The following is a 112785-nucleotide window of genomic DNA, read 5'->3' on the forward strand; positions in this document are numbered from 1 at the left end:
TACGTCGAGGCCGACGGAGTGCTGCTCATAGGCCGCATCGCGATCGCACCCGATGTGCAGGGGGAAGGCATCGGCCGGGCGTTGTTGGACGGCGCGGAGACATCGTCGTCCGCGCAGGTCGCCGAGCTCTTCACCGGCAGCCTCAGCGAGGCGAACATCCGCCTGTACGAGGCGTGCGGATATCGGGAGGCCGAGCGAGTGCCGCAGGGCGACGGCACAGATCAGGTGTTCCTGAGAAAACCTCTGCATCAGGTGGGAGACCCCTCAGAGTCGGGCGCGTCGGGTTGAAACACGTCGACGGGTGCGGAATCGTGGCCCGGACACGCCGCACCCGCGTCGTGACCGCAACCGGAAGGAGAGTCTCGTGCTCACCCTCACCGATAACGCCACCGCAATCGTGAACACCCTCGTCAGCCGTCAGACCGATGCCACCGACGCAGGGCTCCGCATTCACTCCACGCCCGCACCGGGGCCGGACGGAGGCGCTCGCCTCGCCGTCCTCGTGACTCCCGACCCTGAGCCCGCCGACCAGGTGGTCGAAGTCTCCGGCACCCGTCTCTTCCTCGACGAGACCGCTGCGGCGGCTCTCGACGACAAAGTGCTCGATGCCGGCGTGGACGACGAAGGCTCCGTGTCCTTCGCTGTTCTCCCCAAGGTCGCCTGAAGAAGACTCCCCGGATGCCGCGGCTCGTCGAGCCGCGGCATCCGTGCGTCCGGAGCATCTGTGCGTCCGGCTCGCGTAGGTTAGAAGCAGAACCGCGATCGTCGTGGTTCGAGAAGGACCGTACACGCGCATGAAGTTGGCACTGCTCCGTCGCTACGTCGTCCTCGCCGAGACGCTGCACTTCCCCCGCGCCGCGAGAGAGCTGGGGATTCCTCTCGCCTCGCTCTACACCTCGCTGGACAAGCTCGAGGCAGAGGTCGGGCATACGCTGATCAATCGTGAAGGGACGCCGCGTCTGACGAACGTCGGCGAACTCTTCCTCGTCGAGGCCCAGGCGACGGTCGCGGCGGCTCCCCCACCGGCGCCGAAGACGGTGGCACCTGCGGGAGGCAAGGCCAAGGCGTCCAAAGGCAAGGGCCGCGCACCCATCGTGAAAGGCCAGCCGAAGCCGTACAAGAAGCGCCAGGGACGCTGAGCCTCAGCGCTCGGTGACCTGGCCGTTCTCGACGCTCCACCGACGATTCGTGTGCACTGCCTCGAGCATCCGACGGTCATGTGTCACGAGCAGAAGTGTGCCGTCGTAAGACTCGAGCGCCTGCTCCAGCTGCTCGATGGCGGGCAGATCGAGGTGGTTGGTCGGCTCATCGAGCACGAGCAGGTTGACCCCGCGAGCCTGCAGCAGTGCGAGGGCGGCCCGTGTGCGCTCACCGGGCGAGAGCCCCTCGACCGGCCGTGTGACATGGTCTGCCTTGAGCCCGAACTTCGCGAGCAGGGTTCGCACCTCGGCTGAAGCCAGCTCCGGCACCAGCGCCTCGAACACCTCGGCAAGAGGCGCGTCCCCGACGAGGACCGAACGGGCCTGATCGATCTCGCCGATCTGCACGCTGGTGCCGAGACTCGCCGTGCCCTCGACCGGCGTCTGCCGCCCGAGAAGAGCTCGGAGGAGAGTAGATTTGCCCGCACCGTTCGGGCCGGTGATCCCGATGCGGTCACCGGCGTCGACCTGCAGCGAAAGCGGCCCCATGACGAATGCGCCCTGCCGCAACACCGCACTACTGAGCGTCGAGACCACACTGCTCGATCGAGGCGCCGAACCGATGGTGAACTCCAGCTGCCATTCCTTGCGCGGCTCTTCCACCTCGTCGAGTCGGGCGATCCGGCTCTCCATCTGACGCACCTTCTGCGCTTGCTTCTCACTCGACTCTGCCGAGGCCTTGCGCTTGATCTTGTCGTTGTCGGGCGACTTCTTCATGGCGTTGCGCACACCCTGGCTCGACCATTCACGTTGGGTTCGCGCCCGCGCGACGAGGTCCGCCTTCTTGTCGGCGAACTCGTCATACTTCTCGCGAAGGTGCCGTCGCACGACGGCACGCTCTTCGATGAAGGCGTCGTACCCGCCGCCGTAGAGCCGATTCGATCCCTGCGCGAGGTCGAGTTCGAGCACGCGAGTCACGCTGCGGGCCAGGAACTCACGGTCATGACTCACGAGAACGACGCCGCCACGGAGTCCACGGACGAACGACTCGAGCCGGTCGAGGCCGTCGAGGTCGAGGTCGTTGGTCGGTTCGTCGAGAAAGACGATGTCAAAACGTGAGAGCAGCAGGGCAGCGAGGCCGACGCGAGCAGCCTGACCGCCCGAGAGGCCTGTCATGAGCGCGTCCTCGGCGACGCCGCTCTCGCTCGGGAGTCCGAGATCGGCGAGCACCGCGGGGATACGCTCCTCGAGATCGGCAGCTCCACTGGCGAGCCAGCGATCGAGCGCCTGAGAGTAGGTGTCGGCCGGGTCGGTGCCGGCCGGTGCGAGGGTCGGGTCGCCGAGCGCCGCTGCCGCCGCATCCATCTCCTGCGTCGCCGTCGCACAGCCGGTGCGACGTGCGATGTAGCCCGCGACGGTTTCGCCGACCACCCGCTCGTGCTCCTGCGGCAGCCACCCGACGAACGCGTCGGCCGGGGCGAGGGAGATCGAACCCGCCATCGGAGCATCCACGCCCGCCAGAAGCCGGAGCAGAGTCGACTTTCCTGCGCCGTTGGCCCCGACCACCCCGACCACGTCGCCGGGCGCGACCGTCAGATCGAGTCCCTCGAAGAGGATGCGGTGGCCGTAGCCGCCTGCCAGATTCTGGGCGACGAGGGTGGCGGTCATCAGACCAGTCTGTCAGGCCTGCAGCTCGTCAGAGAGCGACGTGTTCGTGCGTGGCGATCGCGAACTCCTGCCCCGGATACCGGAGACCCGAGAAGTACATGTTGGTGTGAGCGACGATCTGTTCGCCCGAGATCGGCACGCCATCCCACTCGGCATCGACCGTGGTGTGCGCGTCGCTCACCAGTGTGACGTCGTATCCCTCGGCCGCCGCACGCTGCATCGTGGTGCGCACACAGAAGTCGGACTGCGCGCCGGTGATCACCAGGTGCGTCGCGCCCAGCTCGTCGAGCGTCTCTCGCAGGGCCGTGTCGGCGAAGGAGTCGCGGTAGTTCTTACGCACCAGCGGCTCTCCCTCCGCGCGGCGCAGTGGCGCGGCGAGCTCCCACTCGGGCGTGCCCACTCCCACGGGATCGTGATGCACCCAGACCACCGGAACGCCACCCGCGCGAGCGCGCTCGACGAGAGCGGCAGCACGCGAGAGCACACCCTCTTCGTCGAAGCATCCGGGTGTCACCCCGGCCTGCAGATCGATCGCGAGGACGACGGTGCGGCGGGGTGCAGCCATCGGGGTCAGTCCCAGTCCAGGTATTCCTCGATGATCACGCCGGTCTCGATCGGGTGATGCATCGGGAACAGGTGATCGCCGGCGATCGTCTTGATGCTCGAGCGGTCGGGCATCGTCGCCTGCAGCGCCTCGGCGGCGGCCGCCGGGGTGACGGTGTCTTCGGTTCCCTGAACGATCAGCACGGGGATCGCCGGCGCGACCGCGATGTCGACGTCCTCGACCCCGAGCAGCAGCAGCCCGTTGGCCCGGTCCGCATGTGCTGCGACCACGGCCCGCGCGATCGTTCCGCCGAACCCGTGACCACCGATCCAGGTGTCTTCGATGCCGACATGATCGATCACGGCGATGACGTCGTCGACGCGCTCGTCCAGTGTCGCCTCAGCGCCCGCCCGATGTCCGATCCGCAGCACGTGGAACCCGGCTTCCTCGGCGAGGTAGTGCGCGGCGACGCCCAGAACGTCTGCCGCGAGCCCCTTCTCCTGGATCAGGACCAGCTTGACCGGGCCGTCTCCCTCATCCACGAAGGGGATGGCGCGGCCCTCTGGCTCGAAGATCTGGGTGTCGGTCATGGGCGCGCGGCTCCTCGTTCGGCTGTCAGGGATCGACCTCAAGCGTAGTCGAGCACCTTCGGGCAGATCCGCCAGCGCGTCGTCTCCCGCTCGCGGGGCGTAGAGTCAGGTCAGGAGCTGACCTTGGTTCCCCGAAGTTGGGAACCCGTTGTCAGACACGACACGCTCGTCCACCGTACGCACCTCACCCTCCACCCCGGAGCTGCTGACCCTCGGCGTGCTGGCCGATTCGTCGATGGAGAATGAGCGGCGCCTGCCCATACATCCCCGGCACCTCGACCGCATCGATGCCGACCTGCGTGCCCGCATGATCGTCGAGCACGGCTACGGCACTGACTTCCAGCTCGAGCCCGGGTACATCGAAGCCCGGGTGGGACGCGTCACCGATCGCGCAGAGGTACTCGCCTCCGCCGACGTCCTGCTGCTGCCCAAACCGCAGCTCGCAGACGTCGCCGAGATCGCCGAAGGGCGGATTCTCTGGGGTTGGCCGCACTGCGTGCAGGACGTGACACTCACGCAGACGGCGATCGACAGCCGCCTCACGCTGATCGCGTTCGAGGCGATGAATCATTGGACGCCGCAGGGCGACATGAGCCTGCACGTCTTCCACAAGAACAACGAACTGGCCGGCTACTGCTCGGTCATCCACGCGATGAGCCTCGTCGGTTCGACCGGGGACTACGGCCCGCGACTCCGTGCGGTCGTCATCGGCTTCGGTGCGACGGCGCGAGGCGCGGTGACCGCACTGAACGCTCACGGGGTGCACGACATCGAGGTGCTGACGCAGCGCGGAGCGGCGGCGGTGGGCTCCCCCATCCACAATTCGCATCTCACCCAGCTCAACACCGACGACGGGCCCACACACCTCAGCACAGTCGACACGCAGGGCGGCCCCGTGCTCCTCCCCGACTTCCTCGCGACGTACGACATCGTCGTCAACTGCACCCTGCAGGACGTCGCAGCTCCGTTGACGTATCTGCGCACCGAGGACCTCGAGCGGTTCACATCGGGCAGCCTGATCATCGACGTCTCCTGCGACGAGGGCATGGGCTTCGAATGGGCGACTCCGACGACGTTCGACGAGCCGATGTTCACAGTGGGCCTGGGCGTGAACTACTACGCCGTCGACCACAGCCCGTCGTACCTGTGGAACTCCGCCACGTGGGACATCAGCGAGGCTCTGCTGCCCTTCCTCCGCACCGTGCTCGAAGGCCCTGAGGCATGGGCCGAGAACTCGACGCTCACACGCGCGATCGAGATCCGGGAGGGAGTGATCCAGAACCCGAGCATCCTGAGCTTCCAGGGCCGAGGCGCCACCTACCCGCACCCACTCGTGGCGTAGCGCGATCCGAGGCCTGCTTCACTCGGAATGCTCGCTGCGGTCTTCGAGGTCGGGTTTCGTCCGCAGGACATCGGCGATCTCCTCCTCCGGCCGCGGCGCGACGGTCTCGTCGAGTTCGAGTTCCGGGACTGACGGCTCGTCCGGGGCGGGTATGTGGTCGGTGTGGTCAGACACGGCGAAGTCCTTCGGTCGGCGACACGTCCCAGCGTACGCCGCTAGATGTGCCGCTTCAGCCCGACGTGGGCGGTCTGATATCCGAGACGGGTATAGAAGGCGCGAGTCCGATCCCGTGCTTCGTCGGTGGTGATCTGTGACAGTCGCGCCCCACGCGCACGCCCGAACTCGTGTGCCCACTCGAGCATCGCCGCACCCAGGCCCTGCGATCGCTCCCCCGGTGCCACTCGCAGCCCCTCGATCTGCAGGCGGGTCGAACCACCGCGGGACAGACCCGGGATGACGGTCAGTTGCATGGTGGCGACGACGCGGTCGGCGCTGTCGCGGACGACCCCCAGATAGTTGGAGGTGTCGCGAGCGACCGCGCTGAACCCCGCCTCATATCGGTCGAGCTCGGCACCCTCACGGTCCGAGCTGAACTCATCGCCCGACAACAGCTCCGCAATCGCCTCGATGTCATCACGGTTCGCACGCTCGAGCCGAAACGTTCGGCCTGCCACCGACAGCCGTCCACGCACCGAGGACCGCGCGTCCGCCTGCAGTCTGGCGACGAGCAGGTCGAGCCACCCGCCGACGTTGGCGCGAGCCTCAGCGGTGTCGGGATAACGGCATCGCAGGTGCAGACCGGACTCATCCAGAATGAACCACAGCATGACGCCGTCGGTGTCGGTCGCCGCGCTGACGTATTGGGCGTCGAGCCCGACGGAGTCGATCCGCACGGGAAGCCTGCGCAGGTCCAGCCACGAGATCGCGAACATTCCGGGAGCCACGGGCATGCCGCCCCACGGCGCGAGTACGTCTGCGAGCGGCCACGCACCGAGTTGCACCGCCTCTTTCACCGCGGCCGCCGCCGCGTGCGGTTCGGCGACGTCCGACTCGAGGACGGAGTTGGTGATGAACCAGCCGACCGAGTCATGCCACTTCTCCTCGAAGCGACTGTGCACGGGGAACACGGCCCGGAGCGGGGTACCTGCCAGCTCACGGGTCACCGCGGTCATCGCGACGACTGCGCGTGCGAGGGTCGAGACGCCGTCGTCACGGGCCTGCGCAGCGAACGCCGCGGCGTCGTCGACATCGAACACGTCGCGCACTTCCACGCGCTCACGATGCGGCTCGGGCGCACCCAGCGACAGCGGAAACTGCGGCATCACGCCACCGCTTTCCGCGATGATGGATTCCCATCGCTGACGCACGTGGTCCGGCGCGGGATCCCGGTCCAGCAGGGCCTGCGTGTGTTCGACGAATGCCGGCACCGGCCGCGGCATCGGCTTCGCGCTGGCTCTCCCCGCGTCGAGCGCGGACAACAGGTCTCGCGCGATCACCAGCATCGACCACATGTCGACGTGCGCGTGGTCCGCTGCGATCACGACCGTGAGCCCGGCAGCAGTCTCCAACACGCACAACCGGTGTGAAGGACGCTGGTACGGCGAACATGCTTCATCGAGGATGTCTCGCAGCGCGTCATTGACCGCCTGGCCAGGGCCCACCTGATGCTCGACCCAGCTACCGGAGCCGATCTCGATCTCGTGGAGCACGGGATCACCATCAGCTCCAGGTGCGAATGCCGTTCTCAGCGTGCCATGGCGCGCGACGACAGCCGACCAGGCATCCGCGATCGCCTCACGCCGAGTCGGTGCGGGCAGCCGGAAGGACAGTGCCATCCAGGAGCCTGGTCGATCGCCCGCCCCGACATGCAGTCGCTGATCGAACGACACGGGGAGGCGCCGACCGAGCGTGGAGGCGCTCACGTCGTACCCCCAGAGCCGTCCGAACGGGAGGCGGAGGTGCGTGACGTTGGTCAGTCGCATGGGCGGTACCTTATCGCCCCCAGATAACCTGAGAATTACACGGCTGCGCGACCCGACACGGTCAGTCGCCGATCGAGGAGCCCGATGCCGACTTTCGAGGTACCCGGAGCCGAGCTGGCCGTCGCGCTGAGCGACGAAGGCGGACACCCGGTCGTCCAGCTGCACGGCCTCACATCGAGCCGGGCGCGCGATCGGGTGCTCAATCTCGACCTCGGTCGAGGGCTCAGCGGAACTCGACTGCTGCGTTACGACGCACGGGGCCATGGCAGGTCGACCGGGCGGAAGGTCCCCGATGACTATCGCTGGCAGAACCTCGCTGAAGACCTTCTGCGAGTGCTCGACCACTGGTTCCCGGGCGAACGCGTGCACGGAGTGGGGCCCTCCATGGGCGCCGCGACCCTCTTGCACGCCGCGACGCTCGAGCCCGACCGCTTCTCCGGCCTCACGCTCATGGTGCCGCCCACCGCGTGGGAGACCAGACCCGATCAAGCCGGGATCTACCGCACGGCGGCAGCGCTCATCGAATCCGACGGTGTGGAAGCGTTCCTCGCCGGCACGCGCGGATCAGTTCCACCTCCGGCGACCGTCGCCGCGCCGGAGACATGGCCCGAGGTCGCCGATGCTCTCCTGCCGTCATTGCTTCGCGGTGCCGGGCTCAGCGACCTGCCCGCCCCTGAAGACGTCGCGCGAATCGATGTGCCGACGGCGATCCTGGCGTGGGTGGACGATCCGGGCCACCCACTGTCGACGGCGGAACACCTCGCCGTGCTGATACCGCACGCGACCCTGACGGTCGCCCGCACGCCGGGAGATGTCGAAGCCTGGCCCGAGGTCTTGCGACAGGACGTCGAGCGTCACGGCTAGATCGGCTGTTCACGCCGAGTTCGCTCGCGACTCGATCTCATCGCGATTGTCGCCCGCTGATGTCACGATCTCCGTGATGGGTGGGGTCCGCCGGTATCGCCGTCTCGTGTTCGCGCTGTCGACGCAGTGATATCTTCATGCCGTGAGGCCAGAGTTCGGGGATGCCGCAGACGCGACTTTCGTCGTGACCATCGTCGTGGACATGCCGATCACCAAGCTCCATGCGCTGGACGTCATAGCCTTCGCGGCGGACAGTGCCATCCGAGACGCACGCACCTCGTCACGACGCGTGCCGCTTTCGCCCGTCGCCTGGGCAGAGGTGCAGATACCACGCTTTGCCGATCCGCCCCCGATCGCCATCGACGTCTGCTCTGACGAAAGCGTCGACGTCGCTCGCGCTGCCGCCGAGCGCCTTGAGGAGGCATTGGTGCAGGTCGGCTGGACCATGCGTGCTCGACGTGGCGACGAGATCTGATACTCGACCTGCGGCTTCGTACGAGCCGCCGCCGATCTCCTCAGCACTCCGGGAGGGCCCCGCTCAGTTGTTGAAGCGGAACTCCACGACGTCGCCGTCCTGCATGACGTAGTCCTTGCCCTCGAGGCGCGCCTTGCCCTTCGAGCGGGCTTCGACGACGGAGCCGGTCTCGACGAGGTCGTCGAACGACACGATCTCGGCCTTGATGAAGCCCTTCTCGAAGTCGGTGTGGATGACTCCGGCGGCCTGCGGCGCCTTCGACCCCTTGGGAATCGTCCAGGCGCGAGCTTCCTTGGGTCCTGCCGTGAGGTACGTCTGCAGACCGAGGGTGTCGAAACCGATGCGGGCGAGCTGGTCGAGGCCCGATTCGTCCTGACCGGTCGACGCGAGAAGCTCTGCGGCGTCCTCGGGGTCGAGGTCGATCAGTTCGGACTCGATCTTCGCGTCGAGGAAGATCGCCTTGGCCGGCGCGACGAGAGCCGCGAGCTCGGCCTTGCGGGCGTCATCCGTGAGCACCGCTTCGTCGACGTTGAAGACGAAGATGACGGGCTTGGACGTCAGCAGTCCCAGTTCGCGGATCGGCGTCAGGTCGATGCCGGCGACCGACAGCAGCACACCGCGCTCGAGAGCATCCTTCGCGGCGTTCGCGGTCTCGAGCACGACCGGCTCGATCTTCTTGCCGCGGACTTCCTTCTCGTACCGCGTGATCGCCTTGTCGACGGTCTCGAGGTCGGCGAGCATGAGCTCGGCGTTGATCGTCTCCATGTCGGACGCCGGGTTGACGGCACCGTCGACGTGCACCACGTCGTCGTCGGCGAAGCCACGGACGACCTGAGCGATGGCATCCGCCTCGCGGATGTTCGCGAGGAACTTGTTGCCGAGACCCTCGCCCTCACTCGCGCCGCGCACGATGCCGGCGATGTCGACGAACGACACGGCCGCGGGCAGGATGCGCTCGCTGCCGAAGATCTCGGCGAGTTTGTCGAGACGAGGATCGGGCAGGTTCACCACCCCGACGTTCGGCTCGATCGTCGCGAACGGATAGTTCGCCGCGAGCACGTCGTTCTTGGTCAGAGCGTTGAAGAGGGTGGACTTGCCGACATTGGGCAGGCCGACGATTCCGATAGTGAGAGCCACGGGGGTCGAGTCTACCGGGCGCGGCTGTCGCTCTCCTGCGTGACCAGCGCGAGGACGCCACGCAGCGAGCTGCTCTCGTCGTGGGGCACGTCGTCCCGAGGCGCGATGCTCGCATCACGATTGATCCAGACCGCGCGCATTCCGACGCCCACCGCGCCGACGACGTCGGCGTCGAAGCTGTCCCCCACGTGCACGGCCTGCGCAGGGCGGATGCCGAGCGCCGCGAGCGCATGGCGGAAGATCTCAGCCTCCGGCTTGACCACACCGAGATCACCGGACGCGATCACCGTGTCGAATCGGTCTTCGATCCCCGATGACACGAGCTTCGCGCGCTGCGATTCGGCCGGGCCGTTCGTGATGAGCCCGAGAGGAATTCGATGCGCTCGCAGGACATCGAGAACCTCGATCGACTCGTCGTAGAGCGTGAAAGTGCTTCTCTCCTCGTGCAGGTGCGTCTCCACGGCTTCGTCCACGAGCGCGGGATCCCCCTGTCCGAAGCGCTCCAGGGTCCGCTGCCAGATGTCCCGCGGCAGCGCATCCCCCGACAGCCCTCCACGCATCCACCGATCTCCGTGGTCCGACCAGCAGTCCCGCCAGGCCGAGGTGTTCGCGGCGAGGATGCCACTGGCCGACAGCCCGTGTCGCCGGGCGAGCGCGAGAGCGGTGCGGCGCACTGCCTCCCCCGCTCCGTCGCGCACGAGGGTGCCGTCGAGATCGAAGAAGACGGCTGCCGCGGGCTCACTCATCTCGCACCGCACGGAACGCGTGGGTGACGTACGGCAGGTCGATCGTCCCCTCGGCGAGGCCGAGTTCGTCGAAGAGTGCGTCCATCCCGCGGACGATCTCCGCCCTCTCCTCCGATGAGGCGGTGATGAGGTAGCTGCGCGAGAGAGCCATCTGATGCAGCTGGGTGCGCGTCATCGGCCGTGTCCACTCCCAGCGCTGCGTCTCGATACGACCGAACGGCTTCTCGATGCGAGGACCGTCGACACCCGAGCCGTTCACCATGTTCTCTGCGGGGCTGCTGTGCATGATGTCGGTCAGCCGCCGCACCCAGTCCACGCGCTCGTCGCGGATGTTCCAGATCAGACCGAGCACACCGCCCGGACGGATGACCCGGCCCAGTTCCGTCGACGCGGCGATCGGCTCGACCCAATGCCACGCCTGACCGAAGACAGCGGCGTCGACGCTCGCATCGGGCAGCGGCATGCGCTCGGCCGATCCTTCGAAGGTCGGGACTCCGGGGACGCTCCGACGCAGGGCCTCGAGCATCGCGGCATCGGGATCGACGGCGACGACCTCGGCACCCGGCGCGTGGGCGAGGACGCGTGTGAGCTTGCCGGTGCCCGCGCCGACGTCGACGATCCGGCGCGATCCGGCAGACATGGGCTCGAGCATCCATGCCACTGCGTCGAAGGGGTACTCCGGCCGCCCTGCCTCGTAGTTCGCGGCCTCTGCGCCGAAGGATGTCGCCCGGTCCACACTCATGTCGCCAGCCTACGGCGCGTCATCCGCCCGTGCTCCGAGCGTCGGGAGAGAGTGGAAAGGTGCCATTGGATTTCACCGCGATCGACTTCGAGACGGCGAACTCCAGTCCCGCCTCGGCCTGCTCCGTCGGACTGGTCAGAGTGCGCGACGGTCAGGTCGTCGCCAGCGCAGGATGGCTGATCCAGCCGCCCGAGGGTCACGACGAGTTCCAGGAGTGGAACGTCCGCATCCACGGCATCCGCGCCCAGGACGTTCTCACGGCCGCCACCTGGTCAGACCAGTTCGATCGCCTGTGTGCCTTCGCCGGGGCGGACGTTCTGGTGGCGCACAACGCCGGATTCGATCTCAACGTGCTGCGCCGCGCTTCCGAGGCCACGGGCGGCGATTGCCCACCGTACCGCTCGCTGTGCAGCCTGCAGGTGGCCCGCAAGACCTACGACCTCGATTCCTACCGCCTTCCCAAGGCAGCCGAGGCAGCCGGTTTCACCGGATTCTCGCACCACGATGCGCTCGCGGATGCGCTCGCCTGCGCACACATCGTCATCGACGCCGCGCGTCGGATCGGCGCCACGGACGTGTTCGAGCTGGCCGGCGCATTGAGCATTCGAGTGACCGAGCCGGTCCCGGCCACACCGGAGCGCGCGGTCGCCTGATCCCCGCGTCCCCGGGATGTCCGTGGCCCCGGGCATCATGGACCCCATGGATGCTCTGACGATCGCTCTCCTGCTGGCGGCACTGCTGATCGGTGCCTGCGCGGGGTGGTTCCTCCGCGCGGGGCGCGGCGGCGCCGATCTCGCTCGCGCTCAGGCTGAGCTCGCGGCCGCACGCGACGATCGAGACCGGCAGTACGACCTGTATCGCGACGCCGTGGAGCACGCGCGACACGAGCAGCGCGCCGAGGCGCAGCGCGTGCAGCAGCAGAACGCAGTGCTCACAGCCCTCGCGCCGGTGCGCGAGAGCCTGCAGCTCATGCAGCAGAAGGTCGCTGCGATCGAGCAGGAGCGGCACTCCCAGTTCGGCTCGCTCGCCGAGCAGCTGCGTCGAGCACAGGAGTCGGACGAGGCGCTCCGGGCGACCACCGAGTCCCTGGCCGGCGCGCTACGCTCCACCGCGACCCGCGGTGTGTGGGGCGAGACCCAGCTGCGCCGCGTCGTCGAGGCCGCGGGCCTGACCCGGCACGTCGACTTCGATCTGCAGTCGACCATCTCGTCGGATCGCGGCCAGGGCCGCCCCGACATGGTCGTGCGACTCGCGGGCGGAGCCTCGATCGCCGTCGACGCGAAAGTGCCGCTCGACGCGTACCTCGAGGCATCCGCGCTGCCGATCGGCGACGCGCACGAGGCCCAGCGACGGGTGCACATGCAGAAGCACGTGAAGGCCGTGAGGGCACACGTCGATGCACTCGCCAAGAAGGCGTACTGGACGGGACTCGACGCGAGCCCCGAGTTCGTGATCTGCTTCCTGCCGAGCGAGTCGTTGCTCGCCGCCGCGATCGACGAAGACCCCACGCTGCTGGACTACGCCTTCGGCAAGCGCGTCGCCCTCGCATCGCCGGTCAATCTCTGGGCCGTCCTGAAGACCGTCGCGTACACCTGGACACAGCAGGAGGTCTCGACCGAGGCGAGAGCGCTGTTGAACCTCGGCACCCAGCTGTACGACCGCCTCGGCGTTCTCGCGGGGCACGCCGACGATCTCCGCCGCGCGCTGGAGCGCACCGTCGACAGCTACAACCGGTTCGCCGGCTCACTCGAAAGCCGCGTTCTCGTGACCGCGCGCCAGTTTCCGGGGATCGATCCTTCCGCCCTCGAGACGGCTCCCCCCGCGATCACGGCGCAACCCCGACGCTTCACGGCCGCAGAACTCATCGACAGCGGAGTCGAGTCAGGCGACACGAGCGAATCAGTATCGCCACTCCACGCTGACGTCGGCGAGGTGAGATCCCGACTGCAGGGAGGCGAGTGATCAGGCGATACCGGGGACGCCGCTGAGCAGCAGGATCACCAGACCGCTCGTCACGACGAACGCCCCGATCATCCACCACGCGCTGAGCTCATGGCCCTCATCACGACGAACGCGGAACAGAACGTCCGCTCGCCGCGCCGGGTCCGTCACCGCAGCGGTCTTGGCCACGGGCGACACCGGAGTGCCGGTCGCGAGGGGCACTCCTGCCTCGTCCACGTTGACCCGCAGGATGCGGCCGGTGGCCGTCGTCACGATCTTGGTCGGGGCGGCTTTGGAGCCACTCGTGTGCTGCGTTGTCATCGGTCTGCCCTCCTGTGCCTGCGGTGCCTGTCGGCTCCGTCGACGGCGACAAATCCAGTGACAATTGTGACACGTGTGGTCGAGAAAGCTCGGCTCAGCACCCCGAGAGGCGGTACCGGGTCGGTAACGATGCCCGTCCCGGCATCACACGGAGAGAGTCAGAGCCACTTGGAGACGAGGTGCTCGGAGGCGATCCTGCGCAGTGTCCCCGACGCTCCGCGCAGCACGACGCTCTCCGTGTAGATGTATCCGTTCTCACGGCGCACGCCGTCGACGAGCTGCCCGTCTGTGACACCCGTCGCGACGAAGATCGTGTTGTCTCCGCGCACCAGGTCATTCGCTTCGTACACCCTGTCCATGTCGAGTCCGGCGTCGATGCCGCGCTGGCGCTCGTCATCGTCGCGGGGCCACAAGCGTCCCTGGATGTGGCCGCCGAGCGCCTTGATGGCACACGCGGTCACGATTCCCTCCGGGCTGCCGCCCACCCCGACGCACATGTCTGTGCGAGCAGCGTGACGCGCCGCGTTGATGCCGCCGGCGACGTCGCCGTCGCTCATGAGACGCGTGCCGGCGCCGGCCTCCCTGATCTCCTGGATCAGCTTCTCGTGACGCGGACGGTTGAGCACCGAGACCACGATCTCGTCGACGGGCTTGCCGAGCGCGCCGGCGAGCTTGCGAATGTTCTCGCCGATGGGCAGACGGATGTCGACGACACCGACGCCCGCCGGGCCCGTCACGAGCTTGTCCATGTAGAAGACGCTGGAGGCATCGAGCATCGACCCGCGATCGGAGACCGCGATCACCGAGAGCGCATTCTGGCGCCCCGCGGCAGTCAGCGACGTGCCGTCGATCGGGTCGACCGCGATGTCGCACTGCGGCCCGGTGCCGGTACCGACGACCTCGCCGTTGAAGAGCATCGGCGCGTTGTCCTTCTCGCCCTCGCCGATCACCACGCGCCCCTGGAATGCGACGGTGCCGAGAAAAGCCCGCATGGCATCGACGGCAGCACCGTCGGCCGCCTCTTTGGCTCCCCGCCCGATGAAGGGCACGGCGCGGATCGCAGCCGCCTCGGTCGCACGCACCAGCTCCATTGCGAGATTTCGGTCGGGACGCAGGGGGCTCAGATCGGCCGTCAGACTCACCATGCGGTCAGCCTAGCCACGAACCGTCGTCGATTCCCCGGTTTTCGCGCTTCCGTGCACGAAGGAATCGCGTTTCTTAACGCGAGCGTATCTGGGGCACGCCCGTCGGGAGGCCGCGACCAGCATCCGCCCACGCTCCCCGATAGAGTGACAGCTGTCCCGGCTTCACCTATCGCAGGAGTTCTCATGCCCGTCGCCACCCCGGATCAGTACGCCGAAATGCTCGACCGCGCGAAGGCCGGCGGCTTCGCGTACCCCGCATTCAACGTCTCGAGCTCGCAGACGATCAACTCCGTCCTGCAGGGCCTCACCGAGGCCGGCTCCGACGGCATCATCCAGGTCACCACCGGTGGCGCCGACTACTTCGCGGGCCACACGGTCAAGGCACGCGCGACGGGTGCCCTCGCATTCGCGCGTTACGCCACCGAGGTCGCCAAGAACTACCCCGTCACTGTCGCGCTGCACACCGACCACTGCCCGAAGGATGCCCTCGCCGGCTTCGTCGAGCCGCTGATCTCGGCATCCGAAGAAGAGGTGAAGGCCGGCCGCAACCCGATCTTCCAGTCGCACATGTGGGACGGCTCTGCCGTGCCGCTCGCCGAGAACATCGAGATCGCCAAGGATCTCCTCCCCCGCATGAAGAACATCAACGCCATCCTCGAGGTCGAGATCGGCGTCGTCGGCGGCGAGGAGGACGGAGTCGCTCACGAAGGATCGAACGACGCGCTCTACACGACCTTCGCCGACGTGGACCAGGCAGTGCAGGCACTCGGCCTCGGCGAGCAGGGTCGCTACATCGCGGCTCTCACGTTCGGCAACGTCCACGGCGTCTACAAGCCCGGCGGCGTCAAGCTGCGCCCCGAGCTCCTCGGCGAGATCCAGCAGCAGGTCGCCGCGAAGTACAACACGGGCGCGAAGCCGCTCGACCTCGTCTTCCACGGCGGATCCGGCTCGACCGACGAGGAGATCGCCCTCGCGGTCGCCAACGGTGTCATCAAGATGAACATCGACACCGACACCCAGTACGCGTACACCCGCGCGATCGCCGACTACATGTTCAAGAACTACGACGGCGTGCTGAAGGTCGACGGCGAGGTCGGCAACAAGAAGCAGTACGACCCCCGCGCCTGGGGCAAGGTCGCCGAGACCGCGATGGCCGCACGCGTGGCCGAGTCGACCCGCCAGCTCGGCTCGTACGGTCAGTCGAAGAGCTGACAGACGCCTGAATGCGATGGAGCCCCTGGCCGGTAGGTCAGGGGCTCCATCGCATTCAGTGTGTCACTGGAGTGCTGACGAGCTCAGGAAGCTGACGAACGCCGGGTCTCCCATCATCGGGATCGCGACGCAGATCGATGCCAGGACAGTGGTGACCGCTGCACCGGCGATGGGAAGCCACCAGGTGGTCTTTCCGCCGCGCAGTCGACGGACCGAGAGATAGGCCGTCGCCGACCAGCCCACCGCCAGCACGATCGCGGCGACCGTGCCCCAGAGTCGACCCTGCGCATAGTTCGTGAATTCACCGTCGATACCGAGGATGCTCATGACCTCGTTCATCGCGGTGGAGAAGTCGAGATATGACAGCCCAGTCATGACGACGTTCACCAGGCCGTATGCCAGGAGGGCGATCGTGATGAACCGATCGACCGGCCGGCTCTGTCGCGGCGGCTCCGCAGCAGCGGTGACGGGGCGCAGCGACGACGGGTCGACACGCTCGGGCGTCTCCTCCACGATGGGCGGCAGGCCCGCCGCCCTGCGCTGCTCTTCGAGTGTCGCGATCTCGCCGTACTGCGGCCGTTGGTCCGTCATTCCAGCATGCTAGTCCGACCGGCAGTGGAACCCTCTCAGAGAGGCCTCCGAAAATGATGGCGGCCCCGGAGAAGTGGGGACCTCTCGGGGCCGCGGACGACAGTGCTGGGGACACTCGCCATCCAAGCTGGCGAGAAACGCTGGGGACGTCCTCTCGCCGGTAGCGCCGTTTGCACAGACGACTACCCTTCAAAGATAGGAAGCTGCGCGCCCGCCCGCCAGACCGATTCTTCAGATAGTGAACCGAGGTCAGATATCGACGTGGGTGCCGGGGACGGTCGCGCGGACACCGCCCAGAGCATCCGCGCCCAGCTGAAGCGACAGCCGACGGGCGGTCCGCTGAAGCGTCACGATGAGCGAGTCATCGACGACCGCTCGATCGGTGGGGAGCGAGATCGCCAGCGAGGCGGCGACGCCCGGCGCGATCACGGGCACGGCGACGCAGGAGTTGCCGATCGAGTACTCCTCCCGATCCACGGCGAATCCCTTCGAGTGCTCGAGTTGGGTCAGGAGCGTGCGCCGGTCGCTGATCGTGCGCGGTGTGAGCTCCTCCAGTCGATGGCGGGAGAGGTAGTCGAGACGCTCATCGCAGGTCAGGTCCGTGAGGATCTGCTTGCCGAGGGCGGTCGCGTGGGCACTGGAATCCATGCCCACCCACAACTCGATCCGAGGGCTGCGCACCGCGTCGACGATGTCGACGAGGTGCATCTCACCGTCGCTGTAGCGCGAGAGGTACGCGGTCGCACCCACCTCGTCCGTGACCTGCCGCAGAGCCGCGCGCACCCTGGCGAGGAACACGCCCCGCGCGTCGATCTGGGTACTGAAGCCCGGAAACCGCTCGCCGAGCACCAGCCCATCGGGCTCGCTGGCCAGGTAGCCCTCGTGGATCAGCGTGCGGCTGAGGTTGTACGTGGTGCCCGGTGTCAGACCGGTGATGGCGGCCAGAGCCTTGACCGGCAGCGGACGAGCCGAGTTCGCGACGATGTCGACGAGTCGCAGTGCTCGCTGCACAGACCCGATCAGGGTGGGTTCCGCCTCGGAGGCGGTCACCGTCAGGCGCTTCCGCCGGAAGCGCGTCCTCCCAGAGCGCGGGCGTCCCGCTGGCCCGACGAGTCCTGACGGAGTTCCTTCGGCAGCGAGAACATCAGGTCCTCTTCCGCGGTCTTGACCTCTTCGACGTCCTGGTATCCGGCACCGGCGAGCGCGTCGAGCACCTCACGGACCAGCACTTCGGGAACGGATGCACCGCTGGTGACACCGACCGTCGCGACACCGTCGAGCCACTCCTGCTTGACCTCTTCGGCATAGTCCACGCGATACGCGGCCTTCGCACCGTACTCGAGTGCGACCTCGACCAGGCGCACGCTGTTGGAGGAGTTCGACGATCCGACGACGATCACCAGCTCGGCGTTCGCCGCGATCTTCTTGATCGCGACCTGGCGGTTCTGCGTCGCGTAGCAGATGTCATCCGACGGCGGGTTCTGCAGATCGGGGAAGCGCGTGCGCAGGCGATTGACCGTCTCCATCGTCTCGTCGACCGACAGGGTCGTCTGCGACAGCCACACGACCTTCGACGGATCCTTCACCTGCACCGTGTCGGCCTCAGCCGGGGAGTTCACGACGGTGACATGCTCAGGGGCCTCACCGGCCGTTCCCTCGACCTCCTCGTGGCCGTCGTGGCCGATGAGCAGGATCTCGAAGTCATCTCGCGCGAAGCGCACGGCCTCGCGGTGCACCTTGGTGACGAGAGGGCAGGTCGCGTCGATCGCGTGCAGACCGCGTTCCGAGGCGGCATCGACCACGGCGGGTGAGACTCCGTGTGCGCTGAAGACGACGTGTGCTCCCTCGGGGACCTCGTCGACCTCCTCGACGAAGATCGCGCCCTTGTCTTCGAGCTCGGTCACGACGTGGATGTTGTGCACGATCTGCTTGCGCACGTACACCGGAGCACCGTACCGCTCGAGCGCCTTCTCGACGGCGACGACAGCGCGATCCACACCGGCGCAGTACCCGCGCGGAGCGGCGAGGAGAACACGCTTGTTCCCGACGACCGGGTTATCCTGAAGCCGCCCGGCAGCCGCGCGGACTCGAGGGATACGCGGCACGGGGAGATGAACGGCAGTCGAAGTCACTCCTCGATTCTACTGCCGACAACCTGAGCAGGAGCGGAAGGTGCACTGAACGGATGACGGTCTTCGAAGCGTCGACCAAGGCGGGCGAGACCCCACCGGCCGATGCCGTCGCCCCGCGCGACTCCTCCGCCGATGCACCGACGTCGGTCGCGCGACTGAACGGGACGATCCGCGACTTCGTCGCCCGCTGGAACACCGTGTGGGTCGAGGGCGAGATCACATCGTGGAACGTCCGCGGCGGGAACATCTTCGCCCGTCTCAAGGACACCCGGTCCGATGCGCAGATATCGATCAGGATCTGGTCGAGCGTTCGCCCGCGGATACCCGACGATCTGGCCGTCGGAGACCATGTGGTGGCAGCGGTCAAGGCCGACTACTTCGTCAAGGCAGGCGACTTCAGCTTCACCGTCTCCGCGATGAAGCACGTCGGGCTCGGCGATCAGCTCGAACGCCTCGAGAAGCTCCGCCTCCGACTTCGCCAGGAAGGCCTGTTCGATTCCGCACGCAAGAAGCGGCTCCCGTTCCTGCCCCACGTGATCGGACTGATCACGGGCGAGCGCTCGGATGCCGAGAAAGACGTGCACCGCAACGCGGAGCTGCGCTGGCCGCAGGTGAGGTTCCGCACCGAGTACGCAGCCGTCCAGGGCGACCGCTGCGTTCCCGACACTCTCGCAGCCCTCGCCCGACTCGATGCAGACCCCGAGGTCGACGTGATCATCATCGCGCGCGGAGGTGGGGACCCGCAGACGCTCCTCGGATTCAGCGATGAGCGCCTCGTGCGGGCTGTCGCGGCAGCATCCACCCCCGTCGTCAGCGCGATCGGGCATGAGAACGACCATCCGCTGCTCGACGACGTCGCAGACCTTCGCGCCTCGACCCCGACGGATGCCGCGAAGCGGGTCGTCCCCGACGTCAGCGAGCAACGCGCGCTCATCGCTCAGCTGCGGTCCCGCGCGACCACCAGACTCACGCAGCGTCTGTCGCATGACATCGCGCAGCTGGAGCAGCTGCGTTCGCGCCCGGCGCTGCGGTCACCTGACCCGATCATCGAGTCGAGATCGCAGGACGTCTGGCTGCTGGTGTCCCGAGGGCGCGACTCGATCGCGCGACAGCACGAGGCGGCCGGCCGCGCGACGAGCGAGCTGCGAGCATCGCTTCGAGCGCTCTCCCCCGCCGCCACCCTCGCTCGCGGCTATGCGATCGCGCACCTCGACGGGGGCGTGATCCTCCGTGACGCCTCCGACGCACCGGCCGGCAGCCTGCTCACCGTCACGGTGGATCGGGGTTCGGTGGCTGCCCGCTCCGAAGGCGAGATCGCTGAGGACGGGGACGCCCGCTCCGCGTGAGCCCCGCCCGCGCACCGCGTAGGATGGAGGGGTGAGTGCGCTGAACGACACCCCTGTGGACACGCTGTCGTTCGAGGCCGCTCGGGACGAGCTCGTGAAGGTCGTGTCCGAGCTCGAGCAGGGCTCTCCGACTCTCGAGCAGTCGCTCGCTCTCTGGGAGCGCGGCGAGGCATTGGCCGCCCGATGCGAAGAATGGCTCCTCGGCGCGAAGCGCCGTCTCGAGGCCGCACGCGCTTCAGCATCCGAGAGCTCCGACGAGGTCGATTCGTGAACAAGCCCGCCCCCATCGTCGCCGAGCTCGGACGCCCCGAGACCGCCGAGGAGACCGCCGCCCGCAAGGCCGCCTCGAGCAAGGCGTATCGCTCGAGTCAAACCGTGCGCAGCCTGGTCGCCGCGCTCATCGTGACCCTCGCCATCGTCCTGGTGATCGTGCTCATCGTCCCCCGCGGCGAGCCCGCGAGCGCGCCGAGCGTCGACATGGTCGGCATCGCCGCCGACGTGGAGTCCACGATGGACAGTCCGGTGATCGTGCCAGACCTCGGCGACTTCTGGCGCGTGAACGCGGCAGAACTCACCAGCGGAGCGACGGTGGTCTGGGACGTCACTCTCGCCCCGGCAGCCGAAGACGAGCGCGGCTTCATCAGGCTGGCGCAGGCGTTCGACACGGATTCCTCGTGGGCGCCGCAGCGTCTGAACGGCACAGCCCCCACCGATACGGCGTCGATCGGCGGTCTCGAGTGGGACGTCTACAAGCTGGGCGACGCGGACGCGAACCAGAACGTCACCCACGCGATAGGCACCCAGGCGGGTGACGACTACCTGCTCCTCTACGGCTCTCGCTCGGCCGATTCGACCGCCGAACTCGCTGAGTCCCTCGTCCCCCAGATCCGCGAACTCTCGGAGTAGCACTCATGACAGACACGCTCACGCCCGCCGCCGCCTGGAAGCAGATGCAGGAGGGCAACCAGCGATTCGTCGACGACGCTCCCCGACACCCGAATCAGGACGTCGCGCGCCGCAAGCACCTCGCTGAGGCGCAGCACCCTGTCGCGACGCTGTTCGGATGCTCGGACTCGCGTCTCGCGGCCGAGATCATCTTCGACCTCGGCCTCGGCGACCTGTTCGTGGTCCGCAACGCCGGCCAGGTGATCGGCGAGTCGATCGTCGCGAGTCTCGAGTACGCCGTCGCCGTGCTCGATGTGCCGCTGATCGTCGTGCTCGCCCACGACTCGTGCGGCGCCGTGCGGGCTGCGATCGACGGGACGGCGATCGATGCCGCCCCTCTGCCGCCTCACATCTGGAAGCTCATCGCGCCGATCGTCCCCGCGGCACGCAAGGTGCTCGCCGAGACCGGCGGCACCACGGTCGACGAGATCGACGCCGAGCTCGTCGGCCAGGAGCACCTGCGCAACACGGTCAGGGACCTGCTGCAGTCATCCGAGGTGATCTCGCAGGCTGTCAGCGACGGCCGGCTCGGCATCGTCGGCGCCAACTACCGCCTGGCCGAGGGCACCGCGGTGCCCGTCATCACGGTCGGGATCGACACCGACGCAACCGACTGAGCCGGAATCGACTCAGCCCACATCGACTCAGCCAGAATCGACACCGAGGGGCACGACCCCGCAACCAAGGAGGGTTCGGAATGACCGACCAGCACAGCGGCGCAGACTCGCAGGACTACCGCATCGAGCACGACACCATGGGCGAGGTGCGGGTTCCCGCGAACGCGCTGTATGGCGCACAGACGCAGCGCGCCGTCGAGAACTTCCCGATCTCGGGCAAGGGCCTCGAATCGACGCAGATCGCTGCACTCGCACGCATCAAGAAGGCTGCAGCGCTCGCCAACAAGGAGCTGGGAACGCTCGACGGTGCGATCGCCGACGCGATCGCACAGGCTGCCGACCAGGTGGCCTCCGGCGCACATGACGGCGAGTTCCCCGTCGACACGTACCAGACGGGTTCCGGCACGTCGTCGAACATGAACATGAACGAGGTGCTCGCGACCCTCGCCACGCGCATCCTCGGGGCGAACGTGCACCCGAACGATCACGTGAACGCCTCACAGTCGTCGAACGACGTGTTCCCGACCTCCGTGCACATCGCCGTCACCCAGGCGCTCATCGACACGCTCATCCCCGCACTCGACCACCTGGCCGTCGCCTTCGAGGCGAAGGCGGAGCTGTGGAAGGACGCCGTGAAGTCCGGCCGCACGCACCTCATGGACGCCACCCCGGTGACCCTCGGCCAGGAGTTCGGCGGCTACGCGCGTCAGATGCGTCTCGGCATCGAGCGCGTGCAGTCGGCTCTCCCCCGCGTCGCCGAGGTCCCGCTCGGTGGCACCGCGACCGGCACCGGCATCAACACGCCGCTCGGCTTCCCGCAGAAGGTCATCGAGCTTCTCGCCGCCGAGACCGAGCTTCCGATCACCGAGGCGAAGGATCACTTCGAGGCACAGGCCAACCGTGACGGCCTCGTCGAGGCATCCGGCGCGCTGCGCACCATCGCAGTGTCACTGACCAAGATCAACAACGACCTGCGCTGGATGGGATCCGGGCCCAACACCGGGCTCGGCGAACTGCACATCCCCGATCTGCAGCCCGGGTCGTCGATTATGCCCGGCAAGGTCAACCCGGTCGTCCCCGAAGCTGTTCTGATGGTGTGCGCTCGCGTGATCGGCAACGACGCGACCGTCGCCTGGGCCGGAGCATCCGGATCGTTCGAGCTCAACGTCGCCATCCCTGTCATGGGCACGGCGGTTCTCGAGTCGATCCGTCTGCTCGCGAACGCCTCGCGCGTGCTCGCCGACAAGACCGTCGATGGACTGCAGGCGAACCTCGACCGTGCCGCGGCATTCGCCGGCATGAGCCCGTCGATCGTCACCCCGCTCAACAAGCTCATCGGCTACGAGGCTGCAGCGAAGATCGCCAAGCACTCGGTCGCGAAGGGCATCACCGTGCGTGACGCCGTGATCGACCTCGGATACGTCGAGCGCGGCGACCTGACGCTCGAGCAGCTCGACGAGAAGCTCGACCTGTTGTCGATGACCCACCCGGGTTGATCGCGAGCCGGTTCCACCACTTCGGGGGCCGACACACCGAACGCCGAGCGCAGGAGGCCTTCCTGTTCGGCATCCGGTGTGTCGGCCCCCGAAGTGTGTGACAGCACACTGTTCCTGCGACGTCGTGAAAGCCGACGGCTTCTGCACCGATGTCGGCGTAGCACCCCCACGTCACGTCGTGACGCCTGCGACCCTGCCACGCTGCGGGGATGCTCGACCCACGAATCACCCTCGATCGCCTCGGCGGTCTCGCTCGCGGAACGCACCTCCAGCGGCACGGCATCGACCGCCCCTCCCTCGCGAGAGCTGTGCGGGCAGGACGCATCGCCCGTATCCGTCCCGGACTGTTCGCCTCGCCGACGCTCCCCGACGCACTCCGACGTGCCGCCTCACACGGCGGCGCTCTCACCTGCAGCGCGGCGCTGCGTCATCACGGCGTGTGGGTCCTCGCAGACGCGGATCGCGTGCATGTCTGGATCGGTCGACGCGGACGGACGTATGACCACGGCGGATGCCGATGCCGCAGCCATTTCTTCCACGGGACCGTGCCCCTCGGAGTCGTCGACGTCGAGACGGCTCTCATCCACCTGTTCCGTTGCGAGGGCGAGGAATCGTTCTTCGCCTCATTCGAATCCGCTCTGCAGCGTCGAGCCCTGACACACGCCGCACGCCTCCGGATCCGCGCGGCTCTCCCGGCATCCGCACGGTGGCTCTTCGACCTCGCGCACGACGATTCGGAGAGCGGGCTCGAATCGATCCTCCGCCTGAGGCTTCACCTGCTCGGCATCGTCCTCGCTGCTCAGGTCACCATCGACGGCGTCGGTCGTGTCGACTTCGTCGTCGCCGGGCGGCTCATTCTCGAGGTCGACGGACGCGAGAACCACGCCGGTCACGATCATCGACACAAAGACCTGGTCCGGGATGCCGAGGCATCGGCACGGGGGTATGAGACCCTGCGCTTCGACTACGCACAGGTCATCCACGACTGGCCCTCCGTGCAGTCCGCCGTCATGGCGGCCCTCCGCCGCGCAGATGACCTGGGCTGACCGCATTTCACGGTCCCACACGTCCCATGCCTCCCGCGTCGCTGCTCACTATGGGGGCCGACACACCAGATGTCGACTGCGGCAGCCCGCGAAGCGCGGCGCCTGGCGTGTCGGCCCCCGAGGTGTTCCGAGGGCCGGATCGCGAGGTCAGCAGCAGCGGGCCCCAGGGTCGGCATCCTGTTGGGCATAGTGCGCACGCCAGAACTCGCGCTCCGTGAGCGGCTGTCGCTCGGGATGCCGCTCCCGCTCGTGCGCGACGTACGCCGTGTATCGGGACTGGCCCGTCACCCCGTTCACGTACCAGGCGACCGCGTTCCAGACCCGACGTGCCGCGTCAGCCACCACGGCGCCCATCAGTGCCCCCTTGTCGGCTGGGCGGACGGGGGCAATGCGTTCCACTCCTTCTCGACCGCGCGTTCCTCCGAAGACGCGATGAGACCGGCCGGCGCGAAACGATGCGACGGGACCTCCGGATCCTCGTGATCGATGACAGGCCCCGGGCGCACGGCCTGGATGACCTTGATGAGCGAGATGGTGATGACGATCACCGACAGCACCAGGAATGTGACCGACAGGATGCCCTGGATCATCGTGTTTCGCACCACCGCCTCCATCGCAGCGACGCTGGTGGCCGTACCGAACGACGTCTCTCCCGCCGCGAGAGCGTCTCTGAAAGCGATATGGTTCGCGAAGTAGCCGACCTGCGGCACGGTCGAGAAGATCTTCTGCAACGACGCCGTCACCGTGACGACGGTCACGAACGCCAGCGGCAGCGCGACGACCCACAGGACCTTGAACGTGCGTCTGCGCGCCACGATCGTGAGCACCACCGCGAGAGCGATCGCCGCGAGCAGCTGGTTGGCGATGCCGAACAGCGGGAAGAGCGTGTTGATGCCACCGAGCGGGTCGGTGACCCCCATGATCAGCACCGCGCCCCACCCTGCGACCATCACGGCGGTGCAGATCCACGCCCCCGCACGCCACGACGTGTCTTTGAAACGAGGGATGACGTTGCCCACCGAGTCCTGGAGCATGAAGCGCGCGACGCGGGTGCCCGCATCCACGGCCGTCAGGATGAACAGCGCCTCGAACATGATCGCGAAGTGATACCAGAACGCCATCATCCCGGTGCCGCCGATCCACTGCTGCATGATGTGTGCGAGGCCCAGAGCGAGTGTGGGCGCACCACCGGTACGGGAGACGATCGATTCCTCACCCACCGCCTCCGCCGTGCTCGTGAGCATCTCGGGCGTCAGGTTCACCCCGGTCAATCCGAGACTGTTGACGAACGCCACCGCGCCCTCGACGGTACCGAGCGTCGCCGCCGGCGAAGAGTTCATGGCGAAGTACAGGCCCCGGTCGATGGAGATCGCGGCGACGAGCGCCATGATCGCGACGAACGACTCCATGAGCATCCCGCCGTAGCCGATGAAGCGGGTCTGCTTCTCCTTCTCGATCATCTTCGGCGTCGTGCCGGACGCGATGAGAGCGTGGAACCCGCTCAGCGCCCCGCAGGCGATCGTCACGAAGAGGAACGGGAAGAGAGCTCCTGCCCAGACCGGCCCGGTCTCACCCGAGGCGAACTCGCTGAAGGCCGGGACGGTGATCTCGGGACGCACGAAGAGGATCGCGACGGCCAGCGCCACGATCACCCCGATCTTCATGAAGGTCGAGAGGTAGTCGCGCGGAGCCAGCAGCATCCAGACCGGAAGCACAGCGGCGATGAACCCGTAGATGATGATGCCCCAGGCGATCGTCGTCCGATCGAGCGTGAAGATCGCCTGGCCCCAGTCGGTCTCCGCGACCATGCCTCCGCCGATGATCGCTGCCATGAGGAGCACGAATCCGATGATCGACACCTCGGTGATCTTGCCCGGCCGGATCCACCGCAGGTACGCGCCCATGAACAGGGCGATCGGGATCGTCATCGCCACCGAGAAGACTCCCCAGGGGCTCTCACCGAGGGCATTGACGACCACGAGCGCGAGGATCGCCGTGATGATGATCATGATGAGCAGTGTCGCGATGATCGCGGCCGTACCGCCGAATCGGCCGAGCTCGTCACGCGCCATCTGGCCGAGCGAGCGTCCGCCTCGCCGCATCGAGAAGAACATCACGAGGTAGTCCTGCACAGCGCCGGCCAGCACGACGCCGACGATGATCCAGATGGTGCCCGGAAGGTAACCCATCTGTGCGGCGAGCACCGGTCCCACGAGAGGCCCGGCACCGGCGATCGCGGCGAAGTGATGACCGAACAGCACTCGCCGGTCGGTGGCGACGTAGTCCTTGCCGTCTGCCTTGTACTCGGCGGGGGTCGCCCGCCTGTCGTTCGGCTTGACGAGGTTGCGCTCGATGAACTTCGAGTAGAAGCGGTAGAACACGAGGTAGGTGCAGACCGCCGCGAACACGAACCAGATCGCGTTCACCGTCTCGCCCCGGACGATCGCGAGCATCGTCCAGGCGACGCCTCCCAGCAGCGCGATCGCCACCCACAGCACGATCTTCAGCGGTGTCCACCGCGGTTTCTCATCCACCGCCACAGGTGGCAGCCGGTCGTCTTCGACGGTCTTCGTCGCATCACTCATCGCGCATCACTCCATCGTCTGCGGTTGATGCCCCGAGCATAATCCGGGCGTCGGCGAGAGGGAACGCGGATCGCCGTGGCGTGTCCCGGACATGCGAGAGCGGATGCCGCGAAGCCACGGCATCCGCTCTCGTCGGGTGTCAGCTGAGCTCTCCGCCTTCGAGAAGCTCGGTCACGAGGGCTGCGATGGCCGAGCGCTCGGAACGCATCAACGTCACGTGGGCGAACAGGTCATGTCCCTTGAGCGTCTCGATCACGCTGGCGATGCCGTCGTGGCGGCCGACGCGGAGGTTGTCACGCTGACCGACGTCGTGGGTCAGGATCACTCTGGAGTTCTGCCCCATGCGGCTGAGGACGGTCAGCAACACGTTGCGCTCGAGCGACTGCGCCTCGTCGACGATCACGAAAGCGTCGTGCAGCGATCGACCGCGGATGTGGGTGAGCGGAAGCACCTCGAGGATGCCCCGTTCGACCACCTCTTCCATGACATTGCCTGAGACCACCGAGCCGAGAGTGTCGAACACCGCCTGGCCCCACGGCCCCATCTTCTCGCCCTGATCGCCGGGGAGGTAGCCGAGCTCCTGCCCGCCGACGGCGAACAGCGGACGGAAGACGATGATCTTCTTCTGCTGCTGCCGCTCGAGCACCGCCTCGAGTCCGGCGCAGAGTGCGAGTGCCGACTTTCCGGTTCCTGCTCGTCCGCCGAGCGAGACGATGCCGACGTCGGGGTCGGTCAGCAGGTCGATGGCGATACGCTGCTCGGCCGAGCGACCGTGCATCCCGAAGATGTCGCGGTCGCCGCGCACCAGTCGGTACTCGCCGTCGCCGGTCATCCGGCCGAGCGCCGAACCACGCTCCGAGTGGATGATGAGTCCGGTGTTGACCGGAAGCCCTCGAGCCTCCTCGCTGATGCCGACCTCGCTCTCATAGAGATCACTGATCTCGTCTCCCGAGAGGTCGAGGGTCGCGATACCGGTCCACCCGGAGTCCACCGCCTGCTCCGCGAGGTATTCCTCTGCCCGCAGACCGAGCGACGCCGCCTTCACGCGCATCGGGAGGTCCTTCGAGACGATGGTGACGTCCTGACCATCCTGCGCGAGATGCATCGCGACCGACAGGATCCGGGTGTCGTTGTCACTGAGCCGGATTCCGGCGGGGAGCACCGAGGCGTCGGTGTTGGCGAGCTCGACGCGGAGCGTGCCGCCTTCGCCGACCTCGACCGGGAAGTCGAGCCGTCCGTGCTCGACACGCAGGTCATCGAGATGACGCAGCGCCTGGCGGGCGAAGTAGCCGATCTCCGGATCGTGGCGCTTGCCTTCGAGCTCGCTGATGACCACGACGGGAATCACCACGGAGTGCTCGGCGAACCGGAAGAACGCCTGCGGATCGCTGAGGAGGACCGACGTGTCGAGCACATACGTGCGGAGATCCAGATCCGCCGATCCTCCTCGTGTCGCCTCACGGCTGGAATGCTGGGCGGTGCTGGACTGCTGGGCGGTGCTGAACTGCTGCGCTGTACGTGAGGTCACGACCCACTCCCGACCCGGGGAATCCCGGTTATTCGAACAAGTCGACCAGGGGGTCACGAGTCGCTTACCTGAGGCCGACCCGACGGGCACCTTGCCCGATGCCTCGAAGCTACGACCAGCCGCCGACATTTGACGAACTCGACACGCCACGAGTTCGTTACGTGTTGGTTAACGCGGGGTGGCGTCGTCGTCGAGTTCAGCGCCCATAGCGGCGATCGCGATCGGCGAAGTCTCGGATCGCACGCAGGAAATCGACCTGACGCAGATCCGGGCCGAGAGCCTCGACGAAGTAGAACTCGCTGTGCGCGCTCTGCCAGAGCAGGAAGTCACTCAGCCGCTGCTCGCCGCTCGTGCGGATCACGAGGTCGGGGTCGGGCTGCCCACCCGTGTAGAGGTGCTCGCCGATCATGTCAGGCGTGAGGTGCGCGGCGAGATCCTCGATCGTTCCACCCGATGCCTGGTGTGCGGTGACGATGCTGCGCACCGCGTCGACGATCTCGTTGCGTCCGCCGTACCCGACCGCGAGGTTCACGTGGAGTCCGGTGTGGTCGCGCGTGCGCTCCTGGGCGTCGTCGAGGACCCTGGCGAGTTCCGGAGGAAGGATGTCTGATCGACCGACGTGCTTGACACGCCAGTTCGCCTCGCGCGACAGTGCCTCCGCGAGCTCCGCGATGATCTCGATGAGGTCGGCGAGCTCGGCCGAATCACGCTTTCGCAGGTTGTCGCTCGACAGCAGGTAGAGAGACACCACACGGATGCCGAGTTCGTCGCACCATCCGAGGAACTCCTGCATCTTCGCCGCACCGGCGCGATGCCCCTCCGCGGGTGTCGCGTACCCCAGCTGCCTGGCCCAACGACGATTGCCGTCGATCATCATGGCGACGTGGTGGGGCACGGACGTCGGGTCGAGATGGCGGCGCAGCCTGCTGGTGTAAAGCCGGTACAGCGGCCCCCGCCCCTGCCCGTCGCGTGTCATCACCTCCCTACGCTATCGTGCCGTGGCTTTGGCGACAGTGGTCTGACGCTCAGGATATGTACGCCGACGGGGATGGGCTCCCGCATAGAGTGTTGGCGTGAGCACACCCGACTCCACTGCACCCGACGTCCCCCAGCTGCCCCTCATGGAGGAGGCGGCGCATGACGCAGCCGTCGACATCAAGCCCACGTGGCGCGGATGGCTGCACGCGGCGACGTTCCCTGTCGCGATCGTCGCCGGCATCGTGCTCATCACGGTCGCGCAGGGGGGCGCCGCCAAATGGGCATCCGCGGTCTTCATGGCCTCGTCGTTGCTGCTCTTCGGGAATTCGGCGCTCTATCACCGGATCGACTGGAGTCCGAAGGTCAAGATGATCCTCAAGCGGATCGACCATGCGAACATCCTGCTTCTGATCGCGGGAACGTACACTCCCCTCGCCGTGCTCGCCCTGCCGCCGGGGAAGGGCGCACTGCTCCTCGTCTTCGTGTGGAGCGGCGCGCTGCTCGGCATCCTGTTCCGGGTGTTCTGGATCAACGCACCGCGATGGCTGTACGTCGCGCTGTATCTGCTGCTGGGATGGGCGGCAGTGATGTACCTCGCGGACCTCTTCGTCGCGAACGCGACCATGATGGCGCTCGTCATCATCGGCGGCCTGCTCTATACCGGCGGCGCCGTCGTCTACGCGCTCAAGAAGCCCAACCCGTGGCCCGGCCACTTCGGCTTCCACGAGATCTTCCACCTGTGCACGGTGCTCGCGTTCCTGTGCCACTGGACCGCTTGCCTGCTCATCGCGCTGGAGCCGCTGTCGCCATCGCTCGGAGCCTGATCGCCGCAGCGCGCGATCAGCGCTTCTCGGGCTCGTCGTCGCCTTCGCGGACGATCGGGAGGTCGGCATCGGTCTCCGTCGCCTCGTCGGCCTTGAGCGCGGCCTCTTCCGCGTCGAGTTCCTCACGGACCTCCTCGCGGTAGCGCACGCGGCGGATGCGTCGGTTCATGTCGAGGATCAGCAGGATCACCGCGATCAGCACGACGACGACGGCGGCGAACCCCACGAAGCCGGGGGTGACGAGCTCCGGAGCCACCGTCATCGAGGGCGTCGGCATCGGGGTCTCGGTCAGAGCGAGCATGGAATCTGCCTTTCACGCACAGGTCGCATAACCTGTAATCACCAGCCTAACGACCGGAAGACCCCCCTTGTGACGACCGCACAGCAGCTCGACGAACGCTATGGCCGCACCCGGCGACGGAGATGGCCCTGGATCGTGCTGATCCTGGCCGCTGCCGCACTGGTCGGAGCCCTCGGATGGAGCGTGGTGTCGGCGCAGCTGAACTCCGTCGACGCCGACGACCTCGGGTTCGACCTGATCGACGAGCACAGCGTCGAGGTGCGCTTCCAGGTGACCGGCGTGCAGGGAAAGGATGTGGGCTGTGTCGTCGAGGCGCTCGACGAGGAGTTCGGCGTCGTGGGGTGGAAAGTGATCGAGATCCCGGCCGGCGACAGTCACTCCCAGACCTTCTCGGCGACGGTGCCGACCGTCGGCGAGGCCACGACAGGTTTGGTGAAGGCCTGCTGGGTCGCCTAGACTCTAGGCAGACAGATGACGCCCTGGCACCGTGCCGGGGCGTCTTGGCATATCCCCCGCGGAACGCCGGCGGGTGACTAACGAAGGAGCTTCGTCATGTCTACTGACGCTCAGGTTCCCTTCCTCACGCAGGAAGCCTACGACCGACTCGTCGCCGAGCTGGAGCACCTCTCCACGACGGGGCGCGACGAGATCGCGAAGCGCATCGAAGCGGCACGCGAAGAGGGCGACCTCAAGGAGAACGGCGGCTACCACGCTGCCAAGGACGAGCAGGGCAAGCAGGAGGCGCGCATCCGCACCCTCGAGAACCTTCTCAAGACGGCCAAGGTCGGCGAAGCGCCCGCGAGTCGTGGCATCGTCGAGCCCGGCACCGTCGTGACCGCGGTGGTCGCGGGCGGCGAAGAGGTCTTCCTCCTCGGCAGCCGCGAGATAGCCGTGGGTAGCGACCTGGATGTGTACAGCGAGGCCAGCCCCCTCGGCCAGGCGATCCTCGGGCTCAAGGTCGGCGAGAAGTCGTCGTACGAGGCTCCGAACGGCCGCGCGATCTCGGTCGAGATCGTGAACGTCGAGACGTACACGGGCTGACTCCCCGATCGATGCGAAGAGGCCCCGTCCAGTCGGACGGGGCCTCTTCGCATCTCCGGCGTGGTCGCTCGGCCCGGTCAGTCAGGGACGATCATCGGCTCGAAGCCTGCGCGACGAAGGGTGTCGAGCGTGTGCTCGGAGTGCTCGGCTCCACGCGTCTCGACACTGAGCTCGAGGATGACCTCGCTGATCTGGAGGCCGTGTCCGTGGCGCGTGTGCATGGCCTCGATCACGTTGGCGCCGGCTTCGGCGATGAGCTCTGAGACCCGAGCGAGCTGACCCGGACGATCGGGCAGCGGGATCCGGATCGTGAGGTAACGGCCTGATGCCGCGAGGCCGTGCGAGACCACGCGCTGCAGCAGGAGCGGGTCGATGTTGCCGCCCGACAGCACGGCCATCGTGGTTCCCGTCGCCGAGACCTTGCCGGCGAGGATCGCCGCGACTCCCGCAGCTCCCGCAGGCTCGACGACGACCTTCGCCTGCTCGAGCAGGATCAGGATCGCCCGCGCGAGGTCGTCGTCGGAGACCGTGACGACCTCGTCGACGAGATCTTTGATGATGTCGAAGGGGATCGCGCCGGGGCGCGCCACGAGGATGCCGTCGGCGATGGTCGGTCTGGTCTCGATGTCCACCGGGTGCCCGGCGTCGAGCGAGGGCGGCACAGCCGCCGCGTTCTCGGCCTGCACACCGATGATGCGCACGGATCTGCCGAGCTGTGCGGCACGGGCCTTGACCGCTGCCGCGACGCCGGCGATGAGGCCCCCTCCGCCGATCCCCAGGACGATGGTGTCGACCTCGGGTGCGTCTTCGAGCAGTTCGAGTCCGAGCGTGCCCTGGCCGACCACCACATCGCGGTGGTCGAACGGGTGGATGAGCATCGCTCCGGTCCGCTCGGAGAACTCAGAGGCGAGGCGGAGCGAGGTTGCGACGGTCTCGCCCTCGAGTACGACCTCGGCACCGTACCCACGCGTGGCGAGGAGCTTGGGCACCGGCACCCCGATGGGCATGAAGATCGTGGCGGGGATGCCGAGGGCCTGAGCGGCAAGGGCGACGCCCTGCGCGTGGTTGCCCGCGGATGCCGCGACCACGCCGCGAGAGCGCTCCTCAGCACTCAGGCGCGACAGACGGTAGGCCGCGCCGCGGATCTTGAACGACCCTGTGCGCTGCAGGTTCTCCATCTTGAGCAGGACCGGGGCGCCGAGGACGTCGGACAGAGCTCGTGAGGGAAGGGTCGGCGTATGCGTGATCACCTCAGCCAGACTCTGAGCAGCGCTCTCGAACTCGGTCAGGCTGGGGACTGCGCTCATCGATTCCTCCGTCTTGGTTCGCGCGGAACCGTACTCCAGATTAGGTCTGCGTTCGGCACGTCGCCTGTCTTCCAAGACCCTGTGCTGACGGTGACCGCGGCGACGTTGACGAACGCCGCGAGCGGCACGGCGAACAGGGCGCCGGGGATGCCTCCCACCATCGATCCGCCGGCGACGACCAGCACGACGGCGAGCGGGTGCACCTTGACCGCCGACCCCATCAGGATCGGCTGCAGGATGTGACCCTCGAGCTGCTGCACGCCGAGGACGACCGCCAGCATCGCGAGCGCGATCCACGGACCGTTGTAGACGAGGGCGAGCAGCACGGCGATCGCACCGGTCACGACGGCACCGACGATCGGGACGAACGAGCCGAGGAACACCAGCACAGCGACAGGGATGGCGAGCGGAACGCCGAGCAGTGCGGCCCCCACTCCGATGCCGACCGCATCGATCGCGGCGACGAGCAGCTGCGTGCGCGCATAGTTGACGATCGTGGCGAAGCCGTTGCTCGCGGCCGCGTCCGCGGCCGGGCGTGCGGCGCGGGGGAAGAGACGCAGGGTCCATCGCCAGATTCCTCGTCCGTCAGCCAGCAGGCAGATGAGGATGAAGAGCGACAGCACGGCGCCGGTCACGACGTGAGCGGCGGTGGTGCCGACCGCGAGGGCCCCGTTGAGCAGTGCCTGCGTCTGTTCGTTGATGATCTGCAGGCCCTGGTCGATGTAGTCCTGGATCTGCGTCTCGCTGAGGTGCAGCGGTCCGGTGAGGAGGAACTGACGGAACTCCTCGATCGCCTTCGAGCTGCGCTCCTGCACATCTGGCAGCTGCGCTCGCACCTGCCAGATCACGAGCCAGAGCAGCAGCGAGACGATCGCGAGCGTTCCGATGATCGAGAGGGTGACCGCGAGCCACCGGGGGAAGCGGTGGCGCAGCATCCACTGCATCGCAGGCCAGAGAAGTGCAGTGATGAGGATGCCGACCATGAGCGGGATGACGAGGAGCTTGAGCTCGATCACGAGCCAGATGATCCCCGCGACGGCCGCCGCGATCAGCAGCAGTCGCCACGAGTAGGCGGCGGTGATGCGCAACCCGAAGGGCACGGCCGCGTCGGCCTCGGCGGGCGCGGTGCTCGCTGAGGATGCCGCGCGCGGACGGAAGAGATCCCTCAGCCGTGGACGCTGCTCTTCGCTCATCGCCCAAGTCTACGGCGCGGCCGCCGACGGTCAGGACGGCGGGTCGGATGTCGGTGCCCGGCTATACGCTGGCGGCGTGACCGACACACTCAGCCCTGCCCAGGCGCGACGCATCGCGCTCGCCGCGCAGGGGTTCACGAAGGCCCGACCGAGCTCCGTGTCCGCACGGCATGTGCATCGAGTCATGGACCGACTCGACGTGCTGCAGATCGACTCGGTGAACGTGTTCGCACGATCGCACTATCTGCCGCTGTTCTCCCGCCTCGGATCGTACGACCCGTCGCTGCTCGATCGCCTGTTCCACGCACGAACGAGCCATTACGTCGAGTATCTGGCCCACGAAGCCACATTCATCCCCGTCGAGGACTGGCCGCTCTGGCGCTTCCGCATGGACGACTTCCGCGCTCGGTGGTCGGGACCGGACTCGTGGACGAGCACCAACGCGCGCACCCTGCAGTGGGTGCAGGACGAACTCCGAGATCGAGGGCCGCTCCGCCCTTCCGATCTCCGAGCCGATGCACCGCGCGAGCGCGGCACCTGGTGGGACTGGGACGACGTCAAGCTCGCCCTCGAACATCTGTGGCGCACGGGCGACGTGGCGATCAGCGGAAGGAAGGGTTTCGAACGCAGCTATGCGCTCGCGGAGCAGGTGATCCCCGCCGCCGTCCTCTCGCGTCAGGTGCCCCGAGACGAGGCGATCCGCGAGCTCACCCGACGCGCGGCACGCGCCTCGGGGGTGGCCACTCAGTCCGACCTCGCCGACTACCACCGCATCCGCGACCGCGCGGCCGTGTCGCAGTCCATCGCCGACCTCGTCGATGCCGGCGACCTGCTCCCGGTCGCAGTGCGAGGGTGGGAACGTACGGGACGTGCGCTTCCGGCGTGGCGTCACCGCGAGGCGGTGCTGCCACGAAGAATCGACGCGACCGCGTTGCTGACCCCCTTCGATCCGGTGGTCTGGTTCCGCGACCGAGCGCTGCGAGCTTTCCAACTCGACTACCGCATCGAGATCTACGTCCCCGCCGAGAAGCGGCAGTACGGGTACTACTCCCTGCCCGTGCTCGTCGGCGATCGGATCGTCGCCCGTGTCGATCTCAAGGCGGAGCGTGCGAGCTCGACCCTGCACGTACAGTCGGCCTGGTGGGAGCCTCAGGCGAAGCCGTCCGAGGACGCCGATCGGATCGCAGCGGAACTCGCCCTCGCGGCGTCCTGGCAGGGCCTCGCCCACATCTCCGTGTCCGGCTGGGGCACGGCTGCCGAGAGCCTGCACGCCGCGCTGTCGAGCCGTCCCGAGGCCTCTGTCCGCCGACACGTGCACGCCAGGGAGATCAGGTCGTGACACGTCGTCGCCTCGCGTGGACGATCGGGCTAGGCGTCGCTGCCCTCATCATCGCCGGGGTGGCGGTGTGGCTGTGGCAGGCATCGACCATCGACCCGCCGACCCCGGCATCGCCCGCCGCCACCGTCGAACCCACCGTCCAGCCCACCGCCGACCCTCGGGCGCTCGCGCAGCAGCAGCTCGACGAACACCTCAAGGACTGCACAGACACGGAGGCCGCCGGGGGTGCAGTTCCCGACGGGTGCGGGATCAGGATCCCCTGGGGCACGGAGTTCGTCGCGGTCGAAAGCGTGCGCTTCCGTATCGATCGGTTACCCGTGCTCGAGTTGACCGACGATGGGTTCGTGGCCGACGGCGGAGCTCTCGTCGCGACGGTGTCGGGCACCGGGCAGGATGGCGCCGCGAGAACCGAGACCTACCGCACCGAATCGTGGAGCGTTCGCGGCGATGTCGAGATCGACGGAGACCGCGTCGATCTCGACGTCTGGTGACGGGCCTCACCCCGCTCCCCCGCCCGGGTACGCAGAAGGCCCGATGCGCCTGTGCGCATCGGGCCTTCGAACGTCAGAACTGCACGCGGGGCGGTTCGGAGATCGCACCGCTGTCGGCGACCTCGAAGAACTCGCGCTCGGTGAACCCCAGACCCTTCGCGAACAGGTTGTTGGGGAAGACCTTGATCTTCGTGTTGAGCTCACGCACGCCGCCGTTGTAGAAGCGTCGGGCCGCCTGGATCTTGTCCTCGGTGTCGACGATCGACTGCTGCAGCTGGAGGAAGTTCTGACTCGCCTGCAGCTGCGGATAGGCCTCGGCCACCGCGAATAGACTGCGAAGCGCCTGCTGAAGGTGCCCCTCGGCGATCCCCGCCTCGCCCGGGCCGCCGGCCGAAAGCGTCTCGGCTCGAGCGCGCGTGACGTTCTCGAACACCGCCTTCTCGTGCGATGCGTAGCCCTTGACCGTCTCGATCAGGTTGGGGATCAGGTCTGCCCTGCGCTTGAGCTGCACGGTGATGCCGCTCCACGCCTCGTCGACGCGGACGTTCAGCTGCACCAGCGAGTTGTACGTCGCCCACAGATAGATTCCGACGAGCAGAATCACGCCGACGACGATCAGTACCGGCACGAGCCATTCCATCAGAGGCCCACCCTTCCTCGTGTTTGTCTCATCTTATCCGCGCAGTCTGCACGCCGACTGGGTGCGGCCGCATGCGGAAGCGGGGGTCTCACTCGCCGAGCACGCGATCGAGGTACCGGTTGCTGAACCGCCGCTCGGGGTCGAGCCTGTCACGCAGATCGGTGAAGTCGTCGAACCGCGGATAACGCTCGCGCAGCTGCGCGGCATCGAGGGTGTGGAGCTTGCCCCAGTGCGGCCTGCCTCCGTGCTCGAGCATGATCTGCTCGACGGCTTCGAAGTATGCGGTCGGGTCCGCCCGCCAGTAACGATGGACGGCGATGTAGCCGGTCGCCCTGCCATACGCGGTGGAGAGCCAGCGATCGTCCTCCGCAGCGAAGCGGACCTCGATCGGGAACTCGATGCGCCATCCTCGCCGCTCGATGAGGTCTCTCACTGCTTGGAAGGCCGGCACCACGTTCGGCGCGGGGAGCGCGTACTCCATCTCTCGGAACCGGACCGTGCGGCTCTGAGTCAGCACACGGTGCGATCGCTCGACGTACTGCCTGTCGCCGGTGAGCTTCACCGCGAGCCTGTTGAACGGCGGAGTGACCGCGGGCACGAGTCGCGCGCCCGCGCACACCGCACGGTAGACGCCGTTCGAGAGGAGAGTCTCGTCGATCCACCTGCCGATGACGGGCAGCGGCTGTCGGCGCGTCGACTCCGGCATCCGGCTCTGTCTTTTCGTCAGCGCGACCTCGGTGTGCGGGAACCAGTAGAACTCGAAGTGATCGGATGCGGCGACGCGATCATCGAGGTTCGCCAGGACCTCGTCGATCGGCACCGGCTCGTCCACCGCACTGAGCACGAACGCCGGGACGCACTGAAGCGTGACCTCGACGATGATGCCGAGCGCGCCGAGCCCCAGCGACACGGCCGGCAGGAGCTCCGGACTGCTGTCGTGGTCGACGCGGAGGAACTCCCCCGAGGCGGTGACCATCGTCACCCCCACCACCTGGGTGGCGAGTCCACCGAATCCTGATCCGGTGCCGTGAGTGCCCGTCGAGATCGCTCCGGCGATCGACTGCCGATCGATGTCGCCGAGGTTCTCCATCGCGAGGCCATAGGGCGCGAGAAGCGCGGGGATCCGGTGGAGCCGTGTTCCAGCCAGCAGGGTCACCCGCCCCCGATCCGGATCGGCCGAGACGAGACCCTGCATGTCGTCGAGCTCGAGCAGCACGCCCGGGGCGATGGCGATCCCCGTGAAGCTGTGCCCCGCGCCCACTGCCTTGATGCTGAGGCCGTGTGCGAGAGCCGCCGTGACCGCCCGCTGCACGCCTTCCGGGCTGCGCGGGCGCTCGACCCGGAGCGGCTTGACCTGCGCTGTCCGTCCCCAGTTCTGCCACGTGCCGCCGATCCTCGTCACAGGAACGCCTTTCCCTCGCCGCGGTAGGTCGGCAGCTCGTCGATGACCTCATCGCCGGACACCAGCTGATACCGGTCGATCCGCTCCGCCGGTTCTCCGCTCTTCGAATGGCGGAACCAGACCCGGTCGCCGATCCCGAGTGCCGTCGCGGCCTGCCCCTGCAGAGGCGTCTGCACCTCGCCGGCGGCTTCACGAGCGAGGGTCCGCAATCCCTGCGGCCAGACCGGCAGCGGCTGCCGGGATGCCAGCGCAGGACCCGAGGCGATCCATCCCCCACCGAGCACCGTGGCGATGTCGACGGTCGGGCGACGGACCACATCGAAGGCGAATGCCGATGCCGGCGCGGGACGGAATGACCGATAACCGTCGAACAGGTGTCCTCCGAGCAGACCACTGCCTGCACTCGCCTCGGTGAGGGACTCGTCGCTGCCCGTGAACTCCAGCGAACCGGTGCCTCCGCCGTTCAAGAACTCCAGCGGTGCGACGTCGGTGAGGGCGGCCACGATCGCCGCCCGTCGATCTCTGAGTTCGGCGCGGGAACGCGACTGCACGAAGCGGATCAGCGGGGCGTCGGCACCTGCCGCGTCGCCCTGGCCGGCGATCTGCGCCTCGTACATCTGCAACCCGACCAGCCTGAACCCAGGACGTCGGACGATCTGACGGGCGAACGCGGCGACCTCTCCCGCGTCGAACAGTGCGGATCGCCGCACGCCGATGTGGCCGAGGGCCGCAGACCGCCATGACGCATCGGCATCGATCGCGACCCTGATCTCGGGACGACGGCCGGCCGGGGCGACGCTGTCGATGATGTCGAGGTGCGCCGGATCGTCGACCATCACCGTGATTCGTCGTGCGGCATCCTCCGAGGCGAACAGCTCGGCCAGTCCCTCGCGGTCGACGGTCGGATAGCCGATAACGATGTCGTCGTGCGTCTCGGCGAGCCAGAGCGCTTCCGCGAGAGTGAAAGCCAGGATGCCGCGATATCCGGGAAGCGAGAGCACGGCGTCCAGCACGGCGCGGACGCGGACGGACTTCGACGCCACGCGGATGGGCAACCCTCCTGCCCGCACCAGGAGGTCCATCGCGTTGTGCCGAAGCGCCTCGCGATCGATGACGGCCACGGGCGCGGGAAGGTGACCGGTCGCAGCGGACAGACGGGGCCAGTACCGGGAGGGGTCCTGCCACTCCGGGGCGACGGACGAGAGTCCCCGTTCAGGGCTCAGATCAGCGGTGAGGTCGAGCACTCCCCCACACTACGACGTCGTCAGGATGTCGGCACTCTTCACCGACACGCCTCCCCGTGTACGCTGAGCCAGGGCTCAGGCCCTCCGCCCCCGTAGCCCAATGGCAGAGGCAGGCGACTTAAAATCGCTTCAGTCTGGGTTCGAGTCCCAGCGGGGGCACCTCCGACGAGGAGTCTCAGCGTCCGAAGAGGTCGCCGATCCCGGGAATCCCGAGATCGCCGAGCTTCTGCCCCCACTCCCCGGCCGTGTCTCCGAAGCCGGACACGGCTTCTCCCGCCGATCCGAGCACGCCCTCGGCGGCACCCGACACTCCCTCGGCCGCGCCGGACACGAGCTCCTCGGCTCCGAGCCCGCCGACGATCCCTTCGAGGTCCACACCCTGTGCCAGCGCATCGAAGTCGACACCGAGCCCCGCGGCCTGCTCGAGCAGCGGCGCGGCGACAGCACTCGACACCGCGCCCACCGCCACGACCCCGAGCACGCCGACAGCAGCGCCGCCCACGACGCCGGCCGCGCCGACGCCGCGGACCCGCGAGAGCAGACCGCGCATACGTCCGGGACCTGCGGCCTCGGTGCGACCCGCGGCGCGTGCGAGATCGAAAGCGGACGACGAGGACGGGCGCTCGTGCGGCGGCAGCTCCGCGTTCATGCGCTCCTGCACCTGAGAGCGCTGCGCGGGGGTCAGCCGTGCGAACGCTTCGCGATGGATCTCCTCGACCCGGTGCGGATCCGCGGTCTGCAGCAGATAGTCGTAGCGGGCGATCGCCGCGCGATCGGCATCCGTCCCTCGAGGCGAGGATGCGGGAGCACCGGGACGCTGAGCGCGCGGGGCGGCAGCGGGCGGTGGGCTGTACGGGTCTCTGGTTCCTCCCGAGGCGGAGGGTGCGGGGCGAGCAGGTTCGGCCGTGCGGGCGTCGCCCTTCTTGCCATCGAGATCGAGAGCCTGTGAGGCCATTCCGAGCAGACGGTCCAGCATTCCCATGGTCGTGGTTCCTTCGTGTGGCGTGAACAGCCACCGAAGCACACCTCGAGGGCGCGGGGATCGACGACTGTCCGTGGATACGGACGCCAGGTCTCCTCCGCCCGAAACGGGCCGGTGGGCCGGGACACGACTTCATGTCCGTAATGACGACGCCACCGCAGTCGGGAGTACTCCCCTTGCGCGACCGATCGTACCGATCGCTCCTATGAGCCGGATGCGAGGAACCGTCGCCGGAGACGACGAACGCCCCGACTCCGGAGAAATCGGGGCGTTCGTCGAGCGCGGTCTACTTCGCTGCGGCCGTCTCTGCAGCCTTTTCGGCAGCGGGCTTCTTCGCCGCCGACTTCTTGACTCCGGTCTTCTGTCCGGCAGGCTTCTCGTCTGCGGCCTTGTCGGAGGCGGCAGCCTGAGCGGCCGGGGCCGTGGTCGCGGGAGCGGCCGGACGGGGACGCGCGGCAAACTCTTCGAAGACGTAGCGCGGGTTCTGCACCGTCTCGAGGTTCACCAGGTCGCGGCCGAGCCACAGGTTGTTCCACCAGCCCCAGACCACGCGGAACTTGCGCTCCCACGTGGGCATGGCGAGGCCGTGGTATCCGCGGTGCGCGACCCAGGCGACGAAGCCCTTGAGCGCGATCTTTCCGGACTGGAAGACACCGTTGTAGAGACCGAGGCCCGCGACGGCTCCGAGGTTCTTGTGGAAGTACTCCTTCGGAGCCTCGCCGCGCAGCACGGCGGTGAGGTTCTTCGCGAGCAGCTTCGCCTGACGCACCGCGTGCTGGGCGTTCGGCACGCAGAAACCGCCGACGCCACCACCCGAGAGATCCGGGACCGCCGAGACGTCACCGGCAGCCCAGGCACCCTCGACGAACGCCTCGGGCGTGCCGACACGGAGGTCTGCACGGGTCTGGATGCGGCCGCGCTCCTCGATCGGAAGGTCGCCGCCGCGCACCACGGTCGGGTTCGCCATGACGCCTGCGGTCCAGACGATGAGGTCGGTCGGGATGACCTCGCCGGTGGAGAGCTCGACGTTGCCGTCGACGGCACTCGTGAGCTGCGTGTCGAGGTGCACGTTGGCACCGCGCTTGGCGAGGTCCTTGAGCACCCATTCGCTCGTCGGCAGCGAGACCTCGGGCATGATGCGCCCCATGGCCTCGATGAGGTGGAAGTGGGTGTCCTCGAAGCTGATCTGCGGGTACTTCGCCACGAGCGACGAGGCGAGCGAGCGCAGCTCGGCGAACACCTCGATGCCGGCGAATCCACCACCGACGACGACGACGGACAGCAGGCGATCACGCTCGGGACCGGCGGGCAGCGACGCGGCCTTGTCGAAGTTCGACATCAGGCGGTCACGGATCGCCACCGCCTCTTCGATGGTCTTGAGACCGATCGCGTTGTCGGCGATGCCCGGGATCGGGAAGGTACGCGAGACGGCACCTGCGGTGACGACGATCTGGTCATACGCGAACTCGTACGGCTCGCCCACTGGCGGGGTGATCGTCGCGACCTTCTCCGCGTGGTTGATGCCCGTGATCTTCGCGGTGAGCACGTTCGTGCGCTTGAGGTGACGTCGGTGGGCGACCACCGAGTGGCGTGCCTCGATCGAGCCGGCGGCGACCTCCGGAAGGAAGGGCTGGTAGGTCATGTAGGGCAGCGGGTCGACCATGGTGACGTCGGCTTCACCCTTGCGAAGGTGCTTCTCCAGCTTCCACGCCGTGTAGAAGCCTGCATAGCCTCCACCGACGATCAGAATCTTGGGCACAGTGCTGTTCTGAGGCACAGAGGGACAACTCCTAGAGTCAGGAATGTGGCGTGCGAGCGCGCGCCGATCGGATGCGCCGGGCAGCTGCGGTGACGCCAAGCGCTACCAGGATACCAGGGACTGTGAGCGCGATGAGCGGCAGGGTACCGTAGCGCAGTGAATCAGCGCTGGGAAGCAGCGGTGAACCGGCTTCCGTGGGCGCGTCGGCGGCCGGCAGCGGCGGTATCGTCACCGGAGTGACGGTCGGCACGGGCTGGGGCTCCGATTCCGCACGCCGGAAGAGTCGCACCCATTCGGCGAGATCTCCCATGGGGTTCGAGTCGACGGACGGAACGTCTGCGGAGACCGCCGCCTCGGCATCGATGAGCCCATAGCCGTAGAGCGGGTCGGGTGTGCGCGTCACCCCCTCGACGGGGATGGCCGTGCGGATGATGCGATTGATAACATTCGCCGCGTCGATGTCGGGGTGCGCCGACCTGATGAGCGCTGCGATGCCGGCCACGATCGGCGCCGCGCCACTCGTCCCGTTCCAGCGCGCCACCTCGCCGTCGGCCGAGACCCCGCGAAGCCCCTCGCTGGGCGCCGCGATGCCGATCGTGATGCCCTGCGTCGACGCCTCGAGGCTCGCCGTTCCGGTCTGGTCGACGCCGCCGACGGTGAGAACGCCGGGGATCGTGGCGGGCGCGCCGATGATGTTGGTTCCGCTCCCCCGGTTGCCTGCAGCCACCACGACCACGACGTCGTGCTCGAACGCGTAGAGGAACGCGTCGTCCCAGCTCTTGTCCCAGTCGAGCGTGTTGGTCGTGAAGGAGAGGTTGATGATGTCGGCGCCGTTGTCGACCGCCCAGCGCATGCCTTTCGCGACCTGCTCGGTGAACGGCACTCGCGCCGCCGCACCGAAACCCACCGAGATCGACAGCAGGTTCGCTTCGGGAGCCACGCCGATCATGCCCGTGCCATCCGCCGCGCCGCGACCCGCCGCCAGCGACGCGACCCACGAGCCATGGTTGCCGTCGATCGCACCGAGGGGCGTCCGCCCATCCGGCGAGCCGGTGCCGGAGACGTCGGTACCGCCGATCACCGCCTGATCGAAGACCCCGGGCACACTGGCGATCCCGGTGTCGATCACGGCGATCGTCACGCCCTTCCCTCGCGTGGTCTGCCATGCATCGCGGATTCCCGCGCCGTCGAGCCAGTACTCCGATGCCCGCACCGGATCGGACGGGTCGTCGGGGACCGGCGGGGTCGGCGTGGGAGTGGGAGCGGCCGTCGAGCCGAGGAGCAGCACGGATGCCACGACCGCCGCGATCGCGACGGCGCCACGGAGCATCCGCCGCGACCTCATGCCGACGAGCCCTCGCCCTCACGAACAGCGGCACCCGGCTCCTCGCACCGGCAGCGCTCAGGAGACCAGGAGGACCGCGCGAGCGCCTCGTCGCCGATCGGGTTCACGCCCGCGCCTGCGGCGAGGGCGTGTCCGGCCAATGCGTGCAGGCACTTGACCCGCGTCGGCATGCCGCCCGCAGAAATGCCGTCGATCTCGCTGACGTCGCCGAACTGCGCGCGATCTGCGAGGTATGCCTCGTGTGCCGCGAGATAGGCTGCGGCGACCTCGGAGTCGTCGGCGAGCAGAGCGGCGAGCTCGGGCATCACCTGCGTGGCCTCGAGCGTCGACATCGCAGCGGTCGCCGCCGGGTGCGTCAGGTAGTAGAACGTGGGGAACGGCGTGCCGTCGGGGAGTCGAGGAGTCGTCGCGACGACCGTCGGGTTGCCGCAGACGCACCGTGCGGCGATTCCGACGACGCCTCGCGCGGGCCTGCCCAACTGGGCCGACACCACGGCGAGCTCGGCGGTCGTGGGGGCGAGGAAAGGCGGGGTGGTCACTCGTCCAGCGTACGGGAGACGTCCGGGAGGATGCTCGATGCGAGCCGAGCGCGGTCGTCGTTCACTCGGGGACGGCAGCGGTGTCGCTGAGACCTGCTGCGGTCAGAGTGCGCAGCAGCTGCGGCATCCAGTCCGACGGTGTCTCTTCGAGCGTGTCGCTGACGGGAGTCTGCTCCTGCGGGAGGGCGGCGGGATCCACATCGTTGTCGATGAGATAGACCACCTCACCCGGCTTGACGTAGTAGAGGCGTTCCCTGGCCTGGGTCGTGATGTAGGCCGGGTCGCTCCATCGATCGCGCTCGTTCTCGAGGGCCGTGATCTCATCTTCCGAGACCTGGATGGAATGCTCGAGCGCGGTGATCTTCTGACGCTGGTCGATGAACGTGCCGAGCGTCGGAACCAGCACCCACGCTCCCAGCACCACGAGTGACAGCATGATGACGGAGAACGCGGACAGACGGATGCCGGATGCCCACTCGCGCACGTCGACCCTGCGGTCGGCGGGGCTGCCGGAGCGGGAAGACCGCGAGCCCCCTGTCGGTGCAGCGCGTCCCGACCGGACGGCGCCCGGAGACGCCGAAGGAGGAGCCGGTCGTCGTGCCACGGCTCCTCCTCCGGGTTCGGCTCAGAGAGCCGGATGAATCGTCGGCTGAAGTCAGCCCTGGTAGCGCGGGAACGCGGAACGGCCCGCGAACACCGCGGCGTCGCCCAGCTCTTCCTCGATGCGCAGAAGCTGATTGTACTTCGCGACGCGCTCGCTGCGAGCAGGCGCACCCGCCTTGATCTGACCCGCGTTCGTCGCGACGACGAGGTCGGCGATCGTGGTGTCCTCGGTCTCACCCGAACGGTGCGACAGCATGGCCGTGTAGCCCGAGCGCTGCGCGAGGCTGACCGCGTCGAACGTCTCGGTGAGCGTTCCGATCTGGTTCACCTTGACGAGCAGCGAGTTGGCCACGCCGCGCTTGATGCCGTCGGCGAGGCGCGTCGGGTTGGTGACGAACAGGTCGTCTCCGACGAGCTGGACCTTCGAGCCGAGAGCGTCCGTGAGGAGCTTCCAGTTGTCCCAGTCGTCCTCGGCGAGTGCGTCCTCGATCGTGACGATCGGGAAGTCCTTGACGAGACCCTCGTAGTACTCGATCAGCTCGGGGCCGGTCCAGTCCTTGTTGTCGAGGCGGTAGACGCCGTCCTTGAAGAACTCGGTGGCGGCGACGTCGAGGCCGAGCGCGATGTCGGTGCCCGGGGTGAAGCCGGCCTTCTCGATCGCCTTGACGAGGAAGTCGAGGCCCTCGCGGTTGCTGGGCAGGTCGGGGGCGAAGCCGCCCTCGTCGCCGAGACCGGTCGCGTAACCGGCTGCCTTCAGCTCGCCGCGCAGCACGTGGTAGGTCTCGACGCCCCAGCGGAGCGCCTCGGAGTAGGTCTCGGCGCCGATCGGTGCGAGGAAGAACTCCTGCATGTCGATGCCGTTGTCGGCGTGCTCGCCGCCGTTGATGACGTTGAAGAGCGGCACGGGCAGCACATGCGCGTTGGGGCCGCCCAGGTAGCGGAAGAGAGGCAGGTCGGCCGAGTCGGCCGCGGCCTTGGCGACAGCCAGGCTGACGCCCAGGATGGCGTTCGCGCCGGTGCGCTGCTTGTTCTCGGTGCCGTCGGTCTCGATCAGGATCTCGTCGACGATGCGCTGCTCACTGGCCTCGACGCCTTCGAGAGCCGGGCCGAGTTCGTCGATGATGGCGTCGACTGCCTTGAGGACGCCCTTTCCGCCGTAACGGCTCTTGTCGCCGTCGCGGAGCTCGTACGCCTCGAATGCGCCGGTGGATGCACCGGACGGGACGGCGGCCCGCTGGACGACGCCGTCGTCGAGGAGCACCTCCACCTCGACGGTCGGGTTTCCGCGCGAGTCGAGAATCTCGCGTGCGCCTACAGCCTCGATCAGTGCCACTGATGTGCTCCTTGCTCAGAGAAAAGGTGTGTGGAGCGTCGTCGATCCGCGCCCCAGTCTAGCCCGCCCGAGCGCGAGCCCCGGGGTCGCCCCCGAGTGTTCACACCACGACTGCGAGCGCGACGCCGTCCCAGCCCTTGACGCCCACCGTCTGCAGTGCTGTGGCGTCGAAGCGGGGGTCCTCCCCCAGCATCCGCAGCGCGTCCCTGGTGCCGATCACTTTCGTGTCGGTGGAGTCCTCGCGGACGATCTCGCCGTCACGCCCGATGTTGTCGAGGACGATCACGGTGCCGGGATGCCCGAGCTTCGCGGCCCAGTCGAGGTAGATCGTGTTCGACTCCTTGTCGGCGTCGATGAAGACCAGGTCGAACCCGCCGACGAGGGACGGGAGCACATCGGCGCCGCGGCCGATGCGGACGTCCACACGGTCGCCGACACCTGCCGCGTCGATGCTCGCCCTCGCCACGGCTGCGTTGTCGGCCTCCGCCTCGACCGTGACGACGCGGCCGTCAGGACCGACGGCGCGGGCCAGCCAGATGGTCGAGTATCCACCCAGCGTCCCGATCTCCAGAACGCGGCGAGCGCCGCTGATGCGAGCGAGGAGGTGGAGGAACTTGCCGCCGACCGGTGCGACCTCGATCTCGGGCAGGCCGGCATCGCGCTGAGCGGTCAGAGCAGCCTCGAGCCCTGGATCGTGGCCGACCAGCAGGTCTGCGAGGTAGGCATCGGCATTCGACCAGGCGTCGGGGGTGGAATTCATGACCTCAGCAAACCGCGAGGCCCGTGGGTCGTCAAGGGGCCGACGGGCGCTCTCCCCCGCGAGGGGCGGACAACAGCCGCCCGGGTGCGTCGGCGAGCTCGGGCTGCTGTCGGAACTGCCCTGTGACTGCGAGGATCGCGATGACGACGGCGGCCACGATCCACGCGGCGACCCCCAGCGGGCCGGCGAGCGCGAGATCGGGCTGCGATGCGGCGAAGAGGATCACGAGTCCGGCTGCAGCGTTCAGCGAGCCGTGTGCGAGGACCGCCGGCCAGACCGAGGCGGAGCGCAGGCGCAGCCAGCCGAGCAGGATGCCCCAGGCGATGCATCCGCCGATCATGAAGAGAACGCCGGTGATGTCGGTGCGGCCGAAGTTGTAGCCCAGCAGGATCACCGGGCTGTGCCACAGACCCCAGATCGCTCCGCTGATGAGCAGGGTCGGCCAGGTGCCGAGCGGTCGCAGCGCGGGCACGAGCCATCCGCGCCAGCCCAGTTCCTCGCCGAAGGCCACGACGCAGTTGAGGAGTGCACCCAGCGGGATCATCGCGATCTGCGAGATCACCAACAGCTCGACCGGAGGCATCGGTGTGCCCTCCGGGAGCATCTTCGCGAGTTCGGCAGCGAATCCCGCGAACGTCGGATCGAGCTGGATGAACCCCAGCGCCGCCGCGACCAGGATGCTGAGGCCCACGAGGAGCGGCGGTGCGAGCCATCCTGCGACCATGAGCCAGATGACTCGCTTGGCCGGGCGCAGCGGCCACAGCCCGAGGAAGCGCACCCGATGGCCTGCCGCGGGAACCCGCAGGACGAGAGTCACGACGACGGCCGCGACGGCGGGCGTGAACATCATCACCGGCAGCAGCAGCCCCGCGATCGGCTCTGCGAGCCCGTCGCCCAGCCACAGCGGCAGTGCCACGAGCCAGGCGAGTCCGCATGCGAGCACGGTGAAGGCGATGATGGCGACGACGCGGATGCGGGTCATGGTGCTCTCCTTGATCGATCTGTGTGTCTACGTGCGAGTTCTGGCGGTGCGGGTGCGCTGTCAGCGCTGCGTGGCGGCGGCCAGGACGGATGCGGCGGTGGCCGCGTCGTCGACTGTGACCACGAACACCCGCCCGTTCGTGCGGGTCACCTCGACCGCATCCCCCTTGCGGAGCACGATCCCGCGACGACCGTCCACACCGAAGCGGTAGCCCCACCCGCCGAACTCGGCGAAAGGGTTGACCTGGACCGCGCGAGCGCTGGCGATCTCGTCGGCGGCGATCTCGAGTCGGGGCCACCCGGCCACGGAGCGCACCCGAAGGCCGGCGTCGCTCGCACGGACGCGAAAGGACAGCCCGGTCGCCACGAGGATGACGAGAATCAGTGAGACGCCCGCCACGATCCATCCACCGGCGACGCCCCGGGCCAGAAGCAGCACGCTCATGGCGATCGTGACGAAGACGCCGATCCCCAGCACCACCTGACCGCTCCGGGCGATCGTCACGGTCTTGATCCACACCGCGCGCTCGTGATCGGCCAGCGGAAGCGGGGTGGCGGTCGCGCCCGTCGACTCGGGCGAGATGGGCACCGACGGCTGCAGGAACCATCCCGCGGCACCGAGTCCCGCCATGACGACGAGGAAGACGGGCACCCACGGGGTGATGTCGGCGGCATCCGCCGCGTCCGCGAGCCCCCGCTGAGCGGCCGTCGAGGCGATGGCGAGCAGAGACATCATGCCTGCAGTGCCGAGGTTCACGGCGCCGAGCAGTCGTGCCGTGGTGGACCACTGCGGCTGCGGGATCGGTGCTGCGGCGCCCCGCTGAGGGAGCCGGTGGGAGAACAGCGCGATGAAGGCGAACAGAAGCACGGTACCGCCGCCGACACCGATCAGGAGGGCGAGGGGCATCCACCGAGGGCCGAAGCCGTCGGCTCCGTCGAGACCCCAGTGGATCGCGGCCGGGTCAGGCACGTCGGGGAGCCATGCGACCACGACGATGCTCGAGAGCGCGATGAGGACCAGCGGGAGGATCACCCCCACCCACCAGAAGGCGGTGCGGGCTCTGCGGATCTCGGGGGTCATGCGTCGGTCTCCTTGATGAGGGCGGCCAGAGTCGAGGAAGAGACGCCGAGGGAGGCGGCGCGGGCGACGAGCGCGGTGATGTCCTGCGAGAGCTCGGCCAGAGGAGCGGCGGATGCTGCGACCACTGCTCCCCTGCCGCGGCGAAGGTCGATCAACCCCTCGTCTCGGAGCTGCTGATAGGCGCGGAGCACCGTGTGCAGATTGATGTCGAGGGCGTCTGCCAGCTCGCGTGCGGCCGGCAGCCGATCGCCGGGACCGAGCCGCCCGGTCAGGACGTCGGCACGGACGGACGCCGCGACCTGATCGAAGAGCGGCCGAGCGCTGTCGGCATCGATTCGAATCAGCATCGATTCCCCAATTTCTATTAGTTATAGGAGAACTATAACAACTGTCGGAACCCTCCAGCAAGCTTCGCGTCGCTGACCGCGTCGTCCACACTGACCTCATGCGCATCACTCCCCGACGCCTCGCCACCGGAATGAGCCTGTGGATCCCCAACCTGTTCAGCGGGATCCGCATCCGCCGCTTCAGCGAGGACTGGACCCACGCGACCGTCGAGCTGCACGTGAACGTCTTCACCCGCAACTACGTCAAGACGGCGTTCGGCGGATCGATGTCGGCGATGACCGATCCCTACTTCTTCATGCTCGTCATGCACCAACTCGGACGCGACTACGTGGTGTGGGACACGCGCGGCGAGATCGAGTTCGTCAAGCCGGGCCGCGGCGTACTGACCGCCGAGTTCGAGGTCAGCAGGGAGCGCGCCGCGGAGATCCGCGAGCGCGCCCACGGCGGAGCGAAGGTGCTCGAATGGTTCGAGACCGTGATCACCGACCGCGACGGCGATGTGGTCGCCAGGGTGCGCCGCGAGGTCTACATCCGCGAGAAGAAGCGGGTCACGGCGTCGCGAGGCTGATCCACAATGACGGCACCGGCCGTTCACCCCGACGTGCGACGATGACGGGATGCCCCTCGCCCGCCGCCTGACGCTCGGGGACGCCACAGCGCTCGGACTCGGTTCGATGATCGGTGCCGGCGTCTTCTCGGTCTGGGCGCCGGCGGTCGGCGTCGCCGGCAGTGGCCTCCTGTCAGCGCTCGCGATCGCTGCGGTCGTGGCCTACTGCAACGCCACCGCGTCGGCTCAGCTCGCCGCGGCGCATCCGGTCGCCGGCGGCACCTACGCCTACGCCCGTGCGGAGATCGGACCGTGGTGGGGGTTCGTCGCCGGCTGGAGCTTCGTGATCGGGAAGATCGCGAGCTGCGCGGCGATGGCCATGACCTTCGCCGCATATGCCGCCCCCGACGGCTGGCAGACGCCCGTCGCGATCGTGGCGGTGATCGCGCTCGCGACGGTCAACTGCCTCGGCGTCACACGGACGGCTCTCGCGACTCGGATCCTCGTGGTCTGCTCGCTTCTCGGGCTGGCCGTCGTGGTCGCGATCGGACTCGGCTCGGCATCCGTGGCGACCCCCTCTCCCCTCCCCGACGCCACGGCCTACGGGGTGCTGCAGGGCGCCGGACTGCTCTTCTTCGCCTTCGCGGGATACGCACGGATCGCCACCATGGGTGAAGAGGTCGTCGACCCCGCGCGGACGATCCCCCGTGCGATCGCCCTCGCGCTGTGCGGAGCCGTGGTCGTGTACCTGCTGGTCGCGATCACGGTCGTCGTCACCCTCGGCGGCGACGCGGCGACGAGCTCGGCGCCGCTGGCCGATGCCCTTTCCTCGACCGGGTGGGCCGCGCTCACGCCGATCGTCCGGATCACGGCCGCCGCCGCCTCGATGGGAGCACTGCTCGCACTGCTCACCGGGATCGGCCGCACGACGCTCGCGATGGCACGGGAGAGGGATCTGCCGTCGTTCCTCGCGAAGGTCGACGATCGGCGGCAGGTGCCCCGACGAGCCGAGATCCTGATCGCCGTCATCGTGGTCGCGATCGTGCTCGTCGCCGATCTTCGCGACGCGATCGGGTTCTCGTCCTTCGGAGTCCTGCTGTACTACCTGATCGCGAACGCCGCGGCATTCCGTCAGCGGGCATCCGCGCGTCGCTACCCCCGGGCGCTGCAGGTCGTCGGGGCGCTCGGCTGCCTGCTGCTGGTGAACACGCTGCCCGTGCTGGCGTCGATCATCGGAACGGCTGTGGTGCTGATCGGAGTGCTCTACCGGGCGATCCGTCTGCGGCTGACGAGCTGATCAGGGGCGTGCGCGATGTCGGACGACGAGAGCGCGCGACGAGTGGCCGAGTGGGCGGCGGCGTTCAGCGCGGCACCTGACGACGCGAGCTGAGCGCCGCCTCCGCCGCCAGGCACACGGCAGGAAGCAATGCCTCTGCCGTGCGCCGGTACCCCAGGGGGCTCGGGTGGAAGCGGTCCATGCTGAACATCGCATCCGGATCGTCGAAGAACATCGGGCCGACGGCGCGACGGAGATCGACAGGGCGCGCCCCCGCGGCGAGCGCGGTCTCTGTCTGCGCCTCCGCGAGCCTGCGCGACATGCTGGAGACCAGACGGCGCAGCGGCTGAGGCACGGGGCGCAGCGCACCGAGATCAGGGCAGGTCCCGACGACGACCTCGATGCCGCGACGACGCAGGCGCAGGATCGCGTCGCGCAGGTGCTGGGTCGAGACGGCGACCGGGATACGGTGCGTCACGTCGTTGCCACCGACGACGATCACTGCGACGTGGGGCGAGTAGCCATCGGGCAGTGCGGCGAGCTGGGCGGCCAGGTCGGGTGACTCCGAGCCGACGACCGCGGCCGTGCGCAGGTGCACGGGCCATCCCATCCGCCGGGCCATGCCTTTGGCGAGGCGACCACCGAGCGTCTGCTTGCGTCGCTCGGCGCCGAGACCCGCCGCGAGCGAGTCGCCGATCACCAGCAGTTCGATCGGCTCGCCACCGAGCGACGGACGCCAGACGCGGTCGGCGTCGATCGACCGCTCACCGAGCGGCTTGCCGATGCGGCGGCGCGCGATGGCCGCCTGATGGGCGAGCACGAATCGGATGCCGATGGCCACCCCCACCACCGTGACGCCGATCCCGGCGACGGCGACGAGATGCTGTCGTCTCATACCCCGATTCGACCCGACCGGCGTGAACGCCGCGTGAACGGCATCCGGGGCTTCCCGAACCTCAGGACAGGGGTTTGAGTTCCAGTTCCGCGGCTCCTGCCGAGACGCTCGCGAACTCCGTGTAGCCATCGCCTGCCGAGCGCTCGAGAAGAGCCTTCATGTTCTTCGTACGTCGCTCCAGCCGCACTCTGGCACCTGTCGCCACGAGCGCGGCTTTGTGGGTCACGAGCTCGACGACCGGCACGTCGGCGTCGTGGATCAGCACGACGGCACGCTCAGCCGCATCCGCCCCGGACGTGACGAGATCGACCAGCCGCTCGAAGCCGAGCGAGAACCCGACCGCAGCGACCTGCTGGCCGAGGAAGCGCCCGATCATGCCGTCGTAACGGCCTCCGCCGCCCAGCGAGTACGACACAGAGGGGTGCGCGAGCTCGAAGATCGTGCCGGTGTAGTAGCCCATGCCGCGCACGAGGAAAGGATCGAAGACCAACGGGATCTCCGCGCTCTGGGTCCCTGAGCCCGCCGAAGGGCGACCGGCGGCGACGGCCTCGCCGATGCCGACCAGGTGCCCGACGATCTCGTCCGGTGCGTTCTCGGGCAGCGCCTTGCGGATCTGGCGCTCGCCGAACGGGTTGTACTCCATGGTCTGCGGGCGGCGCAGGAATTCCTCGAAAGCATCGACGGCGGATGCCGCGGCACCACGCTCGCGCAGTTCCGTCGCGACCCCCTCCGGGCCGATCTTGTCGAGCTTGTCGATCGTGATCAGCACGCCGGGACGCTCGTCGGCGGTGAAGCCGAAGCTGTCGAGCATCCAGTCGAGCGCGCGTCGATCGTTGATGCGCACCGTCGCGCCCTCGAGCCCCAGCGCGTCGACGGCGTCGAGCGAGGCGACCATGAGCTCGGCCTCGGCGCGCGCGGAATCATCGCCGATGATGTCGATGTCGCACTGCACGAACTGGCGGTAGCGCCCCTTCTGCGGGCGCTCCGCACGCCACACCGGGCCGATCTGGATGGCACGGAAGACACCGGGCAGCTGACCGCGGTTGCTCGCGTAGAAGCGCGCGAGCGGCACGGTGAGGTCGTAGCGGAGGCCGAGGTCGGCGAGTGCACCCTGGTCATCAGCCGCTTCCCGGATCGTCTCGGCATCGAGACCGCGGCGCAGCACGTTGTAGGCGAGTTTCTCGTTGTCGCCGCCGATGCCGGCATGCAGCCGCGAGTACTCCTCGAGCGCGGGCGTCTCGATCTCGTCGAATCCGTGCGACCGGTACCGGTCACGGATGACGGAGAGGACGCGCTCACGGCGGGCCTTGTCGGCGGGGAGGATGTCGCGCATGCCGCGCGGCGGGTTCACAGTAGCCACGCCCTCCATCCTTCCAGGTCGGCGGGGTGGCCTGTGGCCTCAGGCGCCGGACTCGGCCTCGCGCACCTCGGCTTCGAGCGCGCGAAGCCGTTCGCGCAGCGCGCGCTCCGCGTCCCATCCTTCGGCTCGCGCGACAGCGACGAGCTCGAGCAGAGCGTCGCCGAGTTCCGCCTCGTTCGACGGAACGGCCGCGGCTTCACCGGCGGCGCTCGCGGTGGTGACGCCGACTCCTGCGGCGCGTCCGACGATCTTCTGCGCCAGAGCGAGCGCCGGCATCCCCCGCGGAACACCGTCGAGCACGCTGCGCCTCGTGCGCTTCTCCGCCGCCTTGGCCGCATTCCAGTGCACCAGCACCTCTTCGGGTGTCGTCGCGGTCTCGCCGGCAAACACGTGCGGGTGCCGCCGCACCATCTTCTCGGTGAGCGTCGCGGCGACGTCGTCGATGTCGAAGGGATCCTCGGGATCCTGAGCGGCGATCGCCGAGTGGAACAGCACCTGCCACAGCAGATCGCCCAGTTCCTCGCGGAGATCGGCGCGCGTGCCGCCCTCGATCGCCTCGATCACCTCGTGGGATTCCTCGATCAGATACGGCACGAGGTCACGGTGGGTGATCTGCTGCGACCAGACGCATCGCTCGCGCACCTCGCGCATGGTCTCCGCTGCCGCGCGCAGCGCGTCGTGGTGCGGCTCCTCGCCCGTCGATTCCCGCTCCCCCGCGGTCATGACGTCGCGATCTGCTGACGGCGATAGGAGCGGGCTCGGAGCGACACGATCACACCGGACAGTACGAGAGCGATGAGCGATCCCACGAGCACGCCGAGGATCGCCTGGTCGCGAACGTTCCCGTCGGTCGCGAAGGCGAGGTTCGCCAGCAGCAGAGAGACCGTGAAGCCGATCCCGCCGAGCGCTCCCGCAGCGACGATGTCTGCGAACGGCAGGGCGGGAGCCGAGCCTCGGGGTCGGATGCGCATCGCGATCCAGCCGAACAGCGAGATGCCGATGATCTTGCCGACCGGCAGCGCGACCACGATGCCCCAGAACGCGGGCGAGAGCTCGGACGGCGCCAGATCGGGAATCACCACGAACGCGGCGACGAAGGCGAAGACCGGCAGGATCGCCCCGTTGACGGTCGGCTCGAGTGCATGCCTGGTGCGACCTGCGGGCACCGGCGACATCACGAGACCCAGCAGCACTCCGGCGATCGTCGCATGGATGCCGGAGGCAGCCACGAGGCCCCATGCGACGATCCCCACCACGATCATCGCGACGGCGACCGCAGGATGCCCCGTCTCATGCAGCAGCCTGCTGAGAAGCCAGAACACGGCGACCGAGACCACCGCGAGCCCCAGCATCAGCCACTGCACGTCGTGTGCGAACAGCACCGCGATGAAGACGATGCCGATGATGTCGTCGAGGATCGCGAGCGCCAGAAGAAAGACGCGCACCGTCGACGGCAGTCCGCGGCCGAAGACCGCGAGCACTCCGAGCGCGAAAGCGATGTCGGTCGCGGTCGGTATCGGCCAGCCCGTCGCGGTCGACGAGTCGCCCGCGATCAGCAGGTAGACCGCGATGGGAGTGAGCACACCGCCCGCGGCCGCGATCGCTGGCTGCATCGCCTTGCGCGGAGAGTCGAGCTCGCCATGTGTGAGTTCGTGCCGGAGCTCGATCGCCACGACGAGGAAGAACACCGCGAGCAGGCCGTCGGAGACCCAGTGCTCGATCGACAGATCGAGGGACGTGCCCGGCACCGCGATGTGGAAGTCGAGCACGGCGGCGATCACATCGTGGGTCGGGAGATTCGCCAGCAGCAGGCCGAGACCTGCGGCGACGAGGAGGAGGACAGCGGGGAACTGCTGCCCTCGGAGGGGGTTCGCGGAGATTCGCATCGACTCCATGCTAGGTCTCCGCACGCCCGTGCGCCTCAGATCGTCATGCGTGCAGAGCACCACCCCGACCCGGGATACTCTCGAACGGTGACCCCCGAACACGCCTTCCCCGAGCCCACCGACACCTCCGCCATCCGGATCATCGGCCGCTTCGAGGCGGGCCGCGGCATTCCGGACGCGATGCGCTCCGACGTCAGAATGCTCGGCGCCCTTCTCGGCCAGGTGCTGAAGGAGTCAGGCAGCGACGACCTGTACGAGGACGTCGAGCGCCTGCGCCTCGCCACCATCCAGGCCTACGACGAAGAGACGTCCGACGCCTTCCAGCGCGCCGCGGCGATCGCCGAGTCCTTCAGCATCGCCAGGGCCGACGAGGTCGCCCGCGCCTTCACCTGCTACTTCCACCTCGTGAACCTCGCCGAAGAGCACCAGCGCGTGCGCGTCCTCCGCGAGCGCGCAGGCCAGCCGGGTCGCGAGGATGCCGCAGACACGGTCGCCACGGCGTACGCCCGGCTGAAGACCGAGGTCGGCGATGACGAGGCTCGTCGTCGCCTCGAGGGCCTGCGGTTCCACCCCGTGTTCACCGCGCATCCCACCGAGGCTCGTCGCCGTGCCGTGTCGTCCAGCATCCGCAGGCTGTCGGAACTGCTGACTCAGCACGACGCGGCGAGCGACGACGGAGCCGAGGAGCACCGCGCCAGACGCCGGATGCTTGAAGAGATCGACACCCTCTGGCGCACCGCGCCGCTGCGCGCGCAGAAGCCGTCGCCCACCGACGAGGTGCGCCAGGTCATGAGCGTCTTCGACGAGACGCTCTTCACGACCGTCCCGCACGTGTATCGACGCATCGACGACGCGCTGCGCGGAGAGGATTCCGGTGCGAGCGAGCCCGTCGTCCCGGCGTTCGTGCGCGTGGGATCGTGGGTCGGCGGCGACCGCGACGGCAACCCGTTCGTTACCGCGTCGGTGACGCGCGAGGCCTCGCAGATCGCCGCGGATCACGTCCTTCGCGGCCTCGAGCGGGCGCTCCAGCGCATCGGACGCACTCTCACCCTCGATGCCGAAGACACTCCCCCGAGCGCCGACGTCACCGCGCTCTGGGACCGCTTCACGGCGGCCGAGCCGCGTCTCGCCGAAGAACTCGGTGCACGGTCGCCGGGTGAGCCGTACCGTCGGGTGCTGCTCGCGCTGGCCCACCGAGTGGGTGCGACGCGTCGTGGCGAGGAGCAGCGTTACTCGGGCCCTGCGGAACTGCTCGCAGATCTGCTCGCGGTGCAGGCCTCCCTCCGGGACGCGGGCGCCCGTCGCCACGCGTTCGGCGGCGTGCAGCACCTGATCTGGCAGGTCGAGACCTACGGGTTCCACCTGACCGAGCTCGAAGTCCGCCAGCACTCACAGGTGCACGCCACGGCTCTCGCCGAACTCGAGACCGGCGAGGCGATCAGCGCCCAGACCGAAGAGGTGCTCGAGGTCTTCCGCGCGATCGCCGAGATCCAGCGCGATCGCGGCCTCCGCGCCGCCGGCCGCTACGTCGTGTCGTTCACGCAGGCGGCATCCGATCTCGCGAACGTGCACCGGCTCGCGAAGCACGCACTCGGCGATGATGCGCCCGTGCTCGACGTCGTGCCGCTGTTCGAGACCTTCGCCGATCTTCAGGCGGCACCCGAGATCCTCGCCGAGGCCGTGACGTTCCCGGAGTTCCAGGAACGTCTGGCCGCGACGGGCAACAAGCTCGAAGTCATGCTCGGCTACTCCGACTCTTCAAAGGACGTCGGCCCGGTCGCAGCGAACCTCGCGCTCTACGAGGCCCAGGAGAAGATCGCCCAGTGGGCGAAGGATCAGGGCCTCGAACTCACGCTCTTCCACGGCCGCGGCGGCGCACTCGGTCGCGGTGGCGGACCGGCGAACTCGGCGATCCTCGCGCAGCCGCCGCACTCGGTCGACGGCCGCTTCAAGCTCACCGAGCAGGGCGAGGTCATCTTCGCCCGCTACGGCGAGCCGGCGATCGCGATGCGCCACATCGACCAGGTCGCTGCGGCGACCCTGCTCGCGTCGTCACCGACCGTCGAGCAGCGCACGAGCGACGCGGCAGCGCGCTTCACCGACATCGCCGCCGTCATGGACCGCTCCTCGCGAGACCGCTTCTTCTCGCTCGTGAAGGCCGAGGGCTTCGCCCCCTGGTTCGCCACGGTCACGCCGATGGAGGAGATCGGTCTGCTCGCGCTCGGGTCACGTCCCGCACGACGAGGCCTGTCGGTCGAGTCGCTCGAGGACCTGCGCGCTATCCCGTGGGTCTTCGCGTGGACCCAGGCCCGCATCAACCTCGCCGGTTGGTTCGGACTCGGCACGGCACTCGCTGCGGTCGGCGACGAGGCGCGGCTCACCGAGGCCTACCGCGAGTGGCCGCTGCTTCGCACCATGATCGACAACGTCGCGATGAGCCTCGCCAAGACCGACGAGCGGATCGCCCGCGAGTACCTCGCACTGGGCGATCGCGACGACCTCGCCCAGCTCGTGCTCGACGAGATGTCGCTCACGCGCGAATGGGTGATCCGCCTCACGGGCGGTGTCGGGCTGCTCGAGAACAAGCCGATCCTGCAGCGTGCGGTGCAGCTGCGCACGCCGTACGTCGACGCACTCTCGCTTCTGCAGCTCCGTGCACTCCGCGCTCTGCGAGACCCCGCAGAGGCCACCGGATCCGGTTCGGATGACGAACAGCGACGCCTCCTGCTGCTCTCGGTGAGCGGCGTCGCCGCCGGCCTGCAGAACACTGGGTGACCTCTCGTCGCCGACGAGCGCGGTGTACCGGCATGTGAGAGTTCTCACGTGCCGGTGCCCGATAGAGTGAAAACTCCGCCCGATCCGGCGAGCCCTCACGCGACACGATCGCTCTCTTCCCATCCCCGTCAGAAAGCTCTCGCGTGACCTCTTCGTCCTCCGCTGACTTCCACCCGCTCGCCGAATCCGTGCAGCCCGTCTTCGACACCGTGCTGGCCCGCAGCCCGCACGAACCCGAATTCCAGCAGGCCGTGCACGAGGTGCTGCACTCGATCGCCCCCGTGCTCGAGCGCAACCCGCAGTTCGTCGACGGTGGCATTCTCGAGCGGCTCGTCGAGCCGGAGCGCCAGATCCTGTTCCGGGTCCCGTGGGTCGATGATGCGGGTCGCCTGCAGGTCAACCGCGGCTACCGCATCCAGTTCTCCTCGGTGCTCGGCCCGTACAAGGGCGGCCTCCGGTTCCACCCGTCGGTCAACCTGTCGATCATCAAGTTCCTCGGGTTCGAGCAGATCTTCAAGAACGCGCTCACGGGTCAGGGCATCGGCGGCGGCAAGGGCGGCTCGGACTTCGATCCGCACGGGCGTTCCGACGGCGAGATCATGCGCTTCTGCCAGTCGTTCATGAACGAGCTGTACCGCCACCTGGGCGAGCACACCGACGTCCCCGCAGGAGACATCGGAGTGGGCGGTCGCGAGATCGGCTACCTGTTCGGCCAGTACCGCAAGATCACCAACCGCCACGAGTCGGGCATGTTCACCGGCAAGGGCACCGGCTGGGGCGGTGCCGAGGTGCGCACCGAGGCCACCGGCTACGGCGCCGTGTTCTTCGCGCAGGAGATGCTCGGGGTTCACAACGACTCGCTCGACGGCAAGCGCGTCGGCGTCTCGGGCTCGGGCAACGTCGCGATCTATGCGATCCAGAAGGCCACGCAGCTCGGCGCGACCGCCGTGACCGCATCCGACTCCTCCGGCTACGTCGTCGACGACGCCGGGATCGACGTCGACCTTCTCCGCCAGATCAAGGAGGTCGAGCGCGCCCGCATCGTCGAGTATGCGAACCGGCGCCCCGGAGCGCGGTTCGTCGAGGGCGGCAGCGTCTGGGAGGTGCCCGTCGACATCGCGGTGCCGTCTGCGACCCAGAACGAGCTCGACCTCGATGCGGCCGAGGCGCTCCTTGCGAACGGCGTGCGGGCGGTGTCGGAGGGCGCGAACATGCCCTGCGTGCCCGCCGCAGTCGAGGCCTTCCAGAGTGCGGGTGTGCTCTTCGCGCCGGGCAAGGCGGCGAACGCCGGTGGCGTGGCGACCTCTGCGCTCGAGATGAGCCAGAACGCCTCCCGCCAGCGCTGGAGCTTCGACGCCAGCGAGAACAAGCTGCGCGAGATCATGGCCGACATCCACAGCGCGGCGTTCGACGCCGCGGAGCGCTACGACGTCGCGGGCGACTACGTGGCCGGTGCGAACATCGCCGGCTTCGAGCGGGTCGCCGGGGCGATGCTCGCGCAGGGCGTCATCTGACCGCACCCGCTGCACACGGCATGCGACAGAAGAGCCGCCTCCCTCCCGGAGGCGGCTCTTCTGCATCGGTCACCTCTCGTCGACCGGCACCTTCACGACCTTGTTGAATCCGGTCACCGCCTGATTCTCATCGAACGCGACCACCTTCTTGCGGAAGCCCTTCGTGATGACGGCGAGGTAGATCAGGCCGAGGGCCGTCCAGGTCAGGCCGCCGATGAGGGCATCAGAGTGCAGGTTCGCCCAGAGCAACCCGGTGAGCAGCATGCCGATACCCGGCATCACGATGTAGTTGACGATGTCCCGCGGGGTCTTGCGCCGCCCCTTGCGCACGGCGAACCAGGCGATCACCGACACGTTCACGAACGTGAAGGCGATGAGGGCGCCGTAGTTGATCCAGGCCGCGATCAGCTCGAGCGTGAACGGGATCGCCAGCAGCGAGATCGCTCCGACGAGCACGATGTTGAAGGTCGGCGTGTGGGTGCGCGGGTTGATGTAGCCGAACGCCTTCTGCGGAAGGACGTTGTTGCGCCCCATCACGAGCAGCATGCGGGAGACCGAGGCGTGCGAGGCGAGGCCCGAGGCGAGCGTCGCGCAGAACCCGGCCGCCGTCAGCACCGCCATCAGCACGTCGCCGCCGACGAGCTGGCCGATCACCGGCAGCGTCGAGTCCTCGACGTACTGCATGTCGCCGCCCGGGGCGAACTCGTTCCAATCCGGGAAGCGCAGCTGGGTGACGTATCCCGCGATCAGGAAGATCGCACCACCGAGCAGCACGGTCAGGAGGATCGCCTTCGGCATGATCTTCGGGTCCTTCGCCTCTTCGGCGTACATCGTGACGGCGTCGAAACCGATGAACGAGAAGCAGACGATCGTGGCTCCCATGAGCACCGCGCTGATGGTCGCGCCGTCGTGGATGAACGGGGCCGCCGAGGCGATCGTCGCAGCGCCCTCGCCGCGCATCAGCTGCGCGACGACCATCACGACGAAGACGACCATCACGACGATCGAGAACACGAGCAGGATCATGTTCATGTTCGAGGTGCCGCGCATGGTCATGTAGATGATGCTCGTCACGAGGATGCAGTACAGCACCACCCAGATCCACCCGGGGATGTCGGGGAACAGCGCCTCGAGGTAGCTGCGGATGATGAGGCAGTTCACCATCGGCAGGAGCACGTAGTCGATGAGCGACGTCCAACCGACCATGAAGCCGAGGTTCGGATGGATCGATTCGCGGACGTATGTGTAGGCGGAGCCGGCGCTCGGGATGGCGCGGGAGATCTTGCCGTAGCTGATGGCGGTGAACACCATCACGACGAGCGCGACGAGATAGGCGGCGGGGACGACGTTGTCGGTGTCACGGGCGACCATGCCGAACGTGTCGAAGACGACCGTCGGAGTCATATAGCCGAGACCGAGTCCTACGATCGCCCACAGACCGAGATTGCGCCTGAGTGTTCCGCCGCCTTGCGCGAGCGGCTTCGTCTTCGTGGCCATGTGCACTCCCTCGAGAACAGCGCAGGGGCCGGAAGTCGGGTCGTCCGGCTCTGTGAGCAACAGTATGGACCCGCACTATTCATCAGCGGAAGAGGTGATCCGATTCGAAATGCGCATTTAACATGACCGTTTCGCGCGATATTCGAAGGATCCGTCACCATCCTTCGGTGAGTACTCGATCGAGCGTGGCGACCACGTGGTCTGCGCTCGCGGCGGTGAGACACAGCGGAGGCTTGATCTTCAGCACGTTCGAACGCTCCGAGGTCGTCAACACGATCACCCCGAGTTCGCGCATCCGCTCGCAGATCGCGGCTGCTTCGGCCGCCGCCGGTTCGAGGGTCTCGCGGTCGCGCACGAGCTCGACACCGAGGTAGAGTCCGGCCCCGTGCACGGGGCCGACGAGCGGATGCCGGTGCGCCAACTCACGGAGGCTTTCGGCGAGACGCGAGCCGATCTCGAGAGCATTGCGCTGCACGTCATCCTCGATCATCGCGTCGAGCACCGCGAGGCCGATGCGGCAGCTGAGGCTGCTCCCTCCTGACGACGAGAAGAACTGCCCCTGGTCGCTCAGGGAACCGGCGATCCGCTTCGAGGTGATGACGCCGCCGATCGGGAAGCCGTTGCCCATCGGTTTCGCGATCGTCACGATGTCGGGCACGGCGTGCGACTGCTCGAAACCCCAGAACGTCGACCCCATGCGCCCGAACCCCACCTGCACCTCGTCGGCGATGCACAGGCCGCCCCGAGCGCGCACGCGCTCGTACGCCCCGGTCAGATATCCCTCGGGCAGGAGGACCCCTCCCGCGTTGCCGAGCACCGGTTCGCAGAGGAAGGCGGCGACATCGCTGCCCTCGGCGGTGAGGCGATCGAGGTCGGCGTCGAGATCGGCCAGGTAGCGATCGCCCGAACCGTCACCGCGGTGGGTGCCTCGGAACGGGTTCGGCACGTCTGCGATGTGAACCCAATCGGGACGGGACTCGAGGGCGTGCGGGTTGTCGTAGGCACTCGTGCTGACGGCGTCGCTCGCCATGGTCCAGCCGTGATATGCCTCGCGCAGTGCGACGGCCGTGCGTCGGCCCGTCGCCGCCTGCGCCAGCCGGAGCGCGAGATCGACGGCCTCGGAGCCGCTGTTCACCAGCAGCACGGTGTCGAGTCCGCTCCCCTCGGGCATGAGGGCGATCAGACGCTCGCTGTACTCGGCCAGGTCCCGGAAGAGGAAGCGGGAGTTGGTGGCGAGCATGCGCAGCTGACGATCAGTCGCAGCGGCGATCGCGGGATGCCCGTGCCCGAGACCGGCGACGTTGTTGACCATGTCGACGTAACTTCGGCCGGTCGTGTCGATCAGATGATGGCGCCAGCCCCGCTCGATCTGCGGAGGGTGCTCGTAGTAGCGCTCCTGCGCCTCGGCGAAGACGCTCTCGCGGCGTCGGAGTTCTTCGGCCGACTCGTCCCGACGTGCGTTCGACGAAAGACCGAGCAGTGCAGCCGGGTCCGCCGTGAGTCGCGCCCACGCGGCGACGCGCTCAGGCGCGATGAGCCGGGCAGCCCCGGCGACCTCGCCGTGCTCGGGAGCGTCGGCACGACGCACCGCCAGAACGACGGTCCTCCTGTCGAACGACGCGGCGAGTTTGCCGATGTTCTCTCCCGCGTCGACGGCGGCGGAACGCACCGGCTCGAGGTCGGTGGCACGGATCTCCACCATCCACCCGTCGCTCGTCGTGATGCGGACGTGGCCTGCGACCACCGACATCTCTCCGGCGACCGGAGCGAGCAGACGCGAAGACGGTCCTGGCGCGATGTGCAGCTCGGTCTCGGCCGGCCAGGTGTCGGCGGCATCGGCGGCGTCGAGGGCCGTTCGCGTGAGCCTGAATTCGCCGTACGGCATCACCGCCACGCGCGCCCCCGAGTCGAAAGCGTGCGCCACCAGGAGCTCTTCGGCGTCGGAGGCTTCCCAGCGACCGGCATCCAGCGCGTCTGCTTCGACGCCGGCATCGACGACGACGAGCGGACCGCTCACGTCGGGAAGGAATCCGATGACCTCGCCCGACACCGGCACCACGTCGAATACCGGCGCCTCGAATCCCACCCTCGCCAGCACGTGCTCGGTCGCCTCGGCCAGCGGAATCGCCGTCGCCGCGTCGAATATGGCCTGCTCCCCCGCGACGCGCTCGCGGGCGTAGTCGTTGTCGCCGTCGATCTCGAGCTGTCGCCACCCGCTCGCCACGAGCAGCGCTGCCCGCAGCGCGATGAGCGGCCAGACGGCGAGCGCCTCGTCGCGACTGAGCGGCGCAACGGCATGGAAGGCATCGATGGTGTCAAGGATGCGCAGAGGACGAGCGGGCTCGTGGTGAAGCATCGACGCCGCACAGACGGCGAGCTCTGCCACCCGCCATCCGAGGCCGAGGTCGCCCAGGTCCAGCACGATGCTCGGATGCAGTCGCGAGTCGGCACCACTTGCGCCCATGACGTTGTCGTCGGTGAGGTCGCCGTGGATCGGCTGCACCGGCAGCGCACTCGCCACGGGCGACAGCGCGTCCTGCGCCTCGTCGGCGGCCGCGAGAACCCGCCGTCGCAGCACCGGCTCGCCGATGGACGAGGCCAGCGCACGCACCTGCACGTGGGCGACCCGCATGTCCCACATCTGCTCGCGATCGAGGCCCGGGTGATCGATCGAGGAGAGCGCGTTCACGGATTCGGCGGCGAGCGCGCCGAATTCCCGGAGCACGACGGGAGCGAGGTACCCGGCATCGACCAGCGCCTCGCCGTCGGCGAACTCGCTGCGGCGCACCGCGAAGCCGCGCCATCGCTGCGTCAGAGCGCCGTCGAGGCCCGGAAGCACCGAGGGCACGCTGACGCCCGCCGAGCGATAGGCGTCGAGCGCGAGGTGCTGGGCATCGCGGGCATCGTCTCCGAAGACCGGGTTGTCGACGCGCAGCACGCTGCGAGAGCCGTCCGGTTCGACCAGCACGAAGTTGCGGTCCTGGTTGCTGCCGAGCTCAATGGCGACGGCCTCGATGCCGTAACACTCGTGCGCGATCGAGGTGGCATCAGCCTCACTGACCTCTGGGCGCACGAGTCCAGCGCCGGTGCTCACTCGGGATCCGCCGCCCGGTCGACGTCGTCGATCGGTACGTCGGCCGCGTGACGCGCAAGCGAGCTGCCGTAGCGCTCGGTGAGCTGCACCATCAGATCGGGGGTGTCGCGGTCGACACCGAACACATGACCGGGGAAGTCGAGCTCCGGTTGCGCGGCCGTGATCTCGGCATCGCGATCGGGCGACAGCAGCTGCACCGGGTCGCCGACCGCGACCCATCCGATCGGCACGACCGTGCCCGCCGCAAGCACAGCTCGCCTGTGCACGATCGCGTTCACACGCACCTCGCATCGGTCGCCGACCAGAGCGCCGTTGAAGACGCGCGCACCGGAGGCGAAGAACACCTCCTCACCGACCGTGGCACCGGCGATGCTCGCGAGCGTGCCGATGAGCGTGTGGGATCCGATATGCACGGCGTTGGCTGCGGTCGCGCGGATCAGCGCGTTCTCCATCACGATCACGTGCTCGCCGAGAGTGATGGGGCCACCCTCCGCCGTTATCACGGCGCCATGCAGCACCTGGCAGTGGGGTCCGATCGTCACATCGCCGGAGATGACGGCGGTGGGAGCGACGACGGCGGTGTCATGGATCCGGGGCCGAGCCCCGAGGTGCTCGTACAACATGAGGCCAGCGTAGCGCCGTCCGGATCGCGCTGACCCCTACTCCTTCGTCGCGGCGCGACCTCGCAGCATCCCCACGACCACCGTCGCGAGAAAGAGCACGACAGCGATTACCGCCAGCCAGAGGAGTCCCTCGACCAGGAAGCCGAAGACGGCCAGGCCTGCCCACACGAGCAGAAGAAGGATCAGGAGAATCCACATGACTCGAGCATGGGGACCACGGGCGCGATCGCACAACCCGTTGACGCTCGAGGCCTGAGTGAGTAGCGCCCCTGCTACGCTTCTGCCCATGCAATGCAGGTGACTCGATCCTCTCTTCGCCGCCGTCCGCCGTTCGGCGTGGCCGCGGCACCATCGATCGATAGGCTCACCCATGCACTCCACCGACCTTCCCCTCTTCGGACGCACCGCGCTGGTGACCGGTGTCTCGCGCCGACGCGGCATCGGTTTCGCGACCGCGACGACGCTCGCGTCGCTCGGTGCGAACGTGTTCTTCCACCACTTCCGTCCCCATGATCTCGACCATCCGTGGGGCGGGGACGATCTCGACGAGGTGCGCGCGGGCATACGCGACACGCTCACCCCCGGCGCCGTCATGGGCGACGCTGAGGCCGACCTGCGTACGGCCGAGAGTATCGAGCCGTTGCTCGAGGCGGCATCGGCGCTGTCGGGTCGGCTCGACATCGTCGTCTGCAACCAGGCGATGAGCGGCGGCGACGGCACGATCTTCGATATGACGGCCGACCGCCTCGACGCGCACTGGCAGGCCAACGCGCGCGCCTCACTGCTGCTGACGGCCGGGTTCGCCCGTCGACGTCGCCAGGAGCTCGGTGGAGACGTCACACCGACCGCCCGCCCCGGAGACAGCATCCCGTCGCTCGGACCGTTCGAGAGACCGACGGGTCACGTCGTCTGGATGACCTCCGGTCAGATCCACGGAGCCATGCGCGGTGAGATCTCGTATGCGGCGAGCAAGGCCGCGCTTGCCGGCATCACACGGGCGACGGCCGCCGAGCTGCTCGATGTGGGAATCGTCCTGAACACCGTCAATCCCGGCCCCGTGAACACGGGCTACCTCGATGCCGAGACCACCGATCGGGACCTGTCGGGTGTCGACGCCTGGATCGCCGCGACGCCGTTCGGTCGGGTGGGCCGCCCCGACGATCCCGCCCGATTGATCGGCTGGCTGTGCACGGACGCGGGGTCGTGGGTGGTCGGTCAGGTGCTGACCACCGACGGCGGGTTCTCGCTGTAGCGGATCACTCGACCTTGACCGGCTCGGGGAAGATCGCGGTGAAGAGCTGCGCGACCCAGTGCAGCAGTTCGGCGTCGGGCAGCGGTTCGACGCCGACGCCGATGGCTGCGGGAACGGTCGGCATCGGCACCACGAGAGCCTCTCCCCCGCGACCAGCTTGGCCTTGGGGTAGAGGCGCTGCAGGCGCACCTTGATCGAGTCCTCCAGCCGGGCGGGCGCGATGCGGAGGTTGGATCCCATGACGACCACATCGGAGAGTCCCGCCCGAGCGGCGCGGCGACGCAACCGGGCCACCGCGATCAGCCCCTCGACATCGTCGGGCGGAGTGCCGTAGCGGTCGGTGAGCTCGTCGATGACCAGGTCGATCGCATCGTCCTTCGCCGTCGCGGATGACGCCGCCGAGAGCTTCTGGTAGGCCTCGAGGCGGAGCCGCTCGCTGTCGATGTAGTACTCGGGGATCCGCGCTTCCAGGGGCAGTTCGAGGCGAAGTTCTTGGCCGGAGTCGACGTCTTCGCCGCGGAAGGTCGCGACCGCCTCGCCGATCATCCGGAGGTAGAGGTCGAATCCGACCCCGGCGATGTGACCTGCCTGCTCGCCGCCGAGCAGGTTGCCGGCTCCGCGCAACTCGAGATCCTTGAGTGCGACCTGCATTCCGGAGCCGAGGTCGTTGTTGACCGCGATCGTCTGCAGACGGTCGGCCGCCGTCTCGCTGAGCGGCTTCATCTCGTCGTACAGGAAGTAGGCGTACGCCCGCTCACGACCACGCCCGACGCGACCGCGCAACTGGTGCAGCTGGCTCAGCCCGTACTTGTCTGCGCGGTCGATGATGATCGTGTTCGCGTTCGAGATGTCGAGCCCCGTCTCGATGATCGTGGTCGACACGAGTACGTCGAACTTGCGCTCCCAGAAGTCGTCGACGACCTGCTCGAGCGCATGTTCGCCCATCTGTCCGTGTGCCACCGCGATGCGCGCCTCCGGCACGAGCTCCGACAGTTGCGCGGCGACCCGCTGGATCGACTGCACACGATTGTGCACGAAGAACACCTGGCCCTCGCGGAGGATCTCGCGGCGGATCGCCGCGGTGATCTGCTTGTCGCTGCGGGGGCCGACGAAGGAGAGGATCGGATGCCGGTCTTCGGGGGGCGTGGCGAGCGTCGACATCTCGCGGATGCCCGTCACCGCCATCTCTAGCGTGCGCGGAATGGGCGTGGCGCTCATGGCGAGGATGTCGACGTTGGTCTTCATCTTCTTGAGCGTGTCCTTGTGCTCGACGCCGAAGCGCTGCTCCTCGTCGATGATCATCAGCCCGAGGTCCTTGAACATGACCTGGTCGGTGAGGATCCGGTGGGTGCCGATCACCATGTCGACGGTGCCGTCGAGCAGGCCGTCGAGGGTGAGGCGGGCCTCTTTGTCGGACTGGAAGCGCGACAGCGGACGCACCTTCACCGGGAATCCGGCGAAGCGCTCCGTGAAGGTCTCGAGGTGCTGCTTCACGAGCAGCGTGGTCGGCACGAGCATCGCGACCTGCTTGCCGTCCTGGATCGCCTTGAACGCGGCCCGCACGGCGACCTCGGTCTTGCCGAACCCGACGTCGCCGGACAGCAGTCGGTCCATCGGGATCGGGCGCTCCATGTCGGCCTTGATCTCATCGATCGTCTGCAGCTGGTCGAGGGTCTCGGCGAACGGGAACGCCTCTTCGAGCTCGCGCTGCCACGGGGTGTCCGGCCCGAACGCGTGCCCCTTCGCGCTCATCCGCGCCGAGTAGAGCTTGACGAGTTCGACGGCGATGTCGCGGACGGCCTTGCGGGCCTTGCCCTTGGCCTGCGACCAGTCGCTGCCGCCCATCTTCGACAGGGTCGGGCCCTCGCCGCCGACGTACTTCGACAGCAGGTCGAGCTGATCGGTGGGCACGAAGAGCTTGTCGCCCGGGTAGCCGCGCTTGGACGGCGCGTACTCGAGCACCAGGTAGTCGCGCACGGACTTGGTCGCGTTGCGACCGCCGGTGGAGACCTCCCGCTGGGTCATCTCGACGAAGCGCCCGATGCCGTGCGTGTTGTGCACGACGAAATCGCCCTGCTTGAGCTGGAGCGGGTCGACGACGTTCCGGCGACGAGAGGCGAGCTTCTTGACGACGCGCTGGTCGCCGCCGATCGTGCGCCCGTAGAACTCGTTGTCGGTGAGGACGGCGAGCTTCGCCTCGGCGATCTGGAATCCGGCCTCGACGGATCCGATGACGAGCGTCGCGACGCCGGTGTCCGGCGCATCGTCGAGCCGCTCGACGATGCGCGCGGCCACGCCACGATCGGAGAGCACGTCGCGTGCACGGTCGACGAGACCGGCGCCCGCGGCGATGACGACCACGCGCCATCCCTCGGCCACCTTCGCGTCGACGAAAGAGATCGCGCCGTCCACGTTGCCATGGAACGAGGGGATGACCGAGGCATCGATCGTCTCGGCCTCCTCGCCGCCCATCGCGAACGGACTGAGCCGCCACCACACTCCGCCCCGGTCGCGCACGACCTCGCGCAATCGGGCGATCGTCAGGAAATCTCCGGCACCGAGATCGATGGGCGCCGAGGCGCCGGAGGTGGCTGCGCTCCACGCGGCATCCAGGAACTCGCGGTTCGTCTCGCCGAGTGTGATCGCACGTGCACTCGAGCGCTCGGGATCGACGACCGCCGTGGCACTGCCCTCGGGCAGGTACTCCGCGAGAGACTTGAGCGGCCCGGAGACGGCGGGGAGCAGGGATTCCATGCCCTCGACCGGAATGCCCTCGGACATCTTCTCGAGCATGCCGGCGATCGCGGGGAACCCGCCGATCAGCGCGCGGGCGCGGTCGCGCACGTCGGGAGTCAGCAGAAGCTCCCGGCTCGGGGGAAGATCGACGCCGTCGACGTCGCCCGGGAGGGAACGTTGGTCAGCGACCGAGAACGCGCGGATCTGATCGACTTCGTCACCGAAGAACTCGACGCGGAACGGATGCTCGGAGATCGCCGGGAAGACGTCGAGGATGCCGCCACGGACCGCGAACTCTCCTCGACGCGACACCATGTCGACCCGCGAGTAGGCGCGTTCGACGAGTTGCTCGACGACGTGATCGAGCTCGTGCCCCCGCGTGCCCGCGCGCAGGGCGAGAGGGGCGATCTCCCCCAGGTTGCCCGCGATCGGCTGCAGCGCGGCTCGCACGGACGCGACCACCACGAGCGGGTGCTCACCGGTCCACTCGGCGACGCGCCGAAGGGTCTGCAATCGTTGACCCACCGTGTCGGGACTCGGGCTGAGCCGCTCGTGCGGCAGCGTCTCCCAGGCGGGGAACGTCAGGACCTCGGCATCGGGGATGTAGGCGCCGAGAGCTGCGGCGAGGCTCTCGGCCCGCCGCCCCGTCGGGACGACGGTGAGCAGCGCTGCCGGATGCCCGGCGGCGCGCCTCTTCTCGAGCAGCCCGGCGAGTGCCGGAGCGTCGAGACCATCGACGAGCCCCAGATCGGCATCGGTCTGCGCCCAGCCGAGGGCGTCACGAAAAAGAGACGCCTCTTCCAAGGCGCGCAGAATCCCCGGAACAGTCACCGCACAAGCTTAGTCGCGGCCGCCGACACCGGCTCCGACGCCTCCGGGCACCCGCACCCGTGGCTTTAGGATTCTCGGATGGAACCGGTCACCCTCACCACGAGACGCCTCGTCCTGCACGTGCCGGACGAGTCCGACGTCGACACGATCACGGATGCCTGCCAGGATCCCGAGATCTCCCGGTGGACGACCGTGCCGACCCCCTATTTCCGAGGCGACGCCGAAGAATACGTGCGTCTGATCGGAGAATGGTGGGCCGACGGGACCCAGACGATCTGGTGCGCGTACCGTGAGGGCGAGCTCGTCGCCTCGATCGGGCTGCACCGCATCGTCGGGCACCCGGCGGGCGGAAGCGCCGAGATCGGGTACTGGGTCACCGCCGGTGCTCGCGGCCGTGGCTATCTGGTCGAAGCGGCACGCGAGGTCGTCGACTGGGCGTTCCGCGAACTCGGCGTCGTACGCCTCGAGTGGCGTGCAGTGGCAGGCAACATCGCCTCGGCCCGCGCCGCGCGGGCGCTCGGGTTCCGGTACGAAGGACAGTGCCGTCAGGGCCTCACGAGCCAGCGAGGTCGTGACGACGGCTGGTTCGCCGGGCTGCTCGCGACCGATGACCGCGTTCCCGTCGACTGGCCGATCCTCTAGTCGGATGTCGGACCCCGGTGGCAGGATGAGCGCATGCCGGAGATGCCGGAAGTCCAAGGACTCACGACCTTCCTCACTGAGCGTGCGGTCGGACGAACGATCGTGCGCACGAGCGTCGGGGCGATCGCTGCGCTCAAGACGTACGATCCACCCGAGACCGCGTTGCACGGGGCGGAGATCACCGGCGCGTCTCGCCGCGGCAAGTTCATCGTGCTGTCCTGCGGCGACGATCTGCACCTCGTGTTCCATCTCGCCAAAGCCGGCTGGCTGCGCTGGTACGAGACCCTGCCGACGACGCTGATCAAGCCGGGCAAGTCGCCGATCGCGCTGCGCGTCGGACTCGATGACGAGAGCGGGTTCGACCTCACGGAAGCCGGCACCAAGAAGTCGCTCGCCGTCTACGTCGTGCGCGACCCGCACGATGTTCCGGGGATCGCCCGGCTCGGCCCCGATCCACTGGAGTCGACCTTCACCCGCGACGTCTTCGGGGGGCTGCTCCAGGGGCGCCGCACTCAGATCAAGGGACTGCTGCGCGACCAGAGCGTGATCGCCGGAATAGGGAACGCGTATTCGGACGAGATCCTGCACGCGGCGCGGATGTCGCCGTACGCTATCGCCGACAAGCTCGGAGACGAAGAGGTCGATCACCTGTTCGATGCGATGAAGGCCACGCTGGCCGAGGCCGTGAACGAGGCATCCGGCAAGCCGCCCGCCGACCTCAAGGATGCGAAGCGGCGCGGCATGCAGGTGCACGCCCGCCGGGGCGAGAAGTGCCCTGTGTGCGGCGACACCGTGCGCAGCGTCTTCTTCGCCGACCGCTCTCTCGAGTACTGCCCGACGTGTCAGACCGGCGGAAAGCCCCTCGCCGATCGGCGCCTGTCGAGACTGCTCAAGTAGCACTTCGACGCGGAATGAAATGTCTTCGGGCGCGTTGAGTACACTCAGAGCATCAACGTGCTCCGGGGTCGGTGAGAATCCGAACCGGCGGTGACAGTCCGCGAGCGTCTCGATTCTCCGAGATGCCGATCCGGTGGAATTCCGGGACCGACGGTGGTGCGAGGCGCAGCCTCGCTAGTCCGGAAGGGAGGCAGCACGGTGCGCCGCCGCGCGCGCGTTCTGCCTGCGTCTCCTTCGCGGAGAATCCCCGGAGCCTCAGAGAGGACCACGGATGGCAGTGAACGAGACGGAACGCCGGGCGATGAGCCGTGCGCTCGAGCTCGCGACGCTCGGCCCACGAGGCGTGAACCCGCAGGTCGGTGCCGTCATCCTCTCCCCTGACGGCGCGGTGCTCGCTGAGGGCTGGCACCAGGGAGCCGGCACTCCGCACGCCGAGGTCGACGCACTCTCGAAGCTCGCCCCGGGCGCGGCCCGTGGAGCGACCGCGGTCGTCACGCTCGAGCCCTGCAACCACACCGGGCGCACCGGCCCGTGCGCCATCGCGCTCATCGAGGCCGGCATCGACCGTGTCGTCTACGCTCTCGACGATCCGGGCGCGGTGTCCGGAGGAGGTGCCGAGCGGCTGCGCACGGCGGGAGTCAGCGTCGAGGCCGGCGAGCAGGCCGATGTCGCGCAGCGCGTCATCGACGGATGGCTCACCGCACAGCGTCTGGGCCGCCCACTCGTGACCGTGAAGTGGGCGCAGTCGATCGACGGCCGCGCGGCAGCGGCCGACGGAACCAGCCAGTGGATCACCGGCCCGGATGCACGAGCCGATGTGCACCGACGGCGCGCCGCATCAGACGCGATCGTCGTCGGTACCGGAACCGTGATCGCAGACGATCCCGCGCTGACCGCTCGAGACGGCGACGCGCTGTTCGCCGACCAGCCGGTCCCCGTCGTGATCGGCTCCCGCGCGACGCCCCACGGCGCCGCGATCCGCCGCCATCCGAAGACACCGCTCTTCTTCGACACCCACGACCTGCACGCCGTGCTCACGGATCTGCATGCGCGTGGCATCCAGAGCGTCTTCGTCGAGGGCGGTCCCACGCTCGCCAGCGCGTTCATCGCCGAGGGACTCGCCGACCAGGTGCTCGCGTACATCGCACCCGTGCTGCTCGGCGGCGGCCGCCTCGCCCTGACCGACATCGGCGTGGCGTCGATCGATGCCGCCCGCCGTCTGACGGTCGACGAGTGGCTGCCCCTCGGAGCAGACCTGCTGGCGATCGCCCACCCCACGAGCACCCCCGCCACGCTCCACCAGGAAGAAGGAGTCGCCTGATGTTCACCGGAATCATCGAGGAGATCGGAGAGATCACCGCGATCTCTCCCGCCGGAGACGGGTGGCGGCTGACCGTACGCGCCCCGAAGGCGGCCGCCGACGCGGTGCACGGCGAGTCGATCGCGGTCTCGGGGGTGTGCCTGACCGTCGTCGGCTCATCCGCCGACACCTTCGACGCCGATGTCATGAAGCAGACACTCGACGTGGCGGCGCTCGGTGGAGCAGCCGTCGGCACTCGAGTGAACATCGAGAAGGCGATGCCGGTCGGGGCACGCCTCGGTGGCCACATCGTGCAGGGTCATGTCGACGGCGTCGGCAGCATCGTCGAGGTGCGCCCCGGGGAGCAGTGGAGCGTGCTGCGGGTCTCGCTGCCCGACGATCTGGCACCGCTCGTGGTCGACAAGGGCTCCATCTCGGTCGACGGCACGTCTCTCACCGTCAGCGCCGTGAGCGCGGCGGATGCGGCGAGCCACTGGTTCGAGATCTCGCTGATTCCCGAGACGCTCGTCGCCACCACCCTCGGATCGCGCACGGTCGGCGACCGCGTGAACCTGGAGACAGACATCCTCGCCCGTCATGTCGAGCGCCTCCTGGCGTTCAGGGCAGAACCGGAAGGAGGCTCACGATGAGCCTTTCCACCATTCCCGAGGCACTCGAGGCCCTGCGCGCCGGGCGCCCGGTGCTCGTCGCGGATGACGAGAACCGCGAGAACGAGGGCGACGTCATCATGTCGGCCGAGCTTGCCACGCCCGAATGGGTCGCCTGGACGGTCCGCTGGTCATCCGGGTTCATCTGCGCCCCGATGCCCGCCGACCTCGCCGACAACCTGAACCTGCAGCCGATGGTCGCCGCGTCCGAGGATGCACGCTCGACGGCCTACACGGTGAGCGTCGACGCGGCCGAAGGCGTGACCACGGGGATCAGCGCGCACGACCGCGCGCACACGCTGAACGTCCTCGCGAACCCCGAGTCGACGGCGACGAGCATCATCCGCCCCGGACATGTGCTGCCGCTGCGCGCCGTCGACGGCGGCGTGCGCGAGCGCAGCGGTCACACCGAGGCCGCGGTCGACCTGATGAAGCTCGCGGGGCTTCGCCCGGTGGGCGCGATCGCCGAGGTCGTCGCCGAGGACGGCAGCATGATGCGCCTGCCCGGGCTCATCGAACTGGGCGCTCGCGACGGCGTGCCGGTCATCACGATCGAGCAGCTCATCGCGCACCTCAACGAGGTCGACCCCACCGGGTGGTCTCCCGAACGCGCGAGTCGTCGTGTCAGTCTCCGCGCCGACGCGACCGTGCCCACCACGCACGGCACGTTCCGCTTCCTGGCCTACAAGGACCGGGTCACAGGGACCGACCACATCGCGGTCGTGTCGGGCGAACCGGGCGACACCGCGCTCGTGCGCGTGCACTCCGAATGCCTGACCGGCGAGGCATTCGGCTCGCTCAAGTGCGAGTGCGGTCCGCAGCTGGACGCGGCTCTCGACGCGATCGAGCAGGACGGCGGCATCGTCATCTACATGCGCGGGCACGAGGGCCGGGGCATCGGGCTGATCAACAAGCTGCGTGCCTACAGCCTGCAGGAGGAAGGGCTCGACACCGTCGACGCCAACCTCGCTCTGGGCCTGCCCGCTGACGCCCGCGACTACGCGGCGGCCGCCGGCATCCTCGCCGACCTGGGCGTATCGAAGGTCCGCCTGCTGACGAACAACACCGACAAGGTGAACCAGCTGCGCACCCTCGGCCTCGACGTCGTCGAGCAGGTGCCGCTGATCGTCGGGGTCGGCCCCAACAACCACCAGTACCTCGAGACCAAGCGTGACCGGATGGGTCACATCATCGGTGAGGCGGAGCTCGCAGAGGCTCTCGCCGACGGAAAGAAGGATCACTCATGAGCGGCGCAGGAGCACCCAAGACGGAGAAGATCGACGGACGCGGACTCGATGTCGTCATCGTCGCAGGCACGTGGCACGACGTCATCACCGACGGGCTGATCGCCGGTGCGCAGCGTGTGCTCGATGATGCCGACGCCGCCCACCGGCTCGTGCGCGTGCCTGGCTCGTTCGAGCTGGCCCTCGCAGCGCAGGCGGCCTTCGCCGGCGGCGCGGATGCCGTGGTGGCCCTCGGCGTGATCATCCGCGGCGGCACGCCGCATTTCGAGTACGTCTCGGCGGCGACCACCAACGGCCTCACCCGCGTCTCGCTCGATGCCGGCAAGCCGGTCGGATTCGGTGTGCTCACCCTCGACGACGAGAAGCAGGGTCTCGACCGTGCCGGGCTCGAGGGGTCGAAGGAGGACAAGGGTGCGGAGGCTGCGGATGCCGCGCTGCGCACCGCCCTCGTCGTACGCGACCTGCGCGGCTGAGGTCAGGGCGCCCTTGCTGGCGACGGGACACCCTGTTCTCCTACCGTGAGGGCATGGAGACTCTGCGCCACGTCGTTCTGTTCGTCCATCTCATCGGCTTCGCCGTGCTCTTCGGCGCCTGGGCGGTGCAGGCATTCGGTGGCAAGCGCGAGTTCACGCGCCTGATGAGCATCGGCATGACGATCGCCGCTGTGGCCGGTCTCGCGCTCGCCGCCCCGTGGGGACTCCCCGAGGGTGTCGAGATGAACTACGCGAAGATCGGCACGAAGCTCGTCGTCCTGCTCGTGATCGGCGCGCTGCTCGGCATCGGCACCTCGAAGCAACGCAAGGCCGGATCCGTCCCGGCGGCGATGTTCTGGCTGGTCGGCATCCTGACCGCTCTCAACGCCGGCATCGCCGCGATCTGGCGCTGACGACTCCCGCCGCTCGCCGCGTCAGTCGCGCAGAGGAACCACGACGTCTCCGCCCGCCTCTTCGGTGAGCCGCGCCCCCATCTGCACGAAAGTCGGCTGGGCGATGAAGCCTCCGGCGAAGAGCGCCTGACCCTGCGTGAAGCTCTGTGCTCGGCGGATGTCGTCCTCGCCGACGAATCCGAACACCTCGGCAAGTTCGGCGATGTCGCGCGGTGCGTTGACGCGCATCAGACCGAGGTTGTCGCACTGCGAGAGCACATTCGGGTGGATCTTGGTCGGCCGCTGGGTCGAGAGGAACAGCCAGAGACCGAACTTGCGCCCCTCGGCCGCGATCTGCACGAGCTGTTCGGTGAGCGCCCGCTCGACGGCTGTGCGCGGCTCGGGTGAGCAGAGGTTGTGCGCCTCGTCGATCACGATGAGGAGCGGACGGCGACTCTCCCGCCGCGCCCACAGCGCCTCGAGCACGGCCAGGGCAGCCACTTTCGGCTCAGCGGGATGGTCGAAGCCTCCGAGATCGAGGACCGTCGCCCTCGGACGCCCGTCGATCACGTCGACGACGGAGTGAGCGCCCCGAGACCACAGTTCCCATTCCAGGACCTGGAGGTTCTCCATGCGGTTGGCGAGCCGAACCCGGGCCGGCACACCCGAGGCGCGGAACTCCTGCAGCATCCTGTCGGTGTCGAACTCGGTGGCCTGCACCGACCAGTGCAGCAGGACGTTGTACTCCTCCGCATCCTGGATGGGGTCGATCTGCAGCACGGCGGCCTTGGCGGCCGGCGACAGTTCGAGGTACCTGGCGTACAGGCGCTCACCCTCTTGCCGGCCGGATCGGAACACCCGGATGTCGCTCTCCGAGATCCGCGCCGCGTGTTCGGCCGGTGCTCCCTGTCGGGTCTCCGCGAGGCGCACGAAGTCCGCGTTCGGATCGAGGACCAGCATCGGCAGCTCCGTGTGCAGCAGCAGTTGCTCGAGGACCACGCCGAGCGCGTAGGTCTTGCCGCTTCCGCTCTGCCCGCACCAGAAGGTGTGGCGGTTGAAACGTCGTGCGTCCAGGTGCACGGGCGTGGCCGGGTCGGCGGTCAAGGACCCGATGGTCAGCTCGGTCATGCCGTCACCCTAGCGACGCCCGGGATCGCGACCGAGCCGAGGTCACCCGATGCGGATGATCCCCCTCTGGATGTCCCGCCCCGCCCCTGTGATACTGACGTCCGAATCGCCTATGACCGTGACTCCCCGGCCTGCTCAAGCCGTCGACCGGGGTCGACGGCACAGTCGATTCGACCGGACGACGATCGCGCCTCTCGGCGTGATCCTCACATCCGTCGATCGCCTCCCGTCGGTCGCCGAGATCTGAGAACGGAGAATTCGCATGGACACGACGCGTCGATCGACGCAGGCGAGACCGTTCGAGGAACGGCGCGACGTGGGCAGGGCGGCGCGCATGCGGATTCCCCGATCGCAGCTCGGCGTCTGGTCACCGCCAGCGGGCAGGACAGATCCGATCGCGCTCCTGGAGGAACAGGGACGGTCGCGGGTACGCGAGCTCACGCCCGTGCGATACGCCCGGATGGCTGCATCGCCCCTCTCGTTCTATCGGGGCGCTGCGCTGCTCATGGCGTCGGACCTCTCCTCATCCCCGCACACAGGGATCTACGCGCAGCTCTGCGGAGACGCGCACCTGTCGAACTTCGGCCTCTACAGCACCCCGGAGCGGAACCTCACCTTCGACATCAACGACTTCGACGAGACGCTGCCCGGGCCGTTCGAATGGGACGTCAAACGGCTCGCGGCGAGCTTCGCCGTGGCCTGTCGACAGCGGGGGTTCTCCGATGGTGAGGGACGCGCCTGCGTGCTGGCCGCTGCGCGCGGTTATCGCACGGGGATCAGGACGGCAGCGAAGTCGACGGTGCTCGATGCGTGGTACGACCGGCTCGATGCGGAGCGAGCGCAGCGATGGGTGCGTCAAGAACGCCATGACGACCGGGCGGGAGACGAGGAGGTCAGTCGCCTGGATGCTGTGATCGAGAGTGCGCGCAGGCGCGGCCACCGCAAGGCCTTCCGCAAGCTGGTGCGGGTGGTGGACGGCGATCTGCGGATCATCGCCGCACCGCCGTTGATCGTCCCTGTGGAAGACATCCTCCGGGATGCGAACTCCGCAGCCGACGACGTGGAGGTCATGCGACAGCTACTGACGACGTATCGGACCACGCTGATCGGCGGCCGTCACCCGATCGCGGAGTATCGCTACCGCCACATGGCTCGCAAAGTCGTCGGCGTCGGAAGCGTGGGAACACGTGCGTGGGTCCTTCTGCTCAGCGGTCGAGACGACGACGACCCGCTCCTCCTCCAGGCGAAGGAGGCTCAGGCCTCGGTTCTCGAGCGCTTCCTCGGCGCGAGCGAATTCGCCACTCATGGGGAGCGTGTGGTCCGGGGGCAGCGTCTGATGCAGGCGTCGAGCGACATCTTCCTCGGATGGCAGTCGATCGTCGGAGTCGACGGGCAGCGCCGCGACTTCTATCTGCGTCAGCTGCAGGATGGGAAGGGCGGGAGCGATCCCGACACGATGAGCGTCCGAGGCGCCACCCTGTACGCGCGCATCTGCGGGGAGACACTCGCCCGTGCGCATGCTCGCTCCGGCGACCGCGTCGAAATAGCCGGGTACGTCGGTCGCAGCACCGCTTTCGATGAGGCGATCGCGGTCTTCGCCTTCGCATACGCCGAGCAGAATGAACGGGACTTCGCAGCCCTCACCGCTGCGATCGCGTCGGGCCGCCTCCCCGTCCCTCACGGACAAGGTCAGGACTGACCATGGTCGGCGAAGACCCACCCGCCGATGCTCGCGTGAGTCTGCGACCGGCGGCGGGCCGAGGCTCCAGATGGCGCAGCGGCTACTGGCTCATTCTCGCGCTGCTGGTCGCCACGTATGCGCTGTGTGCCATGCAGAACACGATCAATCCGAGCCCGTCTGCTTTCGTCCTCCAATTGGTCACGGTCGCCGTCGTGCTCCGAGTGACCGAGGCACACGCGCGCGTGCAGCACATCGCGTGGGTGGCCCTCTCGATCGCAGGCATCGCCACGATCGCTGCCGCCGTGGTGGGCGGGCAAGGCGAGATCCTCGATGTGGCGCTGGCGGCCGTATCGACGCTCGCGTTCCTCATCGCCCCGAGCGCGATCATCCGGCATCAGGTGCAGCGTCGCGGACTCGACCTCGAAGCGCTCCTCGCCGCGACGGCGGCGTACGTGCTGGTCGGGATGTTCTTCACGCTCGTCTACAACCTGGTCGCGCTGCTGAGCGTCGTACCGATCTTCGGAGCGGACACCGTCGACTCACTGTCGACTCAGCTCTTCTTCTCGTTCACGACGCTGACGACCACCGGCTACGGCAACATCGTGCCCGTCTCCCCCGAGGTCCAGGGAATCGCCGTGGCCGAGGCCATCACCGGGCAGCTCTTCCTCATCACCGCAGTCGCGCGCATCATGCGGGGGTCCCGGAGCCTGCCGATCGTGGCCGGCCCGACCGGCAGGGAGTCGTCATGAAGAAGTGGAACGTGGTGATGGTCCTCGGCGCCGCGCAGTTCGTGATGGTGCTCGACGGCACGGTGATGAATGTGTCGATCTCGACGGTCGTGGCCGATCTGAACTCGTCGGTGGCGTCGATGCAGGCCGCCATCACGTTCTACACGCTCACGATGGCCGCCTTCATGCTCTTCGGCGCGAAGCTCGGCGATGTGTGGGGGCGACGTCGCGCCTTCGTGATCGGCTCGTGCGTCTACGCCGCGGGATCGCTGATCACCGCGCTGAGCCCGTCCATGGGTTTCCTGTTCCTCGGCTGGTCGATCATCGAGGGGCTCGGGGCCGTTCTGGTCATCCCTGCGATCGCCGCCCTCGTCGCAGACAACTACCGCGGACGCGAGCGCGTCACCGCGTTCGCCGTCATCGGCGCCGTCTCGGGCGCTGCCGTCGCGGCGGGCCCGTTGATCGGCGGCGCCGTGACGACCTACTCCAGCTGGCGGTTCGTCTTCGTCGCCGAGGTGGTCATCATGCTCGTCGTCGTGTTCTTCGCTCGGATCATCACCGACTCGACTCCGCGGCAGCTGATCCGCATCGACATCGGCAGCGTCCTGCTGTCGGCGGCAGGGCTGGTGCTGATCGTGTTCGGGATGCTGCAGAGCAAGACGTGGGGGTGGGTGATCCCCCTGTACATCCCCGAGATCGCGGGTGTTCCCCTCGCACCGCTCGGAGTCTCGATGACGACGTGGTGCATCGCGCTCGGCGGCATCCTGATCGCGTTGTTCGTCGCATGGCAGCGCCGGCTGCTGCGTGACGGGCGGTCGCCGCTAATGCAACCCGACCTGTTCGCGATCACCACTCTGCGCAGCGGTCTCGCGGTGCTGGGCGCCCAGTACGCCGTGACCGCCGGGCTGTTCTTCATGGTGCCGGTGTACCTGCAGATGACCCTCGGACTCGATGCTCTCGAGACCGGGATCAAGATCTTCCCGCTCTCCGTGTCGTTGATCCTCTTCTCGATCGTCGGCACGGCCCTGTCGAAGCAGTGGTCGCCACGACGCATCGTGCGCACCGGCCAGTCGATCCTCGTCGTCAGCGCGGTGCTTCTACTCGCCTCCGTGACGGATGACCTTCGCGGGGTGCTCTTCGGCATCGGCATGTTCCTGGCCGGCAGCGCGCTGGGACTCCTGGCCTCGCAGCTCGGCAACGTGAACATGTCGAGCGTGTCGGAGAAGGACACGAGTGAGGCCGGAGGGCTGCAGGGGGTCTTCCAGAATCTCGGGTCATCGCTCGGCACCGCCCTGATCGGATCGATCCTGATCGGAGCGCTCTCGACGTCTTTCGCGTCGGGTGTCGCCACGAGCGAACTGCCCGCCGAGGTCCGCGCCACCGTGAGCGCGGCGACCGACCGCGGAGTCACTGTGGTTCCCGCCGCCGACGTGGTCGGGCTGGGTGCAGAGGCGGGCCTCACCGACAACGAAGCGAACGAGCTCGCAGAGATCTACCGCGCATCGCAGCTCTCCTCGCTGCGCGTGGCGTTCGTCGGACTGATCGTGATCAGCCTGCTGTCGATGCTGTTCTCCCGAGGCATCCCCGCACAGAACATGGTGCGCCGACGCGCGGATGCCGACGGGAGCGCGACACCCCTGCTCTGAGCGCGCGACGGGAGTCAGCGCCGCGGAGCTGCCGTGCTCTCGCGCACCACGAGTTCGGTGCCGACCAGTGGAGTCTGCATGCGCGGTTCGCCCTCGACCTCGGCGAGCAGGGCATCGACGGCCAGCGCACCGACTCGCTCGGGATGCTGCTGCACGGTGGTCAGCGGCGGCCAGAGCTGCGCGGCATCCGGCAGACCGTCGAAACCGACCACGCTGACGTCTGTCGGGATGTCACGTCCCGCCTCGCGGAAGGCGCGGACCACACCGATCGCCATCTGGTCGTTCGCCGCGAACACTGCGGTGACGCTCTCGTCGTCACGGAGGCGAAGCCCTGCACGGTAGCCGGATTCTGCCGTCCAGTCCCCCTGCAACGGCTCGGGGACCGGGACGCCGCGTGTCTCGAGCGTCCGACGCCAGGACTCACGTCGACGCTCGGCGGAGTAGGACTTCGCAGGTCCGGCGACGTGCCAGACTGTCGAGTGTCCGAGATCGAGCAGGTGCTCGGTAGCCAGCCGCGCGCCCTGCGCCTGATCCGTGTCGACGAAGGGGTGCGCGTCGCCGCGGTTCGAGTCGACCAGCACGACGGGCAGTCCGTCGGGGATCTCGACCTCGGCCTCATCGAGCTGATGGGCCTCGATCACGATGATGATGCCGTCGACCGCGTGCTCCTCGAGGCGGCGGAAGGCTCCGGCGACGGTGTCGCGCGCGCTCGACTCGACGGGGATCAGCGTGAGCGCGTATCCCATCTGCGACGCGCGTACGGCGATCGCGTCGAGCGTGCGCTGGTTTCCGTAGGAGCTGAACGAGAACATGATCACGCCGATGGCGCGGAACCGGCCCGATCGCAGTGCTCGAGCGGCACTGTTCGGCCGGTAGCCGAGCAGTTGCATGGCGCTTTCGACCCGTTCGCGCGTCGCTGCCCCGACATAGCCACGGGCGTTGACGACTCGCGACACCGTCTGCCCCGAGACACCGGCTTCACGCGCGACGTCCTCCATAGAGGGGTCTCTCCGCCGCTGCGGCGGCTCTGCCGACTGCTCCGAGGTCACGATCAACCATCCATTCATATGTTGACGTTGACACACTACCAGCGCATCGCATATGTTGACGTTGACACACGGCGCGGTGAGCGCTCGATCTCTAAGAAGGTTCTCGTCAATGACGACTCAAGACTCCGCAGTACTTGCGGGCAACGGCATCCGCCGGCGCGAGAAGCGCGACTGGAAGGGCTGGGCCTTCGTGGGCCCGTTCATGGTCGTCTTCGCGCTGGTGTTCCTGACACCTCTCGCCTATGCGCTGTACCTCAGCTTCTTCCAGGAGAAGCTGATCGGCGGCACCGCGTTCGTGGGGCTCGACAACTATGTGCGCGCGCTCACCGACCCCCAGTTCTGGGAGGCGTTCGGCCGCGTCGTGCTGTTCCTCGTCGTGCAGGTGCCGATCATGCTCGTCCTGGCGCTGGCAGCAGCTCTCGCCCTCGACAGCGCTCGCCTGCGCGGAGCATCCTTCTTCCGCATCCTGATCTTCCTGCCGTATGCGGTGCCGGCTGTCGTCGCCGTGCTCATGTGGGGCTACATCTACGGCGACCAGTTCGGCCTCACGAGCAACCTGAACGACTTCCTCGGCAGCGATGTCTTCACGCCGTTCGCCCGGGAATGGATCCTGGTGTCGATCGGCAACATCGTGACGTGGCAGTTCGTCGGCTACAACATGCTGATCTTCTATTCGTCCCTCAAGACGATTCCGACGGACATGTACGAGGCGGCCTCGCTCGACGGCGCGGGAGCGTGGCGCACGATCTTCTCGATCAAGATCCCCAATGTCCGCGGTGCCCTCGTGATCGCGACGATCTTCTCGATCATCGGCAGCTTCCAGCTGTTCAACGAGCCGAACATCCTGCGTCCGCTCGCCCCGAACGTGATCACCACGTTCTTCACGCCCAACATGTACGCGTACAACCTGTCGTTCGCCGGGCAGCAGTTCAACTACGCCGCGACGATCGCCATCATCATGGGCGTCATCACCGCGGTGATCGCCTACGTCGTGCAACTGCGCGGCTCGAAGTCGGAGGTGCGCTGACATGGCACTCCCCCTCGCCCGCCCCTCGCAGAAGCGCCACGATCTGATGAATCCGCGCAAGTCGAAGATCCTGCTGATCGTGATGGTCGCGTACGCGCTCTACACGCTCGTGCCTCTCGTGTGGCTGCTGTTCAGCTCCACCAAGACGCAGGCAGGCCTGTTCAGCTCGTTCGGTCTGTGGTTCTCCGACGACTTCGCCTTCTTCGACAACCTCGCCGCGACCTTCGCATACCAGGACGGCATCTTCCTGCGCTGGCTCGGCAACACCCTGCTCTACGTCGTGGTGGGCGCCGGCGGCGCCACGCTGCTCGCCACGATGGCCGGCTACGGACTCGCGAAGTACCGCTTCCCCGGCCGCCGCGCCGTGTTCGCGGTCGTGCTCGGAGCCGTCGCCGTCCCGGGCACCGCCCTCGCCGTGCCGACCTTCCTGCTCTTCAGCGAGCTCGGCCTCACCAACACGCCGTGGGCCGTGATCATCCCGTCGCTCATCAGCCCGTTCGGCCTCTATCTGATCTGGGTCTTCGCCTCCGAGTCCGTTCCGACCGAGCTGCTCGAGGCCGCCCGCATCGACGGCGCCGGAGAGTTCCGCACCTTCTTCACGATCTCGATGCGACTGCTCGCCCCCGGAATCGTCACCGTGGCGTTGTTCACGGTCGTCGCGACCTGGAACAACTACTTCCTGCCCTTGATCATGCTGTCCGACCCGGCCTGGTACCCGCTCACCGTCGGTCTCAACCAGTGGAGCTCGCAGGCGATCGGTGCAGGCTCCCAGCCGATCTACAACCTCGTGATCATGGGTTCGCTCCTGACGATCATCCCGATCGTCATCGCCTTCCTGCTGCTGCAGCGTTTCTGGCAGTCAGGACTCACCGCAGGAAGCGTCAAGCAGTAGCTCCCTGCACCCCTGCATCGAAAGCGTCGGTCCGATGCTGGACCGCACCCCCGAAAGGACACAGCAATGAAGCACCTTCCCTCTCCCGCCGCGCGGCGCACCCTCTCGGTGCTCGCCGCCGGAACCGTGGCAGCGCTCGCGCTGGCCGGCTGCAGCACGGGCGACTCGGGCACCGGCGGCGCCGCCGGTGACGGATCGTTCGACTCGGTCGAAGCAGCGCTCGAGGCCGGCGGCGAGATCACGTACTGGTCGTGGACCCCGTCTGCCGAGGCTCAGGTCGAGGCGTTCGAGAAGGAGTACCCGAACGTCACGGTGAACGTGGTCAACGCGGGTACCAACAACGAGGAGTACACCAAGCTGCAGAACGCCATCAAGGCGGGCTCGGGGGGTCCCGACGTCGTGCAGATCGAGTACTACGCGCTCCCGCAGTTCTCCCTCACCGACGCCTTCGTCGACCTCTCGCAGTACGGTTTCGCGGACTTCGAAGACGACTACACCGCCTCGACGTGGAACTCGGTGACCGACGGCGACGCGATCTACGGCCTGCCGCAGGACTCCGGGCCCATGGCGCTCTTCTACAACAAGGCCGTCTTCGACGCCGCAGGCGTCGCCGTTCCCACCACCTGGGACGAGTACTACGAGGCTGCGAAGGCCATCAAGGCCGCCAACCCCGACGCGTACATCACCAACGACACCGGTGACGCGGGCTTCGCGACGTCGATGATCTGGCAGGCGGGCGGCAAGCCGTTCGAGACCTCGGGCACCGACGTCACGATCGACCTGCAGGACGACGGCTCCAAGAAGTGGACCGAGAACTGGAACCGCCTCGTCGAGGAGGACCTGCTCGCTCCGTACAACAGCTGGAGCGATGAGTGGTTCCGCGCGCTCGGCGACGGCAGCCTCGCGACCCTCGTGATCGGCGCCTGGATGCCCGGAAACCTGATCTCCGGCGCACCCGACGGAGCCGGCGACTGGCGCGTCGCCCCGATGCCGACCTACGACGGCACCCCGGCGACCGCAGAGAACGGCGGCGGCGGCCAGGCAGTGACCAAGCAGAGCAAGAACCCGGCGCTCGCGGCCGGCTTCCTGTGGTGGCTGAACAACTCCGAGGAGAGCATCTCGATCTTCCTCGAGTCGGGCGGATTCCCGTCGACCACGGCCGAGCTGTCGAGCGAGGAGTTCCTCGCTGACGCCCCCGAGTACTTCGGCGGTCAGAAGATCAACGAGGTCCTCGCCGCATCCGCGGACGAGGTCGTCGAGGGCTGGGGATACCTGCCCTACCAGGTGTACGCGAACAGCATCTTCGGCGACACCGTGGGCCAGTCCTACCAGAACGGCACCGACCTGAACGAGGGCCTCGTGTCCTGGCAGGACGCGCTCGAGCAGTACGGCAACGAGCAGGGCTTCGCCGTCAACAAGTAATCGCACGTCTGGTCGCGTCAGCCCTCGCTCCTTCGAGGGCTGACGCGACCTCCCTGATCGAAAGCACTTCATCGTGACCTCCTTCTCCATCGGCGAGTCCGACTTCCTCCGCGGCGGCCAGCCGCACCGAGTGATCTCCGGAGCCATCCACTACTTCCGCGTGCACCCGGATCAGTGGCAGGACCGCATCCGCAAAGCCCGTCTGATGGGACTCAACACGATCGAGACCTACGTCGCCTGGAACGCGCACGAACCGCGCCACGGCGAGTGGGACACGACCGGTGCCAACGACCTCGGTCGCTTCCTCGACCTGATCCAGGCGGAGGGCATGGACGCGATCGTCCGCCCCGGCCCCTACATCTGCGCGGAATGGCACAATGGCGGGCTGCCGAACTGGCTCACGGCCGGCGACCGCCCCCTCCGCTCGTCCGACCCCGCGTTCCTCGAGGACATCAGCACGTACCTGCGCCGGGTGTACGACATCGTCGCGCCGCGCCAGATCGACCGCGGAGGCCGCGTCGTGCTCGTCCAGATCGAGAACGAGTACGGCGCCTACGGATCCGACAAGGCTTATCTCGAGGCACTCGTCGCGCTCACCCGTGAATGCGGCATCACGGTGCCGCTCACGACCGTCGACCAGCCGACCGATCAGATGCTCGCCGACGGCAGCCTGCCGACGCTGCACAAGACCGGATCGTTCGGCTCGCGCAGCGCCGAGCGCCTCGCCACGCTTCGTGCGCACCAGCCCACCGGCCCGCTCATGTGCTCGGAGTTCTGGGACGGATGGTTCGACTGGTGGGGCGGCGTGCATCACACGACCGACGTCGCCGCTGCCGCCGCCGATCTCGACGAGCTGCTGGCCGCCGGCGCCTCGGTGAACATCTACATGTTCCACGGCGGCACGAACTTCGGGCTCACGAACGGGGCGAACCACAAGGGTCGCTATCTGCCCATCGTCACGTCGTACGACTACGACGCGCCGCTCGACGAGGCCGGCAACCCGACCGCGAAGTTCCACGCGTTCCGCGATGTGATCGCCAAGTACGCGCCCGTGCCCGACGAGCTTCCGAGTCCAGCCGCACCGGCGCCGGTCTTCTCCGCGCCGCTGAACGCGGCGGGAGCGTGGACGGATGCCGCGGCGGCGACCCCCGTCTCGCCGGCACCGGTCACATTCGACGAGCTGGAGCACCTGAGCGCTCTCGTCCGTTACGACGTCTCCCTCCCCGAGGGCCAGGGCGGCGAACTCGTGCTCGACGAGGTGCGCGACCTCGCCTGGGTGAACGTCGACGGCCAGCCCGTCGGCACGCTCTCGCGCACCCGCCACGACCGCTCTCTGCGGATCCCCGCCGGAAGCACGCTCAGCATCCTCGTCGAAGAGCAGGGTCGAGTGAACTACGACCATCGGCTCGGTGAGCAGAAGGGCCTCGTCGGCACGCCCGAGCTCGACGGCCTGCCGCTGACGGGCTGGCACTCGACACCGCTCGACGTCGCCGCGCTCGCTGCGGAGATCGGGGCCCGAGCCACGGAGTCGTCCGTCGCAGCGACGACCGGACCGTCGGCGTGGGTCGCGGACTTCGACCTCGACTCCCCCGCCGATCTGTTCCTCGACACCGCCGCCTGGAGCAAGGGCTACGCGTTCGTCAACGGCTTCTTCCTGGGCCGCTACTGGCGAAACGGTCCGACCCGCACGCTGTTCGTGCCGGCGCCCGCGACCGTCGCCGGTGCGAACAGGCTCGTCGTCCTCGAACTCGAGCACCTGCTCGCATCGACGGCCGAGTTCGTCTCGGCACTCGACCTCGGCGACACAGAGGAATAGCGCTCAGCGACGGGCCTCCGCCCAGTACCGTGTGTCTGTGCCGCGTCGAAGGTTCTCCACTCCCACGCCCGCTGCGCGTGCCCGCTACGCGAAGCGACGTCAGGGCCGCGTGGCGCGGGCGGACAACGATCTCACCAGCGAGCAATGGGCCTCGCTGCGGGCGGCCTGGGGCGGATGCGCGTACTGCGGCGCCGGCGACATCGCCATGCAGCGCGATTGCGTGATGCCGATATCCCGAGGTGGCCGCTATACCGTCGAGAACGTGGTTCCTGCGTGCGGGTCCTGCAATGCGAGCAAGCGCAACGACGAGGTCACATCGTGGCTCCGCCGCAAGCGACTCGACGAACGCGCCTTCCTCACCCGATACGGCGAGATCCTCCGCGACCTGCGTCAGACGGAGTGAACGGCCTCGCTACCGGTCGCTGCGGGACTCCCAGACTGCTGCAGTGAGGCGAGCGGCGTCGGCCCGGGTGATGCTCTGCCAGTTGCGGCCTCCGCGCGCGAATGCCTCGTGCACTCCGGGCGGCACCGCGGCAGCGTCGACCGGACGATCGAGCCAGTCGCACGCGCGCACGTGCACGAGGTCGACATCTCGCGCCTCCGCTGACGCGTCGTAGCGCCACGGTCCGGTGATCCGCCCCAGCCACAGGAGCCCATCGACGTCGCGCGTCCACACGAACACGCCCTCGGCGACCGACGCGAACCGATCGAGTCGGCGCGCCATCCGCTCCCCGAAGACTGTGTCCACATCGGCGAGCGCATCGGCGATCGAGTCCGGTGCGTCGTCGAGCCTGCCGCCCACTCCGCACACCCCGAGCGCCAGCGCCCGTTCGACGGCAGGTCCGTCACCGACGTCATCGTCGCGCGAGCGCATCGGGGCGCGGTAGACCGAGGGGACCTCGACGTCGTCGCTCGTGCGAGGCGCGGTGCTCATGTGAGAGGCACCAGCGCGGCATCGACGTGTCGGCCGTCGATCGTGACCGACATCATCGTGCACACCGGCTGACGGCGCCGATCGGTCGGCGACCCGGGGTTCAGAAGACGCATCCCCGACGGCGCGACGGTGTCCCACGGGATGTGCGAGTGCCCGAACACGAGGAGATCCACGCCGGCGAACGCGGCATCCATCCGCTCCTCCCGTCGCTGCTTCGGTCCGGTCTCGTGCACCACCGCCACCTCGACCTCCTCGACCGTGAAGCGAGCGATCTCGGGCAGTCGCTCGCGCAGCGGCTGGCCGTCGTTGTTGCCGTAGACGCCCACGAGCACCCGCGCACGTGACTCGAGCAGATCCAGCGTCGCGACATCGATCCAGTCGCCCGCGTGCACGACGACATCGGCGTCCTCGACCGCCCGCAGCACGGCATCCGGCAGGCGCTTCGCGCGCGCGGGCACGTGGGTGTCGGCGATCAGCAGCAGTCTCGTCGTCACTGTCTTCCCCGTCTCCTGGGCATCGGCATGCGCGTCCGACTCTACGCACGCGGACCGACCAGCCGTCATACGCACCCAGCAAACGTTCAGGAAGGCGTAAGATCTCTCGGTGCCTTGGTATACCGGGCACTCGGAACTAAGGAGCAGCATGAGTACGACCACAGCGCCCGCGAATCCGCGCTCGCGCGTCATCACGGCGAGCCTCGTCGGCACCACGATCGAGTTCTACGACTTCTACGCGTACGCGACCGCGGCCGTTCTCGTCTTCCCGGTGCTGTTCTTCCCCACCGGCAATGACACCACCTCGCTGCTGTCGTCGTTCGCCGTGTTCGGAGCGGCGATGGTCGCTCGCCCGATCGGCGCGGTCGTCTTCGGGCACTTCGGCGACAAGTTCGGGCGCAAGGCGACGCTCGTCGCCTCGCTGCTCACGATGGGCATCGCGACCTTCATCATCGGGCTCCTGCCCACTTTCCAGCAGATCGGCTGGTGGGCGGCACTCCTGCTGCTGATCCTGCGCCTGGCTCAGGGCTTCGCCCTCGGCGGCGAATGGTCGGGCGCCGCGCTCGTCGCGACAGAGAACGCACCCAAGGGCAAGCGCGCCTGGTACGGCACGTTCCCGCAGCTGGGTGCACCGCTGGGGTTCATCATCGCCAACTTCCTGTTCCTCGGCATCAATTGGTTGCTGCCGCACGCCGAGAACCCGGCGCTCAAGTCCGAGGCGTTCCTGTCGTGGGGCTGGCGCATCCCGTTCCTGTTCTCGGCCGTGATGGTCATCATCGGCCTGTGGGTGCGGCTCAAGCTCGTCGAGTCCGACACCTTCAAGAAGGCGGAGAAGAAGGGTGCGATCCGCAAGCTGCCCCTCGCGACCGTGTTCCGCCACCACTGGAAGCAGCTGATCCTCGGCACGTTCATCATGCTGGCGACCTACGTGCTCTTCTACCTGATGACGAACTTCACGCTGGCGTACGGCACGAAGCCGGCAACGCTCGAGACGGCGTCCGCCGCGGCGCAGGCCGCTGCCGAGGCGACGGGCAAGGACTTCGACGCGTCGGCCTTCGCCGCACAGTTCTATCCGGGTCTCGGCTTCGGCTACACCGACTTCGTGCTGATGCAGATCGTGGGTGTCGTGTTCTTCGGAATCTTCACCCTGCTCTCCGGGCCGATCGCCGATTCGATCGGCCGTCGCAAGCTGCTGCTGTGGGTCACCGGGCTCATCATCGTGTTCGGCCTCACCTTCAACGCCTTCCTGCTCCCCGCCATGGATCCGAAGTTCACCGGCGCGCTCGCGCAGGCGTTCCTCGTGTTCGGCTTCATGCTCATGGGGGCGACGTTCGGCCCGATGGGAGCGCTGCTTCCGGAGCTCTTCCCGACGAACGTGCGCTACACCGGCTCCGCGATCTCGTACAACGTCTCCTCGATCCTCGGCGCAGCTGTGGCCCCGCTGATCGCCCTGTGGCTCTGGGAACTCGGTGACGGCGCCCCCTGGCTCGTGGGTCTGTACCTGTCGTCGATGGGTGTGCTGACCTTCATCGCACTCCTGCTCTCCAAAGAGACGAAGGACAACGACTACGAATCCGACCTCGGAGTCGCCGCGGCCGTCGAACTCTGACCCGCTCGGCTCGCACGATGAAGGGCGGCACCTCGTTCGGAGGTGCCGCCCTTCATCGTGAACACGAGTCGACTTTCATCGGCGCTTCGGCAGGCACTGAGCCGCGCACAGCGCATCCACAGAATCCGACCGCACACGAAGTACGGTCGAAGTACCCCAACAGAGCGAGGTTCCATGTCCAGCACGGCGATGTCACGCCGACGCGGACGCGGCGCGCAGCAGGATGGTCCGCGCGCCACGTTCCGCCAGCTCCTCCCCTTCCTCTTCGAGCACAAGCGCACGTTGATCGTCGTCGCAGTGCTCAGCGTCGTCGGCGCTGCGACCTCGCTCGTGCAGCCGCTTCTCGTGGGGCAGGTCATCGAGGCGGTGCAGAGCGACACCGGCATCGGGATCCTCGTGTGGCTGCTGGTCGGCTTCGTGGTCGTGTCATCGATCATCTCCGGCTTCCAGCACTACCTGCTGCAGCGCACCGGCACCGCGGTCGTGTACTCGAGCAGACGCAAGCTGATCGCACGCATCCTGCACCTGCCCACCTCGGAGTTCGATGCTCGCCGCACCGGCGACCTGGTCTCGCGTGTGGGCACCGACACGACCCTGCTCTACGCGGTACTCACCCAGGGACTCGCGGATGCCGTCGGCAGCGCCGTGCTCTTCCTCGGCGCACTCATCGCGATGCTGCTGATCGACCCCGTGCTGCTGCTTCTGATCGTCGTGGTGATCGGAGTCTCGGTCGCAGTGGTCGTGCTGCTGAGCGGCCGCATCCGCAGCGCATCCACCGCGCAGCAGGAGAAGGTGGGCGAGCTGGCATCCGGCGTGGAGCGCGCGGTCGGATCGATCCGCACCATTCGCGCGTCGGGCGCCACCGAGCGCGAGACCACCGCGGTGTCGGCGCTCGCATCCGACGCCTACGGCATCGGCGTGCGCATCGCCAAGATCTCGTCCGCGGTGGTGCCCGTCTCGGGCATCGCTCTGCAGCTGTCGCTTCTCGTGGTGCTCGGCGTCGGCGGTTTCCGCGTGGCCGCCGGCGCGATCACGATCGCATCTCTGATCGCGTTCATCATGTTCCTGTTCCTTCTCGTGATGCCCCTGGCGACGACGTTCGGTGCCATCACCTCGGTGAACCAGGCACTCGGCGCGCTCGGCCGCATCCAGGAAGTTCTCGATCTGCCCACGGAGTCGGAGGGCGATGAGGCGATCGCGGCGTCGCTGCCTCACGAGGCCCCTTCTCCGAACGCACCCGCCATCGAGTTCCGCGACGTGCGCTTCCACTACCCCGCGAACGTCGTGGCGGCCCGCGCGGCTGCGGCGAAGGAGGCACGGACTCTGCTCGCCGATGCGCATCTCGAATCAGCAGAGGATGCTGCTCCGGCCGCACAGGACCTCGACGCTGCACAGGCCGCAGAGGTGCTGCGCGGGGTGTCGTTCTCGGTGCCGCGGGGTTCCCGAGTCGCGCTCGTCGGCCCGAGCGGCGCGGGCAAGAGCACGATCCTCTCGCTCATCGAGCGGTTCTACGACCCGACCGGCGGATCGATCCGGGTGAACGGACACGACTCGCGGACCTTCCCCCGCGACGAGCTCCGAGCACAGTTCGGGTACGTCGAACAGGATGCTCCGACGCTTGCGGGCACCCTCGCCGACAACCTTCGCCTCGCCTCGCCGGATGCGTCGGATGACCAGTGCGAGCAGGTGCTTCGGGCGGTGAACCTGGGCGACGTGCTCGAACGGAATCCGCTGGGACTCGCGGCACCGGTCGGCGAAGACGGCGTCATGCTCTCGGGTGGCGAGCGCCAGCGGCTCGCGATCGCTCGCGCGCTGCTGACCGATGCCCCGATCCTGCTGCTGGACGAGTCGACCTCCTCGCTCGACGGAGTGAACGAACAGCGCATGCGCGAAGCGATCGACGCGGTCTCGACCGACCGCACGCTGATCGCGATCGCGCACCGGCTGTCGACCGTCGTCGACAGCGATCTCATCGTCGTGCTGCAGGACGGCGTGGTCGTCGGCCAGGGCACTCATGCCGAGCTCGTGGAATCGACGCCGCTGTACCGCGATCTCGCGCGTCATCAGCTGCTCGCCTGATCACCCCGCGAGAAGGCAGTACGCGCAGTCAGTACGCGCAGAAATACGCGAAGGCGGGATGCCGGAGACCACTCAGCCATGGGTTCGTCTCCGACGTCCCGCCCTCGCGAGCCTGGGATGGGGGATCTGGGAATGGGACGCCGGCTCCCCCGAACCGGCGCCCGGTCTGTCAGGCCTTCTCGAGCCGGTAGCGCAGCGACGCCAGCTCGGCGCGGAGCGCGGCCGGGACCTTCGTACCGAAGGTGTCGTAGAACTCCTCGGTCAGGTCGGCCTCGGTCTTCCACGCCTCGGCGTCGACCGTGAACAGTTCCTCGAGATCGGCCTCGGGAACGTCGATGCCATCGAGGTTGAGGTCCGAGACGATGGGCAGGCGTCCGATCGGACTGTCGACCGTCGAGACCTCGCCGGAGATGCGCCGGATGATCCAGTCGACGACACGCGAGTTGTCGCCGAATCCGGGCCACAGGAATCGACCGTCGGAGCCGCGACGGAACCAGTTGACCTGGAAGATGCGCGGCGCGCGGTCGAACCGAAGGCCGCGGCCCACGCTCAACCAGTGACCGAAGTAGTCGGCCATGTTGTAGCCGCAGAACGGGAGCATGGCGAACGGATCGCGGCGCAGCTCGCCGACGGTGCCCTCGGCGGCCGCGGTGCGCTCGGACGAGATGTTGGATCCGAGGAACACACCGTGCGTCCAGTCCGTCGCCTCCACGACGAGCGGCACATTGGTCGCGCGGCGTCCGCCGAAGAGGATGACGTCGAGCGGCACCGCCTCTTCCCAGTCCTCCGAGATCTGCGGGCACTGCGCGGCCGAGACCGTGAAGCGTGAGTTGGGGTGCGCGGCCGGACGGTCGGAGTCCGGCGTCCAGTCGTTGCCCTCCCAGTCGATGAGGTGCGCGGGCGCCTGATCGGTCAGGCCCTCCCACCACACATCGCCGTCGGGGCGCAGTGCGACGTTCGTGAAGATCGTGTTGCCCCACAGGGTCTCGACGGCCGTCACGTTGGTCGACTCGCCCGTGCCGGGAGCCACGCCGAAGAAGCCGGCCTCGGGGTTGATCGCCCAGAGACGACCGTCTTCACCCGGACGGATCCACGCGATGTCGTCACCGAGCGTCTCGACCCGCCATCCAGGGATGGTCGGGCGCAGCATGGCGAGGTTCGTCTTGCCGCACGCCGACGGGAACGCCGCCGCCACGTGGAATGCGTTTCCTGCCGGATCGATCACGCGGATGAGCAGCATGTGCTCGGCCAGCCAGCCCTCGTCACGGGCGATCACCGAGGCGATGCGCAGCGCGAAGCACTTCTTGGCGAGGATCGCGTTTCCGCCGTATCCGGAGCCGAACGAGTAGACCTCGAGCGTCTCGGGGAAGTGCACGATGTACTTGTCGTCATTGCAGGGCCACTCGACATCGGGCTCCCCCGCAGCGAGCGGGGCGCCGACCGAATGCACCGTCTTGACCCACGGTGCGCCGTCGGCGATCTGCCGGGTGACCGCGTCGCCGACGCGGGTCATGATGCCGATGGATGCGACAGCGTAGGCGCTGTCGGTGACCTGGACGCCGATGTGCGAGAGCGGGCCGCCGACGGGGCCCATGGAGAACGGGACCACGAACATCGTGCGACCGCGCATCGATCCCTCGAAGATCTCGGTCATCTTCTCGCGCATCTCGGCCGGCGGTGCCCAGTTGTTCGTGGGACCGGCGTCGTCTTCGCTCTCGGATGAGATGAAGGTGCGACCCTCGGTGCGGGCGACATCACTGGGGTGCGAGCGGGCGAGGTACGAGCCGGGACGCCACTCGGGGTTGAGCTTGATGAGCTTGCCCTCGTCGACGAGGCCTCGCAGGAGCCAGTCGTTCTCGGCACGCGAGCCGTCGACCCAGTGGATCGAGGCCGGCTGAGTCAGGGAGGCGATCTCGTTCACCCATGCCACCAGCTCGGCCATCGCGGGAGTGTCGTAGGTCGGAGCTGTTCCGAACGTGCGCACGGGTGCGACGGATGAGGTGCGAGGGGTGAAGACTTCTGCGATCGCCATGACTGCTCCTTCGAAGTAGGGGGCGTTGTATCCATCCTCCCCGCTTCACGACATACTTTCGGGCGATATGCTGCGTAAGAATCTGGTTTCTTTCGATATCATCAAAGAATGGTCAGCACCGGCATTCACCTCACCACCCTCGGGCACCGCATTCGGCACCACCGCCTCGAGAAGGGGTTCACGCTCGACGAGCTCGGCGCGGCCGTCGGAGTCGCCGGCTCGCAGCTGAGTCTGATCGAGAACGGCAAGCGCGAGCCGAAGCTCTCGCTGCTGCAGGCGATCGCGCAGGCGACGGGGACCGAGGTCACGGACCTCATCTCCGACGAGCCGCCGAACCGACGCGCAGCGCTGGAGATCGAGCTCGAGCGCGCACAGGCGAGTCCCGTGTTCCGTCAGCTGGGCATCGCACCGGTTCGGGTCACCAAGGGCGTGAGCGACGAGACCATCGAGTCGGTGCTCGGGCTGCACCGCGAGCTCCAGCGTCGCGAGCGTGAGGCCATCGCCACGCCCGAAGAGGCCCGCCGTGCGAACACCGAACTGCGCCTGCGCATGCGTGCCCAGAACAACTACCTCGGCGACATCGAGAAGCTCGCCGAGAAGCAGCTCCGCGCGGCGGGGCACGTTCAGGGGGCGCTGACGCACCGCACGGTGAGCATCATGGCCGAGAAGCTCGGCTTCGAGCTGATCTACGTGAACGACCTGCCGCACTCGACGCGCTCGGTCACAGACCTCGAGAACGGTCGGATCTACCTTCCGCCGGCTTCCATCCCCGGCGGTCACGGTCTGCGCTCGATGGCTCTCCAGGCCATGGCCCACCGCCTGCTCGGGCACACCCCGCCCACCGACTACGCCGACTTCTTGCAGCAGCGACTCGAGATCAACTACTACGCGGCCTGTTGCCTGATGCCCGAGACCGCTGCCGTCGCCTTCCTCACCCAGGCCAAGAAAGACCGCAACCTCGCGGTCGAGGATTTCCGCGACGCTTTCGGTGTCACACATGAGGCCGCCGCGATGCGCATGACCAATCTGCTCACACAGCATGTCGGCATGGCCCTGCACTTCCTCCGTGTCGATGCGAACGGAGCCATCACCCGGGTGTACGAGAACGACGACCTCCCCCTGCCGATGGATGTCACGGGAGCCGTCGAGGGGCAGCGCGTGTGCCGGAAGTTCCAGGCCCGAGGCGCCTTCACCCAGCAGAACCGCACGACGGAGCATCACCAGTACACCGACACTCCCTCGGGGACCTTCTGGTGCTCGACCCAGACGGGAGCGTCGACCGACGGCGAGTTCTCGATCACCGTCGGCGTTCCCTTCGACGATGCCCGCTGGTGGCGCGGACGGGAGACTGCCGACCGGGCCGTGTCGACATGCCCGGACGAGGCGTGCTGCCGCCGCCCCTCGGCCGACCTCACCGATCGATGGAACGGCAAGGCCTGGCCGAGCGCCCGTGTGCACACGCACATGTTCTCGCCACTCCCCCGTGGCGCCTTCCCCGGTGTCGACGACAACGAGGTCTACAACTTCCTCGGGCGGCACGCGAGCGAGTGACATGCACGGCAGAATCCGGCTCCGAGGGTCAGCCCTCGACGAAGCGCGCGAATCGCGCGAGAGCCGCCGTCACCGCCGCCTGCCCCGCGGCCTCTGACCCCGGCACGGTGTCGAAGAGCTCTGCGGGAGCGCCGAGCGACGCGCTCGCATGCGTCCAGCATCCGATCACCCGCCCCTGCGCGACGACCGTCGCTCGCACCATGCCGTTCTTCCCCGGCCCGACGAGCGCGAGGTGCTCCACCGCGCACACGGCCGAGCGATCGGCGTACGAGATGTAGTACTCGTCGAAGGCGCCGAGCGCGAACACATCCGACACCGCCGACGCGCGTCGCGGGCGCACCGTGGCGACGTAGACGCCGTCCTCGACCTCGACGACCCTCCCCGACGCGCGGTCTCGCGCCTCGCGCGACTGCCCGAGCGTGAGCCCGGACCACCAGGCGAAGTCCGCGACCCCGGCCGGACCGTGCCCGTCGATGTATCGCACGAAGAGCTCGGCCAACGGATCGTCCGGTGCCGAGTGCTCGCGGATGTGCGTCTCGACGAGCACGAAGCGCTGCTCGCGGCTCACGCCATCGCGGGCGACGACGGGCCCCTGACAGATCAGGCCGTCGAGCGTCAGTTCGCTCAGCAGGTGGATGCCGCGCTGGCCTCCGGGGTCGATGCCGATACCGGCGAACACCTCGAACATCTCTGCTCGGGTGAGGCCGCCGTCACGAAGGCGCGGCACGACCGACGCCACGACCGCGTCGACCATCGCCACGTCGATACCGAGGTCGCGCCGCCGGCCCGCCGCCTGACGGCGCTGACGGTCGGCGGTGATCGACAGCACCCAGCGGAGATCCTGCGCGGGGATGATGTGCAGCGTTCCGCGCATGGTCCAGGCGCGCACGAGGTCCCCCCGGTCGAAGGCCCGATCGACCGCGTCGAGGGTGGGCTCGCCCCGCGTCCGCGAAGCGAGTGCCCATCGCCCCGCCACGAAGTCCTGACTCTGCACAGCGAGCATGTGCGACGCGGCATGCGCCACCGTGCGCGTCGGCGCGCTCAGGCGATGCGAACGCAGCCGCTCGGCAAGCAGAGTCCCGGTCTTCATGACCTCATCATGCCGGGCGGGACGGACATCGCGCACTCACCCGTGCAGCGTCACCTCGCGGCGCTCGGGCAGCACGACGGGGTGCGACCCTGCCATGACCTCGAGCACCCGGATCACCTGGCAGGAGTAGCCGTATTCGTTGTCGTACCAGACGTAGAGGACGACGTCGCGGTCGTTCGCGATGGTCGCGAGCCCGTCGACGATGCCGGCACGATGCGAGCCCACGAAGTCGGTGGAGACGACCTCGGGGCTCTCCACGTAATCGATCTGCTGGCGCAGCTTTGAATGCAGCGAGACACGGCGCAGGTAGTCGTTGAGCTCGTCCTTGATCGCAGGGCGCTCGAGGCTCAGATGCAGCACGGCCAGTGAGACGTCGGGTGTGGGAACGCGGATCGCGGACCCCGTGAGCTTGCCCTCGAGCTCGGGGAGCGCTCGGGCGACGGCCTTCGCTGCTCCGGTCTCGGTGATCACCATGTTCAGAACCGCGGAGCGACCCCGGCGATCGCCGCTGTGGAAGTTGTCGATCAGGTTCTGATCGTTGGTGAACGAGTGCACCGTCTCGACGTGGCCGCGCATGATGCCATACGCCTCGTCGACCGCCTTGAGCACCGGAGTGATCGCGTTCGTGGTGCACGACGCCGCGGTGATGATGCGGTCGTCCGTCGTGATCGTCTGGTCGTTGATGCCGTGCACGATGTTCTTCAGCGCACCCTTGCCCGGGGCGGTGAGCAGCACCCGCGCGACGCCGGTCGCCTCGAGATGACGGCTGAGGCCCGCCTCGTCGCGCCAGCGCCCGGTGTTGTCGACGACGATCGCGTCGCGGATGTCGTACGCGGTGTAGTCGACAGCCGAGGGGTCGTCGGAGTAGATGACCTGGATGCGGGTGCCGTTCGCGATGATCTGCTCGGCGTCTTCGTCGACCGTGACGGATCCGGCGAACCGCCCGTGCACCGAGTCCCGCAACAGCAGCGAGGCGCGCTTGACGAGGTCGTTGTCCGAGCCGCGGCGCACGACGATCGCTCGCAGGCGCAGCCCGCTGCCCCCGCCGTTGTGGGCGATCAGGATGCGCGCGAGCAGCCGGCCGATGCGGCCGAACCCGTAGAGCACGACATCGGTGGGTGCGGCGGCGACCGCCCCGACAGCGGGCGCGAGCACGTCGGCCAGGTAGGCATCGAGCGGCAGATCGCTGTCGGCGTGCCCCTCGGCGAGGCGGGCGAGGTCGAGTGAGGATGCCCCGGGGGCGAGATCCGCGACGGCTTCGAGCACGGCCAGCGTGTCGTCGAGCGCAAGCTGCTCGTGCCCGAGCTGGGCGACGCGGTCATGCACCTCGACGATGCCCGTCGCCGAGAGTCCGAGCAGGCGGTGGCCGTGCAGTGAGGTGACCACGTCATGGTCGCGCTTGAGTGCGCCGATCAGCGGGATCATCCGCTCGGCCAGCTCTTCTCGCGCCGTCCAGTCGTCGTGGGGTGCGGCGGTAACGTTCATCTGCGTCCTTGCATGTGTGAGCGCGCCGAGGTCGCCGGCGCGCGAGATTGCCGGGTGAGCTTCGGGGGATGAATCCAGGGTACGCGCCGCGCGCGAGTGTTCCGAAATCGCGGCGTCTCGCCGCCTGGTTCACCTGCGCGTCAGGGAATCGTGCGAGCATCCGACGCGTTCTCTCCCCCGGCACCCCACCCATCCCCCTCGCCCCACTCTTCGCTCGTCGAAAGGCAACAGATGACAGATCGCCCTCGCCGATCGGCGTGGCCGCCCCTGCTGATCGCGATCGTTCTCGAGGTCGGCGCCACCCTGTCGCTGCGCGCCGCCGAGGGCTTCACCTATCCGCTCTGGCTGATCCCCGTGGTGCTCGGATACACCGGTTCGCTGTGGCTGCTCTCGATCGTGCTCGACCGCGGGATGCCGGTGGGCGTCGCGTACGGCATCTGGTCGGCCATCGGCGTCGTGCTCACCGCGATCATGGGCACGGTGCTCTTCGGCGAGCTGCTCGGAACGGTGCAGATCATCGGGATCGGCGTGATCGTGGTCGGAGTGCTGCTCGTCGAGCTCGGATCCCACACGCGCGAGACACCGGCCGAGGTGGCGTCGTGATCTGGGCGCTCCTCGTGCTCGCGATCGCGAGCGAAGTGACCGCGACTCTCAGCCTGCGCGCATCAGAGGGCCTGCGGCGGCGCCGGTGGATCCCCGTGATCGTGGTCGGCTACCTCGCGGCGTTCACACTGCTCGGCACGATCCTCGCGATGGGGATGCCGGTGGGCGTCGCCTACGGCATCTGGGCCGCCGCCGGTGTCGCGATCACGGCGATCCTGGGCCGGGTGATCTTCAAGGATCACTTCTCCGTCATGATGGCGATCGGCGTCGCGCTCATCGCCCTGGGTGTGGTGCTGATCGAGTTCGGCGGAACGCACTGACGCGTGAATCAGTGCCGCGCCGAGATCGCTGAAGCGAGAAGCACGCGTCGACGGCACCCCTCAGGAGAGGTCCGCGATCGCGACGCGCAGGATGCCGTCCGCGTCACGCAGTGCCTGCGCCGAGCGCTCGGCTGAGGCCCCGGTCGAGAGCATCAGGATCGCGAGCTTGACCGAGCCGTCGGCCGAAGCCAGGGCGTCGGTGGCCTCGTCGACAGTGGCGCCGGTGAGTTCGGTGACCGTGCGGATCGAACGGGCGTGAAGCTTCTCGTTCGTCGCGAGAAGGTCGACCATCACACCGCGATGCGTCTTGCCGAGTTTGATCATCGACAGCGTGGTCAGCATGTTCACGACGAGCTTCTGCGCCGTGCCCGACTTCAGGCGCGTCGACCCCGAGATGAACTCGGGCCCCGTGACCACCTCGATCGCGATGTGCGCCACCGCGCCGATGTCGGACGCCGCGTTCGAGGCGATCGCCACGGTGAGCGCGCCGACCCCACGGGCGAACTCCAGTCCCCCCACGACATAGGGGGTGCGCCCGGAGGCGGAGATCCCGACGACCGTGTCCCGCTCGGTCAGCCCGATCTCACGCAGCGAGAGACCCGCCGCCTCGCCGTCGTCTTCGGCGTTCTCGACCGCAGACCGGATCGCCGTCTCGCCTCCGGCGATGAGTCCGACGACCATCGACGGATCCGTGCCGAAGGTCGGCGGGCACTCGCTGGCGTCGAGCACGCCGATGCGTCCGGCGGTACCTGCACCGATGTAGATCAGGCGTCCCCCGTCGCGGAAGCGCGCCGTGATGCCGTCGACGGCGGCGGCGATCTCGGCGCTTCGTTCAGCGACGGCCACAGGGACACGGCGGTCCTCGGCGTTCATCCGGTCTACGAGCTCGATCGTGTCGAGCAGATCGAGGTCGCCGCGCTCGGTCGTCGAGGCCTCGGTTCCGAGTGTCGACAGGACATCGAGGAGCGTGGTCAACCTGGCGTGTTCATTCGGCACGGTGCACGAACCTTTCATGGGGAAGATCGGCGCGGTCTGCGAGCAGCAGCGCGCCGTCGAGAGCATCGCCGGCGGAGGCGACGACCGTGCGTCCGGCAGCGCGCAGGGACTCTTCGATCCCGGCGCGGAACCAGACGTGCTCGGAGAGGCCGCCGTGCAGCGTCACCTGAGCGCTGCGCGATGACGCGCCGCTGCTCGACGATGCAGCGACCACGGACGCTGTGAGGAGGCGGACCGACTCGGCGGCGATCTCGACGGCGACCCGATCACCGGACTCGGCGGCGTCGAGCACGAGCGGGGCGAGGGTCGCGAGGCGTCGGGGCAGAGGGCCGTCTTCGGCGAGCCAGGTGTGGATCGCAGACGGTGCGCCGACCGGCACAGCCACGGCGTCGGTGAGGTCGGTGCTCGGCCCGAGGCTCACGGAAGCACGCAGCACCGCGCGCAGAGCCTCGCGCCCGAGCCACGACCCGCTGCCGAAGTCGCCGAGCTCCGGACCCCAGCCGTCTACCAGGGTGGCGACGCCGGCGCCGCCGTCGCGGCCGTCGATTCCGGAGGCGATCCCGAGAGCTGCCGCACCGGTGCCCGCGATCAGCAGCACTCCCGGATGTCCGTCGAGCGCACCGGCGTGCGCTGATACGACGTCCGACGTCACGGCAGCGGGGACGTCCATCGCGTCTGCGAGTCGCCGAGCGAGTTCGGATGCCGCTGCCGGCGCGGTCCATGCGCCGGCAGCGCCGACGGAGATCGACGAGATCGGCACGCCGAGATGAGCCGTCAGCGGAAGGATCGAGTCGAGCGCGGCGGCGACGCCGTCGCGTGCAGCCAGGCCCGGAGCCCCGACACCGTCGCGAAGCTGCTGACGGGAAGTTCGCCGGCCGGTGACGGCATCCGTCTCCGCGACGACCAGACGGCATCGTGACTTGCCGAGATCGACGGCCACGACGGCGGAGGGAGAAAGCATGGAAATAGTCTACGCACTACGCACCCGACGTGAAATAATTGTTCAGCAACACTTCTACAGCCCCTTTCCGGAACGCCAGGACGCAGGAGAGCGATGAGCATCCAGACGACGATCGCGACAGCGGCCGAGAATCTTCCGCCGTCGCTCGCGCGCATCGCCCGCACCATCTCCGACGATCCGACGATCGTCGTCGACAGCACCATCACGGAGATCGCCGCGACCTGCGCCACCTCGGTCGCCTCCGTCGTGCGCTTCTGTCGAGCGATCGGCGTGAACGGGTATGCGGCGCTGCGGATGGCTCTGGCCGCCGAACTCGGGCGAGAGTCCGTGCAGTTCCCCGCGTCGACCGGGTTCGGCGCCGAGATCTCGGCGGCGGACTCACTGCGGGAGGCCACCGCCAAGGTGGCGGCGCTGGAGCTGCTCGCCATAGAGGAGACGATCGCCGGCGTCGACTATGACGTGCTCGCCGCGGCGGTCGATGCGGTCGACGGAGCCGACCGTATCCTGCTCTTCGGCATCGGCGCGAGCGGTCTCGTCGCGGCCGACCTCGGCCACAAGCTCCTGCGCATCGGCCATGCGGCGATCGTCCTCACCGATGCGCACGAGGCGAGCGCCGCAGCCGCACTCGGCGCCAAGAAGACCGTGGCGATCGGCTTCTCCCACTCGGGCACGACCCGCGAGACGTTGCTCTTCCTGCAGACCGCACGGTCGGCGGCGAGCATCACGATCGGCGTCACCGGCGCATCCGGCTCCCCTCTCGCCGCAGAGGCGGATCACGCTCTGCTCAGTCACGCCCGCGAACCGCGCCTGCGCGCAGGCGCCATGGTCAGCAGGATCGCGCAGCTCGCCCTGGTCGACTGCCTGTTCGTCGGGGTGGCGCAGAAGCGCCATGCTCACGCCGTTCACGCGCTGCAGCGCACAGCCGAGGCCACTCAGACGCTGCGCTGAGCCGCGCGCGAAGCGCCACGCGCATGCGCCTCAGACCACTTCTCAGGCGGCCACGGGATCGCTGCGATGCTCGGCGCCGACCGAACCCGCGGTGCGCAGGAAGACGATGATCCAGCTGAAGATGAGCACGGCCGCGATCAGCTCGACCGCCGTGAGGTTGTAGTAACCGACCGCGAAGAACACGCCGAGCAGCACGATCACCAGCACATAGATCCACCCGAGCGCCACGAACACCCGCGGGATCGTGCGCACGAACCACGGCAGACCGATGACGATCACGGCGAACGCGACGGTCATCCCTGTCGCCACCGTGTTGTGCACGAGGAAGAACTCGTCGACCGGGAAGATCCCGACGCAAGCGAGGAAGATGCCGATCAGAATGAGCCCGCCCCGCACGATGCGGCGCCCTCGACGATCGATACGGTCGTCGACCGGCAGGCCGGCGGTCGCATACCTGGCGATCGTCGTGACCAGGATTCCCGCGATGATCAGAGTGGCATTGAACGCCAGAGACGCGCTGTTGCTGCTCATCCCCAGAGCCGACAGGTTGTCCTGCCACCAGTGCACATCGCTCGAGGCGAGCATCGCAGCGAACGCTCCCACGACGAGGAAGACCGCCAGGACCAGCGACAGCACCATGGGCGTGAGTGCCACAGCGCTCAGGAACGTCACGTAGGCGGTGAGCGCGAAGGCCACAGCCACCAGGATCGCCCCGGGGAAGGCGAAGACCGGGGCATCCGTGAAGCTGCGGTCGAGCAGCTCGGCGATACCCAGCCACCCCAGGTACGCGATCGCCGCGTGCGCGAAGGCGATGGCGGCCAGGTCGTACCAGCGCAGCCGATCACCCGGAACGCTGAAGCCGTCACGGGTTCCGTCCGGCGCGACCGCCGCGGGGCGCACCACGAGGCGCCCGAGAGCGAAAGCCAGAACGGCGGTGATCGCGCCACCGTAGGCGGCGAACGCCCCGATCGAGCCGGTGCCGCTGATCGCCAACTCGTGCCCCCAGAAGACCGGCCACCCGATCACGAAGCCGAGCACGAAGAACAACGCCCCGACGATGAGCGCAGTCGCCTCGAAGACCGCATCCGCTGTGTCGGGACCGCGCAACTGACGCAGGACCTGCATGACCTTGTCGCCGAGATATCGCATCGTTGGCCTCCGCCCACATCATAGAAGCACGATTCCCGCGAGCGGGGCCAGCGATGAACTCCGGATGTTGCGGCATTAGCCTGAGAGCATGACCGAGACCATCAGCGCCCGCGCCGTCCTGCTCGACATGGACGGCACCCTCGTCGATTCCACGGCCGTCGTGGAGCGACTGTGGCTGGCGTGGGCCGCCCCGCACGGCATCGAGCCGGCGACGGTGCTGAGTGTCGTCCACGGCCGTCAGGGTCATCAGAGCATGGCGATCATGCTGCCGGATCGCGATCACGAGATCAACATCCGGGAGAACGCCCTGATGCTGGCGAACGAGAGTGAGGATGTCGACGGCGTCGTCGCTATCGAGGGCGCGGATGCGCTTCTTGCGGCGCTGCTCCCCTACCCGCACGCGATCGTGACCTCGGCCGATCTCACGCTGATGAATGCGCGTATGGGGCAGGCAGGACTCACAGTGCCCTCCCTGACCGTGACTGCCGAGAACGTGTCGGCGTCCAAGCCGGATCCTGAGGGCTTCCTGCTGGGCGCGAAGCTGCTCGGTATCGACCCTGCCGACTGCGTGGTGTTCGAAGATTCCGGCGCGGGGATCCAGGCCGCTCACGCTGCGGGGATGCGTGTGGTCGGGGTCGGCTCGCACGCCGCCTCGCATGAACCCACCTTCCATGTCGACGACCTCACCCAGGTGACCGTCGTACCGACGACCGACGGGTTCGAGCTCACCGTCCGGTGATGCGTCGCTTCGTCGCTTCGTCGCTCGTCGCTCGTCGATGCGGCGGGACGTCGCGACGTAGCGTTGCTGGTGTATCGATGCCGTCGCGTGGATGATGGGGCGGTCCTGTCATGGCCGGCGGCTCGCCACTGAGCCCGTCGACCACGTGCCGCTGAGGTGCGCGAAAAACCGCTCATGAACATCTGCACAGCCCCGTCCGTATTCATCCGGTGCGGGCGAGCTGCGCGGGAAGTTTCAGCCGGGAAGCGCTGAGTCGTGGTGTTCGCCATCGTTGTTCGGGGTCCCACCAGCTCGGTCCCCGTACCTGTGGGACGCCGTGGTTCATCCGTATCTCCCATCCCGACGTGCCGAGGGATCGGTGATGCCACCAGCACAACGGAACACCGTTATCGGTGCGTGTCGGACCGCCGTTGGCGTGTTCGGTGACGTGGTGGATCTCGCACCATGAGGCGGGGACGTGGCATCCGGGGATCAGGCATTCTTTGTCGCGGGCGACGATCGCGCGGCGTTGGTGCACGGTGAAGATGCGGTCGGTGGTCGTGATCCCTATGATCCGTCCCTCATCGAACAGGAGCCGTTGGATCGTCCCCGCACACCCGACGTGCGCAGCGACCGAGACGGGCACATGGGCGCCGGATCCGGGGATCGTCGCCCACCCGCCATTGCCGCTGCCGCTGTCCGCCCCGCCCGCGAGGTCTTTCGCGTCGACGGTGACGACAAGCACCGGTGACGCCCCACCGAGCGTAGGCATGGCGTTGTGACGGGCCGCGATCGCGAACACCATCGCGAGAGCATCGTGGCGCTTCTGCGCCGCGGTGCGATCATCGAGCACACACCGCGGATCCGAATTGAACGGATCATCACCCTCCGCATCGGCCTCCGCGTCCGGGCCGGCATCCGCATCCGCGTCCGCATCAGCGTCAGAGTCAGAGTCAGAGTCAGAGTCAGAGTCAGAGTCAGAGTCGAAGTCGACATCGGACGCAGGACTGCCGTCGCTGGGGGTGAAGTGCACCCCGGGCATCGGCGGCCCCTCCCCCTTGGGGTTGAGGATCGCGTCCATGATCAGCTGCAACTGCGCCGCGACCTCCGGGGTCAGATACCCGCGGATCGCATGCACGCCATCCTTGAGCCGGCCGATCGTGATGCCCCGGCGACGCCGCGCGTCCTCGTCTTTCGGTTCCTCCCCATCCGGGTCGAACATCGACGCGAGATCCTCCGCGAGCGCTTTCAGGTCCTGCGCCGTCGGCGCAGGACCCGGCGTGCTTTCGTCCAGATCCTCAGTAGCCGCATCGTCACCATCAGCATCGTCGGCCTCGAGGCCGTGCCCGCGGGCGCACCCCGCCAACGCGACATCCGCCGCCAACCGCTGATCGACCGTGAGCCGATCCCACACTTTCTCGATCGGGCCCGTCGCCGCGAGGAACCCCGCAACCCCGAGCACTCCGTCCAACAACGCCAGGCGCATCTCCGACCACCGCGCCGGCATCCGCTCCCCCGCCAGACTCACCGGACGCCTGACCAGATCGACGACCTTGTCGACCCGGGACGCACCCCGCACATCCACCAACACCGTCCGCTGCAACAACTCATTCAGACCCCGACAGCCCGCCGAATGGGGGAAATCGCCCGGATCGCCAGTCGCGACCGTCTCGACGATCACCGCTTCGACCCGCCGAAACGCGGCGCCCGCACCCTGCAACACCGCCACCCGATCCACATCCGACAACCCCGCCAACGCGTCATCAGACAGCACCGCATCAAGGTCAGCGACGACCCGATCCAGAAGCTCCGCAGTGCTGTTCATACCCGCAAGTCAACACGCCACCACCGACATTCGAGACCCCAGATCAGCCCGAATAACCCCAGATCAGATCCGTATTCCAATCTCCCGGAATCTTGCATCGAAGGCCCCGATGAAACACGAGAAACGGTGGGAACCGCACGAGGCGCGCGACCGAGAAGGAGATGAAGAAAAGAAAGGAGATGAAGGGAAGAGACGTCAGCACAGGAAACACGGACAGATCGACAGCGATGCCCCCACGGGCGCTCAGATCAACGCGAAGTCCTCAAAGATCAGCGTCGTGCGCGTCGATCGGATCGAGGGAATCGCCTGGATGTCCTCGAGGACGATGCGGCGGAGGTCTCGGGCATCGCTCGCCCGCACGAGCAGGATCACATCGAAGTCGCCGCCGACGAGAGCCATGTGCTCGATCTCGGGGATGGCGCGAAGTCGCGCGCTGACCTCCTGCCAGGTGGCCTGCTCTATCGCCAGGGTCACATACGCGCTTGCGTGATGCCCGAGCAGCACCGGATCCGTTCGCACTGTGTACCCGGTGATGATGCCCGCATCGGTGAGGCGCTTGATGCGCGCGTGCGCGCCAGCTCGCGAGATGTGCACCGCCTCGGCGATGGCCGTCATCGAGGCGCGGGCGTCGCGTCTCAGCTCGCCGAGGATCGCCTCGTCGGTCTCATCCAGCGTGATCATGGGCCCCCTTCGTCCGGACATGGAACTCTGACATTTTGGCACGAGAAGCGGCACGCTTCGCGCATTCGTCCACGATCCGATGACTGCTCTTGGACGACTGTCGCGCGCGGGGCAAGCTGTCACCATCAGGTTCGGCAAGGAGGGCGAACGGATGGAACACACAGATCTGCTTCCGCGCGATGCGGCGGTGCGGTTGATCGATGTCGACGGCGCAGCCGTCGCCGACGAGCACTACCCGATGCCCGGCACCGACACTCTGCTGGCCGCGTATCGCGGCATCGTCGAAGGACGCCGCATCAACGACCAGGCCAGTGCACTGGTGCGTCAGGGGCGCCTCGCCGTCTACCCGTCGTCGCACGGACAGGAGGCCTGTCAGGTGGGCGCGGCGCACGCTCTGTCCGACGGCGACTGGCTCTTCCCCACCTACCGCGACTCGGTCTCCGTCATCGTACGAGGCGTCCCCGCGGCAGAGGCGCTCGTGCTACTCAAGGGTGATTGGCACTCGGGCTACGACGTACGCGCGCACCGCGTCGCCCCACAGGCCACTCCCCTCGCCACCCAGCTGCTGCACGCGGTGGGTTTCGCGTACGCCGCGAAGCAGCGAGGAGAGGACACCGTCGTGCTCGCCCTGTGCGGAGACGGCGCGACCAGCGAAGGCGACTTCCACGAGGCCATGAACTTCGCCTCGGTCTTCCACGTCCCGGTCGTCTTCTTCGTGCAGAACAACGAGTTCGCGATCTCCGTGCCACTCAGCCGCCAGACCGCGGCGCCCTCGCTCGCGCACAAGGCGATCGGCTACGGGATGCCCGGTCAGCGCGTCGACGGCAATGACGTCGCCGCGGTGCTGGCCGTACTCGGCGAAGCCGTCGACCGTGCCCGCTCAGGCGGCGGCCCGACGCTGGTCGAGGCGCACACCTATCGGATGCAGGCGCACACGAACGCCGACGACGACACCCGCTACCGCGAGCGCGCCGAGGTGCAGGCGTGGGTCGCACGAGACCCGCTGGCACGTCTGCGAGCGCACCTGACCGACGTCGGCGCGCTGACGCCCGAGCTCGAAGATGAATATGCCGCCGGAGCAGAGCTCATCGCGACAGCGATGCGCGAGGCACTTAACACGGACACCGACATCGACCCCGAGGATCTGTTCCGCTTCGTGACGGAGACGCGCTCGCCCCAGCTCGAGGAGCAGTGGCAGATGCTTCGAGGCGAGATCGAACGGACCCGGGCTGCGGAGGCCGGATCGGCCGTGCACGCGACTCCCGGAGGTGCCCGATGACCATCGCACACGACGACATCCGCGTCGATGAGCGCTCGACGAGCGTGTCGACCATGAGCATGGCGGCCGCGCTGAACCTCGCCCTCGCGGACGCTGTCCAGGCCGACCCCGAGGTCGTGGTCTTCGGCGAGGATGTCGGCGCTCTGGGCGGAGTGTTCCGCATCACCGACGGGCTCACCGCACGGTTCGGCGAGGAGCGCTGTTTCGACACCCCGCTCGCCGAGTCCGGCATCGTGGGCACGGCCGTCGGCATGGCCATGAACGGCATGCGCCCGGTCGTCGAGTTGCAGTTCGATGCGTTCGCCCTGCCGGCATTCGAACAGATCGTCAGCCATGTCGCGAAGCTCGGCAATCGCACCCGCGGAGTCGTGCGGATGCCGCTGGTGATCCGCATCCCGTTCGGCGGCGGCATCGGCGGGGTCGAGCACCACTGCGACTCTTCGGAGGCCTACTACGCGCATACGCCGGGGCTCACCGTCGTATGCCCGTCGACGCCGCAGGACGCGTATTCGATGCTTCGGGCGGCCATCGCATCGCCGGACCCGGTGATCTTCCTCGAGCCGAAGAAGCTCTACTGGACCAAGGGCGAGGTCGACACCTCCGTCGCAGCCGAGATCGGCACCGCGCGCATCGCTCGCGACGGCACCGATGTCACCCTCCTCGCCTACGGCGCGTCCGTACCGCTTGCGCTGGAGGCGGCCGAGGTCGAGGCATCCGAGGGTCGCAGCGTGCAGGTCGTCGACATCCGCTCGCTCTCGCCGTTCGACGATGCCACCGTCACCGCAGCCGTGCGCGCGACCGGCCGTGCCGTCGTGATCGCCGAGGCGCCCGGCTACGCCAGCGTGGCATCGGAGATCCAGGCACGGGTCTTCGAGCGCTGTTTCGAATACCTCGAAGCGCCCGTTCGCCGTGTGACCGGCTTCGACACCCCGTATGCACCGCCGAAGCTCGAGCACTGGTACCTGCCGGATGTCGACCGCGTCCTCGACGCGATCGACTCGCTGCACTGGGAAGACGAGCGCGGGGAGGACGACTCATGACCGCACTGACCACCCGGGTCTTCCGTCTGCCGGACCTCGGCGAAGGACTGACCGAAGCGGGCCTCGTGCAGTGGCTCGTCGCGGTCGGCGAGACCATCGTCACGGACCAGGCGATCGCCGAGGTCGAGACGGCGAAGAGCATCGTCGAGCTGCCCTCGCCCTTCGCGGGGGTCGTGAGGGCACTGCATGGAGAGCCGGGTGAGACCATCGACGTCGGAGCTCCCGTGCTCGAAGTGGACGATGACGATGACGCAGGTGCGCCCCCTGCTGCCCCCGAGTCCGTCGAGCGCGATGCCTACCGCGAAGAGGAGCGTGCGGGTTCCGGCAACGTGCTGATCGGCTACGGCACGTCCGAGCGGACCACCTCGGGCCGGAGGAGGCCCCGTGCCGCGCACGTCGATTCCCCACCAGCACCACCCGCGACCGAGCTGGCGCGGAGCACGCCCGAATCGGATGCTCCGGCACGACGCACCGTGGCGGTCCGCTCCCCCCTCGTGCGACGTCTGGCACGCGACCTCGGACTCGACGTGCACACGATCGTCCCGACAGGACACGACGGTGCCGTGACCCGAGCCGACGTGCTCGCCGCTGCTGTCGATGTCGCGGTCGACGGCGTCGCCGCCCAGCATCGCGGCGCGGGTGCGGGCGCGAGTACCGGCGGCGAGGTCGTCGACGGCCTGTCCGTCGCCTCGCGCGAACGCATGTCCCCGCTGCGCAAGGCCGTCAGCGCGAAACTCGCACGCAGCCGCTCCGAGATCCCCGAGGCGACCGTCTGGGTCGATGTCGATGCGACCGAACTGTGGAACCTGCGCGCGCAGATGTCGCCCGAAGGTGGCAAGGCTCCCTCCCTCACCGCACTTCTCGCACGCTTCGTGCTTCTCGCACTCGAGGATCACCCCGTGCTCGCGTCGCGCCTCAGCGACGATGCATCCGAGCTCATCTCCTTCGAGGGCGTCAATCTGGGGGTGGCCGCCGACACCGCACGCGGCCTGATGGTCCCGGTCATCCCGCGCGCCCACGAACTCAGCATCGAGCAGCTCGACGCGACGCTGCGCGAGCTGACTGCGACGGCACGATCCGGGTCGACCCCGCCCGAGCGTCTGCGCGGATCGACCTTCACGGTGAACAACTACGGCGGGCTCGGCGTCGACGGCTCTGCGGCCATCATCAATCACCCCGACGTGGCGATCCTCGGTATCGGTCGCATCATCGAGCGCGCGTGGGTGGTCGACGGACAGGTCGTCGCCCGCCGCATCGCGCAGTTGTCACTGGTGTTCGACCACCGGGTGTGCGACGGCGGCTACGCCGCGAGCTTCCTCCGTCGAGTGACGGAGCTCATCGAACATCCGCTGCGCGCGTTCGGCAAGGTGTGAGGCGCCACAGGAGACATCCGCTCCTCATTCGTCAGCCGAAGAGCAGCGCCGTGCGTGCCGTCGCGTCCTCGACCGTGATCCCCACGATCATCGCTCCCTCGTCCACGACATCCCGATCCGCTCGGAACACGAAGACCTGCCCATCACGGGTGGCGACCTCGTAATAGTCGTCACCCGACGACGCCACGTCGACGATCGTGCCGCGGGGGAATTCGGCGATCGCGTCGGCGACCGGATCGCCGACCCGGACATCGCCGCGTGCAGGCAGCGCCGCGCCGTCCTGGGGCGCGTCGTCCAGACTCCGCTCGTTGCCGACGGTGATCGACTGCACGGCGTCGCTCCCCTCGGCAGGCTGCACCCGGATCGACCCCGAAACCTCGGAGTCGACGAGCGTCCAGGGCCCGCCCTCGAAGGCCGGTTCGAGGACCTGGTCAGCACCGGCGGCGGCGAGGGCGGAGTCGAGCTCGTCTCCGAGCCGGAGAGGCCCGACTCCCCCGACACCGATCTGCCAGTCACTCCAGACATCGCCGGGATCGCCCGACGGATCCTCCTCGGCGACGGGAGGATTCGCGGTGAGCTGTTCCACCAGCCCAGCGCGCGCCTCGTCAGCGCGCGTCTGGAGAAGCAGAGCGGCGGCCTCGGCGTCGAAGGTGCGATCGCCGCTGAACGGCTGCCACAGCTGCACGATCACGTTGCCGGTGGAGGCGAACGCGCCGAAGGACTGCCAGCCGAGCCCCGCATCGATGAGGGTTCCCGCGAACCCTCGAGCATCGCCGGAGTTCTCGGGGATCACCGCGTCGAAGGAGACGGGGCCGTCCTTCGTGAAGTCGGAACACTGCTGCGCTGCCTGCAGCAGCTGGTCCATCCGCGTCTGCGCCTGCGCCTCGTCGGCGAACTGCAGGACGAGCAGTCTTCCGAATCCGTACTCGGGGTCGGAAGGCACGGTCCAGTCGATCGTCCTCGCGCCGACGGATCCGAGCGACTGCTCCACGTAGAACGCTTCGCAGATCGCGGGGATCGCCATCGCACCCCCACCGTCCGACACCTGTTCCAACACGGGCGACACGTCTCCGATTCCGGTCGCCTCGGGGACGATTCCGGAGATCTCCTCGGGCGTCAAGGCGAAGAAGTCGAGTTCGTCGCCGACGAACGTGATCGGCCCTGCGTACGGCACCGGAGCGGTGGTCGCGGGCGCAGGAGACGGCGTGGGTGACGCAGTCTCCTGCGTGCCGGGCGCGCATGCCGCCAGCGTTGCGACTGCGGCGACCCCGATGGCCGCGAGCGCGCCCCGGGCTCGGCGCGAAACATTCCTGACCATGAAACCCTCCGAGTTCATCCGTCGCGACTCCACCGCGCCTGTTGCGAGGCTAGTGCGGCGACCGGGCGAGGTCGAGAGGCCCCGGCATGTCGAGATCGGAATGAGAGAATTCACATTCCGATCTCCGTATATATTTACCCGCGCTGTCGGCTGCGCTACGCTCGACATTTACTGACCGTTCATTCGGTAAGTAGTCCCGGGGCGACGGCGACGTCGCTCATCCCCCTGCAGAACAATGGAGTTCGCATGACCTCAGCAGTCTCCGCCACCACGAGAACACGGATGCCCACCGAGGAACGTCGGGTCCTCGCCAGCACCCTCGTCGGCACGTCGATCGAGTGGTACGACTTCTTCATCTACGCGCAGGCGGCGGGTCTCGTACTCGCCCCGCTCTTTCTCGCGCCGATCGCCGAGGAGAACAAGGGGTTCGCGCAGATCCTGTCCTTCGCCACAATCGGAATCTCCTTCCTCTTCCGCCCTCTCGGCGCCATCGTCGCCGGGCACCTCGGCGACAAGCTCGGCCGCAAGAAGATGCTGGTCTTCACGCTGGTGATGATGGGGCTCTCCACCTCGCTGATCGGAGTGCTTCCGACGTATGCGGCGATCGGGGTCGCCGCGCCGATCCTGCTCATCGTGCTCCGCATCCTGCAGGGGTTCTCAGCCGGCGGTGAATGGGGCGGGGCGGCACTGATGGCCGTCGAACACGCGCCGACGAGTCGTCGAGGACTCTTCGGCGCCTTCCCGCAGATCGGCGTTCCGATCGGCATGATCCTCGCGACGGCCACGCTCTGGGTGCTGACGAGCTCGATGTCACCTGAGGCCTTCCTCGAGTGGGGCTGGCGGATCCCGTTCCTGATGTCGATCGTGCTGATCGCGGTCGGCTACGTGATCAGGCGCGCGGTCGACGAGAGCCCCGTGTTCGAAGACCTCCGTCGTCGCCGGCAGGAGGCCTCGGCGCCGCTGGGCCGACTGTTCCGCAAGAACACCAAGCAGGTCGTGCTCACCGCGCTCATCTTCATCGGCAACAACGCCGCCGGATACCTGCTCATCGCGTTCTTCGCCACGTACGCGGTCACAGCCCTCGGCATGGAACGTCCTCCCGTGCTGCTGGCCACGACCCTCGCCTCGTTCGGGTGGCTCATCTTCACCCTCTGGGGCGGTCATATCTCCGATCGCCTCGGGCGCGTCCGCACCTTCCAGATCGGCTACATCGCGCTCGCGCTCTGGGCCGTGCCGATGTGGTTCCTGATCGACACGGCGAACATCTTCTGGTACTTCGTCGCCCTGTTCGTCATGACGTTCGCTCTCGGGCTCTCGTACGGGCCGCAGGCGGCCCTCTATGCCGAGATGTTCCCGGCCAACGTCCGCTACTCGGGTGTCTCGATCGGATACGCGCTGGGTGCCATCCTCGGTGGGGCGTTCGCACCGATGATCGCAGAGGCTCTGATGAACCAGTTCCAGGCAGCATGGACGATCGGCGTCTACATCGCCATCACGGCTGTGGTCTCCCTCATCGCCGTGTCGATGGTGAAGGAGACGAAGTGCGTCGATCTGCACGCCTGAGCGGCATCTCGGCACATTCCACCGGCGGACCGGTCGTTCACGCGATCGGTCCGCCGACGCTCTCCGGGCCGAGGACCGCGACTGCCGCTGCACGGGCGTCCGCTGTGGTCGCCGCCTTCAGCACGGCCGCCGCCGCCGCTCGACACTGCGCCTCCGTGACGGCCCCGAGTGCTGCCGCCACGCGGCCCAATGCCCGCGGTGTCATCGACAGTGAGGTGACGCCGAGTCCCACGAGAACCGGCGCGAGGGCGGGGTCCGCAGCGGCCTCGCCGCACACCCCGACCGGAAGATCCCACGTTCGCCCGGCGGCGCCGACCGCCCCGATCAGCCGGAGCACAGCTGGCTGCCACGGGTCATTCAGCTCACCGAGCTCGGCGAGCAGGCGATCCGCCGCCAGTGTGTACTGCGCGAGGTCGTTGGTGCCGAGGCTGACGAAGTCGACGACCTCGAGCATCTCCGAGGCGAGCAACGCCGCCGACGGCGTCTCGATCATCACACCGACGGTCATGAGCCCGACCGCACGCGCGCTCTCGGCGAAGGCACGCGCCTCGTCGACCGTGGCCACCATCGGCGCCATCACCTCGACGACCGCCGACTCCGCCTCGGCTGCCCGTGCCAGCGCGCGCAGTTGATCGTCGAGCAGCGCCGGCGACCGCCGGGCGATGCGCAGGCCACGAACCCCCAGGGCGGGATTGTCCTCGTGATCCGCGTTCGCGAACGGCAGAGGCTTGTCGCTGCCCGCATCGAGCGTGCGCACGACGACCCGACGCCCCGAGAAGGCTGCGAGGACACCGCGGTAGGCCACCACCTGCTCGTCGATC

General features: G+C 68.0%; 106 protein-coding genes, 1 tRNA gene, 1 pseudogene and 1 riboswitch (2 of these 109 only partly in view). Of the genes and pseudogenes, 52 read left to right on the forward strand and 56 right to left on the reverse strand.

The genetic code is table 11. From position 1 onward, the window contains the following. The 3 genes from ACZZZN_RS09690 to ACZZZN_RS09700 all read left to right on the forward strand — a co-directional run. Window positions 1–288: the 3' portion of a GNAT family N-acetyltransferase gene (locus ACZZZN_RS09690; RefSeq protein WP_463504949.1), read on the forward strand. It extends 249 nt beyond the left edge of the window; 288 of the gene's 537 nt are visible here — the last part of the coding sequence; its start codon lies off the left edge, out of view; its stop codon occupies window positions 286–288. A gap of 76 nt (window positions 289–364) precedes the next feature. Further along, window positions 365–664, forward strand: coding sequence for a Fe-S cluster assembly protein HesB (locus ACZZZN_RS09695; RefSeq protein ID WP_201469276.1), 300 nt, complete (start codon window positions 365–367; stop codon window positions 662–664). Between the two features lie 130 nt (window positions 665–794). After that, window positions 795–1139, forward strand: a complete 345-nt coding sequence (locus ACZZZN_RS09700) for a LysR family transcriptional regulator (RefSeq protein ID WP_463504950.1) — start codon at window positions 795–797, stop codon at window positions 1137–1139. Between the two features lie 3 nt (window positions 1140–1142). Here ACZZZN_RS09700 and ACZZZN_RS09705 read toward each other — a convergent pair whose 3' ends face one another. From ACZZZN_RS09705 to ACZZZN_RS09715, 3 genes are read right to left on the reverse strand one after another with little or no spacing between them, the layout of a single operon-like run. After that, window positions 1143–2807 carry an ABC-F family ATP-binding cassette domain-containing protein gene (locus tag ACZZZN_RS09705; protein ID WP_463504951.1) on the reverse strand — a complete coding sequence of 555 codons (1665 nt, stop codon included), beginning with the start codon at window positions 2805–2807 and terminating at the stop codon, window positions 1143–1145. Between the two features lie 28 nt (window positions 2808–2835). Continuing rightward, entirely contained in the window at window positions 2836–3372 is a 537-nt protein-coding gene (locus ACZZZN_RS09710) for an isochorismatase family protein (protein ID WP_463504952.1), read from the reverse strand. Between the two features lie 5 nt (window positions 3373–3377). Continuing rightward, complete coding sequence (locus tag ACZZZN_RS09715; RefSeq protein ID WP_463504953.1) at window positions 3378–3941, reverse strand: alpha/beta fold hydrolase; 564 nt, start codon at window positions 3939–3941, stop codon at window positions 3378–3380. Window positions 3942–4176: 235 nt separating this feature from the next. Between ACZZZN_RS09715 and ACZZZN_RS09720 the strand changes: the two genes are divergently transcribed. Further along, complete coding sequence (locus ACZZZN_RS09720) at window positions 4177–5283, forward strand: N(5)-(carboxyethyl)ornithine synthase (RefSeq protein ID WP_463506576.1); 1107 nt, start codon at window positions 4177–4179, stop codon at window positions 5281–5283. 18 nt (window positions 5284–5301) lie between these two features. On the opposite strand, the gene ACZZZN_RS09725 is transcribed toward ACZZZN_RS09720, so the two are convergent. Together ACZZZN_RS09725 and ACZZZN_RS09730 are read right to left on the reverse strand one after the other, a co-directional pair. Further along, complete coding sequence (locus ACZZZN_RS09725) at window positions 5302–5457, reverse strand: hypothetical protein (protein WP_463504954.1); 156 nt, start codon at window positions 5455–5457, stop codon at window positions 5302–5304. Window positions 5458–5498: 41 nt separating this feature from the next. Beyond that, window positions 5499–7265: a GNAT family N-acetyltransferase gene (locus tag ACZZZN_RS09730; protein ID WP_463504955.1), complete on the reverse strand. Its 1767-nt coding sequence runs from the start codon at window positions 7263–7265 to the stop codon at window positions 5499–5501. Between the two features lie 84 nt (window positions 7266–7349). Between ACZZZN_RS09730 and ACZZZN_RS09735 the strand changes: the two genes are divergently transcribed. Next, the gene (locus ACZZZN_RS09735; RefSeq protein ID WP_463504956.1) at window positions 7350–8129 is read left to right on the forward strand and encodes an alpha/beta fold hydrolase; all 780 of its coding nucleotides are present in this window, start codon (window positions 7350–7352) and stop codon (window positions 8127–8129) included. A 184-nt stretch (window positions 8130–8313) separates the two neighbouring features. Further along, a complete protein-coding gene (locus tag ACZZZN_RS09740; protein ID WP_463504957.1) occupies window positions 8314–8604 on the forward strand; it encodes a hypothetical protein in 291 nt (96 codons plus the stop codon). Window positions 8605–8667: 63 nt separating this feature from the next. Here ACZZZN_RS09740 and ychF read toward each other — a convergent pair whose 3' ends face one another. Genes ychF through ACZZZN_RS09755 form a run of 3 tightly spaced genes read right to left on the reverse strand, consistent with a single transcriptional unit; the run spans window position 8668 to window position 11229 of the window. Further along, the gene (gene ychF, locus ACZZZN_RS09745; RefSeq protein ID WP_463504958.1) at window positions 8668–9741 is read right to left on the reverse strand and encodes a redox-regulated ATPase YchF; all 1074 of its coding nucleotides are present in this window, start codon (window positions 9739–9741) and stop codon (window positions 8668–8670) included. Window positions 9742–9752: 11 nt separating this feature from the next. Beyond that, window positions 9753–10487: an HAD family hydrolase gene (locus tag ACZZZN_RS09750; protein WP_463504959.1), complete on the reverse strand. Its 735-nt coding sequence runs from the start codon at window positions 10485–10487 to the stop codon at window positions 9753–9755. Further along, window positions 10480–11229, reverse strand: coding sequence for a class I SAM-dependent methyltransferase (locus ACZZZN_RS09755; RefSeq protein ID WP_463504960.1), 750 nt, complete (start codon window positions 11227–11229; stop codon window positions 10480–10482). The genes ACZZZN_RS09750 and ACZZZN_RS09755 overlap by 8 nt, the downstream gene beginning before the upstream one ends. Before the next feature lie 59 nt (window positions 11230–11288). Here ACZZZN_RS09755 and ACZZZN_RS09760 point away from each other — a divergent pair, with 59 nt between their 5' ends. Beyond that, entirely contained in the window at window positions 11289–11882 is a 594-nt protein-coding gene (locus ACZZZN_RS09760) for an exonuclease domain-containing protein (protein ID WP_463504961.1), read from the forward strand. A gap of 46 nt (window positions 11883–11928) precedes the next feature. Continuing rightward, window positions 11929–13191 (forward strand): DNA recombination protein RmuC, encoded by a 1263-nt coding sequence (locus ACZZZN_RS09765; RefSeq protein WP_463504962.1) that lies wholly within the window; start codon window positions 11929–11931, stop codon window positions 13189–13191. Here ACZZZN_RS09765 and ACZZZN_RS09770 read toward each other — a convergent pair whose 3' ends face one another. Together ACZZZN_RS09770 and glpX are read right to left on the reverse strand one after the other, a co-directional pair. Next, complete coding sequence (locus ACZZZN_RS09770) at window positions 13192–13491, reverse strand: hypothetical protein (RefSeq protein WP_463504963.1); 300 nt, start codon at window positions 13489–13491, stop codon at window positions 13192–13194. A 158-nt stretch (window positions 13492–13649) separates the two neighbouring features. After that, on the reverse strand, window positions 13650–14636 hold the full coding sequence (gene glpX, locus ACZZZN_RS09775) for a class II fructose-bisphosphatase (protein WP_463504964.1): 987 nt from the start codon (window positions 14634–14636) through the stop codon (window positions 13650–13652). A gap of 183 nt (window positions 14637–14819) precedes the next feature. Here glpX and fbaA point away from each other — a divergent pair, with 183 nt between their 5' ends. Then, the gene (gene fbaA / locus ACZZZN_RS09780; protein ID WP_463504965.1) at window positions 14820–15848 is read left to right on the forward strand and encodes a class II fructose-bisphosphate aldolase; all 1029 of its coding nucleotides are present in this window, start codon (window positions 14820–14822) and stop codon (window positions 15846–15848) included. A 63-nt stretch (window positions 15849–15911) separates the two neighbouring features. Here the strand turns inward: fbaA and ACZZZN_RS09785 are convergent, their stop codons facing one another. The 3 genes from ACZZZN_RS09785 to ACZZZN_RS09795 all read right to left on the reverse strand — a co-directional run bounded on the left by ACZZZN_RS09785 (window position 15912) and on the right by ACZZZN_RS09795 (window position 18535). Continuing rightward, window positions 15912–16439, reverse strand: a complete 528-nt coding sequence (locus ACZZZN_RS09785; RefSeq protein WP_463504966.1) for a DUF6264 family protein — start codon at window positions 16437–16439, stop codon at window positions 15912–15914. A 249-nt stretch (window positions 16440–16688) separates the two neighbouring features. Then, window positions 16689–17489 carry an IclR family transcriptional regulator gene (locus ACZZZN_RS09790; protein ID WP_463504967.1) on the reverse strand — a complete coding sequence of 267 codons (801 nt, stop codon included), beginning with the start codon at window positions 17487–17489 and terminating at the stop codon, window positions 16689–16691. A gap of 2 nt (window positions 17490–17491) precedes the next feature. Next, on the reverse strand, window positions 17492–18535 hold the full coding sequence (locus ACZZZN_RS09795) for a 4-hydroxy-3-methylbut-2-enyl diphosphate reductase (protein WP_463506577.1): 1044 nt from the start codon (window positions 18533–18535) through the stop codon (window positions 17492–17494). A gap of 89 nt (window positions 18536–18624) precedes the next feature. Here ACZZZN_RS09795 and xseA point away from each other — a divergent pair, with 89 nt between their 5' ends. The 6 genes from xseA (at window position 18625) to ACZZZN_RS09825 (ending at window position 24021) form a co-directional block, all read left to right on the forward strand. Next, window positions 18625–19917 (forward strand): exodeoxyribonuclease VII large subunit, encoded by a 1293-nt coding sequence (gene xseA / locus ACZZZN_RS09800; RefSeq protein ID WP_463504968.1) that lies wholly within the window; start codon window positions 18625–18627, stop codon window positions 19915–19917. Between the two features lie 31 nt (window positions 19918–19948). Beyond that, complete coding sequence (locus ACZZZN_RS09805) at window positions 19949–20188, forward strand: exodeoxyribonuclease VII small subunit (protein WP_463504969.1); 240 nt, start codon at window positions 19949–19951, stop codon at window positions 20186–20188. Further along, window positions 20185–20823 carry a DUF4245 family protein gene (locus ACZZZN_RS09810; protein WP_463504970.1) on the forward strand — a complete coding sequence of 213 codons (639 nt, stop codon included), beginning with the start codon at window positions 20185–20187 and terminating at the stop codon, window positions 20821–20823. The genes ACZZZN_RS09805 and ACZZZN_RS09810 overlap by 4 nt, the downstream gene beginning before the upstream one ends. 5 nt (window positions 20824–20828) lie before the next feature. Continuing rightward, the gene (locus ACZZZN_RS09815; RefSeq protein WP_463504971.1) at window positions 20829–21479 is read left to right on the forward strand and encodes a carbonic anhydrase; all 651 of its coding nucleotides are present in this window, start codon (window positions 20829–20831) and stop codon (window positions 21477–21479) included. A gap of 80 nt (window positions 21480–21559) precedes the next feature. Continuing rightward, window positions 21560–22975 carry a class II fumarate hydratase gene (locus tag ACZZZN_RS09820; protein ID WP_463504972.1) on the forward strand — a complete coding sequence of 472 codons (1416 nt, stop codon included), beginning with the start codon at window positions 21560–21562 and terminating at the stop codon, window positions 22973–22975. A 209-nt stretch (window positions 22976–23184) separates the two neighbouring features. Further along, window positions 23185–24021: a DUF559 domain-containing protein gene (locus ACZZZN_RS09825; RefSeq protein ID WP_463504973.1), complete on the forward strand. Its 837-nt coding sequence runs from the start codon at window positions 23185–23187 to the stop codon at window positions 24019–24021. Window positions 24022–24168: 147 nt separating this feature from the next. Here the strand turns inward: ACZZZN_RS09825 and ACZZZN_RS09830 are convergent, their stop codons facing one another. The 4 genes from ACZZZN_RS09830 to ACZZZN_RS09845 all read right to left on the reverse strand — a co-directional run bounded on the left by ACZZZN_RS09830 (window position 24169) and on the right by ACZZZN_RS09845 (window position 29110). Continuing rightward, window positions 24169–24375: a YbdD/YjiX family protein gene (locus tag ACZZZN_RS09830; RefSeq protein WP_463504974.1), complete on the reverse strand. Its 207-nt coding sequence runs from the start codon at window positions 24373–24375 to the stop codon at window positions 24169–24171. After that, a complete protein-coding gene (locus tag ACZZZN_RS09835) occupies window positions 24375–26606 on the reverse strand; it encodes a carbon starvation CstA family protein (RefSeq protein WP_463504975.1) in 2232 nt (743 codons plus the stop codon). Before ACZZZN_RS09835 ends, ACZZZN_RS09830 begins: the two co-directional genes overlap by 1 nt. Window positions 26607–26745: 139 nt before the next feature. Further along, window positions 26746–28038 carry a PhoH family protein gene (locus ACZZZN_RS09840; RefSeq protein WP_463506578.1) on the reverse strand — a complete coding sequence of 431 codons (1293 nt, stop codon included), beginning with the start codon at window positions 28036–28038 and terminating at the stop codon, window positions 26746–26748. 292 nt (window positions 28039–28330) lie between these two features. Next, window positions 28331–29110 carry an isoprenyl transferase gene (locus ACZZZN_RS09845; protein WP_463506579.1) on the reverse strand — a complete coding sequence of 260 codons (780 nt, stop codon included), beginning with the start codon at window positions 29108–29110 and terminating at the stop codon, window positions 28331–28333. Between the two features lie 145 nt (window positions 29111–29255). On the opposite strand from ACZZZN_RS09845, the gene trhA reads away from it, so the two are divergent. After that, complete coding sequence (gene trhA / locus ACZZZN_RS09850; protein WP_463506580.1) at window positions 29256–29936, forward strand: PAQR family membrane homeostasis protein TrhA; 681 nt, start codon at window positions 29256–29258, stop codon at window positions 29934–29936. A gap of 16 nt (window positions 29937–29952) precedes the next feature. Here the strand turns inward: trhA and ACZZZN_RS09855 are convergent, their stop codons facing one another. Beyond that, window positions 29953–30237: a hypothetical protein gene (locus tag ACZZZN_RS09855; protein ID WP_463504976.1), complete on the reverse strand. Its 285-nt coding sequence runs from the start codon at window positions 30235–30237 to the stop codon at window positions 29953–29955. A gap of 69 nt (window positions 30238–30306) precedes the next feature. On the opposite strand from ACZZZN_RS09855, the gene ACZZZN_RS09860 reads away from it, so the two are divergent. Next, on the forward strand, window positions 30307–30693 hold the full coding sequence (locus tag ACZZZN_RS09860) for a DUF4307 domain-containing protein (protein WP_463504977.1): 387 nt from the start codon (window positions 30307–30309) through the stop codon (window positions 30691–30693). A 96-nt stretch (window positions 30694–30789) separates the two neighbouring features. After that, window positions 30790–31278 carry a transcription elongation factor GreA gene (greA, locus tag ACZZZN_RS09865; RefSeq protein ID WP_167946493.1) on the forward strand — a complete coding sequence of 163 codons (489 nt, stop codon included), beginning with the start codon at window positions 30790–30792 and terminating at the stop codon, window positions 31276–31278. 77 nt (window positions 31279–31355) lie between these two features. On the opposite strand, the gene ilvA is transcribed toward greA, so the two are convergent. Together ilvA and ACZZZN_RS09875 are read right to left on the reverse strand one after the other, a co-directional pair. Further along, window positions 31356–32585 (reverse strand): threonine ammonia-lyase, encoded by a 1230-nt coding sequence (gene ilvA, locus ACZZZN_RS09870; RefSeq protein WP_463504978.1) that lies wholly within the window; start codon window positions 32583–32585, stop codon window positions 31356–31358. Further along, window positions 32582–33778 carry an AI-2E family transporter gene (locus ACZZZN_RS09875; RefSeq protein WP_463504979.1) on the reverse strand — a complete coding sequence of 399 codons (1197 nt, stop codon included), beginning with the start codon at window positions 33776–33778 and terminating at the stop codon, window positions 32582–32584. The genes ilvA and ACZZZN_RS09875 overlap by 4 nt, the downstream gene beginning before the upstream one ends. Before the next feature lie 76 nt (window positions 33779–33854). On the opposite strand from ACZZZN_RS09875, the gene ACZZZN_RS09880 reads away from it, so the two are divergent. Both ACZZZN_RS09880 and ACZZZN_RS09885 read left to right on the forward strand, forming a co-directional pair. Then, window positions 33855–35117, forward strand: a complete 1263-nt coding sequence (locus ACZZZN_RS09880; protein ID WP_463504980.1) for a winged helix-turn-helix domain-containing protein — start codon at window positions 33855–33857, stop codon at window positions 35115–35117. Beyond that, the gene (locus ACZZZN_RS09885; RefSeq protein WP_463504981.1) at window positions 35114–35608 is read left to right on the forward strand and encodes a hypothetical protein; all 495 of its coding nucleotides are present in this window, start codon (window positions 35114–35116) and stop codon (window positions 35606–35608) included. The genes ACZZZN_RS09880 and ACZZZN_RS09885 overlap by 4 nt, the downstream gene beginning before the upstream one ends. A gap of 73 nt (window positions 35609–35681) precedes the next feature. On the opposite strand, the gene ACZZZN_RS09890 is transcribed toward ACZZZN_RS09885, so the two are convergent. The 3 genes from ACZZZN_RS09890 to ACZZZN_RS09900 form a co-directional block, all read right to left on the reverse strand. After that, a complete protein-coding gene (locus ACZZZN_RS09890; RefSeq protein ID WP_046013812.1) occupies window positions 35682–36248 on the reverse strand; it encodes a LemA family protein in 567 nt (188 codons plus the stop codon). Window positions 36249–36336: 88 nt separating this feature from the next. After that, window positions 36337–37650: a D-arabinono-1,4-lactone oxidase gene (locus ACZZZN_RS09895; protein ID WP_463504982.1), complete on the reverse strand. Its 1314-nt coding sequence runs from the start codon at window positions 37648–37650 to the stop codon at window positions 36337–36339. Continuing rightward, entirely contained in the window at window positions 37647–38894 is a 1248-nt protein-coding gene (locus tag ACZZZN_RS09900; protein ID WP_463504983.1) for an alanine racemase, read from the reverse strand. The genes ACZZZN_RS09895 and ACZZZN_RS09900 overlap by 4 nt, the downstream gene beginning before the upstream one ends. Before the next feature lie 86 nt (window positions 38895–38980). Here ACZZZN_RS09900 and ACZZZN_RS09905 point away from each other — a divergent pair. After that, window positions 38981–39053: transfer RNA gene (locus ACZZZN_RS09905), tRNA-Leu, on the forward strand. A 16-nt stretch (window positions 39054–39069) separates the two neighbouring features. Here ACZZZN_RS09905 and ACZZZN_RS09910 read toward each other — a convergent pair. From ACZZZN_RS09910 to ACZZZN_RS09955, 10 genes are all read right to left on the reverse strand, one after another. Next, window positions 39070–39876, reverse strand: a complete 807-nt coding sequence (locus ACZZZN_RS09910) for a cation-transporting ATPase (RefSeq protein WP_463504984.1) — start codon at window positions 39874–39876, stop codon at window positions 39070–39072. Window positions 39877–40162: 286 nt separating this feature from the next. Then, window positions 40163–41635, reverse strand: a complete 1473-nt coding sequence (locus tag ACZZZN_RS09915) for an NAD(P)/FAD-dependent oxidoreductase (protein ID WP_463504985.1) — start codon at window positions 41633–41635, stop codon at window positions 40163–40165. A 37-nt stretch (window positions 41636–41672) separates the two neighbouring features. Beyond that, window positions 41673–42965 carry a S8 family serine peptidase gene (locus tag ACZZZN_RS09920; RefSeq protein ID WP_463504986.1) on the reverse strand — a complete coding sequence of 431 codons (1293 nt, stop codon included), beginning with the start codon at window positions 42963–42965 and terminating at the stop codon, window positions 41673–41675. A gap of 11 nt (window positions 42966–42976) precedes the next feature. Continuing rightward, a complete protein-coding gene (locus ACZZZN_RS09925; protein ID WP_463504987.1) occupies window positions 42977–43519 on the reverse strand; it encodes a DUF501 domain-containing protein in 543 nt (180 codons plus the stop codon). 61 nt (window positions 43520–43580) lie between these two features. Beyond that, on the reverse strand, window positions 43581–44123 hold the full coding sequence (locus ACZZZN_RS09930; RefSeq protein ID WP_463504988.1) for an FtsB family cell division protein: 543 nt from the start codon (window positions 44121–44123) through the stop codon (window positions 43581–43583). A 51-nt stretch (window positions 44124–44174) separates the two neighbouring features. Then, complete coding sequence (gene eno / locus ACZZZN_RS09935) at window positions 44175–45455, reverse strand: phosphopyruvate hydratase (protein WP_056308775.1); 1281 nt, start codon at window positions 45453–45455, stop codon at window positions 44175–44177. 100 nt (window positions 45456–45555) lie between these two features. Then, window positions 45556–46215 carry an O-methyltransferase gene (locus ACZZZN_RS09940; RefSeq protein WP_463504989.1) on the reverse strand — a complete coding sequence of 220 codons (660 nt, stop codon included), beginning with the start codon at window positions 46213–46215 and terminating at the stop codon, window positions 45556–45558. Window positions 46216–46246: 31 nt separating this feature from the next. Next, window positions 46247–47197 (reverse strand): lysostaphin resistance A-like protein, encoded by a 951-nt coding sequence (locus ACZZZN_RS09945; protein ID WP_463504990.1) that lies wholly within the window; start codon window positions 47195–47197, stop codon window positions 46247–46249. A 60-nt stretch (window positions 47198–47257) separates the two neighbouring features. Continuing rightward, window positions 47258–48277, reverse strand: a complete 1020-nt coding sequence (locus ACZZZN_RS09950; protein ID WP_463504991.1) for a DUF1648 domain-containing protein — start codon at window positions 48275–48277, stop codon at window positions 47258–47260. Next, window positions 48274–48624: a GntR family transcriptional regulator gene (locus ACZZZN_RS09955; protein WP_463504992.1), complete on the reverse strand. Its 351-nt coding sequence runs from the start codon at window positions 48622–48624 to the stop codon at window positions 48274–48276. The genes ACZZZN_RS09950 and ACZZZN_RS09955 overlap by 4 nt, the downstream gene beginning before the upstream one ends. Before the next feature lie 98 nt (window positions 48625–48722). On the opposite strand from ACZZZN_RS09955, the gene ACZZZN_RS09960 reads away from it, so the two are divergent. Beyond that, window positions 48723–49193, forward strand: coding sequence for a PaaI family thioesterase (locus ACZZZN_RS09960; RefSeq protein WP_463504993.1), 471 nt, complete (start codon window positions 48723–48725; stop codon window positions 49191–49193). 49 nt (window positions 49194–49242) lie between these two features. After that, entirely contained in the window at window positions 49243–50469 is a 1227-nt protein-coding gene (locus tag ACZZZN_RS09965; protein ID WP_463504994.1) for an APC family permease, read from the forward strand. Between the two features lie 64 nt (window positions 50470–50533). On the opposite strand, the gene ACZZZN_RS09970 is transcribed toward ACZZZN_RS09965, so the two are convergent. The 4 genes from ACZZZN_RS09970 to nhaA all read right to left on the reverse strand — a co-directional run bounded on the left by ACZZZN_RS09970 (window position 50534) and on the right by nhaA (window position 54589). Beyond that, window positions 50534–51343 carry an SGNH/GDSL hydrolase family protein gene (locus tag ACZZZN_RS09970; RefSeq protein WP_463504995.1) on the reverse strand — a complete coding sequence of 270 codons (810 nt, stop codon included), beginning with the start codon at window positions 51341–51343 and terminating at the stop codon, window positions 50534–50536. A 61-nt stretch (window positions 51344–51404) separates the two neighbouring features. Further along, complete coding sequence (locus tag ACZZZN_RS09975; RefSeq protein WP_463506581.1) at window positions 51405–52676, reverse strand: histidine--tRNA ligase; 1272 nt, start codon at window positions 52674–52676, stop codon at window positions 51405–51407. A gap of 66 nt (window positions 52677–52742) precedes the next feature. Then, window positions 52743–53426: a nucleoside triphosphate pyrophosphohydrolase gene (locus ACZZZN_RS09980; RefSeq protein ID WP_463504996.1), complete on the reverse strand. Its 684-nt coding sequence runs from the start codon at window positions 53424–53426 to the stop codon at window positions 52743–52745. Beyond that, on the reverse strand, window positions 53423–54589 hold the full coding sequence (nhaA, locus tag ACZZZN_RS09985; protein WP_463504997.1) for a Na+/H+ antiporter NhaA: 1167 nt from the start codon (window positions 54587–54589) through the stop codon (window positions 53423–53425). Before nhaA ends, ACZZZN_RS09980 begins: the two co-directional genes overlap by 4 nt. 87 nt (window positions 54590–54676) lie before the next feature. Here nhaA and ACZZZN_RS09990 point away from each other — a divergent pair, with 87 nt between their 5' ends. Next, window positions 54677–57364, forward strand: coding sequence for a phosphoenolpyruvate carboxylase (locus ACZZZN_RS09990; protein WP_463504998.1), 2688 nt, complete (start codon window positions 54677–54679; stop codon window positions 57362–57364). A gap of 143 nt (window positions 57365–57507) precedes the next feature. Further along, window positions 57508–58878, forward strand: coding sequence for an NADP-specific glutamate dehydrogenase (gene gdhA, locus ACZZZN_RS09995; RefSeq protein ID WP_463504999.1), 1371 nt, complete (start codon window positions 57508–57510; stop codon window positions 58876–58878). Window positions 58879–58947: 69 nt separating this feature from the next. On the opposite strand, the gene ACZZZN_RS10000 is transcribed toward gdhA, so the two are convergent. From ACZZZN_RS10000 to ACZZZN_RS10015, 4 genes are all read right to left on the reverse strand, one after another. After that, entirely contained in the window at window positions 58948–60375 is a 1428-nt protein-coding gene (locus ACZZZN_RS10000; RefSeq protein ID WP_463505000.1) for an APC family permease, read from the reverse strand. A gap of 154 nt (window positions 60376–60529) precedes the next feature. After that, window positions 60530–63469, reverse strand: coding sequence for an aminotransferase (locus ACZZZN_RS10005; RefSeq protein ID WP_463505001.1), 2940 nt, complete (start codon window positions 63467–63469; stop codon window positions 60530–60532). Next, window positions 63466–64092: a gamma carbonic anhydrase family protein gene (locus ACZZZN_RS10010; RefSeq protein ID WP_463505002.1), complete on the reverse strand. Its 627-nt coding sequence runs from the start codon at window positions 64090–64092 to the stop codon at window positions 63466–63468. The genes ACZZZN_RS10005 and ACZZZN_RS10010 overlap by 4 nt, the downstream gene beginning before the upstream one ends. 36 nt (window positions 64093–64128) lie before the next feature. After that, on the reverse strand, window positions 64129–64290 hold the full coding sequence (locus ACZZZN_RS10015; protein ID WP_463505003.1) for a hypothetical protein: 162 nt from the start codon (window positions 64288–64290) through the stop codon (window positions 64129–64131). A gap of 172 nt (window positions 64291–64462) precedes the next feature. Between ACZZZN_RS10015 and ACZZZN_RS10020 the strand changes: the two genes are divergently transcribed. Next, window positions 64463–65344, forward strand: coding sequence for an SDR family oxidoreductase (locus ACZZZN_RS10020; RefSeq protein WP_463505004.1), 882 nt, complete (start codon window positions 64463–64465; stop codon window positions 65342–65344). Window positions 65345–65348: 4 nt separating this feature from the next. Here ACZZZN_RS10020 and mfd read toward each other — a convergent pair. Beyond that, window positions 65349–68911: pseudogene (mfd, locus tag ACZZZN_RS10025) on the reverse strand (transcription-repair coupling factor). A 78-nt stretch (window positions 68912–68989) separates the two neighbouring features. Here mfd and ACZZZN_RS10030 point away from each other — a divergent pair. The 7 genes from ACZZZN_RS10030 (at window position 68990) to ACZZZN_RS10060 (ending at window position 74548) form a co-directional block, all read left to right on the forward strand. Further along, window positions 68990–69553 (forward strand): GNAT family N-acetyltransferase, encoded by a 564-nt coding sequence (locus ACZZZN_RS10030; protein WP_463505005.1) that lies wholly within the window; start codon window positions 68990–68992, stop codon window positions 69551–69553. A gap of 33 nt (window positions 69554–69586) precedes the next feature. Next, entirely contained in the window at window positions 69587–70450 is an 864-nt protein-coding gene (locus ACZZZN_RS10035) for an Fpg/Nei family DNA glycosylase (RefSeq protein ID WP_463505006.1), read from the forward strand. Window positions 70451–70504: 54 nt separating this feature from the next. Then, window positions 70505–70650, forward strand: a riboswitch (FMN riboswitch). A 71-nt stretch (window positions 70651–70721) separates the two neighbouring features. Then, on the forward strand, window positions 70722–71771 hold the full coding sequence (gene ribD / locus ACZZZN_RS10040) for a bifunctional diaminohydroxyphosphoribosylaminopyrimidine deaminase/5-amino-6-(5-phosphoribosylamino)uracil reductase RibD (protein ID WP_463505007.1): 1050 nt from the start codon (window positions 70722–70724) through the stop codon (window positions 71769–71771). Continuing rightward, the gene (locus tag ACZZZN_RS10045) at window positions 71771–72400 is read left to right on the forward strand and encodes a riboflavin synthase (protein ID WP_463505008.1); all 630 of its coding nucleotides are present in this window, start codon (window positions 71771–71773) and stop codon (window positions 72398–72400) included. The genes ribD and ACZZZN_RS10045 overlap by 1 nt, the downstream gene beginning before the upstream one ends. Continuing rightward, window positions 72397–73665, forward strand: coding sequence for a GTP cyclohydrolase II (gene ribA, locus ACZZZN_RS10050; RefSeq protein ID WP_463505009.1), 1269 nt, complete (start codon window positions 72397–72399; stop codon window positions 73663–73665). Before ACZZZN_RS10045 ends, ribA begins: the two co-directional genes overlap by 4 nt. Continuing rightward, on the forward strand, window positions 73662–74135 hold the full coding sequence (gene ribH / locus ACZZZN_RS10055; protein WP_463505010.1) for a 6,7-dimethyl-8-ribityllumazine synthase: 474 nt from the start codon (window positions 73662–73664) through the stop codon (window positions 74133–74135). The genes ribA and ribH overlap by 4 nt, the downstream gene beginning before the upstream one ends. 53 nt (window positions 74136–74188) lie before the next feature. Continuing rightward, on the forward strand, window positions 74189–74548 hold the full coding sequence (locus ACZZZN_RS10060) for a Fe-S protein (protein WP_463505011.1): 360 nt from the start codon (window positions 74189–74191) through the stop codon (window positions 74546–74548). A gap of 21 nt (window positions 74549–74569) precedes the next feature. Here the strand turns inward: ACZZZN_RS10060 and ACZZZN_RS10065 are convergent, their stop codons facing one another. Beyond that, window positions 74570–75655, reverse strand: a complete 1086-nt coding sequence (locus tag ACZZZN_RS10065; protein ID WP_463505012.1) for an ATP-binding protein — start codon at window positions 75653–75655, stop codon at window positions 74570–74572. 334 nt (window positions 75656–75989) lie between these two features. On the opposite strand from ACZZZN_RS10065, the gene ACZZZN_RS10070 reads away from it, so the two are divergent. The 3 genes from ACZZZN_RS10070 to ACZZZN_RS10080 are packed head-to-tail and all read left to right on the forward strand — an operon-like array spanning window position 75990 to window position 79710. Continuing rightward, the gene (locus ACZZZN_RS10070) at window positions 75990–77354 is read left to right on the forward strand and encodes a DUF2252 domain-containing protein (protein WP_463506582.1); all 1365 of its coding nucleotides are present in this window, start codon (window positions 75990–75992) and stop codon (window positions 77352–77354) included. A 2-nt stretch (window positions 77355–77356) separates the two neighbouring features. Further along, window positions 77357–78085, forward strand: coding sequence for an ion channel (locus ACZZZN_RS10075; RefSeq protein WP_463505013.1), 729 nt, complete (start codon window positions 77357–77359; stop codon window positions 78083–78085). Next, window positions 78082–79710 carry an MFS transporter gene (locus ACZZZN_RS10080; protein WP_463505014.1) on the forward strand — a complete coding sequence of 543 codons (1629 nt, stop codon included), beginning with the start codon at window positions 78082–78084 and terminating at the stop codon, window positions 79708–79710. Before ACZZZN_RS10075 ends, ACZZZN_RS10080 begins: the two co-directional genes overlap by 4 nt. Before the next feature lie 14 nt (window positions 79711–79724). Here the strand turns inward: ACZZZN_RS10080 and ACZZZN_RS10085 are convergent, their stop codons facing one another. Then, on the reverse strand, window positions 79725–80708 hold the full coding sequence (locus ACZZZN_RS10085; protein ID WP_463506583.1) for a LacI family DNA-binding transcriptional regulator: 984 nt from the start codon (window positions 80706–80708) through the stop codon (window positions 79725–79727). Window positions 80709–80868: 160 nt separating this feature from the next. On the opposite strand from ACZZZN_RS10085, the gene ACZZZN_RS10090 reads away from it, so the two are divergent. The 5 genes from ACZZZN_RS10090 to ACZZZN_RS10110 all read left to right on the forward strand — a co-directional run bounded on the left by ACZZZN_RS10090 (window position 80869) and on the right by ACZZZN_RS10110 (window position 86319). After that, window positions 80869–81786 carry a carbohydrate ABC transporter permease gene (locus ACZZZN_RS10090; RefSeq protein ID WP_463505015.1) on the forward strand — a complete coding sequence of 306 codons (918 nt, stop codon included), beginning with the start codon at window positions 80869–80871 and terminating at the stop codon, window positions 81784–81786. A gap of 46 nt (window positions 81787–81832) precedes the next feature. Then, window positions 81833–82678, forward strand: a complete 846-nt coding sequence (locus ACZZZN_RS10095) for a carbohydrate ABC transporter permease (protein WP_463506584.1) — start codon at window positions 81833–81835, stop codon at window positions 82676–82678. Between the two features lie 66 nt (window positions 82679–82744). After that, a complete protein-coding gene (locus ACZZZN_RS10100) occupies window positions 82745–84100 on the forward strand; it encodes an ABC transporter substrate-binding protein (protein WP_463505016.1) in 1356 nt (451 codons plus the stop codon). A gap of 73 nt (window positions 84101–84173) precedes the next feature. Beyond that, a complete protein-coding gene (locus ACZZZN_RS10105) occupies window positions 84174–85916 on the forward strand; it encodes a glycoside hydrolase family 35 protein (RefSeq protein WP_463505017.1) in 1743 nt (580 codons plus the stop codon). A 37-nt stretch (window positions 85917–85953) separates the two neighbouring features. Next, window positions 85954–86319, forward strand: a complete 366-nt coding sequence (locus ACZZZN_RS10110; RefSeq protein ID WP_463505018.1) for an HNH endonuclease — start codon at window positions 85954–85956, stop codon at window positions 86317–86319. A gap of 9 nt (window positions 86320–86328) precedes the next feature. On the opposite strand, the gene ACZZZN_RS10115 is transcribed toward ACZZZN_RS10110, so the two are convergent. Together ACZZZN_RS10115 and ACZZZN_RS10120 are read right to left on the reverse strand one after the other, a co-directional pair. Next, the gene (locus ACZZZN_RS10115) at window positions 86329–86850 is read right to left on the reverse strand and encodes a GAF domain-containing protein (protein ID WP_463505019.1); all 522 of its coding nucleotides are present in this window, start codon (window positions 86848–86850) and stop codon (window positions 86329–86331) included. Beyond that, window positions 86847–87344, reverse strand: coding sequence for a metallophosphoesterase family protein (locus ACZZZN_RS10120; protein ID WP_463505020.1), 498 nt, complete (start codon window positions 87342–87344; stop codon window positions 86847–86849). Before ACZZZN_RS10120 ends, ACZZZN_RS10115 begins: the two co-directional genes overlap by 4 nt. Before the next feature lie 148 nt (window positions 87345–87492). Between ACZZZN_RS10120 and ACZZZN_RS10125 the strand changes: the two genes are divergently transcribed. Next, complete coding sequence (locus tag ACZZZN_RS10125; RefSeq protein WP_463505021.1) at window positions 87493–88953, forward strand: MFS transporter; 1461 nt, start codon at window positions 87493–87495, stop codon at window positions 88951–88953. A 174-nt stretch (window positions 88954–89127) separates the two neighbouring features. After that, on the forward strand, window positions 89128–91032 hold the full coding sequence (locus ACZZZN_RS10130; RefSeq protein ID WP_463505022.1) for an ABC transporter ATP-binding protein: 1905 nt from the start codon (window positions 89128–89130) through the stop codon (window positions 91030–91032). A 169-nt stretch (window positions 91033–91201) separates the two neighbouring features. Here the strand turns inward: ACZZZN_RS10130 and ACZZZN_RS10135 are convergent, their stop codons facing one another. Further along, complete coding sequence (locus ACZZZN_RS10135) at window positions 91202–93064, reverse strand: phosphoenolpyruvate carboxykinase (GTP) (protein ID WP_463505023.1); 1863 nt, start codon at window positions 93062–93064, stop codon at window positions 91202–91204. Window positions 93065–93172: 108 nt separating this feature from the next. Between ACZZZN_RS10135 and ACZZZN_RS10140 the strand changes: the two genes are divergently transcribed. Continuing rightward, the gene (locus ACZZZN_RS10140; protein WP_463505024.1) at window positions 93173–94615 is read left to right on the forward strand and encodes a helix-turn-helix domain-containing protein; all 1443 of its coding nucleotides are present in this window, start codon (window positions 93173–93175) and stop codon (window positions 94613–94615) included. Between the two features lie 28 nt (window positions 94616–94643). On the opposite strand, the gene ACZZZN_RS10145 is transcribed toward ACZZZN_RS10140, so the two are convergent. Both ACZZZN_RS10145 and ACZZZN_RS10150 read right to left on the reverse strand, forming a co-directional pair. Next, window positions 94644–95705 carry a winged helix DNA-binding domain-containing protein gene (locus ACZZZN_RS10145; protein WP_463505025.1) on the reverse strand — a complete coding sequence of 354 codons (1062 nt, stop codon included), beginning with the start codon at window positions 95703–95705 and terminating at the stop codon, window positions 94644–94646. A gap of 36 nt (window positions 95706–95741) precedes the next feature. Next, entirely contained in the window at window positions 95742–97190 is a 1449-nt protein-coding gene (locus ACZZZN_RS10150) for a glyceraldehyde-3-phosphate dehydrogenase (RefSeq protein ID WP_463505026.1), read from the reverse strand. Between the two features lie 231 nt (window positions 97191–97421). Here ACZZZN_RS10150 and ACZZZN_RS10155 point away from each other — a divergent pair, with 231 nt between their 5' ends. Both ACZZZN_RS10155 and ACZZZN_RS10160 read left to right on the forward strand, forming a co-directional pair. Further along, complete coding sequence (locus tag ACZZZN_RS10155; protein ID WP_463505027.1) at window positions 97422–97793, forward strand: DMT family transporter; 372 nt, start codon at window positions 97422–97424, stop codon at window positions 97791–97793. Beyond that, entirely contained in the window at window positions 97790–98113 is a 324-nt protein-coding gene (locus ACZZZN_RS10160) for a DMT family transporter (RefSeq protein ID WP_463505028.1), read from the forward strand. The genes ACZZZN_RS10155 and ACZZZN_RS10160 overlap by 4 nt, the downstream gene beginning before the upstream one ends. 60 nt (window positions 98114–98173) lie before the next feature. Here the strand turns inward: ACZZZN_RS10160 and murQ are convergent, their stop codons facing one another. Both murQ and ACZZZN_RS10170 read right to left on the reverse strand, forming a co-directional pair. Next, on the reverse strand, window positions 98174–99109 hold the full coding sequence (gene murQ, locus ACZZZN_RS10165; protein WP_463505029.1) for an N-acetylmuramic acid 6-phosphate etherase: 936 nt from the start codon (window positions 99107–99109) through the stop codon (window positions 98174–98176). Further along, window positions 99099–100070, reverse strand: a complete 972-nt coding sequence (locus ACZZZN_RS10170) for an N-acetylglucosamine kinase (protein WP_463505030.1) — start codon at window positions 100068–100070, stop codon at window positions 99099–99101. The genes murQ and ACZZZN_RS10170 overlap by 11 nt, the downstream gene beginning before the upstream one ends. Before the next feature lie 93 nt (window positions 100071–100163). Between ACZZZN_RS10170 and ACZZZN_RS10175 the strand changes: the two genes are divergently transcribed. Then, on the forward strand, window positions 100164–101018 hold the full coding sequence (locus ACZZZN_RS10175) for a MurR/RpiR family transcriptional regulator (protein ID WP_463505031.1): 855 nt from the start codon (window positions 100164–100166) through the stop codon (window positions 101016–101018). Window positions 101019–101060: 42 nt separating this feature from the next. Here the strand turns inward: ACZZZN_RS10175 and ACZZZN_RS10180 are convergent, their stop codons facing one another. Continuing rightward, a complete protein-coding gene (locus tag ACZZZN_RS10180) occupies window positions 101061–102167 on the reverse strand; it encodes a DUF998 domain-containing protein (protein WP_463505032.1) in 1107 nt (368 codons plus the stop codon). Window positions 102168–102255: 88 nt separating this feature from the next. Here ACZZZN_RS10180 and ACZZZN_RS10185 point away from each other — a divergent pair, with 88 nt between their 5' ends. Beyond that, complete coding sequence (locus tag ACZZZN_RS10185) at window positions 102256–102906, forward strand: HAD-IA family hydrolase (protein ID WP_463505033.1); 651 nt, start codon at window positions 102256–102258, stop codon at window positions 102904–102906. A gap of 202 nt (window positions 102907–103108) precedes the next feature. On the opposite strand, the gene ACZZZN_RS10190 is transcribed toward ACZZZN_RS10185, so the two are convergent. Both ACZZZN_RS10190 and ACZZZN_RS10195 read right to left on the reverse strand, forming a co-directional pair. Next, on the reverse strand, window positions 103109–104710 hold the full coding sequence (locus tag ACZZZN_RS10190; RefSeq protein WP_463505034.1) for an HNH endonuclease signature motif containing protein: 1602 nt from the start codon (window positions 104708–104710) through the stop codon (window positions 103109–103111). 243 nt (window positions 104711–104953) lie between these two features. After that, the gene (locus tag ACZZZN_RS10195; protein WP_463505035.1) at window positions 104954–105391 is read right to left on the reverse strand and encodes an Lrp/AsnC family transcriptional regulator; all 438 of its coding nucleotides are present in this window, start codon (window positions 105389–105391) and stop codon (window positions 104954–104956) included. Between the two features lie 151 nt (window positions 105392–105542). Here ACZZZN_RS10195 and pdhA point away from each other — a divergent pair, with 151 nt between their 5' ends. Genes pdhA through ACZZZN_RS10210 form a run of 3 tightly spaced genes read left to right on the forward strand, consistent with a single transcriptional unit; the run spans window position 105543 to window position 109083 of the window. Then, window positions 105543–106670 (forward strand): pyruvate dehydrogenase (acetyl-transferring) E1 component subunit alpha, encoded by a 1128-nt coding sequence (gene pdhA, locus ACZZZN_RS10200; protein ID WP_463505036.1) that lies wholly within the window; start codon window positions 105543–105545, stop codon window positions 106668–106670. Further along, window positions 106667–107710 (forward strand): alpha-ketoacid dehydrogenase subunit beta, encoded by a 1044-nt coding sequence (locus tag ACZZZN_RS10205; RefSeq protein ID WP_463505037.1) that lies wholly within the window; start codon window positions 106667–106669, stop codon window positions 107708–107710. The genes pdhA and ACZZZN_RS10205 overlap by 4 nt, the downstream gene beginning before the upstream one ends. After that, entirely contained in the window at window positions 107707–109083 is a 1377-nt protein-coding gene (locus ACZZZN_RS10210) for a dihydrolipoamide acetyltransferase family protein (protein WP_463505038.1), read from the forward strand. The genes ACZZZN_RS10205 and ACZZZN_RS10210 overlap by 4 nt, the downstream gene beginning before the upstream one ends. A gap of 31 nt (window positions 109084–109114) precedes the next feature. Here ACZZZN_RS10210 and ACZZZN_RS10215 read toward each other — a convergent pair whose 3' ends face one another. Next, the gene (locus ACZZZN_RS10215; RefSeq protein WP_463505039.1) at window positions 109115–110401 is read right to left on the reverse strand and encodes a hypothetical protein; all 1287 of its coding nucleotides are present in this window, start codon (window positions 110399–110401) and stop codon (window positions 109115–109117) included. Between the two features lie 246 nt (window positions 110402–110647). Between ACZZZN_RS10215 and ACZZZN_RS10220 the strand changes: the two genes are divergently transcribed. After that, window positions 110648–111964: an MFS transporter gene (locus ACZZZN_RS10220; RefSeq protein WP_463505040.1), complete on the forward strand. Its 1317-nt coding sequence runs from the start codon at window positions 110648–110650 to the stop codon at window positions 111962–111964. Window positions 111965–112001: 37 nt separating this feature from the next. Here ACZZZN_RS10220 and ptsP read toward each other — a convergent pair whose 3' ends face one another. Next, window positions 112002–112785 carry the 3' portion of a phosphoenolpyruvate--protein phosphotransferase gene (ptsP, locus tag ACZZZN_RS10225; protein WP_463505041.1) on the reverse strand. The gene runs 1745 nt beyond the window's last position, so only the last 784 of its 2529 coding nucleotides appear in the window; the start codon falls outside the window, past its right edge — the gene reads right to left on this strand; its stop codon occupies window positions 112002–112004.

It is taken from the genome of Microbacterium sp. AC145 (assembly GCF_979258505.1).

Excerpts from the sequence above, each read along its gene's own strand:
- ACZZZN_RS09945 (WP_463504990.1), bottom strand. The coding sequence starts at position 47,197 with ATGACCCGCATCCGCGTCGTCGCCATCATCGCCTTCACCGTGCTCGCA.
- ACZZZN_RS09950 (WP_463504991.1), bottom strand. The coding sequence starts at position 48,277 with ATGACCCCCGAGATCCGCAGAGCCCGCACCGCCTTCTGGTGGGTGGGG.
- nhaA (WP_463504997.1), bottom strand. The coding sequence starts at position 54,589 with ATGCGAATCTCCGCGAACCCCCTCCGAGGGCAGCAGTTCCCCGCTGTC.
- ACZZZN_RS10135 (WP_463505023.1), bottom strand. The coding sequence starts at position 93,064 with ATGGCGATCGCAGAAGTCTTCACCCCTCGCACCTCATCCGTCGCACCC.
- ACZZZN_RS10205 (WP_463505037.1), top strand. The coding sequence starts at position 106,667 with ATGACCATCGCACACGACGACATCCGCGTCGATGAGCGCTCGACGAGC.
- ACZZZN_RS09735 (WP_463504956.1), top strand. The coding sequence starts at position 7,350 with ATGCCGACTTTCGAGGTACCCGGAGCCGAGCTGGCCGTCGCGCTGAGC.
- ACZZZN_RS10035 (WP_463505006.1), top strand. The coding sequence starts at position 69,587 with ATGCCGGAGATGCCGGAAGTCCAAGGACTCACGACCTTCCTCACTGAG.
- ribH (WP_463505010.1), top strand. The coding sequence starts at position 73,662 with ATGAGCGGCGCAGGAGCACCCAAGACGGAGAAGATCGACGGACGCGGA.
- ACZZZN_RS09700 (WP_463504950.1), top strand. The coding sequence starts at position 795 with ATGAAGTTGGCACTGCTCCGTCGCTACGTCGTCCTCGCCGAGACGCTG.
- ACZZZN_RS10155 (WP_463505027.1), top strand. The coding sequence starts at position 97,422 with ATGACAGATCGCCCTCGCCGATCGGCGTGGCCGCCCCTGCTGATCGCG.
- ACZZZN_RS10015 (WP_463505003.1), bottom strand. The coding sequence starts at position 64,290 with ATGTGGATTCTCCTGATCCTTCTTCTGCTCGTGTGGGCAGGCCTGGCC.
- ACZZZN_RS09750 (WP_463504959.1), bottom strand. The coding sequence starts at position 10,487 with ATGAGTGAGCCCGCGGCAGCCGTCTTCTTCGATCTCGACGGCACCCTC.
- ACZZZN_RS10210 (WP_463505038.1), top strand. The coding sequence starts at position 107,707 with ATGACCGCACTGACCACCCGGGTCTTCCGTCTGCCGGACCTCGGCGAA.
- ACZZZN_RS09920 (WP_463504986.1), bottom strand. The coding sequence starts at position 42,965 with ATGCTCCGTGGCGCCGTCGCGATCGCGGCGGTCGTGGCATCCGTGCTG.
- ACZZZN_RS10065 (WP_463505012.1), bottom strand. The coding sequence starts at position 75,655 with ATGACCGAGCTGACCATCGGGTCCTTGACCGCCGACCCGGCCACGCCC.
- ACZZZN_RS10115 (WP_463505019.1), bottom strand. The coding sequence starts at position 86,850 with ATGAGCACCGCGCCTCGCACGAGCGACGACGTCGAGGTCCCCTCGGTC.
- ACZZZN_RS09730 (WP_463504955.1), bottom strand. The coding sequence starts at position 7,265 with ATGCGACTGACCAACGTCACGCACCTCCGCCTCCCGTTCGGACGGCTC.
- ribD (WP_463505007.1), top strand. The coding sequence starts at position 70,722 with ATGGCAGTGAACGAGACGGAACGCCGGGCGATGAGCCGTGCGCTCGAG.
- ACZZZN_RS09770 (WP_463504963.1), bottom strand. The coding sequence starts at position 13,491 with ATGACAACGCAGCACACGAGTGGCTCCAAAGCCGCCCCGACCAAGATC.
- ACZZZN_RS10060 (WP_463505011.1), top strand. The coding sequence starts at position 74,189 with ATGGAGACTCTGCGCCACGTCGTTCTGTTCGTCCATCTCATCGGCTTC.
- pdhA (WP_463505036.1), top strand. The coding sequence starts at position 105,543 with ATGGAACACACAGATCTGCTTCCGCGCGATGCGGCGGTGCGGTTGATC.
- ACZZZN_RS09980 (WP_463504996.1), bottom strand. The coding sequence starts at position 53,426 with ATGACCGCGGGGGAGCGGGAATCGACGGGCGAGGAGCCGCACCACGAC.
- ACZZZN_RS09785 (WP_463504966.1), bottom strand. The coding sequence starts at position 16,439 with ATGACGGACCAACGGCCGCAGTACGGCGAGATCGCGACACTCGAAGAG.
- ACZZZN_RS09875 (WP_463504979.1), bottom strand. The coding sequence starts at position 33,778 with ATGAGCGAAGAGCAGCGTCCACGGCTGAGGGATCTCTTCCGTCCGCGC.
- xseA (WP_463504968.1), top strand. The coding sequence starts at position 18,625 with ATGACGGTCTTCGAAGCGTCGACCAAGGCGGGCGAGACCCCACCGGCC.
- ACZZZN_RS10220 (WP_463505040.1), top strand. The coding sequence starts at position 110,648 with ATGACCTCAGCAGTCTCCGCCACCACGAGAACACGGATGCCCACCGAG.
- ACZZZN_RS10215 (WP_463505039.1), bottom strand. The coding sequence starts at position 110,401 with ATGGTCAGGAATGTTTCGCGCCGAGCCCGGGGCGCGCTCGCGGCCATC.
- ACZZZN_RS10075 (WP_463505013.1), top strand. The coding sequence starts at position 77,357 with ATGGTCGGCGAAGACCCACCCGCCGATGCTCGCGTGAGTCTGCGACCG.
- ACZZZN_RS10095 (WP_463506584.1), top strand. The coding sequence starts at position 81,833 with ATGAATCCGCGCAAGTCGAAGATCCTGCTGATCGTGATGGTCGCGTAC.
- ACZZZN_RS09940 (WP_463504989.1), bottom strand. The coding sequence starts at position 46,215 with ATGAATTCCACCCCCGACGCCTGGTCGAATGCCGATGCCTACCTCGCA.
- ACZZZN_RS09835 (WP_463504975.1), bottom strand. The coding sequence starts at position 26,606 with ATGAGTGATGCGACGAAGACCGTCGAAGACGACCGGCTGCCACCTGTG.
- ACZZZN_RS09825 (WP_463504973.1), top strand. The coding sequence starts at position 23,185 with ATGCTCGACCCACGAATCACCCTCGATCGCCTCGGCGGTCTCGCTCGC.
- glpX (WP_463504964.1), bottom strand. The coding sequence starts at position 14,636 with ATGGTGAGTCTGACGGCCGATCTGAGCCCCCTGCGTCCCGACCGAAAT.
- ACZZZN_RS10195 (WP_463505035.1), bottom strand. The coding sequence starts at position 105,391 with ATGATCACGCTGGATGAGACCGACGAGGCGATCCTCGGCGAGCTGAGA.
- ACZZZN_RS09975 (WP_463506581.1), bottom strand. The coding sequence starts at position 52,676 with ATGCGCGACATCCTCCCCGCCGACAAGGCCCGCCGTGAGCGCGTCCTC.
- ACZZZN_RS09765 (WP_463504962.1), top strand. The coding sequence starts at position 11,929 with ATGGATGCTCTGACGATCGCTCTCCTGCTGGCGGCACTGCTGATCGGT.
- trhA (WP_463506580.1), top strand. The coding sequence starts at position 29,256 with ATGGAGGAGGCGGCGCATGACGCAGCCGTCGACATCAAGCCCACGTGG.
- ACZZZN_RS09910 (WP_463504984.1), bottom strand. The coding sequence starts at position 39,876 with ATGGGAATGCTGGACCGTCTGCTCGGAATGGCCTCACAGGCTCTCGAT.
- ACZZZN_RS10045 (WP_463505008.1), top strand. The coding sequence starts at position 71,771 with ATGTTCACCGGAATCATCGAGGAGATCGGAGAGATCACCGCGATCTCT.
- ACZZZN_RS09855 (WP_463504976.1), bottom strand. The coding sequence starts at position 30,237 with ATGCTCGCTCTGACCGAGACCCCGATGCCGACGCCCTCGATGACGGTG.
- ACZZZN_RS10030 (WP_463505005.1), top strand. The coding sequence starts at position 68,990 with ATGGAACCGGTCACCCTCACCACGAGACGCCTCGTCCTGCACGTGCCG.
- ACZZZN_RS10180 (WP_463505032.1), bottom strand. The coding sequence starts at position 102,167 with ATGCGATATCTCGGCGACAAGGTCATGCAGGTCCTGCGTCAGTTGCGC.
- ACZZZN_RS10010 (WP_463505002.1), bottom strand. The coding sequence starts at position 64,092 with ATGTTGTACGAGCACCTCGGGGCTCGGCCCCGGATCCATGACACCGCC.
- ACZZZN_RS10020 (WP_463505004.1), top strand. The coding sequence starts at position 64,463 with ATGCACTCCACCGACCTTCCCCTCTTCGGACGCACCGCGCTGGTGACC.
- ribA (WP_463505009.1), top strand. The coding sequence starts at position 72,397 with ATGAGCCTTTCCACCATTCCCGAGGCACTCGAGGCCCTGCGCGCCGGG.
- ACZZZN_RS10125 (WP_463505021.1), top strand. The coding sequence starts at position 87,493 with ATGAGTACGACCACAGCGCCCGCGAATCCGCGCTCGCGCGTCATCACG.
- ACZZZN_RS10090 (WP_463505015.1), top strand. The coding sequence starts at position 80,869 with ATGACGACTCAAGACTCCGCAGTACTTGCGGGCAACGGCATCCGCCGG.
- ACZZZN_RS09955 (WP_463504992.1), bottom strand. The coding sequence starts at position 48,624 with ATGCTGATTCGAATCGATGCCGACAGCGCTCGGCCGCTCTTCGATCAG.
- ACZZZN_RS09890 (WP_046013812.1), bottom strand. The coding sequence starts at position 36,248 with ATGGAATGGCTCGTGCCGGTACTGATCGTCGTCGGCGTGATTCTGCTC.
- ACZZZN_RS09970 (WP_463504995.1), bottom strand. The coding sequence starts at position 51,343 with ATGAGACGACAGCATCTCGTCGCCGTCGCCGGGATCGGCGTCACGGTG.
- ACZZZN_RS10070 (WP_463506582.1), top strand. The coding sequence starts at position 75,990 with ATGCGGATTCCCCGATCGCAGCTCGGCGTCTGGTCACCGCCAGCGGGC.
- ilvA (WP_463504978.1), bottom strand. The coding sequence starts at position 32,585 with ATGAGCGCAGTCCCCAGCCTGACCGAGTTCGAGAGCGCTGCTCAGAGT.
- ACZZZN_RS09830 (WP_463504974.1), bottom strand. The coding sequence starts at position 24,375 with ATGGGCGCCGTGGTGGCTGACGCGGCACGTCGGGTCTGGAACGCGGTC.
- greA (WP_167946493.1), top strand. The coding sequence starts at position 30,790 with ATGTCTACTGACGCTCAGGTTCCCTTCCTCACGCAGGAAGCCTACGAC.
- ACZZZN_RS10190 (WP_463505034.1), bottom strand. The coding sequence starts at position 104,710 with ATGAACAGCACTGCGGAGCTTCTGGATCGGGTCGTCGCTGACCTTGAT.
- fbaA (WP_463504965.1), top strand. The coding sequence starts at position 14,820 with ATGCCCGTCGCCACCCCGGATCAGTACGCCGAAATGCTCGACCGCGCG.
- ACZZZN_RS10150 (WP_463505026.1), bottom strand. The coding sequence starts at position 97,190 with ATGAACGTTACCGCCGCACCCCACGACGACTGGACGGCGCGAGAAGAG.
- ACZZZN_RS10000 (WP_463505000.1), bottom strand. The coding sequence starts at position 60,375 with ATGGCCACGAAGACGAAGCCGCTCGCGCAAGGCGGCGGAACACTCAGG.
- ACZZZN_RS10080 (WP_463505014.1), top strand. The coding sequence starts at position 78,082 with ATGAAGAAGTGGAACGTGGTGATGGTCCTCGGCGCCGCGCAGTTCGTG.
- ACZZZN_RS10140 (WP_463505024.1), top strand. The coding sequence starts at position 93,173 with ATGGTCAGCACCGGCATTCACCTCACCACCCTCGGGCACCGCATTCGG.
- ACZZZN_RS10145 (WP_463505025.1), bottom strand. The coding sequence starts at position 95,705 with ATGAAGACCGGGACTCTGCTTGCCGAGCGGCTGCGTTCGCATCGCCTG.
- ACZZZN_RS10085 (WP_463506583.1), bottom strand. The coding sequence starts at position 80,708 with ATGGAGGACGTCGCGCGTGAAGCCGGTGTCTCGGGGCAGACGGTGTCG.
- ACZZZN_RS09960 (WP_463504993.1), top strand. The coding sequence starts at position 48,723 with ATGCGCATCACTCCCCGACGCCTCGCCACCGGAATGAGCCTGTGGATC.
- ACZZZN_RS10130 (WP_463505022.1), top strand. The coding sequence starts at position 89,128 with ATGTCCAGCACGGCGATGTCACGCCGACGCGGACGCGGCGCGCAGCAG.
- ACZZZN_RS10175 (WP_463505031.1), top strand. The coding sequence starts at position 100,164 with ATGAGCATCCAGACGACGATCGCGACAGCGGCCGAGAATCTTCCGCCG.
- ACZZZN_RS10170 (WP_463505030.1), bottom strand. The coding sequence starts at position 100,070 with ATGCTTTCTCCCTCCGCCGTCGTGGCCGTCGATCTCGGCAAGTCACGA.
- ACZZZN_RS09820 (WP_463504972.1), top strand. The coding sequence starts at position 21,560 with ATGACCGACCAGCACAGCGGCGCAGACTCGCAGGACTACCGCATCGAG.
- ACZZZN_RS09715 (WP_463504953.1), bottom strand. The coding sequence starts at position 3,941 with ATGACCGACACCCAGATCTTCGAGCCAGAGGGCCGCGCCATCCCCTTC.
- ACZZZN_RS09720 (WP_463506576.1), top strand. The coding sequence starts at position 4,177 with ATGGAGAATGAGCGGCGCCTGCCCATACATCCCCGGCACCTCGACCGC.
- ACZZZN_RS09755 (WP_463504960.1), bottom strand. The coding sequence starts at position 11,229 with ATGAGTGTGGACCGGGCGACATCCTTCGGCGCAGAGGCCGCGAACTAC.
- ACZZZN_RS09815 (WP_463504971.1), top strand. The coding sequence starts at position 20,829 with ATGACAGACACGCTCACGCCCGCCGCCGCCTGGAAGCAGATGCAGGAG.
- ACZZZN_RS10185 (WP_463505033.1), top strand. The coding sequence starts at position 102,256 with ATGACCGAGACCATCAGCGCCCGCGCCGTCCTGCTCGACATGGACGGC.
- ACZZZN_RS09705 (WP_463504951.1), bottom strand. The coding sequence starts at position 2,807 with ATGACCGCCACCCTCGTCGCCCAGAATCTGGCAGGCGGCTACGGCCAC.
- ACZZZN_RS09710 (WP_463504952.1), bottom strand. The coding sequence starts at position 3,372 with ATGGCTGCACCCCGCCGCACCGTCGTCCTCGCGATCGATCTGCAGGCC.
- ACZZZN_RS09965 (WP_463504994.1), top strand. The coding sequence starts at position 49,243 with ATGCCCCTCGCCCGCCGCCTGACGCTCGGGGACGCCACAGCGCTCGGA.
- ACZZZN_RS09845 (WP_463506579.1), bottom strand. The coding sequence starts at position 29,110 with ATGACACGCGACGGGCAGGGGCGGGGGCCGCTGTACCGGCTTTACACC.
- ACZZZN_RS10100 (WP_463505016.1), top strand. The coding sequence starts at position 82,745 with ATGAAGCACCTTCCCTCTCCCGCCGCGCGGCGCACCCTCTCGGTGCTC.